General features: G+C 34.5%; 94 protein-coding genes and 11 pseudogenes. 53 read left to right on the top strand and 52 right to left on the bottom strand.

Going from position 1 to position 100,608, the window contains the following annotated elements; genetic code table 11:
* Positions 1-278, top strand: a pseudogene (locus tag ACK3CR_RS26560) (hypothetical protein); the annotation flags it as partial.
* 322 nt (positions 279-600) lie between these two features.
* Here the strand turns inward: ACK3CR_RS26560 and ACK3CR_RS26555 are convergent.
* Positions 601-1,053 carry a S1 domain-containing RNA-binding protein gene (locus ACK3CR_RS26555; RefSeq protein WP_019390974.1) on the bottom strand — a complete coding sequence of 151 codons (453 nt, stop codon included), beginning with the start codon at positions 1,051-1,053 and terminating at the stop codon, positions 601-603.
* A gap of 292 nt (positions 1,054-1,345) precedes the next feature.
* Here ACK3CR_RS26555 and ACK3CR_RS26550 point away from each other — a divergent pair, with 292 nt between their 5' ends.
* The 4 genes and pseudogenes from ACK3CR_RS26550 (at position 1,346) to ACK3CR_RS26535 (ending at position 4,522) form a co-directional block, all read left to right on the top strand.
* The gene (locus ACK3CR_RS26550) at positions 1,346-1,618 is read left to right on the top strand and encodes an HU family DNA-binding protein (RefSeq protein WP_040058578.1); all 273 of its coding nucleotides are present in this window, start codon (positions 1,346-1,348) and stop codon (positions 1,616-1,618) included.
* 574 nt (positions 1,619-2,192) lie between these two features.
* A pseudogene (locus ACK3CR_RS26545) lies at positions 2,193-2,294 on the top strand (IS3 family transposase); the annotation flags it as partial.
* A 219-nt stretch (positions 2,295-2,513) separates the two neighbouring features.
* Positions 2,514-2,717, top strand: a pseudogene (locus tag ACK3CR_RS26540) (hypothetical protein); the annotation flags it as partial.
* Between the two features lie 488 nt (positions 2,718-3,205).
* Positions 3,206-4,522 carry an MFS transporter gene (locus tag ACK3CR_RS26535; protein WP_488976346.1) on the top strand — a complete coding sequence of 439 codons (1,317 nt, stop codon included), beginning with the start codon at positions 3,206-3,208 and terminating at the stop codon, positions 4,520-4,522.
* A 298-nt stretch (positions 4,523-4,820) separates the two neighbouring features.
* Here ACK3CR_RS26535 and ACK3CR_RS26530 read toward each other — a convergent pair whose 3' ends face one another.
* The 3 genes from ACK3CR_RS26530 to ACK3CR_RS26520 form a co-directional block, all read right to left on the bottom strand.
* Positions 4,821-5,504, bottom strand: a complete 684-nt coding sequence (locus ACK3CR_RS26530) for an MBL fold metallo-hydrolase (RefSeq protein WP_488976347.1) — start codon at positions 5,502-5,504, stop codon at positions 4,821-4,823.
* Between the two features lie 300 nt (positions 5,505-5,804).
* Complete coding sequence (locus ACK3CR_RS26525; protein WP_328124033.1) at positions 5,805-6,677, bottom strand: DMT family transporter; 873 nt, start codon at positions 6,675-6,677, stop codon at positions 5,805-5,807.
* A 239-nt stretch (positions 6,678-6,916) separates the two neighbouring features.
* On the bottom strand, positions 6,917-8,305 hold the full coding sequence (locus ACK3CR_RS26520) for a sigma-54 interaction domain-containing protein (RefSeq protein WP_328124034.1): 1,389 nt from the start codon (positions 8,303-8,305) through the stop codon (positions 6,917-6,919).
* Between the two features lie 290 nt (positions 8,306-8,595).
* Here ACK3CR_RS26520 and ACK3CR_RS26515 point away from each other — a divergent pair, with 290 nt between their 5' ends.
* From ACK3CR_RS26515 to ACK3CR_RS26505, 3 genes are all read left to right on the top strand, one after another.
* Positions 8,596-9,597 carry a proline racemase family protein gene (locus ACK3CR_RS26515; protein WP_488976345.1) on the top strand — a complete coding sequence of 334 codons (1,002 nt, stop codon included), beginning with the start codon at positions 8,596-8,598 and terminating at the stop codon, positions 9,595-9,597.
* 30 nt (positions 9,598-9,627) lie between these two features.
* The gene (locus ACK3CR_RS26510; protein ID WP_488976344.1) at positions 9,628-11,241 is read left to right on the top strand and encodes an APC family permease; all 1,614 of its coding nucleotides are present in this window, start codon (positions 9,628-9,630) and stop codon (positions 11,239-11,241) included.
* Between the two features lie 182 nt (positions 11,242-11,423).
* Positions 11,424-12,401 carry an ornithine cyclodeaminase family protein gene (locus tag ACK3CR_RS26505; protein WP_328124037.1) on the top strand — a complete coding sequence of 326 codons (978 nt, stop codon included), beginning with the start codon at positions 11,424-11,426 and terminating at the stop codon, positions 12,399-12,401.
* Between the two features lie 496 nt (positions 12,402-12,897).
* Here ACK3CR_RS26505 and ACK3CR_RS26500 read toward each other — a convergent pair whose 3' ends face one another.
* The 5 genes from ACK3CR_RS26500 to ACK3CR_RS26480 form a co-directional block, all read right to left on the bottom strand.
* Positions 12,898-13,353 carry a hypothetical protein gene (locus ACK3CR_RS26500; RefSeq protein WP_430236828.1) on the bottom strand — a complete coding sequence of 152 codons (456 nt, stop codon included), beginning with the start codon at positions 13,351-13,353 and terminating at the stop codon, positions 12,898-12,900.
* 185 nt (positions 13,354-13,538) lie between these two features.
* The gene (locus ACK3CR_RS26495) at positions 13,539-14,381 is read right to left on the bottom strand and encodes an MBL fold metallo-hydrolase (protein WP_328124039.1); all 843 of its coding nucleotides are present in this window, start codon (positions 14,379-14,381) and stop codon (positions 13,539-13,541) included.
* A 267-nt stretch (positions 14,382-14,648) separates the two neighbouring features.
* The gene (arsC, locus tag ACK3CR_RS26490; protein ID WP_488976343.1) at positions 14,649-15,071 is read right to left on the bottom strand and encodes an arsenate reductase (thioredoxin); all 423 of its coding nucleotides are present in this window, start codon (positions 15,069-15,071) and stop codon (positions 14,649-14,651) included.
* Positions 15,072-15,094: 23 nt separating this feature from the next.
* Positions 15,095-16,393 (bottom strand): arsenic transporter, encoded by a 1,299-nt coding sequence (locus ACK3CR_RS26485; RefSeq protein ID WP_328125262.1) that lies wholly within the window; start codon positions 16,391-16,393, stop codon positions 15,095-15,097.
* A 12-nt stretch (positions 16,394-16,405) separates the two neighbouring features.
* Positions 16,406-16,756 carry an ArsR/SmtB family transcription factor gene (locus ACK3CR_RS26480; RefSeq protein WP_328125263.1) on the bottom strand — a complete coding sequence of 117 codons (351 nt, stop codon included), beginning with the start codon at positions 16,754-16,756 and terminating at the stop codon, positions 16,406-16,408.
* Between the two features lie 181 nt (positions 16,757-16,937).
* Here ACK3CR_RS26480 and ACK3CR_RS26475 point away from each other — a divergent pair, with 181 nt between their 5' ends.
* From ACK3CR_RS26475 to ACK3CR_RS26465, 3 genes are read left to right on the top strand one after another with little or no spacing between them, the layout of a single operon-like run.
* Complete coding sequence (locus ACK3CR_RS26475; RefSeq protein WP_151588322.1) at positions 16,938-17,135, top strand: hypothetical protein; 198 nt, start codon at positions 16,938-16,940, stop codon at positions 17,133-17,135.
* A gap of 48 nt (positions 17,136-17,183) precedes the next feature.
* The gene (locus tag ACK3CR_RS26470; RefSeq protein WP_328125264.1) at positions 17,184-17,495 is read left to right on the top strand and encodes an ArsR/SmtB family transcription factor; all 312 of its coding nucleotides are present in this window, start codon (positions 17,184-17,186) and stop codon (positions 17,493-17,495) included.
* A gap of 49 nt (positions 17,496-17,544) precedes the next feature.
* Positions 17,545-17,979 carry an ArsI/CadI family heavy metal resistance metalloenzyme gene (locus tag ACK3CR_RS26465; RefSeq protein WP_243519615.1) on the top strand — a complete coding sequence of 145 codons (435 nt, stop codon included), beginning with the start codon at positions 17,545-17,547 and terminating at the stop codon, positions 17,977-17,979.
* Between the two features lie 332 nt (positions 17,980-18,311).
* On the opposite strand, the gene ACK3CR_RS26460 is transcribed toward ACK3CR_RS26465, so the two are convergent.
* Together ACK3CR_RS26460 and ACK3CR_RS26455 are read right to left on the bottom strand one after the other, a co-directional pair.
* On the bottom strand, positions 18,312-18,755 hold the full coding sequence (locus ACK3CR_RS26460) for a carboxymuconolactone decarboxylase family protein (protein WP_328125033.1): 444 nt from the start codon (positions 18,753-18,755) through the stop codon (positions 18,312-18,314).
* A 61-nt stretch (positions 18,756-18,816) separates the two neighbouring features.
* A complete protein-coding gene (locus ACK3CR_RS26455; protein ID WP_488976342.1) occupies positions 18,817-19,674 on the bottom strand; it encodes an NAD-dependent epimerase/dehydratase family protein in 858 nt (285 codons plus the stop codon).
* A 288-nt stretch (positions 19,675-19,962) separates the two neighbouring features.
* On the opposite strand from ACK3CR_RS26455, the gene ACK3CR_RS26450 reads away from it, so the two are divergent.
* The gene (locus ACK3CR_RS26450) at positions 19,963-20,469 is read left to right on the top strand and encodes an RrF2 family transcriptional regulator (protein WP_243519610.1); all 507 of its coding nucleotides are present in this window, start codon (positions 19,963-19,965) and stop codon (positions 20,467-20,469) included.
* A gap of 283 nt (positions 20,470-20,752) precedes the next feature.
* Here the strand turns inward: ACK3CR_RS26450 and ACK3CR_RS26445 are convergent, their stop codons facing one another.
* The 8 genes from ACK3CR_RS26445 to ACK3CR_RS26410 all read right to left on the bottom strand — a co-directional run bounded on the left by ACK3CR_RS26445 (position 20,753) and on the right by ACK3CR_RS26410 (position 28,615).
* Positions 20,753-21,313, bottom strand: a complete 561-nt coding sequence (locus ACK3CR_RS26445) for a cysteine dioxygenase (protein ID WP_430236787.1) — start codon at positions 21,311-21,313, stop codon at positions 20,753-20,755.
* 50 nt (positions 21,314-21,363) lie between these two features.
* On the bottom strand, positions 21,364-22,293 hold the full coding sequence (locus tag ACK3CR_RS26440) for a DMT family transporter (RefSeq protein WP_243519605.1): 930 nt from the start codon (positions 22,291-22,293) through the stop codon (positions 21,364-21,366).
* A gap of 229 nt (positions 22,294-22,522) precedes the next feature.
* A complete protein-coding gene (gene nikE, locus ACK3CR_RS26435; RefSeq protein WP_488976341.1) occupies positions 22,523-23,344 on the bottom strand; it encodes a nickel import ATP-binding protein NikE in 822 nt (273 codons plus the stop codon).
* Positions 23,345-23,374: 30 nt separating this feature from the next.
* Positions 23,375-24,202, bottom strand: coding sequence for a nickel import ATP-binding protein NikD (gene nikD / locus ACK3CR_RS26430; protein ID WP_328125051.1), 828 nt, complete (start codon positions 24,200-24,202; stop codon positions 23,375-23,377).
* Between the two features lie 16 nt (positions 24,203-24,218).
* Positions 24,219-25,052, bottom strand: a complete 834-nt coding sequence (nikC, locus tag ACK3CR_RS26425; RefSeq protein WP_328125042.1) for a nickel ABC transporter permease subunit NikC — start codon at positions 25,050-25,052, stop codon at positions 24,219-24,221.
* Positions 25,049-25,993, bottom strand: coding sequence for a nickel ABC transporter permease subunit NikB (nikB, locus tag ACK3CR_RS26420; protein WP_430236782.1), 945 nt, complete (start codon positions 25,991-25,993; stop codon positions 25,049-25,051). The genes nikC and nikB overlap by 4 nt, the downstream gene beginning before the upstream one ends.
* Positions 25,994-26,009: 16 nt before the next feature.
* Positions 26,010-27,635: a nickel ABC transporter substrate-binding protein gene (gene nikA / locus ACK3CR_RS26415; RefSeq protein WP_328125046.1), complete on the bottom strand. Its 1,626-nt coding sequence runs from the start codon at positions 27,633-27,635 to the stop codon at positions 26,010-26,012.
* A 698-nt stretch (positions 27,636-28,333) separates the two neighbouring features.
* Positions 28,334-28,615, bottom strand: coding sequence for a hypothetical protein (locus ACK3CR_RS26410; protein ID WP_328125047.1), 282 nt, complete (start codon positions 28,613-28,615; stop codon positions 28,334-28,336).
* 649 nt (positions 28,616-29,264) lie between these two features.
* On the opposite strand from ACK3CR_RS26410, the gene ilvD reads away from it, so the two are divergent.
* On the top strand, positions 29,265-30,941 hold the full coding sequence (gene ilvD, locus ACK3CR_RS26405; protein ID WP_328125048.1) for a dihydroxy-acid dehydratase: 1,677 nt from the start codon (positions 29,265-29,267) through the stop codon (positions 30,939-30,941).
* Positions 30,942-31,080: 139 nt separating this feature from the next.
* Here the strand turns inward: ilvD and poxB are convergent, their stop codons facing one another.
* Positions 31,081-32,805: a ubiquinone-dependent pyruvate dehydrogenase gene (poxB, locus tag ACK3CR_RS26400; protein ID WP_488976340.1), complete on the bottom strand. Its 1,725-nt coding sequence runs from the start codon at positions 32,803-32,805 to the stop codon at positions 31,081-31,083.
* Between the two features lie 371 nt (positions 32,806-33,176).
* On the bottom strand, positions 33,177-33,392 hold the full coding sequence (locus tag ACK3CR_RS26395) for a helix-turn-helix transcriptional regulator (protein ID WP_328125050.1): 216 nt from the start codon (positions 33,390-33,392) through the stop codon (positions 33,177-33,179).
* 163 nt (positions 33,393-33,555) lie between these two features.
* Here ACK3CR_RS26395 and ACK3CR_RS26390 point away from each other — a divergent pair, with 163 nt between their 5' ends.
* From ACK3CR_RS26390 to ACK3CR_RS26370, 5 genes and pseudogenes are all read left to right on the top strand, one after another.
* Positions 33,556-33,732, top strand: coding sequence for a hypothetical protein (locus ACK3CR_RS26390; RefSeq protein WP_430236775.1), 177 nt, complete (start codon positions 33,556-33,558; stop codon positions 33,730-33,732).
* A gap of 121 nt (positions 33,733-33,853) precedes the next feature.
* Positions 33,854-35,020, top strand: coding sequence for an FtsK/SpoIIIE domain-containing protein (locus tag ACK3CR_RS26385; RefSeq protein WP_488976339.1), 1,167 nt, complete (start codon positions 33,854-33,856; stop codon positions 35,018-35,020).
* Between the two features lie 10 nt (positions 35,021-35,030).
* Entirely contained in the window at positions 35,031-35,576 is a 546-nt protein-coding gene (locus ACK3CR_RS26380) for a replication-relaxation family protein (RefSeq protein ID WP_488976338.1), read from the top strand.
* 461 nt (positions 35,577-36,037) lie between these two features.
* Positions 36,038-37,042: a hypothetical protein gene (locus ACK3CR_RS26375; protein ID WP_430236768.1), complete on the top strand. Its 1,005-nt coding sequence runs from the start codon at positions 36,038-36,040 to the stop codon at positions 37,040-37,042.
* Between the two features lie 132 nt (positions 37,043-37,174).
* Positions 37,175-37,453: pseudogene (locus tag ACK3CR_RS26370) on the top strand (DUF5412 family protein); the annotation flags it as partial.
* A gap of 240 nt (positions 37,454-37,693) precedes the next feature.
* On the opposite strand, the gene ACK3CR_RS26365 reads toward ACK3CR_RS26370, so the two are convergent.
* On the bottom strand, positions 37,694-38,248 hold the full coding sequence (locus ACK3CR_RS26365; protein WP_268584658.1) for a MerR family transcriptional regulator: 555 nt from the start codon (positions 38,246-38,248) through the stop codon (positions 37,694-37,696).
* 1,893 nt (positions 38,249-40,141) lie between these two features.
* On the opposite strand from ACK3CR_RS26365, the gene ACK3CR_RS26360 reads away from it, so the two are divergent.
* The 8 genes from ACK3CR_RS26360 to ACK3CR_RS26325 all read left to right on the top strand — a co-directional run bounded on the left by ACK3CR_RS26360 (position 40,142) and on the right by ACK3CR_RS26325 (position 45,614).
* On the top strand, positions 40,142-41,326 hold the full coding sequence (locus ACK3CR_RS26360) for a ParM/StbA family protein (RefSeq protein WP_488976337.1): 1,185 nt from the start codon (positions 40,142-40,144) through the stop codon (positions 41,324-41,326).
* Positions 41,327-41,330: 4 nt separating this feature from the next.
* Positions 41,331-41,735: a hypothetical protein gene (locus tag ACK3CR_RS26355; RefSeq protein ID WP_328125195.1), complete on the top strand. Its 405-nt coding sequence runs from the start codon at positions 41,331-41,333 to the stop codon at positions 41,733-41,735.
* A gap of 445 nt (positions 41,736-42,180) precedes the next feature.
* Positions 42,181-42,408, top strand: coding sequence for a hypothetical protein (locus tag ACK3CR_RS26350; RefSeq protein ID WP_243519572.1), 228 nt, complete (start codon positions 42,181-42,183; stop codon positions 42,406-42,408).
* A 223-nt stretch (positions 42,409-42,631) separates the two neighbouring features.
* Positions 42,632-42,841, top strand: coding sequence for a hypothetical protein (locus tag ACK3CR_RS26345; protein ID WP_243519570.1), 210 nt, complete (start codon positions 42,632-42,634; stop codon positions 42,839-42,841).
* Between the two features lie 110 nt (positions 42,842-42,951).
* Positions 42,952-43,605 carry a ParB N-terminal domain-containing protein gene (locus tag ACK3CR_RS26340; RefSeq protein WP_268584652.1) on the top strand — a complete coding sequence of 218 codons (654 nt, stop codon included), beginning with the start codon at positions 42,952-42,954 and terminating at the stop codon, positions 43,603-43,605.
* 436 nt (positions 43,606-44,041) lie between these two features.
* The gene (locus tag ACK3CR_RS26335) at positions 44,042-44,203 is read left to right on the top strand and encodes a DUF1540 domain-containing protein (RefSeq protein ID WP_488976336.1); all 162 of its coding nucleotides are present in this window, start codon (positions 44,042-44,044) and stop codon (positions 44,201-44,203) included.
* 72 nt (positions 44,204-44,275) lie between these two features.
* Positions 44,276-44,431, top strand: coding sequence for a DUF1540 domain-containing protein (locus tag ACK3CR_RS26330; protein WP_019392431.1), 156 nt, complete (start codon positions 44,276-44,278; stop codon positions 44,429-44,431).
* A 334-nt stretch (positions 44,432-44,765) separates the two neighbouring features.
* A complete protein-coding gene (locus ACK3CR_RS26325) occupies positions 44,766-45,614 on the top strand; it encodes an isocitrate lyase/PEP mutase family protein (RefSeq protein ID WP_243519565.1) in 849 nt (282 codons plus the stop codon).
* Positions 45,615-45,681: 67 nt separating this feature from the next.
* On the opposite strand, the gene ACK3CR_RS26320 is transcribed toward ACK3CR_RS26325, so the two are convergent.
* A complete protein-coding gene (locus tag ACK3CR_RS26320; protein ID WP_243519563.1) occupies positions 45,682-46,152 on the bottom strand; it encodes a DinB family protein in 471 nt (156 codons plus the stop codon).
* 549 nt (positions 46,153-46,701) lie between these two features.
* Between ACK3CR_RS26320 and ACK3CR_RS26315 the strand changes: the two genes are divergently transcribed.
* The 5 genes and pseudogenes from ACK3CR_RS26315 to ACK3CR_RS26295 form a co-directional block, all read left to right on the top strand.
* On the top strand, positions 46,702-47,811 hold the full coding sequence (locus ACK3CR_RS26315; RefSeq protein ID WP_243519561.1) for a HesA/MoeB/ThiF family protein: 1,110 nt from the start codon (positions 46,702-46,704) through the stop codon (positions 47,809-47,811).
* Positions 47,812-47,834: 23 nt separating this feature from the next.
* Positions 47,835-49,067 carry an MFS transporter gene (locus ACK3CR_RS26310; protein ID WP_243519559.1) on the top strand — a complete coding sequence of 411 codons (1,233 nt, stop codon included), beginning with the start codon at positions 47,835-47,837 and terminating at the stop codon, positions 49,065-49,067.
* Positions 49,068-49,462: 395 nt separating this feature from the next.
* The gene (locus tag ACK3CR_RS26305; protein ID WP_243519556.1) at positions 49,463-50,353 is read left to right on the top strand and encodes an Rpn family recombination-promoting nuclease/putative transposase; all 891 of its coding nucleotides are present in this window, start codon (positions 49,463-49,465) and stop codon (positions 50,351-50,353) included.
* A gap of 268 nt (positions 50,354-50,621) precedes the next feature.
* On the top strand, positions 50,622-51,110 hold the full coding sequence (locus ACK3CR_RS26300; RefSeq protein ID WP_243519554.1) for a DUF2975 domain-containing protein: 489 nt from the start codon (positions 50,622-50,624) through the stop codon (positions 51,108-51,110).
* 10 nt (positions 51,111-51,120) lie between these two features.
* Positions 51,121-51,268 (top strand): annotated as a pseudogene (locus tag ACK3CR_RS26295) (helix-turn-helix domain-containing protein); the annotation flags it as partial.
* A 143-nt stretch (positions 51,269-51,411) separates the two neighbouring features.
* On the opposite strand, the gene ACK3CR_RS26290 reads toward ACK3CR_RS26295, so the two are convergent.
* The 3 genes and pseudogenes from ACK3CR_RS26290 to ACK3CR_RS26280 form a co-directional block, all read right to left on the bottom strand.
* Complete coding sequence (locus tag ACK3CR_RS26290; RefSeq protein WP_243519552.1) at positions 51,412-51,825, bottom strand: YbaN family protein; 414 nt, start codon at positions 51,823-51,825, stop codon at positions 51,412-51,414.
* Positions 51,826-52,207: 382 nt separating this feature from the next.
* On the bottom strand, positions 52,208-53,086 hold the full coding sequence (locus ACK3CR_RS26285; protein ID WP_243519550.1) for an aldose 1-epimerase family protein: 879 nt from the start codon (positions 53,084-53,086) through the stop codon (positions 52,208-52,210).
* 203 nt (positions 53,087-53,289) lie between these two features.
* Positions 53,290-53,549 (bottom strand): annotated as a pseudogene (locus ACK3CR_RS26280) (recombinase family protein); the annotation flags it as partial.
* A gap of 301 nt (positions 53,550-53,850) precedes the next feature.
* On the opposite strand from ACK3CR_RS26280, the gene ACK3CR_RS26275 reads away from it, so the two are divergent.
* Both ACK3CR_RS26275 and ACK3CR_RS26270 read left to right on the top strand, forming a co-directional pair.
* Entirely contained in the window at positions 53,851-54,408 is a 558-nt protein-coding gene (locus tag ACK3CR_RS26275; RefSeq protein ID WP_328125164.1) for a L,D-transpeptidase, read from the top strand.
* Positions 54,409-54,596: 188 nt separating this feature from the next.
* On the top strand, positions 54,597-55,178 hold the full coding sequence (locus ACK3CR_RS26270; RefSeq protein WP_488976335.1) for a hypothetical protein: 582 nt from the start codon (positions 54,597-54,599) through the stop codon (positions 55,176-55,178).
* A gap of 303 nt (positions 55,179-55,481) precedes the next feature.
* Here ACK3CR_RS26270 and ACK3CR_RS26265 read toward each other — a convergent pair whose 3' ends face one another.
* The 3 genes from ACK3CR_RS26265 to ACK3CR_RS26255 all read right to left on the bottom strand — a co-directional run bounded on the left by ACK3CR_RS26265 (position 55,482) and on the right by ACK3CR_RS26255 (position 57,066).
* Positions 55,482-55,700 (bottom strand): alpha/beta-type small acid-soluble spore protein, encoded by a 219-nt coding sequence (locus ACK3CR_RS26265; protein WP_488976334.1) that lies wholly within the window; start codon positions 55,698-55,700, stop codon positions 55,482-55,484.
* 331 nt (positions 55,701-56,031) lie between these two features.
* Complete coding sequence (locus ACK3CR_RS26260; protein ID WP_328125163.1) at positions 56,032-56,361, bottom strand: monooxygenase; 330 nt, start codon at positions 56,359-56,361, stop codon at positions 56,032-56,034.
* Between the two features lie 84 nt (positions 56,362-56,445).
* The gene (locus ACK3CR_RS26255) at positions 56,446-57,066 is read right to left on the bottom strand and encodes a recombinase family protein (protein WP_480381131.1); all 621 of its coding nucleotides are present in this window, start codon (positions 57,064-57,066) and stop codon (positions 56,446-56,448) included.
* 452 nt (positions 57,067-57,518) lie between these two features.
* Between ACK3CR_RS26255 and ACK3CR_RS26250 the strand changes: the two genes are divergently transcribed.
* Together ACK3CR_RS26250 and ACK3CR_RS26245 are read left to right on the top strand one after the other, a co-directional pair.
* The gene (locus ACK3CR_RS26250) at positions 57,519-57,869 is read left to right on the top strand and encodes a DoxX family protein (protein WP_328124052.1); all 351 of its coding nucleotides are present in this window, start codon (positions 57,519-57,521) and stop codon (positions 57,867-57,869) included.
* Between the two features lie 636 nt (positions 57,870-58,505).
* Positions 58,506-59,462, top strand: a complete 957-nt coding sequence (locus tag ACK3CR_RS26245; RefSeq protein ID WP_430236843.1) for an alpha/beta hydrolase — start codon at positions 58,506-58,508, stop codon at positions 59,460-59,462.
* A gap of 309 nt (positions 59,463-59,771) precedes the next feature.
* On the opposite strand, the gene ACK3CR_RS26240 is transcribed toward ACK3CR_RS26245, so the two are convergent.
* The 10 genes from ACK3CR_RS26240 to ACK3CR_RS26195 form a co-directional block, all read right to left on the bottom strand.
* Positions 59,772-61,196 carry a spore germination protein gene (locus tag ACK3CR_RS26240; protein ID WP_430236841.1) on the bottom strand — a complete coding sequence of 475 codons (1,425 nt, stop codon included), beginning with the start codon at positions 61,194-61,196 and terminating at the stop codon, positions 59,772-59,774.
* A 491-nt stretch (positions 61,197-61,687) separates the two neighbouring features.
* Positions 61,688-61,903, bottom strand: coding sequence for a hypothetical protein (locus ACK3CR_RS26235; RefSeq protein WP_328124049.1), 216 nt, complete (start codon positions 61,901-61,903; stop codon positions 61,688-61,690).
* A gap of 263 nt (positions 61,904-62,166) precedes the next feature.
* Positions 62,167-62,826 carry a bifunctional 4-hydroxy-2-oxoglutarate aldolase/2-dehydro-3-deoxy-phosphogluconate aldolase gene (locus tag ACK3CR_RS26230; protein WP_328124048.1) on the bottom strand — a complete coding sequence of 220 codons (660 nt, stop codon included), beginning with the start codon at positions 62,824-62,826 and terminating at the stop codon, positions 62,167-62,169.
* Between the two features lie 32 nt (positions 62,827-62,858).
* A complete protein-coding gene (locus ACK3CR_RS26225) occupies positions 62,859-63,803 on the bottom strand; it encodes a sugar kinase (protein ID WP_328124047.1) in 945 nt (314 codons plus the stop codon).
* A gap of 115 nt (positions 63,804-63,918) precedes the next feature.
* Positions 63,919-65,304, bottom strand: a complete 1,386-nt coding sequence (locus tag ACK3CR_RS26220; RefSeq protein WP_328124046.1) for a glycosyl hydrolase — start codon at positions 65,302-65,304, stop codon at positions 63,919-63,921.
* Between the two features lie 677 nt (positions 65,305-65,981).
* Positions 65,982-67,019: a LacI family DNA-binding transcriptional regulator gene (locus ACK3CR_RS26215; RefSeq protein ID WP_328124045.1), complete on the bottom strand. Its 1,038-nt coding sequence runs from the start codon at positions 67,017-67,019 to the stop codon at positions 65,982-65,984.
* Positions 67,020-67,264: 245 nt separating this feature from the next.
* The gene (locus tag ACK3CR_RS26210) at positions 67,265-68,596 is read right to left on the bottom strand and encodes a GntT/GntP/DsdX family permease (protein WP_328124044.1); all 1,332 of its coding nucleotides are present in this window, start codon (positions 68,594-68,596) and stop codon (positions 67,265-67,267) included.
* Between the two features lie 238 nt (positions 68,597-68,834).
* Positions 68,835-69,611: an enoyl-CoA hydratase/isomerase family protein gene (locus ACK3CR_RS26205; protein WP_328124042.1), complete on the bottom strand. Its 777-nt coding sequence runs from the start codon at positions 69,609-69,611 to the stop codon at positions 68,835-68,837.
* Entirely contained in the window at positions 69,598-71,163 is a 1,566-nt protein-coding gene (locus tag ACK3CR_RS26200) for an acyl CoA:acetate/3-ketoacid CoA transferase (RefSeq protein ID WP_328124041.1), read from the bottom strand. The genes ACK3CR_RS26205 and ACK3CR_RS26200 overlap by 14 nt, the downstream gene beginning before the upstream one ends.
* Before the next feature lie 719 nt (positions 71,164-71,882).
* Entirely contained in the window at positions 71,883-73,118 is a 1,236-nt protein-coding gene (locus ACK3CR_RS26195) for a Bcr/CflA family multidrug efflux MFS transporter (RefSeq protein WP_488976333.1), read from the bottom strand.
* Positions 73,119-73,414: 296 nt separating this feature from the next.
* Here ACK3CR_RS26195 and ACK3CR_RS26190 point away from each other — a divergent pair.
* Together ACK3CR_RS26190 and pbp4b are read left to right on the top strand one after the other, a co-directional pair.
* Positions 73,415-74,122, top strand: a pseudogene (locus ACK3CR_RS26190) (IS6 family transposase).
* A 190-nt stretch (positions 74,123-74,312) separates the two neighbouring features.
* Positions 74,313-75,674: a penicillin binding protein PBP4B gene (gene pbp4b / locus ACK3CR_RS26185; RefSeq protein WP_328124054.1), complete on the top strand. Its 1,362-nt coding sequence runs from the start codon at positions 74,313-74,315 to the stop codon at positions 75,672-75,674.
* 199 nt (positions 75,675-75,873) lie between these two features.
* On the opposite strand, the gene ACK3CR_RS26180 is transcribed toward pbp4b, so the two are convergent.
* A complete protein-coding gene (locus ACK3CR_RS26180) occupies positions 75,874-76,224 on the bottom strand; it encodes a winged helix-turn-helix transcriptional regulator (RefSeq protein ID WP_328125260.1) in 351 nt (116 codons plus the stop codon).
* Between the two features lie 135 nt (positions 76,225-76,359).
* Here ACK3CR_RS26180 and ACK3CR_RS26175 point away from each other — a divergent pair, with 135 nt between their 5' ends.
* Positions 76,360-77,304 carry an NAD-dependent epimerase/dehydratase family protein gene (locus ACK3CR_RS26175; RefSeq protein ID WP_328125259.1) on the top strand — a complete coding sequence of 315 codons (945 nt, stop codon included), beginning with the start codon at positions 76,360-76,362 and terminating at the stop codon, positions 77,302-77,304.
* A 152-nt stretch (positions 77,305-77,456) separates the two neighbouring features.
* Positions 77,457-77,618, top strand: coding sequence for a hypothetical protein (locus ACK3CR_RS26170; protein ID WP_243519667.1), 162 nt, complete (start codon positions 77,457-77,459; stop codon positions 77,616-77,618).
* A 95-nt stretch (positions 77,619-77,713) separates the two neighbouring features.
* Here the strand turns inward: ACK3CR_RS26170 and ACK3CR_RS26165 are convergent, their stop codons facing one another.
* From ACK3CR_RS26165 to ACK3CR_RS26155, 3 genes are all read right to left on the bottom strand, one after another.
* Positions 77,714-77,968, bottom strand: coding sequence for a hypothetical protein (locus ACK3CR_RS26165; protein WP_243519665.1), 255 nt, complete (start codon positions 77,966-77,968; stop codon positions 77,714-77,716).
* A 112-nt stretch (positions 77,969-78,080) separates the two neighbouring features.
* Entirely contained in the window at positions 78,081-78,353 is a 273-nt protein-coding gene (locus tag ACK3CR_RS26160) for a hypothetical protein (RefSeq protein WP_488976332.1), read from the bottom strand.
* A gap of 229 nt (positions 78,354-78,582) precedes the next feature.
* Positions 78,583-79,686 carry an S-layer homology domain-containing protein gene (locus ACK3CR_RS26155; protein ID WP_328125257.1) on the bottom strand — a complete coding sequence of 368 codons (1,104 nt, stop codon included), beginning with the start codon at positions 79,684-79,686 and terminating at the stop codon, positions 78,583-78,585.
* Between the two features lie 352 nt (positions 79,687-80,038).
* Between ACK3CR_RS26155 and ACK3CR_RS26150 the strand changes: the two genes are divergently transcribed.
* From ACK3CR_RS26150 to ACK3CR_RS26120, 7 genes are all read left to right on the top strand, one after another.
* Complete coding sequence (locus ACK3CR_RS26150) at positions 80,039-80,335, top strand: hypothetical protein (protein WP_328125256.1); 297 nt, start codon at positions 80,039-80,041, stop codon at positions 80,333-80,335.
* Positions 80,336-80,384: 49 nt separating this feature from the next.
* The gene (locus ACK3CR_RS26145; protein WP_243519657.1) at positions 80,385-80,612 is read left to right on the top strand and encodes a hypothetical protein; all 228 of its coding nucleotides are present in this window, start codon (positions 80,385-80,387) and stop codon (positions 80,610-80,612) included.
* A gap of 490 nt (positions 80,613-81,102) precedes the next feature.
* Positions 81,103-81,525 (top strand): carboxymuconolactone decarboxylase family protein, encoded by a 423-nt coding sequence (locus ACK3CR_RS26140; protein WP_328125255.1) that lies wholly within the window; start codon positions 81,103-81,105, stop codon positions 81,523-81,525.
* A 207-nt stretch (positions 81,526-81,732) separates the two neighbouring features.
* Positions 81,733-82,266 carry a GNAT family N-acetyltransferase gene (locus tag ACK3CR_RS26135; RefSeq protein ID WP_243519652.1) on the top strand — a complete coding sequence of 178 codons (534 nt, stop codon included), beginning with the start codon at positions 81,733-81,735 and terminating at the stop codon, positions 82,264-82,266.
* A gap of 176 nt (positions 82,267-82,442) precedes the next feature.
* Entirely contained in the window at positions 82,443-82,805 is a 363-nt protein-coding gene (locus tag ACK3CR_RS26130; RefSeq protein ID WP_243519650.1) for a tyrosine-protein phosphatase, read from the top strand.
* A 36-nt stretch (positions 82,806-82,841) separates the two neighbouring features.
* Complete coding sequence (locus tag ACK3CR_RS26125) at positions 82,842-83,024, top strand: hypothetical protein (protein WP_243519648.1); 183 nt, start codon at positions 82,842-82,844, stop codon at positions 83,022-83,024.
* Between the two features lie 129 nt (positions 83,025-83,153).
* Entirely contained in the window at positions 83,154-84,035 is an 882-nt protein-coding gene (locus tag ACK3CR_RS26120; RefSeq protein ID WP_328125254.1) for an alpha/beta fold hydrolase, read from the top strand.
* A gap of 269 nt (positions 84,036-84,304) precedes the next feature.
* Here the strand turns inward: ACK3CR_RS26120 and ACK3CR_RS26115 are convergent.
* Positions 84,305-84,766 (bottom strand): annotated as a pseudogene (locus tag ACK3CR_RS26115) (IS6 family transposase); the annotation flags it as partial.
* A gap of 171 nt (positions 84,767-84,937) precedes the next feature.
* A complete protein-coding gene (locus ACK3CR_RS26110; protein WP_328125253.1) occupies positions 84,938-86,281 on the bottom strand; it encodes an N-acetylmuramoyl-L-alanine amidase in 1,344 nt (447 codons plus the stop codon).
* A gap of 509 nt (positions 86,282-86,790) precedes the next feature.
* On the opposite strand from ACK3CR_RS26110, the gene ACK3CR_RS26105 reads away from it, so the two are divergent.
* Positions 86,791-87,141 carry a DUF3888 domain-containing protein gene (locus tag ACK3CR_RS26105; protein WP_243519643.1) on the top strand — a complete coding sequence of 117 codons (351 nt, stop codon included), beginning with the start codon at positions 86,791-86,793 and terminating at the stop codon, positions 87,139-87,141.
* A 354-nt stretch (positions 87,142-87,495) separates the two neighbouring features.
* On the opposite strand, the gene ACK3CR_RS26100 is transcribed toward ACK3CR_RS26105, so the two are convergent.
* From ACK3CR_RS26100 to ACK3CR_RS26080, 5 genes are all read right to left on the bottom strand, one after another.
* The gene (locus tag ACK3CR_RS26100) at positions 87,496-87,723 is read right to left on the bottom strand and encodes a hypothetical protein (protein WP_328124031.1); all 228 of its coding nucleotides are present in this window, start codon (positions 87,721-87,723) and stop codon (positions 87,496-87,498) included.
* A gap of 397 nt (positions 87,724-88,120) precedes the next feature.
* Positions 88,121-90,202, bottom strand: a complete 2,082-nt coding sequence (gene ggt / locus ACK3CR_RS26095; RefSeq protein ID WP_430236814.1) for a gamma-glutamyltransferase — start codon at positions 90,200-90,202, stop codon at positions 88,121-88,123.
* A gap of 59 nt (positions 90,203-90,261) precedes the next feature.
* Positions 90,262-91,539 (bottom strand): cation:dicarboxylate symporter family transporter, encoded by a 1,278-nt coding sequence (locus tag ACK3CR_RS26090; RefSeq protein ID WP_243519627.1) that lies wholly within the window; start codon positions 91,537-91,539, stop codon positions 90,262-90,264.
* A 390-nt stretch (positions 91,540-91,929) separates the two neighbouring features.
* Complete coding sequence (locus ACK3CR_RS26085) at positions 91,930-92,535, bottom strand: response regulator (protein WP_328122951.1); 606 nt, start codon at positions 92,533-92,535, stop codon at positions 91,930-91,932.
* Positions 92,516-93,868, bottom strand: a complete 1,353-nt coding sequence (locus ACK3CR_RS26080) for a sensor histidine kinase (protein WP_488976331.1) — start codon at positions 93,866-93,868, stop codon at positions 92,516-92,518. The genes ACK3CR_RS26085 and ACK3CR_RS26080 overlap by 20 nt, the downstream gene beginning before the upstream one ends.
* Positions 93,869-93,984: 116 nt before the next feature.
* Here ACK3CR_RS26080 and ACK3CR_RS26075 point away from each other — a divergent pair, with 116 nt between their 5' ends.
* The 3 genes from ACK3CR_RS26075 to ACK3CR_RS26065 all read left to right on the top strand — a co-directional run bounded on the left by ACK3CR_RS26075 (position 93,985) and on the right by ACK3CR_RS26065 (position 97,128).
* Entirely contained in the window at positions 93,985-94,317 is a 333-nt protein-coding gene (locus ACK3CR_RS26075; protein WP_243519633.1) for a hypothetical protein, read from the top strand.
* A gap of 317 nt (positions 94,318-94,634) precedes the next feature.
* Entirely contained in the window at positions 94,635-95,003 is a 369-nt protein-coding gene (locus ACK3CR_RS26070) for an ArsR/SmtB family transcription factor (RefSeq protein ID WP_243519635.1), read from the top strand.
* On the top strand, positions 94,996-97,128 hold the full coding sequence (locus tag ACK3CR_RS26065; RefSeq protein ID WP_328122948.1) for a heavy metal translocating P-type ATPase: 2,133 nt from the start codon (positions 94,996-94,998) through the stop codon (positions 97,126-97,128). Before ACK3CR_RS26070 ends, ACK3CR_RS26065 begins: the two co-directional genes overlap by 8 nt.
* A 259-nt stretch (positions 97,129-97,387) precedes the next feature.
* Here ACK3CR_RS26065 and ACK3CR_RS26060 read toward each other — a convergent pair whose 3' ends face one another.
* Together ACK3CR_RS26060 and ACK3CR_RS26055 are read right to left on the bottom strand one after the other, a co-directional pair.
* On the bottom strand, positions 97,388-97,825 hold the full coding sequence (locus tag ACK3CR_RS26060) for an OsmC family protein (RefSeq protein WP_243519639.1): 438 nt from the start codon (positions 97,823-97,825) through the stop codon (positions 97,388-97,390).
* A gap of 74 nt (positions 97,826-97,899) precedes the next feature.
* Positions 97,900-98,230: pseudogene (locus ACK3CR_RS26055) on the bottom strand (PLP-dependent aminotransferase family protein); the annotation flags it as partial.
* Between ACK3CR_RS26055 and ACK3CR_RS26050 the strand changes: the two are divergent.
* From ACK3CR_RS26050 to ACK3CR_RS26040, 3 genes and pseudogenes are all read left to right on the top strand, one after another.
* Positions 98,215-98,814, top strand: a pseudogene (locus ACK3CR_RS26050) (MFS transporter); the annotation flags it as partial. The pseudogenes ACK3CR_RS26055 and ACK3CR_RS26050 overlap by 16 nt on opposite strands.
* A 543-nt stretch (positions 98,815-99,357) precedes the next feature.
* Positions 99,358-100,362, top strand: coding sequence for a DUF3231 family protein (locus tag ACK3CR_RS26045; RefSeq protein ID WP_243519641.1), 1,005 nt, complete (start codon positions 99,358-99,360; stop codon positions 100,360-100,362).
* Positions 100,363-100,418: 56 nt separating this feature from the next.
* Positions 100,419-100,608, top strand: a pseudogene (locus tag ACK3CR_RS26040) (hypothetical protein); the annotation flags it as partial.

The following is a 100,608-nucleotide window of genomic DNA, read 5'->3' as shown; positions in this document are numbered from 1 at the left end:
CTATCCAACAAACAGATTATCCATGGTTAATGTTTTATCCGTGTGTATACTTTTTTGCGGCGTGGGATGCTTTTAAAGATGCAGGAGGAGGAAAAGACGGATATTCTTTTCTTCCCTTTGTGTTCAGTGCCTATTTTGTAACTGTAGGAGCCATTTATTCCTCAACATTGACAATCTTTGGGGTGTTATGGGGTCCTGTTTGGCTACCTATGTTATTTGTGCTTCCCGGCGTAGTAATCGGTTTAGTTGTTCAAGTCCTTTGTAGATCGATCCTTTAATAGAAATCAGAAAAAGGAATACTGTATAATACCCCACCCTTGGAGCAAACGACAAGGAATGCCCTGGGGCATCAGGTAATTACATAAGGTTATAAGGCACCAATAAAGAAAAAACGACCTCTCGATAACAAAAGGGCGTTTTTTCTCTTTTTAAACTGTATAAAGTATTCATTTTTAGTTTACATAAAATATGTTCCAGGAAGTAGCTCTGTGGAACGACAAACAACATTTATTATGATTCCTTTTAGTAGATTAAAGGAAACAAACAAGGCAAGCCAATCTCTACTGGCTTGCCTTTATCTATATCATGAAGTAGTAAAGTTTATCCGCGTCTTCCTCCTCTACCACCTCGTTTTGTTTCCGTACTGCGTTTGAGCGTGGATAAATTTTCTTCACTATCTTTTAAGAAACGCGCCATTTTTTGTTCGAAGTTTTCCTTTGGTTGGAAATTGCTTTTTGAACGAAAGTCTTTGGAACGGTTATCATTACTTCTTGCCTGTCGTGGTAGGCGTTGTGAATAAGAAGAAGGCTGTCTCTCAGGTTTATCTATAGCTTTTTTAATGGATAATCCAATTTTTCCGTCTTTCTCGTTCACAACTTTCACTTCAATTTCTTGACCAACTTTAAGGTGGTCGTTAATGTCTTTTACATAGCTGTCAGCTACCTCACTGATATGTACAAGGCCTGTTTGACCTCCAGATAATTCTACAAATGCTCCAAAATTAGTAATGCCTGTTACTTTACCTCTTACCTTGCTACCTACTTCGATTGACATGAAAAATGTTCCCCCTCAATAATGTTAAAAACACTTCATTATAACAAAGTGTGTGAAATAATATCAACAAGAGCTCCTTTCCTGTTTTTTCTCTATTTGTCTACAATGAGAGTAATACAAATGTAACAATCGCTCACTTAACTGTGCCATAGAGTTAATCCCAACATACATCTTATAAAAAAAGGAGTTTCGCTTCCGTTTATCTAATTTTATTAAGAGACAGATATCTCAAATCTGTGTTATAGTAACCTTTCTACATATGGTCCCAAAATAAAAAGATGAGGTGTTTGATATGAACAAGACTGAATTAGTGAATGCTGTTGCAGCACAATCAGAATTAACAAAGCAGGATGCGGCAAAAGCTGTAGATGCATTATTTAAAACCATTTCTGACACTCTTTCAAAAGAAGAGAAGATTCAATTGATTGGATTTGGAACATTTGAAGTGCGTGAGCGTGCGGCGCGAACAGGACGCAACCCTCAAACCGGCGAAGAAATGCAGATTGCGGCTTCAAAAGTTCCTGCTTTTAAACCAGGAAAAGAATTGAAAGAAGCTGTAAAATAAACAGATTTTCTAGAAAGTAATAAAAGCTCAAACTCATCGAATTACAATGAGTTTGAGCTTTTTCTTGCCCTTTAAGTATACTTTTACGGACTCATTTCGATTAAGCATATTTTCCACTTGGTTTATTTAAACGTAGTTCTCCTTATAATATGTATAATTATCATTGAATGCGCTTACATTACACTTTATAATAGGATTAAGATGATGGAATCGTAAATAGAAATGAAAGTGGGTATATAGGAATGAAGCAAATAGTATCATGGGAGGTGTCCTCCCCGTCATGGACGATGGGGAAGATAGTAGAGTTTTATCGATTATGTCAAATCCTTAAAAGTGACATATATTTGTGTAGTAATGAGATAACATGTGACGTAAGAGACCTGTCTAAGCTCGTTTCCTTTATTTTAACTTCAAAGAACCAGGATATTCTCCTGATTGTGGAAGGGAAGGATGCCTCAGCTGATCAAGAATGTATCCATCGTTGTCTGAATCTACCCCAAAAGCCGATGCCCTGCTTAGCGTAGGACCTATCGGCTTTTTTTATGTTAGGAGACCTTAGCTGAGGTTTAAAAAATTAGAGTCTTATATTTTTTACTACAATCACAAAAGAATTAAAACAAAGTTAAAAGGATTGACTCCTGTAGAATACAGAATTCAATCCTCATTAGCTTCTTAAATACAGGTCTAACTTTTTGGTTTCACTTTAGTGACGGTAGTTTTTTCTGTTTTTACGTTGTATACGGTATGCAAAGTTAGTTCACATAATGTTAATTACCGGCACTAAAAAGGATTTATTAAAATAAATAGATTCAATTTTGGAATGGATAACTTTAATTCATAGCTAAATTAACACCAAATAAACAATGTAAATAAACTATTCAATCAAGGTCATTGAATCCTTCCCATGTTAGGATTCAAATCTTTTAATACAACTACATCCATTCTTTCTGGAGTGGAAACCATGCATCTTATCAAAAAAGAACAGATTGATTTACGGAATCAGTCTGTTCAAAATCAGAAAGAATTTATCCATCAATTTTTGGGGCTTGTAGCTCTTTATACCTCTCTAACATATATAACAAAAAATTGTAGTTTATAATAATATAACTCTCTTTTGTTTAGTAATTAAAGTGTTACTTTAACTTCATTATAATCTTATTTTATTCAAAATTAAGTAACGGACAAGGTTTCATAAGAGTAACAAACAAAATCAGCAGCTTTATAGGTTAATTTAAAAATATTCAGAAAATTCATTTTACAATAGATCATCTGTATGGTAATATCAATTAAAAATGAAGTGTAACTTCAATTTAGATTCATTTTATTAATTTTCACTTTAAAATAGTTGAAGAGATATTATTTAGGTTTTTGGGGCTAAAATCCAATGTTCTTGAACTTCCAATCCAAATAACTATTTTAAGAACCAAAACTCATTACTCAAACAAAATAATGTCAACTTAACAAGTTATCATGTTTGATTCATTCTTAGTGCACATAAAATGATTACTTTTCTTGTTCAAGTTTGCTTGGCGTACAAAATTTCCGATTTTGTTAGAGTGTCCCTTATAAAGGGAAAGGGGGAAGACTTTGAAAATTGAATCGAATACTAATCAATTACAATATCCGTTAGAAACGAAGAAAAAATTCCGTTGGACGATTGTTTGTTGGCTCTTAATAGGAGGAATAATTAACTATCTTGATCGCACTAATTTATCAATTGCGACCCCAGAAATTATGAAAGATTTAGGTTTCTCGAATACAGATATTGGTCTGTTGGGAGCAATTTTTTCCTGGGTCTATGCGTCCATGCAACTTCCCGCGGGGTGGCTTATTGATAAATATGGAGCAAAAAGAGTGTATTTTATTGCGATTATGTTATGGAGTGTTGCTACAGCTTTAACAGGACTGGCGAATACATTAGTTATGTTTATTATTGCTAGGATCTTCCTTGGAATTGGAGAGGCTCCAACTTGGCCGACAGGAGCAAAAATTACTTCCGAATGGTTTCCAAAAAAAGAAAGAGGTTTTGCTACGGGATTTTGGGATTCCGCCTCTAAATGGGGACCAGCAATTTCTCCACCGATTCTTATTTTCTTAATGGTTACCTTTGGATGGCGTGGTTTATTTTTCGTGACCGGTTTAATTGGTATAATCTTCGGGGTGATTTTTCTTATCTTTTATCGTAGTCCGGAGAAGAGCCGCAAACTTACTAAGGAGGAACTAAATTACATTTTATCTGATTGCGAAGGAGAAAATGAAAAAGAGAAAACTTCAAAAATTAAATGGGGTACCCTCTTTACATATCGGACAATGTGGGGGTTAATATTAGGTTACTTTTGTACAATTTGGATTTGGAATATTTTCCTGGTCTTCCTAACTCTCTATTTAATAGAGACCTATCATATATCTTTAACGGAGCTAGGTATATACGCAAGTATTCCGTATTTAGGTGGTGTTTTTGGCAACATATTTGGCGGATATTTAACAAAGAAAATGGTGGACCATGGTATGTCCTCTCCAATGAATTCAAAGCGGATCGTAATTTCAATAAGTGCTATCTTGACAGCTGTTGTTGTTGTGATTCTTCCATTTGTTCATAGTATCATTTTCACCGTTGCCTTAATGACTCTTGCCATCTGTTTTATCTCCTCTATTACAGGCGGGTCTTGGGCGCTTGCTGGGGATGTTTCACCTACTTCTGTCGTGGCATCTACTAGTGCAATTATGAGTTTTGGTGGTTACTTTGGCGGAGCATTCTCCCCGATTGTGGCAGGTGTGATTGTGGACACTACCGGTTCTTACACGTTAGCATTTATTTCGGGTGGAATTATCGCCGGATGTGCGGCTCTTTGTTTTTTGGGTATTGTTAAAAAGCCTATTGAGGTGAGAACAGACTTCAAATGACTATAATTGGAGGATCCTATAAAGAATTTGAGTTTGTAGACCGATAAATTTTAATGAGCATAAGAGTCCAATCGTTACAGCAACAAAAAGGGGTAGGTATACCAAAAGTACTCGGCTCTTTTTGTGATGATAAGGTACCACAATTTGCTTTTGTTGCATTATTATAGAAGTCGGGACTATTCAAGTGAATAAAGGTAAATCCATTTTTTAAAAATTTATAAAAATTGAAGTTCACATAAGATACATTACCGGAAGTATTAAGAAAAGCACAGATACGTTCTGTGCTTTAATTCTTTTATTATAATAATGTGTTCAGATATCTTAAAATATCGCTCTTTTTAAGTAAATCCGTATGTCCCAACAAGCAGTGTGTAAAATCAATTGATTCTAATGTTTTGATCAAGCTATTTAATTTATCCTTGTCAAGATAATGGTTGTTGTAAAAATCCTCACTTGTGGAATGTCCTATAAAAAGGATTTTCTCTTCAGGGACATATATTAACATGGAATCATCAGAATGAGGTGCTTCAACATGAAATATATGGGCTGTAACATCACCTAGGTTAAATACCAATTCTTTATCAACAATAATATCTGCTGTAACAATTTTGATTTCTTTTAAATCTTTGTACTCGTTCCTAAATTCTTCGTTTTTAAACTCAATTTCTTTTCCTTGTTCAACACGTGCCTTCATAGCTTGCTCTGACCATTCCTGATTTTTCAACTCATGAAGTTTCTCATTGGTTTTTTCATGTGCAATCGTAACACCATTTACTGCATGCATTCCAAAAGTGTGATCCCAATGCCAGTGAGTAATTGCAACGAAATCTGGGTTCTTCAAGTTATTTTTTAGTAATCCGTTATTAAATTCTTCTACATGTTTATCTGAAGTACCAGCATCAATCATCATGTTGTATTTATTCCCTTTAATATAGCCCAGCAAAGGTCGATCAAATTCAGGGTTATGGGGAAGATAGTATATCTTATCTGTAAGTTTTTTTAATATCCATAAATAATCCCACCTTTTAGGTAAAAGAAAGTTAAATTTTTTAGTAGTCCCTGAGTAGCATACGCTTCACATTCCCAAGATTTAAAAAAACTATCTAAACTTTGAAACATAAAAACCCTCTTTTGTTTATCCTTTTAATTCCATTTTAACAATAGTTTTATTATAAAACACTATGTAGAAGACATTCATTCCTAGTTACCATAATAGATCTTATCAGAAGTAAAAAAACGCAAACCCGTTGTTATTGAACGGACTTGCGCTTTTTCTTTTTTACTATTTTTCTCGAATAACTAACAAAACACCAACTAAAATTAGGAACGAACCAATCCAAAACGTTCCACCAATGCTTTCTCCTAAGAGGAGCCATCCAAGGAATGTCCCAACTAAAGGTTGGAAAAAGAAAAATAACCCTCCACTTGAAGCATCTAATAATTGCAATCCACGATTCCAAAGGATAAAGGCACAAGCCGTTGAAACAATTCCTAAATATAAAAGCCCACCCCAAATCGTTGGATGAGTTAATTGAGAAGTTGAAATCCCACTTAATCCTTTCAAAACAAAAGGTGTTAGAAGGACAAAAGCCACTAAAGTGGAATATGTTGTTACCACTATTGGCGAATAGTTACTTGGAACATGCTTGATAAGAACTGACATAAGAGCCCATGTTAAGGCTGCCACTAAAAGTGAAATTCCGCCAAGTTGGCTAGACATATCAATATTACCGTTCCCTACAATGAGAAATACTCCGACTGTAGCTAAGCAAACTGATATTCCTTTTTTTATATTTAACCGTTCTTTAAGAATAAGCCGAGCAAAAATCACCATAAAGGCTGGTGTAGAAGACGTAATGATAGCTCCCATTTGAGCCGAAGATAACATGGTACCATATTCTTGCGTAACAATCGAAACGGCATTACCAACGATTCCAATAACAACAATCAACCCAAAATGTCGTCTATGAACCTTCCAAGATTGTCTTTTTATGAGACCAATGACAAAAAGAGCAAAAATCGCTATTAAATATCTCATCCACACTAATTCTAATGGTGGAATGACGTCTACAACCACTTTCACTACAACATACATGCCACCCCAAATGCTGGCAGCTAAAGCTAAATATATCGAACCTAATAAGGTGTTTTTCATTTTTTTGTACCCTCCGTTTTTAAAAATTAGGTCAACGAATGCCCTAACGGAGAGAAGTAGTCACTTTACTCCATTAAGGACGGAGAAGTGCTACTGGTACATCATTTTCAAATAATGGAGCTAAAAACATTTCGCTTCACCTCAATTTCAATCTAATAGAGCTATTATACAAAGGTTTTGTTTAATCGTAAATCTCTCTAAAGTAAAAATACACTGTTTATGTGTTATCCTAAGACACTTTATTTTGTAAAATCAATCCCATATTTCTTCATTTTTTTATAAAGAGTAGCTCGAGACATTCCTAATTCTTTTGCGGTAATACTTTTATTTCTATATGTTTTCTCCAAAGTTTGAATAATGCGTTCTCTTTCTAAGCTTTCTTTTTCCTCAGTAAGTGAAGGAGTAATAGGATTAAAGGCTTTTGAGATTGCTATTTCGTTTGGTAGTAGCTGGTTAATGTCTCGTTCAAAAATTTCATTACCTTCTTGAAGAACAACCATTCTCTCAATTAAGTTACGTAGTTCTCTTATATTACCTGGCCAGTGATATTCACACAATCGATTAAAGGCCTCTTGATGAATAGTTGGGATTGATTTGTTGTATATAGAAGAGAATTCTTTCAAGAAATCATAAACCAAAATAGGAATATCCTCCATACGTTCTCGGAGAGGGGGAACTCGAGTAGAGATTACGTTTAGACGATAAAATAAATCAGATCTAAATGTTCCCTCTACCACCATATTTTCCAAAATACGATTTGTCGCTGCAATAATTCTTACATTAACTTTTACAGGGGTTTGTCCCCCTATTCGGTAAATTTCTTTTTCTTGTAAGGCCCTCAATATTTTAACTTGCATATCGAGTGGAAGTTCCCCCACTTCATCTAAAAATAAGGTCCCTCCTTCAGCTAGTTCCATTTTTCCGGGTTTTCCTTTAGTCGAAGCCCCAGTATAGGCTCCTGCTTCATATCCAAATAGTTCACTTTCAAACAAGGATTCAGGAATAGCCCCACAATTAATGGGAATAAAGGCTTTCTTGCTTCGCGAGCTTTCATTGTGGATTGCTTGTGCAAATAGTTCTTTTCCGGCTCCACTTTCACCCGTAATCAGTACCGTTGCATCTGACTTTGCTGCCTTTTTCGCATCATTTATAACAAGATGAAGGGATTTACTTGTTCCCTTTATTTTATTAAATGGATCATTAAAATCATTACCAGAGATTTTTTGTTTTAATTGCTGCAACTCCTGTGATTTGGCTGATAACTTCTCAGTTAGTCTAATCGTAGTGGTAATATCTTTTTCCACTGACATTGAACCAATAAGCTGATTATGTTCATCAAAAATAGGGATGGTGCTAATGAGCACATGATGATTGGGAAGAGGTTGATGATGAACTTCGCGGACAGCTTTTTGCGACTTAAGTACCTTCAAGTTCATGACATCTTCTTCCCTAAAAAAATCTGTTACATGTCTGCCAATAATCTCTTCTTTTTTTATATGAAAAGTATCCTCGGCAATTTCGTTCCAGTAAACCATTTCTCCTTTTGTGTTCACAATAGAAATGGATTCTTCTAAATTTGACAACAATGTATTCAAAGTATGTACAGCAAAAGAATCTGGAATTTTCATAAGTTCACCTCTTAAATTTTGTAAAACATAAATGTTTAATATATATACACTGTGTATACGTTTTTGTTAATAAACAATACATTAATTATAAAATACTGTAAATATTTTTAATGAAATATTAATAGTATCAGATTTTAAAAATTTGGCATAAAACTTGCATGATTAAAAGTGAAACATTTAGTCAGCTTAGAATCTGAGAAAGAGGTGCAATCATGGGAAAGGAACCCCTATTTTTTCTTTGAAATTTATATTTAATTTTAGGAAGTAAAATAAAATTTGGAGGAATAAGTATGAAATTTAATAAACTATTTACTACGATTGACGTTCATGTAGCAGGAGAACCGTTACGTATTATTACGGGAGGCCTGCCTGAGATTAAAGGGGAAACACAACTAGAAAGACGTGCATACTGCATAGAACATCTAGATCATGTACGGGAAGTATTAATGTATGAACCACGTGGCCATCATGGCATGTATGGTTGTATTATCACCCCACCAGCAAGTCCTGAAGCCGACCTTGGAGTATTGTTTATGCATAATGAAGGTTGGAGCACAATGTGTGGACATGGAGTGATTGCGGTAGTAACAATGGCAATTGAGACAGGAATGGTAGAGATTAAAGGGGAAGAGCAAAAATTCATCATCGATTGTCCGTGTGGTCCAGTTACGGCTTATGCAAAATGTAATGGAGATGAAGTAGAGGTTGTTTCTTTTGAAAACGTTCCTTCTTTCGTTTATAAAAAAGACGTTCCAGTCAAAATTGATGGTTATGAGTTTCTTGTAGATATTTCTTATGGTGGAGCTTTTTATGCCGTTGTAAATAGTAAGGAAATGAGTTTAAAAGTGAATAATGAAGATTTATGGAATCTACAACTATGGGGAGATAAAATCAAGCATTACATTGAAAGCCAAATGGAAGTTACCCACCCTTATGAAGATATAGCCGGGATTTATGGTGTGATTTTCTCTGATGAACCAAAGAATAGCGATGCAGATTTACGAAACGTAACCATCTTTGCGGATAAACAGATAGATCGTTCACCTTGTGGTTCGGGTACTGCAGCAAGAGTTGCTACCCTTTATGAACATGGCGTACTCCAAGAAGGAGAAAGTTTCGCGCATGAATGTATAACGGATGAGTATTTTATAGGAGAAGTACATGCCCTTGCAAATGTAGAAGGTTATAATGCCATCATTCCCAAAGTAACGGGCAAAGCGTATATAACAGGATTTCATCAATTTGTGATCAATCCAAAAGATCCACTTAATAGGGGATTTCTGCTTAATTAAATTTCTAAGAAGTATACAGGGGGGGATGGTATGAACGGGAAATTCAAAAGAGAAATATCATTACTAGATCTATTCTTAATAGGTTTAGGGGCCATTTTTGGATCAGCATGGCTCTTTGCTGTAAGTAACGTTGCTTCTATGGCGGGACCAGCCGGATGGATTTCCTGGCTTATCGCTGGTTTGATCATCTTGGTCCTTGGATTTGTATACGCAGAGCTCGGTTCCTCTTTGCCAAGAGCTGGAGGTATTATACGTTATCCTGTATATTCTCATGGACCTTTAGTGGGGTATATGATTTCTTTTATCACCATCATTGCCTATACAAGTCTTATTGCACTTGAGGTTGTGGCGGTTCGTCAATATGCAACATTTTGGTGGCCTTCATTAACAATTGAAGGATCTGATTCTCCTACTCTCCTTGGCTGGTTTGTACAGTTTCTATTACTGGCTGCTTTCTTCTTTCTTAATTATGGGGGCGTAAAAGCATTTGTTAAATTTAATACATCCATATCGTTTATTAAATATATTGTTCCTATACTAATTATTGTAGTTCTGTTTATGCATTTTAATGAGGCGAATTTCACTATTCATGGATTTGCGCCATTTGGTGCATCTGGAATTCAGTCAGCTATATCAGCTGGTGGTGTTATTTTTGCCTATCTAGGCTTACACCCCATTGTTGCAGCTGCTAGTGAAGTGAAAAACCCTAAAAAAACGGTGCCAATTGCATTAATTCTAACAATTATTGTATCAACCGTAATATATATACTTTTGCAAGTATCTTTTATAGGTAGTATCCCTACTAATATGCTGACAAATGGATGGGAGGGTATCTATGAGGATTTTAATTTACCTTTCAAAGATATAGCCATCATCCTTGGCTTGGTTTGGTTAGCTAATTTAGTAGCATTAGATGCTATTATTTCCCCTGGTGGAAATGGAAACATTTATATGTCTACAACTTCTCGGTTAATGTATGCGTGGGCAAAAAATGGAACGTTTTTTAAAAAGTTTGCTTCTATTAATCATAAAACTGGAGTACCCCAAGCATCACTGTTTCTAACCTTTTTAATGTCCGTTTTTTGGACATTACCGTTTCCTTCTTGGAATACTTTGGTCAACGTATGTTCAGTGGCTCTTATTCTTTCTTATGCCATTGCACCCGTTTCGGCTGCAGCTTTAAGAAAGAATGCCAAACATGTTGAACGACCTTATCGGGTGAGAGGAATGAAGGTAGTAGCTCCATTAGCCTTCATTTTTGCTGCCTTTATTGTATACTGGGCTGGATGGAAAACTGTGTCATGGATTTTAGGTGTTCAATTTTTAATGTTTCTTTTCTATTGGGCATCTAAAAAGAAAGTTCCTGTGCAAGATGTTAGCTTTAAACAACAAGTAAAGTCTGTTTGGTGGATGTTAGCTTTCTATCTAGGAATGATGATTGTTTCTTATTTAGGGTCATTTGGAGGAAGTGGTCTTCTAAAATATCCTTTTGATCTGGTTAGTGTAGCAGCTGTTGCTCTTTTATCTTTCATTTGGAGTCAGTACACTGCCCTGCCTCAAGCAATCATTGATTATGATGAAGTAGAGGAAGAAGTGGATAGTAATCCAATTAGTAAAATAGCAGATAAAAAAATAGGAAGTTAAAGGGATATGTTTATTAAATATTTATCATCCTAACCTGTTTTCACCTAGATAAGAGGTTATATGTATGAATCGTTCCATACTCTCCTTTTTATAGCTGATGTATAAAAAGCTTCCTGTCATTCAACGGAATATTTAATAGACCAAAATCTTAATAAACAAAATAGAAATGGAGATGAGGAATCATGTTAATCATAAACTCAGATGAACAAAGAAAGTTAGTAGATATGGGTGAAATTATAGAATATGTTACCGTTGCTCTAAAGGAATTCTCAGCAGGGAGAACGGTTACACCCATTCGTGCATCCCTTCCCTTTAATGATAAACAAAATACAGCTTTAATTATGCCATCTATAGCTGAAGGTCTTAATAGCGTTGGCTTAAAGGTAATAAATGTTGCTCCAAATAACTACAAGCTAGGTAAAAAAACAATTAATGGAATCGTAATGCTTTCTGACTTCGAATCTGGCGAACCACTCGCCCTTTTAGAAGGCTCTTACTTAACAATGATTAGAACAGGTGCTTTATCAGGTGTTGCAACACATTACTTAGCTCGCAAAAACTCAAAGAAATTATGTATTATCGGCACTGGAGAGCAAGCAAAAGGTTTAGTTGAAGCAATATTAGCGATTCGAGACATAGAAGAGATTCTTCTTTATAACCGAACTGAACAAAAGGCACACGAATTTGCTGAATATGTGAAGACCACATTTGGTAAATCTGTAAAAGTATATACGGATTCTAATAAAGCAGTCCGTGAAGCAGATATTATTGTCACAACAACAAATTCTTCCATACCCGTATTTTCAGAAACGTTAAAACCTGGAGTTCATGTAAATGCTGTAGGTTCATTTAGGCCTACCATGCAGGAGTTACCATCTCACGCTATATCTTCAGCACATAAAGTGGTAGTAGAGTCCAGGGAAGCTGCATTAGAAGAGACTGGTGATTTAAGAATTCCAATAGAGGAAGGGATTTTTAATCCAAATGAGATTTATGGAGAGTTGGGAGAAATTGTGGCGGGAGAACGTAAGAAAAGGGATGAAGACGAAGAAATTACGGTATTTAAATCGGTTGGACTAGCCGTTGTAGATATTATAGTAGCTAAATATTTTTATAAAAAGGCAATTGAAAATAAAGTAGGAACTACTATTCAATTATAAAATATAGCCGCAATATATATAGAAATCAAACCATTAACGTATTCCTCCGTATATAAACACCCTTTGCTAACTGAGCAAAGGGTGTTTATTAAAAGGAATTTAGCATTAAATTAGTTTACATAACACGAATTATAGGACTAGAATTTTGCATTTAGTGGAGTATGCTCTGCAAAACAGAAGATAATTGTAAAATTTGAGCCTATATTTGTGTGTTTTGATTGCAATAACTACTATAGGTTTGTGGGGGTATTCCTCACGTTTGCCACAAATACCCTTGTCGAGAACTTATTTTCCTTTCACCTAAAAGAATCTTTTTTTCTCATGTTTTTACACCTTTCTTTCAAATGGAAAACGCCCCCACACCTACCACAACCGCCCTTGTCGTACCTTTAACAAAGGGTTTCTTTTTATTAAAGAAAACTCAATAATAATTAATTACCATAATGTTAGTTATCGGTATTATAAAAAGCCTTATTTATAAGAAGGCTTTCTCGTATCATTTTTCAATTTTACAAATCCATTTATAGTAGAATAAAACGATAACAAGTAAAAAAGGATTGACCAAAAATGAATACCATAAATTCCACCATCCGTGATGAAAATAGCCCCATGGTTCAGGGAATAATGTGACCGCCTCATAAAGAGTTATAGCGATGACCCAACAAAAAATATACACCATTCGTTTAGTAAAAGAACGTCCAAATGGATATTCATTTAAAAAAATCATATTGACAGGTGGAATTAATATCGTTAATGTTGGAAAATCTCTCCACTCCGTAGTCTTATTAAAGTACCAATAACCCTGATACTTTCCGTCAATATAAAGATCAACTAGTACTTGCAACGCGATAGTAAACGTCCAAATATGTACGATTTGATTGATAGTAAGGCGGTTATTAATGGTAAAGGCAGTAACATTAAAAATAATGATTGCTAGTATCAGACCTATCATTGAAAAGAATCCTTTTTTAAAAACAGTTTTCCCAATAAATTCTTCAATTATCCTTTTCCATTTCCCCTTAGTGTAACAAGAAAAGTTCACATAATGTTGATTATCGGAATGGAAAAATCCCTCCACTAAAACAAAGTGGGGGGATTTTGTGCTAACGATGAAGGTGTTTAACTTTGAGTGCTTAATTAAGTTCTGTCTTCTTGCAATTTACTTTTATTAAAAACAATAGCTACATAATCAGAACTTACAACAGGTTCTCTACCTTCAGCATAAATTAGAGCACCTTTTTGGATTTCTTGATCTATAAATGGAATACTATAGGGTTTACTCTTATTTATATCAATATTATTAGCGCACAAAATAAGCTTATCAATCAAATCTTTTGGAAAAGTATTTTGAAAATGAGAAGAAACAATCTTATCAAAACTCAAATCTTTTAGTTTTCTAAGACTACTTACAAGAGTTTTTATCGATGTACTTTCCGGAAAAAACATCCAAACCATAGGCATTACAATATCTGCGGATAATAAAGTTCCTGTTTTCTTATCTAAAAGTGAAATACAACCTTGCGAATGACCAGGAGTATGTAGTACTTGCAACTCTCTTTGTCCTAGGTCAAAAATTTGCCCGTCCTTAATCGGTGACAATGGCACTGTTTCCCTTTCCATAAATTTATCAACTGAAAAGTTAGGAGGAACAGATTGTTCTTTAAAAGATGTTATAATCTGCTTTCTAATTTGTTGTGATGAATGCTGTTGAGCAAGAGAGAGGTCATCACTGTGAATATAAGCCTCATCAAACTGCCAGTTTCCTCCTATATGATCTATATGTCCATGACTATTTACAACTATAATGGGTAAATCAGTTATGGTTCTTATAGTCGCTTTCAAATCACCAATCCCATAACATGTATCAAAAAGCAATGCTTTTTCTTTACCTAAGATTAGAGTACAGCCAACCTGTGCTGGATCAAATATATGAAAGATTCCATTATCTATTTTATTTACTATAAAATATTCTTTAGACATATTTACCTCCTGTTATTTAACAATCTTAATAAACTTTTCTTCATTAAGATATTCCATATAAGTAATCGTAAACCTTCTTAAGGCAACTTCTATAGATTGATTCATTCTTGTTAAAATAGAAGAATGAATCAACTTTAAAAAGGATTTAAAGATGTATACTCTATGCATTTTTAGTTAACATAAAACATGTTATCAGCAGTAAAAAACATAAAACCATTGAATGATAAAAAAAGCAGCCTATTCACGCCTAGGCTGCTTTTTTATTCATTATTTACCTGTTTCAGCGAAATGCTGGATACGTTCTGCAATTTCATCACGTACGCGTTGGAAGAAGGCCCATTTCTCTTCATCTGTTCCTTCTGCTTTTGCTGGATCATCGAATCCCCAGTGTTCACGTTTTACGTGAGGAGGTGTCATTGGACATTTATCAGCTGCATCTCCACATAGAGTCACCACTAAATCTGCATTATTTAGAATTTCAGGATCGATAATATTAGAGGTTTGGTTTGAAATATTAACACCTGCCTCTTTCATCGCTTTAACTGCATTCGGGTTAAGACCATGTGCTTCAATACCTGCACTATATACGTTCCATTCATTAGAATCTAAATATTTTTTTGCCCAACCTTCTGCCATTTGACTACGGCAAGAGTTCCCTGTACATAAGAAATAAAGTGTTTTTTTAGACATGTGTTAAATCTCCTTTTGATGTGTTATGAAATAATAAGTAACCAAATATATAAACCAACCAGTGTAATAAACAGGGTTGGAATGGTTAAGATAATACCAGTTTTAAAGTAGGTTCCCCACGAAATCTTGACTCCTTTGGTAGATAAAACATGAAGCCATAAAAGTGTTGCGAGAGAACCAATTGGCGTAATTTTTGGGCCTAAGTCTGAACCGATTACATTCGCGTAAATTAAGGCTTCTTTAATAGTTCCTGTTGCAGAAGTAGCATCAATGGCTAAGGCATCAATCATGACCGTTGGCATGTTATTCATAATGGATGAAAGGATAGCTGCAATGAATCCCATACCCATCGTGGCTGCAAACAATCCATGATCGGCCGTTGCCTGAATGACATTAGCTAATACTTCCGTTAGACCCACATTTCGCAATCCATAGACAACCACATACATACCAATGGAGAAGAAAACAATGGCCCATGGAGCTCCTTGTAATACCTTTTTCGTTTGAACAGCTGAACTTTTTCTAGCCATTAGTAAGAATAAGATGGCAATGATTCCAGCGATAATAGAGACTGGTATGTTAAAGAATTCTCCAATGAAGTAGCCTAGTACTAAAACTGCAAGAACAATTCCAGATAATCGGAACATCTTCTCATCTTTAATGGCATTACGCGGCACTTGCAAATCAGCTACGTTATATGTCTTTGGTATATTTCTACGGAAGTAGATGTACAACACGATGATGCTAGCGAAAAGAGCAAATAAATCCGGTACAATCATGCGTGAAGCAAACTCAGAGAAACTAATCCCGAAGAAGTCAGCTGATACAATATTTACTAAGTTACTGACAACTAGAGGTAACGATGTGGTATCCGCAATAAAACCACTTGCCATAATAAAAGGAAAGACCATATGATCTTCAAATTTTAATGCTCGTACCATAGCTAATACAATTGGTGTTAGAATTAATGCGGCTCCATCATTCGCAAATAATGCAGCCACGACGGCTCCAAGAAGAGAAACATAAACAAACATTCGAACACCATTTCCACGAGCAGCTCTCGCCATATGTAAGGCCGCCCATTCAAAGAAACCTATTTCATCTAAAATTAAAGAAATAATAATAACAGCAATAAACGTTAAAGTAGCATTCCATACGATTCCTGTTACATCTATAACATCTTGAAAATCAACTACACCTACAAGTAAAGCTAAAACAGCTCCTCCACAGGCTGACCATCCAATAGATAAGTTTTTAGGTTGCCAAATGACTAAAATTAAGGTGAAGAGGAAAATCAATGATGCAAGGACAATAGATAGCAATGTTTATACCTCCTATTCACAACAATTAATGCGCAACCCTTGATTTTCTAAATCCGTTAACTTTTGATCTTGACTAGGTAATCTATCAAGTATCACAGAAACAAATTCATAATATTCACTTTCCTTGTTAATCGAGTAAAAGATCCATTGACCTTTTCTTCTTTCCTTTACAACCCCAGAATCTCGGAGTTTTCGTAAATGCTGACTAATGGCTGGCTGACTCGCTCCATAAATTTCGACTAATTCACATACACAACATTCATGGTGCTGCAATAACCTCATCATAGACAATCTTCTCTTTTCTGATAATAACTTTAGGATTTGAGCAGCATTCTCCATATCGATAGTAGTTTTTACGCCCATAACATACACCCCTTTCTTATAACAAAATCATTATATAATTATGTGTTTATATATTCAAGCTAAAATCTTCTCTTTTTTTATTTCATCAAATTTTCTTGATTTAATGTTTGCTTTTTGGTAAATTTTCAGATATTGTTAATTCATCAAGAAAATTTGATTAAGAGGAAGTGAGGTCTATAAGATGATCGTTAATAACTCTGGAAACTTATCCGTAGCGTACTTTCAATCTTATTTTCAACTCATTATGAATACGCGACAAATGAAGAAAGAAGAAGCTAAACATTTCATCTTTCATCGTTTCTTTAATCAAAACCCTATGTCTAGAGGTCCGATTACCTACAGAAACTTTGAAAAAGCCTATCAAAGTTTTAATTATTAAATCAAAAAAAGTTGATAAAGAGGGATAACATTGGAGACAGTAAAAGATATGAAAAAAACCCTTGAACAGTATGAGAAAAAATTTAAAGCACTTGCCGATCAAAAGAGACTGGAGATTATTTATGAGCTTTGCCAAAGAGGCCAGACCTGTGTATGTGATTTAACGGAACATTTTGAGATGGCACAATCCAAGCTCTCTTATCATTTGAAAATCTTATTAGATGCCAACCTTATCACAAAAGAAACGAAGGGAACATGGAGTTATTATGATTTAAATGATAAAGAAGTCAATCATGTATTATCCGAAGAGCTTTGCTGCCTATTTCGAAAAGAAAATACAGATAGTTGTTCATGTTCTTAATTTTTCAATCAATAAATCAAAAAAAGTTGATTAAATAGGAGGAATAAAAATGAACTATGTTCATGTAGGGATTAATGTTACTCATTTAGAATCGTCCATTGAGTTTTATCAAAAAGTTTTTGGAGTAGGGCCTGTGAAGGTAAAAGATAACTATGCTAAATTCTTATTGGATGAACCAGGATTAAATTTCACCTTAAATGTGCGTGACAAAGTTGAAGGGAATCAAGTCAATCATTTTGGTTTTCAAGTAGAAACACAGGAGGAAATTACAGCACATAAAACACGATTAGAGAAAGAAGGCTTCTTTGCGCGAGAAGAAATGGATACAACGTGCTGTTATGCTGTTCAAGATAAATTTTGGGTAACAGATCCTGACGGTAACGAATGGGAGTTCTTTTATACTAAATCAGACAGTGAAGTACACAAAGTTGAAGATTCTGCAGAATCTAATAAAGCTGAGCCTTCTAACAACTCATGCTGTTAATATATTTTTACTAAAAGAGGATAACATCTTAGAAAACAGAGCTTCCTCGGTTTGGGAGCTCTGTTTTGCTTTATAATATGTAATTTTCTAGTTAACATAACTTATATTCTAGGAAGTAATAAAAGCTCACACTCATTGAATTACAACGAGTGTGAGCTTTTTCTTGCTCTTTAAGTATACCTTTATGGACTAATTCTTTATTATTACAATAAAACCTTAATTGTTAATATAGAACTCCTACTACTCTAAGTTTATTAGATAAAGAGAAAAAAATAGGAGAACGAACTTATTCACCATAATAAGTTCGTTTCTCCTCCTTCTTACACTAACCATTAGTCCTTAGTTACTGTATTTCCCATAGCAATAGAAATTCTATTCCAACTATTGATTTGATTAATAATTAAAACAAGATCAACATATTGTTTTTTATCATAATGCTTACATACCCGTTTATACAGAGCCTCTGGAACTCTTTTTGAAGGAATGAGAGTGATGTGCTCAGACAACTCGAGAGCAACCTTCTCTTCGGGCGTATAAAAATCACATTCATTCCAAGCATTTAAACAATAGATTCTTTGCTCAGTTTCCCCCATATTACGGGCATCGGCCGTATGCATATCTATACAGAAGGCACAACCATTAATTTGAGAAACTCTAATTTTGATTAATTCCCTTACAATTCGATTAATTGTAGATTTCTTTGTGTACTTTTCCATATCCATCATAATTTTCATACCATCAGGAGCAATCTCATAGTAGGGTAATCTTTGACTCATAAGGCAAGACTCCTTTGTTTTTAGTATACATTTTTATTTTCACCTTTGTAATTTGATTAATTTACTTTTTGGATGATAATTTAAAGCCGGTGCGCCAAGTTGGGTAAATAGGTGTCCAACCATATTCTTTTTTAGCTTTTGCATTTGAAGCTCCACGCTCCCCTCGTTCACTTCCATCTTCCTTTTCAGGTTTAGGTGCTCCAATAACAGAAGCGAATACAGGGAGCCATTCTTTTCCTGAGGCAGGTTCGTCGTCAACAATATTAATTGGCCCACTTGGCCATTTTAGTGCCTCGACTGCAGCTTGTGCTGCATCCTCTATATGCAAGAATGATGTTATACTATCTGTTGCTTTCACTTCACCTTTTAATACCTGTTGGCCAATCATTTCTTCTTTGTCATACCATGTACCTGGTCCATAAAGAAGTCCATATCGCAGAATAACGTACTCTGGTAATTCAGTAACAGCTGACTCAAGAGATGCTACTCCATTAACATTTATTTTTCTAGGGTTTGGCGCTTCAAAATCTAAAGGCACATCTTCCGTTGCAGGAGTTGATCCTGGTTCATACACAAAAGCAAGACTTTGAGCAATTATTTTTTTAACACCTACAGCTTTACTAGCATCTACTAAATTTCGTGTTCCAATGATTCTTATCTTAGCGTTATCTTCTAGGTTGACACTTCCTAGTGAAGTAAGTTGATGAATTAGAACTTCGGGTTGAACCTTTTGAAAGGCAACAAGTACAGCGTCACTATCAAATGCATCTGCTTGTATAGGGGTCACTCCTACTTCTTTGAGAAACTTATTAGCTTTGCTATCTTTCGTCATAGCGAATACTTCATGACCTTCTCTTACTAATTTAGGTAACATAGAAAGTCCTATAACGCCTGTTCCACCTGCAACAATAATTCTCATACCTTTTTCTCTCCTTTAATAAATGTTCTTTATTTAGTAGCTAATCTTGAGGCATCTTCTTCATATGCTTTTTCTAGTACCTTATTTGGTTTTCATAAAACAGTTTTCCTTTTTAATTAAGGACTAATTTAATCGTCGATTAGATTAGTCCTTAATATAACCCTTATAATTATCTTTGTCAAATGAAAAAATAATACACTGAAGCTGCTTTCGACTATTTGACAAACACTCAAAATACTCCTAAGATACAATTTGATAACCCTTAAAACCAAAAGCAGGTGAGTTTATATGCAGTACAGCGTCGGGGTTGAATATGCTTTACATTGTCTTGTTTATTTAATTGATGTACCTCAAGAAGAAACGGTTGGAATAAAAGATTTAGCAGAATTCCAAGGACTTTCGGAGACATTTCTTTCAAAAGTTTTCGGTAAATTATCTAAGGCTGGTATTGTAAGTTCTGTCCCTGGAGTAAAGGGAGGATATAGATTAGCTAAGTCCCCAGAAGAGATTTCTTTTTGGGATGTAATAGAAGCTGTTGAAGGTCCAAAACCTATTTTTCAATGTAAAAACATTGTACAAAACGGTTTATTGTATCGAGACAAGGAGTGCAGTTCTTGTGAGTCCAGCAATTCTACTTGTACGATTAACTTAGTCATGCTTGAAGCAGAAGAACATATGCGTGAGTTCCTTCGTAATAAAACGCTTAAATGGTTAGATAAGAAACTTAACGTTGTTTTACCTGAAAAACAAAGAACAGATACTCGAGAATATTTCACAAAAAAAAACTCTAACTAAATCGGCTTGACGAATTAGTTAGAACCTTTTTGGTTATTCTAACTACAGACTAATTGATATGGTATACAAGTTCAGTTAACATAATAAATCTTATCAGCAGTAAAAAAAGCGTAAAACCATTGATTGACAAAGGTTTTACGCTTTTTACATTCCTCTTATTTATACTTTTACGGACGACTTTAATCTATACATATTCTCTATTTTACGTACTCTGTGAAATAAGTGCATTGTTTACACTTAACATTTGTTTCGGCACGCGAAATAATCCAAGGGGCAACAAACATCATTCTCTCTTCTTTAATTGAATCTCTTTCACCTTTTGACGTAGATGATCTGGCCACCATGCTCCACAATCATCCGATACAACGCAAGCAGCACATGCTTTTAAATCATAAACCATCATCCCTTTGATTGGTGGAGAATAGAGATGAAGGGTGACGAGACCCATACCTCCTACACTATTCATCTTATGCACCCCTTTTTTGGGAGCAAAAAAGATTTTTCCTTTTTCCTGATACTGAGAAAACCCCTCTTCTGGAATCTGGTTTTCTTTCACTTCGTAAACCGTATTTATAGTTGTACCATTCACTACTTGAATCCAGCCGTATGAATGACCGTGATCGTGAGGAGCACACTCTATTCCCGACCAATTCATAACAAGTAATTCTACTTCGTCATTTTGATAGAGAAGTTTTCGATAATATGGTTTGTCTTTTGCCGACTGCAATAGTGGCTTTAATTCATCAAAATTTATATTTAAAGCCAAAAGCGCCTCTCGTAATTCCGATCTAGTAGGTGAATTCAATTCATCTAAAATATGCTTTGCCTGTTCAATTAAGGTCATACAAAAATTACCTCCTTATGAGTAGGGCAATTTCGATGGTTTCGATATGGTTACAAATTCTTGTTTCTCCATGGAAGGTACTTTAAAAAAGTTAATAATCGTCCATTAACTAAAATGACTCCTATTATAATTATGATGCCTCCTAATATGCTTATGGGAATAATCTTTTCTTGTAATAGCAAAATAGCTGTTATCAATGTCGCTACTGGTTCCAGATAAAGGAACACAGAAACCTGGGACGCCTCTAACACCTCTAATGCCTTCGCCCAGTACCAATAGGCAACACCTGAAACAAATACACCGAGGAATAACAAGTGAGCCCACTCCACATTTGTTAAAAAAGGCATGATCTCCCATCCTCTATTCCTTATGAGAAACGGGGTCGTTAGAGTAAATCCTAACAAACACATATAAAACGTAACAACAAGAGAGGGAAGTTGGATATGCAATCTTTTTAATAGTACAGAATAGATCGCCCAGTTTAACGTACTTAAAATCATTAACAGGTAACCGACATTAATTGAGAACTGAAAGGATTGCTGATTGCTAGAAGTGGTCACTAGAAGAACCCCAATGATGGCTACAATCATCCCTGCTGCTTTTGATACGGTCATCTTTTCATGTAAAAAGAGTACCGAAAGAATGACCGTAAATACAGGAGAAAACGAAATGATCCACCCTGCTGCAGAGGCATCTATTGTTAGAAGTGCGGTTGCCTGAATAACTTGGTGAACGAATACCCCAAGAATACCTAATACAATCAGATGAGGAATATACGTGAGTGGAATGTTTAATGGATCTCGTTTCAACACTAATAATACCAATAAAAACAGTGCTCCAATTCCAAAACGAATAACAAGGAGTGTATATGGATCAAGCTTATCTAAAACAGCTTTGGTAGAGACAAAGGAAATCCCCCAAAAACTAATAGACATCGTTGCATATAACGAGGCAGCAAATTTAGACTTTGACGCAATCATAAGCCCACTTTTCCTTTCAACAATATGATTATCTTCTACTAACATATGACTGTTCTAAAGGAAAATGAAAAAAATTTATTCTATAATATATAAAAAAATAGCGTGAAATGGCGTAGTGTCTTTAGCAAAACTAGTTACTATAATAGATCTTATCAGAAGTAAAAAAGCGTAAACCCATTGAATAACAACGGTTTTACGCTTCTTCTGTCTCTTTAGGTATACTTTTATATTAAGTATGGCTATCCTTCGTCCCAATTGAACGAAACCGAGGGTGCTCAGCGAGTATAGAACTTTTCATCTCTCTTACTACAGAGTGTTCCGAAGTAAAAAACTGATTTTTTGAATCGTAAAGCTCAATTAGGTTTCCTTTTTCTAGTACACCTAATGTATCACTAATTGTATAGGCAGCTTTGATATCATGGGTAATAAAAAGGTATGCTAATCCGAAGTCTTCTTTTAACTCCCTTAGTAATTCTAAAATAAGAGTTTGAGTCACCATATCCAGGCTACTTACAGCTTCGTCTAAGACAATTAGCTTTGGTTTTAGTGAGATGGCCCTTGCAATATTGATCCTCTGTAATTGACCACCACTAAATTGATGTGGGTACTTTTTTAAGTCTTTTTCACTGAGTCCTACTCTTTCTAATAATTCGATAACCGTTCTTTTTTGTTCAGTTACGGTCAATTGTTCATAGTTTTTTAATGGCTCTGCAATAATACGCTCAGCTGTCATCCGAGGATTAACCGATGAGTATGAATCCTGAAAGACAACTTGGAGATCGCGACGGATTTTTTGACGGGTTTTCTTGTCTGCCTTATAAATATCATATCCTTGAAAAAGAATTTGCCCATAGTGTGGTTGTTCCAAACCAAGAATCACTTTTCCTAAGGTACTTTTACCAGCGCCACTTGTCCCAAGCATTCCTAAGCATGTTCCTTCTTCAATAGAGAAGGAGATATCAGAAAGTACTTTTGTAGAATGATTTTTCCATTTAAAAAATGTTCGAGCTCCATAGCTATGAGTAACTTCATTTACCTGTAATAAACTCACTTGTTCATCTCCTAAGACCCCTATTATAAATCAAACGAAACCCATAATAGGTTCACCTAAATGTAGTATTGAGCGTGCATTTAATAGTCTCTTTGTATACTCATGTTGTGGATTATCAAATAATTGAAATACATCTGCTTTTTCTACGATTCTTCCATGCTGCATAACAGCTACTTCGTCTGCCATTTCAGCAATAACTCCTAAATCATGAGAGATTAATAATATGGATGAACCATATTCAGAGCGAATTTTATCTAAATGGCGTAATACTTTTTTTTGATTATTTACATCAAGTGCAGTTGTTGGTTCATCAGCAATAATAATAGCTGGATGAAGACTTGCTGCAATAGCGATCATTACTCGTTGAAGCATCCCGCCACTTAATTGAAAAGGATAGTGTTTTAAAAGATTAACAGGATTGGGTAGGTTCACATGATGCAAGGACTCAATGGCAAGTTCTGTTGCTTGTTTTTTATTCCATTGGGTATGGGAGCGAATGGTTTCAATAAATTGGTGTCCAATAGTAAAAACCGGCGTAAAAGCATTCATTGGATTTTGCATAATGAAGGCTATATCTTTGCCACGGATCTTGCGCATTTCTTTCTCAGCTAAGCCGTTCAGTTCTCGTCCTTTTAGCGTTATGCTGCCTTCAATCACTGTTGTTTTCAGATCAAGTAGCTGAAGAATAGACATACTTGTAACGGTTTTTCCGCATCCACTTTCTCCGATAAGACCAAGTATTTTCCCTCGTTTCATCTCGAAATTTATCCCTTGAACAAGAGGTGTACTACCATTTTTATTTTTTATCTGCACATGTAAATCTTTAACTTGTAACACAGTTGACTCTTCTGTTTCCAACATTCTTCATTCCTTTTTAAAAACGACGTTTGACCCCGTAACGCTCTGATAACGCTTCGCCTAATAAATTGAATGTAACAATAACAAGCATAATAACCAAACCTGGATAAAGCATTAGTTCTGGATTTGTTCGAATATATGATTTTCCTTCATGAATCATGGCTCCCCATTCAGGTGTAGGAGACTGTACTCCTAACCCAAGGAATGACATAGCAGAAATGTCCATAATAGCCCATCCCATTTCTAACGTTCCCATGACGACAAGAGGGGGGAGTACATTTGGAATAATATGATTTTTAATAATCTTCCATTGCGAAGATCCACTGACTTTTGCAGCCGCAATAAAATTCTGTTCTTTTAAACGGAGTACCATTCCCCGGAACATTCTTGCGTAATAAACCCATTGCACAAGCATTAGCGCTAAAATGACTTGGGACAGACCAGGTCCGAATATACCAACTAGTCCGAGAATAAGAATAAGGCTCGGAAAAGCCATGACACCATCACAAAACCTCATTAAAACTTGATCGATCCACCCGCCTCTATATCCTGCAAAGGTTCCAACAATTAAACCAATCACTAGTGATGAAATAAAAATGAGCATAGCAAAACCTAACGAAATGCGAGCTCCATATAAAATACGTGATAAGTTACATCTTCCTAAATGATCGGTTCCTAATGGGAAATCCCAGGATGGAGGATTTAGTTTATAAGCTAAATTGACAGCCACGGGATTATTTGGCGCTATCCATGGAGCAAATATAGTGATGATAAAAAGAATGCCTAATAAGATTGAACATATGGGAATCACTTTTTGACTTTTGAATACCTTACGTATACTTATTATCATCGTTGGTGTCCTTCTTTCCTAGAGATGCGCGGGTCAATATACATTTGAATAAGATCAACTATTAAATTGCTAAGAATAAATAAACTAGCTGCTATTAAGACATAGCACTGAATAACAGGTATATCGCGATTGAAAATCGCTTCAATAAAATAACGGCCAAATCCGGGCCAAGAAAAAACTGATTCAACAATAATTGTTCCTGTAAGTAATTTTCCAAGATTCATCCCGAGTCCAGTTATCATTGGAGGAATAGCCATTCTCAGAACATGTTTTGCCATAATCATTTTTTCTTTAATTCCCCTTGTTCGAGCAAATAGCACATATGGTTCTTGTAAGTTTTCAAGAACGCTGGCACGTAACAATCGTGTATACATCGCTATTAAGGGAAGCGCTAGCGTAATAGAAGGTAAAACAAGATGCTGCCATGTCCCAATTCCTTCAACTGGAAAAAGATTAAGTTTAACAGAGAAGAAAAAAACTAATATATAACCTAGCCAAAAAGTTGGGATAGATGCTCCAAAAAAAGAAAGTAAACGACTAAAATGATCAATAATGCTATTTCTCTTTATTCCCGCCAGAAATCCAAGAGGAACACTGATGAGCACTGCTATCAATAAGCTTCCTATTGCTAACTGGATGGTTGCTGGTATTCGGTATATGACCTCATCCAAAACGGGCTTATTCGAAACATAAGATATGCCAAAATCAAGTTGGCATATCTTCATAATAGAATTTACGTATTGAATGAAGAATGGTTGATCTAAACCAAACTCATGTCTTTTCTGATCCAAAATCTCATCAGTTGGCTGAATATGTGCTGCTGTTAAATAAGCTTCAGCCGGGTCCACCGGTGAAAGGTGAATCATTCCAGTCGTAAGAAGGGCGGCCAGAAGAAAAACTGGAATAATAGATATAACTCGTTTTAATATATAATGGCCCATGAAAACCTCCTGCTATTTACTCTTTAATGCTAATTCCTGTGAATGGATGCTCGTCACGATTAGCAGGGAATTTGAAATTATTTACATTTTTTTGATAAATCGCTGTTTTCTTGATATAAGAAACAGGAATAATAGCTCCTTGATCTTGTAGCGATTTTAAAATAGATGAATAAAGCTGTTCACGTTCTTTCTCATCTGTTGTTTGAGGAACCTTCACCATTTGTTTAATTAATTCATCTTTATTTGGATATGCTGAAATAGCCTCATTAAATCCGAATCCTTCTGATGCTACAATGTTTAAAAATGTATGAGGATCATAAGGAGCACCATAGTTACTAAAGAAATTAATGTCGAATTTATTATCTTTGAATCTCTGAACTTGTTCTGTTAATTCAACTCCCACAATGTTTAGCTTCACACCAATTGTCGCCCATTCAGCTTGAAGAGTTTCTGCCATTGCTTTTTGAATCGATTCTGCTGAATCATACATTAGTTCAATTTCAAGTGGCTTTCCGTCTTTTTCGCGAACTGTTTTTCCTTTAGGAAGTTTCCATCCGGCTTCATCTAGTAACGATTTTGCTTTTTCTACATTGTATTTAACGGACTTAGCCTCAATGTCTTTAGTATAAGGTAAATTTGTAGGTAAGATATAATCTGCTTTCTCTTCTAAACCTGAAGTGACTCCCTCAACCATTGCTTCTTTGTTAAAACCATAATGTAACGCTTGGCGCACGCGTTCATCTGAAAGCTGTTTTGTTTTCGTATTCATAACAAGCTGTCTTGTAGCAACTGGATCAGAAAGGCTAGTTTCATATTTACCAGTAGATTCTAATTGTTTGAAAGTATCTAGACTAATAACTCCTTCTCCATAAATCAAATCTAGATCACCTTTTTCAAATGCAAGTACTCTTGTTTCTGCATCTGGAATAACTTTTACTTTGATTTTTTCTACTTTTGGAAGCTCACCCCAATAGTTTTCATTGCGTTTGTAAACAGCATATTCATCAGTTTTATATTCGTCTAAAATCCAAGGGCCTGTACCTACGGATTTAGCGATACCTTTTGAAGTATCTCCATCTTTAGGGAAGCCGGCTTCACCTAGGAAACGAACTGGTCGAACAACAGCTAGCTCTTGAATGGTTGGATAATATGGTTCTGTTAATGTTAGTTTAAAAGTGTTTTCATCAATTACATCTGTTCGAGCTATTTTGGTAATAAAGCCTAACCAACTATGTAATTCAGTATGATTTAAAATGGCATCAAAATTCTTTTTCACGATTTCTGCATTAAAATCTGTTCCATCGGAGAACTTTACACCTTGGCGCAGGTGAAATGTGTATACCTTGCCATCATCAGAAATTTCCCATGATTTAGCTAGCTGCGGTTTTATCTGCCCCCCATCTTGATAGCTTACTAGGGATTCATATACCATAGATTGAGCAAATAATTGTGAAGGATTGTAGACATGTGGATTCATTTCTCCCACATCCCTTGGCCAAGCAATGGTAATCGTATTATTAGGATGGCCTTTTGACGTTGCTTCCTCGTTATTAGCATTTGTACAGCCAACTAATAATAAGGATAAGATTAAAATAAATGAAATAATTAACTGAAAATTAAGACTACTTTGCCCCTTAGACATGTTGATGTCTCCTCCCACTTGATGTTGATAATCATTTTCAATTGTAAGTAGGATCTATAACCTTGTCAATCTAATATTTCCTTTATTAATAAAGGAAATATTAGCATAATAACTAAATTTAAACATTGATTGGAAGGTGTTTGAGAGGCTTTTCTGGTTAAATTTAACTTATAATAAATTAGTTGACATAGCCTTAATTATAGGACTCATATTTTACATTTAATGGATTATGCTCTGCAAAACAGAAGATAATTGCAAAATTTGAACCTATATTTGTTTGTTTTTATTACAACAACTACTATAGGTCTGTGGGAGTATTCCCTACGTTTGCCACAAATCCCCTTGTTGTACCTTTAATAAAAGACCAATTATATAACTATATATGTATATGAAGCTACAAAACTGGCCATAGTAGTAACATATTCCCCCATATGTAAAAACCCTTTGCTAGCGCTGAGCAAAGGGTTTCTTTTTATTACCCGAAATTCAACATTAGTTAATTACCATAGTATTGATTATAAGCAGTAAAAGTAAAGTAGAGGTCACTGTAGTAAGTATTCTAAGTCCTAACTTTGTTCTAAATTCAGTTCCAGAAAACAAGATAGAAACTTTAAAATTACTGAAAATGTTGCCATATTAGTCTTTTACCATTTGAAATATCTAATCGTACACGGCTTTAACTATGTTTTCACTAAACTCTATAGTAATAAAACCAAACAGAGAATAAAGGTACCAAGAACAATCAATATTGAAGCGATTATTGAACTAATTAGATATACGCTTTCAATATTTATGCCATCTAAGGTATTTTCCTCTATTTTTTTATAATTACTTTCTTCAGGATTAGAATTCTGTGCTAATTCAGACTCTAATACAAGTTCCATTTTTAATTTTTGGATTTTTTTGCAAGCAAATTTAGGTAGTATCATAATGAGCAGGGCCATTATCCAAATTAAAATTGGTATTATTAACCAATTCATTTTTTCACCTTGTTTCAAGTATAGTTAAAAAAGTTTGATTTTTATTTTTCTCTGATACATTTTAAGAAGGATAATTAAGTCGTTCCAATCAAAACATAAATAATTATAATTAAACCCACTAAAAATTTTGCACATGAAACTTTCTCAACATACAAAGTTTGTCTTAAGGTAGTTTATTCAATTTTATATTCATCTATACTTGGATTGCTCTCAAAAAACACCTTCCTTTTATTCTTCTGCCCAGTTAGTTGAAGAAGACTCAAAAGGATTGAATAAATACTCTACAGAAATCGAGTTTACACAAAACATGTTTACGGAAGTAAAAAGCACAAACCCGTTCAGTAACAACGAGTTTGCGCTTTTTATTTTATATATATTCTTACGCACAGATTTTAAAGTCTAACTGTATTCTTTTCCAACATACAGAGGTTTTCAATCACTACATCTTAAGAAATCAGTAAACTGACTTATATATGCTTATTTCCGTGACATTTTTTAAACTATCGAAATCCTAATATCTATTTAAAAGAAACTTAATAAATTACATAACAGTGTTATTAAGGATACAATTATATTGAGAATAGTGTTACAATATTGAAAAGTTTAAATTTATAGTCATCATAGTGAGACTTAGATGGAGGGATTTATTTTGGCAGAACTACGCAGTAATATGATTAAAAAAGGATTTGACCGAGCACCGCATAGAAGCTTGCTTCGCGCTGCTGGCGTAAAAGAAGAGGATTTTAACAAACCATTCATTGCTGTTGTCAATTCATATATTGATATTGTTCCTGGACATGTACATTTACAAGAGTTTGGGAAGATTGTAAAAGAAGCAATTCGTGAAGCTGGTGGTGTTCCGTTTGAAATGAACACAATTGGTGTAGATGATGGTATTGCGATGGGGCATATTGGGATGCGCTACTCATTACCAAGTCGTGAAATTATTGCTGATTCCGTGGAGACAGTTGTATCAGCACACTGGTTTGATGGAATGGTCTGTATTCCAAACTGTGATAAAATTACACCAGGCATGATGATGGCAGCTATGCGCTTAAATATTCCGACGATTTTTGTTAGTGGTGGTCCAATGGCAGCTGGACGTACAAGTGATGGCCGAAAAATCTCTCTTTCTTCTGTATTTGAAGGGGTGGGTGCTTATCAGTCAGGGAACCTTGATGAGAAAGGTCTTCTAGAGCTTGAGCAGTTTGGATGTCCAACATGTGGATCTTGTTCTGGAATGTTTACTGCTAACTCTATGAACTGCTTAGCAGAGGCACTTGGAATTGCTCTACCAGGAAACGGAACGATTTTAGCAGTGGCACCAGAGCGTAAAGAATTTGTTAAACGCTCAGCTACTCAGTTAATGAAGTTAATTGATTTAGATTTAAAGCCGCGTGATATTGTGACAGAGAAAGCAATTGATAACGCATTTGCCCTTGACATGGCACTTGGTGGATCAACAAATACAGTTTTACATACGCTTGCTCTTGCAAACGAAGCAGGTATAGACTATCCGCTTGAACGAATCAATGAAGTAGCAGCGCGTGTGCCGCATCTTTCAAAGCTTGCGCCAGCATCAGATGTACACATTGAAGATTTACATGAAGCAGGTGGAGTATCTGCTGCATTAAATGAATTATCCAAAAAAGAAGGTACACTTCACCTTGACGTCATGACGGTAACAGGAAAAACACTTGGGGAAAACATCGCTGGTTGTGATGTGAAAGATAATAATGTTATTCATTCAATTGATAATCCGTTCTCAGAAAAGGGTGGACTTGCGGTGTTATTTGGTAACCTTGCTCCAGATGGCGCAATTATCAAAACAGGTGGTGTCCAAGGCGGAATTACTTCTCATGAGGGACCAGCGATTGTCTTTGACTCACAGGATGAGGCTTTAGCAGGTATTGCCGGGGGACAAGTCAAAGAAGGACATGTTGTTGTCATTCGTTATGAGGGTCCAAAAGGTGGACCGGGTATGCCGGAAATGTTAGCACCAACTTCCCAAATTATGGGTATGGGCTTAGGCGCAAAAGTAGCGCTTGTAACAGACGGACGTTTTTCAGGTGCTTCCCGCGGTCTATCTATCGGCCATGCTTCACCAGAAGCAGCAGAAGGTGGACCACTTGCATTTGTTCAAAACGGTGATCATATTGTCATTGACATTGAAAAGCGCACAATGGACGTTCAAGTTTCTGAGGAAGAGTGGGAGCAACGAAAAGCAAACTGGAAAGGCTTTGAACCAAAAGTTAAAACAGGCTATTTAGCTCGTTACTCTAAGCTTGTTACATCTGCTAGCACTGGTGGTATTATGAAAATCTAAATTAATCGATTAAGAGACCCGTTAAAAACTCTAGTAAAACTAGAGACTTTTTAACGGGTCTTTTTTATTCAAGGCTTTGTTAATGGTTCACGTAGTGTTAGAGATGAACCAATGCCTTTCTTCTTTGAACAAGAAATATCTATCGGAATAAATTGCTTTTAGCAAGTTCCACCAATTTATTGCCGTTTCCATTAAGAACGGCTTTAAGCATCCAAAGTGTAAATCCATTAGCTTGCTCAAATTTAATTTTAGGAGGAAGGGCCAACTCCTGACGGTTGACAAGAACATCTAATAAAACCGGTCCCTTATGTTGAAAAGCTTGTTTTATGGAATCTTCAAGATCAGCTGGATCCTCTACGCGGATTCCTTCAATCCCCATAGCTTGTGCTACAGACGCTAAATTAGGGTTTTCTAACCCCGTTCCAGTCTCCAAATAACCAGCAGCTTTCATTTCAAGTTCCACAAAACTCAAAGAGCTATTATTAAATACAATAATCTTGACCGGTAATTTGTGCTGACGCAGTGTTAACAAATCTCCCATTAACATGGAGAGGCCACCATCACCTGATAGGGCAATCACTTGTCTGCCTGGATTTGCACATTGTGCTCCGATAGCTTGCGGCATCGCATTTGCCATTGTTCCATGGTTGAATGAACCAAGTAGCCTTCTTTTCCCATTCATTTCAAGGTAACGGGCGGCCCATAAGGTTGGCGTTCCAACATCACATGTAAATACAGCATCCTCATCAGCAAGGTCACTTACAATTTTTGTGAGGTATTGAGGGTGGATCGGTGTGTGACCTGGTTTTCCAATTGCGAGTTTATCAAGATCTTTACGAACGTCCTGATAATCTGATACAAATTTATCTAGATGATGGGAATCATGCTGTTCGGTTAGATAAGGAAGTAATGATTCAACTGTATACTTAATATCACCACAAAGACCTAGGGTTAAAGCAGCTCGGCGTCCAAGATGCTCGGGACGAATATCTACTTGAAGAATGACAGCTTTCTTAGGGAAGAATTGTCTGTACGGAAAGTCAGTACCAAGCATTAACAATACATCGCAATCCATCATAGCATGAAACCCTGATGAATAGCCGATGAGACCCGTCAAGCCAACGGAGTAAGGGTTATCATATTCAAGGTGTTCTTTCCCTCTAAGGGCGATAACCATAGGAGACTGTAGTTTATCACACAACTGCATTAACGATTCATGTGCCCCTTCACAACCAGCCCCACATAACAGTGTGATTTTCTTTCCGTTATTAAGGTATTCAGCAAGCTTCTTTAGTTCAGTATCAGATGGTCGAATGACTGGTTGGGTCACATGCATCACTTGTTCTGGGACAGATTCTTCATCAGATAATGCTGCGACGTCACCAGGGAGAACAAGAACTGAAACCCCTTGTTTAGAGATAGCATGCTGCAATGCAATTGTTACTAAACGAGGCATCTGTTCCGGTCTCGTTATAACCTCACTGAAATGACTACACTCCTTAAAAAGTTGCTCTGGATGTGTCTGTTGAAAATATTCACTTCCAATTTCGTTACTTGGGATATGGGCAGCAATAGCTAAAACAGGAATCCGACTACGATGACAATCGTATAATCCATTGATTAGGTGAAGGTTCCCAGGACCACTACTTCCTGCACAAACGGCAATGCTTTCACCGAGCAGAGAATCAGAACCAGCAGCAAAGGCTGCAACCTCCTCGTGACGAACGCCAATCCATTCAATTTTTTCGGAACGTCTTATAGAATCTAAAACAGCATTTAGTGAATCCCCTACGATTCCGTAAATTCGTTTAACTCCAGCTTGTAATAACGATTCAATCAATAAGTCTGCAATGGTTTGCTTCATTTTTTCCTCCTATGCTTTGCTAGAAATATTGTTTATAACCTATCCATCACTCTTTTTCTTTTAGTATGACCTAGGTCATTAGAAAAATTCTCTATCGCTTTTAGAGGTAAAATAAAAAATCGATTTCTTTGGGATAACAGCTAATGATTGCTGGAGTATTCCTTACACCTTCTACAAACGCCTTTGTCATACTTTTAGTTCTCTTTAGCATATAAACCAAGTGCTAGTACTCTATATAAATAGTCTCTTTTAGAAAATAGTCATACTCATAGCAAAGACCGCCCAATATCCATTAGTATATAAGGCGGTCTTAAGTATATTTATGACATATAACTATTCTTTTTTTCACGACAATATTCCAGTCTGTCATGTTAAATATCAAAAAAGTCATCCACTTTAGCATTACGATCTACTTTTCTAAGTGCTTTCATGAGTTTTTTTAGTGTAGGAGTTGTAGGAGTTCTTCTTCCTTTGCAGATATCACTAATTGTATTACGAGCTAGATTGGTCTCCTTCACTAACCATTCCTGTTTAATTCCTCTGTTATCAAGCCATTTCCCTAACTTCCCTCTCTGTTTGCCACTCATTTCCTTCACTCCATTTTATTCTTGGTTATCAAGCATTATGTACGTTTTTTTCCACTCTTATACATGGAATTCGCAACTCTAGTGGAAGAAATTATAGGGACAAGATAAGTTGAACAAGCCATGCCACATACAATCGACTATACCAACTTAGGAGGAGGTCCATATGGTTACAGTCTTGGGAACAAGCTTGATGTTATTTATGGTAATCTATGCAGAGAAAAAAGGATGGGTCGACAAATCAAAAGTAAGAGTGATTATGCAGGTTGGAATGAATGCAGGTATCTTGGGGAGCTTGCTCTATTTTTTATATACGTTGTCTTCTTTCCTTCCTTTCTTATGACCAGGGTTACATCCAGGATAGAAGAGAAAAAGGAATAGGTTGATCACGATAAGAATGCCATTTGGAAGCTTCCTTTTTCAAGGAACTATCTATAGAAGATAAGAAAGAAGGAGTGAGAAGAATGTGGGAGCTCATGACGATTCCCCTTTTAACAGGGGCTGCTGCTTTGTGGTTTGGCAGGAATGCATTCAGTGAGGAACATCGGATCGTCCAACAGACCTTTGAGCAATACCATATCCAAATTAAGGACGGGAAAAACAACCGATACCCTCAGCTTGTACGAGAGTGCAAAAGTACGAAACAAATTAAGCTGATTTATCGCACACCTTTAGCTTTAGAAGAAAAGACATTGCGAACCTTACAACAGATTTTATCCGTTACCTTAAATCAAGAGGTGAACGTCTCCTTTAAGAAATGGCTGATCATTGAAATTACAAAGCATAAAATGCCTTTCTACGTTTCTTATCAAGAGGTTCCTTATCGAAAAGGATGGATGGTTCCCTTAGGGAAAAACCGCCAGGGGTGGAACTTTCACCATTTTGACCATACTCCCCATACCACGATTTCGGGAACGACTCGATTTGGAAAAACGGTCATGATGAAAGTCATGATGACCTATCTGATCGAGCATCACCCCTGGGATGCTCAATTCATCATCATTGATTTAAAGGGTGGATTAGAGTTTGATCGGTATAAGAACCTTCAGCAAGTCAAACGTATAGCCAGTAATCCCATAGAGGCCTTATATGCCTTGAAACAGGTACAGAAAGACATGAAGGAACAAATGGCCCTTTTTAAGCGTCAAGGATGGTCCAATATTGTGGACACTCCCCTCTCTCAACGTCTGTTTGTGTTGATTGATGAAGCTGCACAACTCACGCCGGAAAAGTTTATGGAGAAAGAAGAAAAGAAGACATTAGCGCAGTGTCAATCGGTCTTAAGTGAAATAGCACGTCTAGGAGGCGCTCTGGGCGTTCGGTTGGTGTATGGAACCCAATACCCTACCTCAAATGTATTGAATGGCTCAATCAAGCAAAATGCGGATTTAAAGGTTAGTTTTCGGCTGGGAAGTGATTATGCCTCTAAGGTAGCCCTTGATGCGTATGGCGCGGAAACGTTACCTTCCAATATCAAAGGGCGTGCGTTGATTAAAACGCATGAAGTGAAAGAAGTGCAAGTCCCCTACCTGAATCATGAGGAAATCTGGAAACGGATTGGAGGGTATGAAATTGCAAAACAAACAGCTGTGCCAAACGAGACAGGAGAAGATTATGTACGTCTTGGATAAGTTGGAATGTATGAGTCGGTCTCAACTACAATACCTCTTCCAATTGAAGAGTGTACGTAATGCAAACCGTGTTCTGTATAACATGAGTCCCTTTTTAAACCACAAACGTCTTCATGAAAACATCTATTATTTATCAAAGAAAGGACGCCAACATATTGGATCAGAGAAAACCAAACCTTCTTTAATCCAGCTTGAACATAAAGTGAGACGGAATGATATTTACTTGTATTATGGTTGTCCAAAAGATTGGAAAGTAGAACGACCTAATGAATGGAGGATTCAAGGAGAAAGGTATAAGCTCATTTGTGATGCTCGCTTTTCCCTTCACGGTGTCATTTGTTTTGTGGAAGTGGATCTCAAACAGAAGATGCTCGAAAATAAGAAGAAAATTAAACTGTATCGTTCCCTCTTTCAAGCTCTAGGAGAACAGCAAGCCTTATTAATCTTTTATACGACTACTCAAGTGAGAAAAGACAAAATCTTAACTTGGTGCAAAGAGTATAAAGTTAATGCAGAGATTCTAACAATCGAAGATATTGAAAATTATTTTTTATAGAACTTACAAACGGTATAGATATTAATAGGGACAAATCTCAACCAAGCAGCCCTTATCACACTTTATTTATCTTTAAGAACTATGTTCTAAAAGATAAATAATATACAAAAAAATAATAGCTTTTTAAAGGGATTTGACCAAAATTAGGTCGAATTGACATTGTGTTCATTGCCATAGTTTGCTATAATAACAGCAATTAGACAGTTCGGAACAGAAAAAAGGTTCAAGGCAATCGCAGCGATGTTGGAAGCATCCTGCGACGGCTCACCGTGTCGCACCACGGTAAACACTTACCTCAAACCTTGTTCACATAATTAAAGTTTCTATCTGCATTTTACAGTAAAACTTTAATTATTGCAAGGGTTTATTGTACTCTCTTTATTAAAGGGTGTGTTTACCGGATTTTCAAACGGTAAACATGTCCTTTTTCTTTTTCCGCAAGAAAAGAGGAGAGAAAAAATATGTTAATCTTTAGTGATGATTTTGCCCGTATGCAAAACTATGAATCTTACATAAAAACAAAAGATCAACAGAAACAAATGAAATATAAATTATTAGAAATTGTAGAATCTGTCTTTGGAGATGCTTTTGCTCGTTTGAAATTAGAAACACGTGATGCTATTGATATGATTTGCTTTTTAGCAACGGATAAAGGCTTTGTGTATGCCAAAGACACCTATTTTGCTGAGAAACACAATATTTCTACTCGTACGATTCGTCGTGTTATGAAAGCCTTAGAAAAAGCTGGGAAGATTGTGAAGGCTCATCGTTCTTCTTCTAAACATAATGGTCGAGGTGCAGCCGTTTATTTCTTCGTAAATCACCCTTATTTTGAACACTGGCAACAGTATTTTGACTTTAATGTCCAAACAGATGTCCAAGCAGAAAATGCTGAAAACCCTTGTGAGAGTAAGAATGAAGAGGCCAAAAAAGTTTCTACCTATTATTTACCTAATAATTATATTAAAGATCATTTTATGTGCAAAACCATTCCTTTCATTAAAGGAGTCCCAAAATTAATTAATCAAACCTTTAAAGATGTGTTTAAAGATTCTTTAAGAGATCTTTATTTACGTATTCGTTTGGCTTCTAGAAAAGTAGGTCAATCTTTATCTATAACTCTTTCAAAGAAGGATATTCATTCCATAGCTTATGAATCTATTCAAATTCTTTTTACATACATAAAAACACGTTCTATGAGTTTTGAGGAGCAATGTAAATTAGTATATAGTATCGCTTTGAATAAGTTTAATGATTTAGTTCAAACAGAAAATCCAAATAATAACCTAGATTCTGTAACATCATCACGTAAGATTGTTCGTAAGGAAATGTTACCTGATTGGTTCCAAGAGCAACAAAAGAAAGAAGTTTTAGTAGAAAAAGAATCACAAGCGCAAGATATGTATGAAATGTCACCAGAAGATGAGATAGCAAAAATGAAAGCCATTTTAGCGTTATATACTTAACTAAAGCAATAGGTTATCCCCCCTACTACATACCTGCTTTATCTAAGGAAAATTCTTTGGGTACTAATTTGATAAATAGTAAGAGAAAAGGCTGTAAAAGAGATTGAAAGTATTTTTCTTTGGTTTCCTATTGTTTATTGGCTTTATAGGATATGGATAGATTGCCCACAGGAGATTATCTCTCAGAGAAAAAGTCTCCTGATGGAGTGTATACTTTAAAAGCATATGTAACAAATGGAGGTGCTACAACTTCATTTGCTGTACGTGGTGAATTAGTATTTAACAATAAAGGCAAAAAATATTTACTGGAATTATCGCGAGGACACTGCAGATATTAAATGGATAGATAACAATACAGTAACCATTAATGGACATATACTTAATGTTCCTGATGATAAATTTGATTTTTGAAATCAATAACTCACTTTGGATTGAAGATGAAAAAGTAAGTTGTAAGGATGCTTATCTACCTATTCCCTTTTTTGTCTCGTACTAATAAAGCAGTTAAAAGACATAAAAAATCTTTTAAGATTTCTATGCCTTTTAAGCAGTCATATTATTTAAACACTGAGGAAAGACTAACCTGTTAAATGTAAATATGAAAACAGTCTCCTCATGCTTTATAAGTCTCCATCAGTAAATAGTAAATGCTTATTTAGACTTGAATAATTTTTTAAACCATCCAGTACTCTCTTCTTCTTTTCTCTTTTCTAAAGTCTTCTGGATAGATTCTAACAAAACTTGATCCCTTTTCTCTAAACTATTCTCAATATATGTCTGTTGTTGTTTCATCTGTTCTGACAAGTTAATTAACAATTCCTTCATCTCTGTATTTTCATTTTTTAGTTCAATAAAAGCTTCCATAGTTTGTTTATGACGTTCTATAGAACGCTCTAATTCCTCTTGAAGATTCATGACGGTATGCGTCATAGGCTCTCTTTCTGGCACCGAAATTCCTTTTGTAACAGTATTTACAGCATCCTCTAGCGTCACACCTTTTGTTTTGCTAAGAGCTTTGATGCGTTTCATAAGTAAAATATCTCTTTCGAAAAAACCACGTTGATCGTGCTCGTTTCTATGAAAATTATACCCGTTTTCCTCCATAAGACGAGCGTACTTACGCACTGTTCCCTCTTTTATATCTAATAATTCGGCTACTTCTCTTGTCCAGTAAGCCTTTTCTTGGTCAATTGTACTGTTTTCCATAGTATATTCCTCCATTCTTATAATGTAATTCAATTATCAAAAATAATTTATTTTTCTTAGTTTTTTCATGCTTAAAATGTGTTCAATTATTCTATTTATAACGCTGTATAAAACGTTATAAATAAGTGATAAAAATTGTAACGGATAGCGTCACAAGATGTTTTGTATTGTTAGAAACCCTTTATTGTCAATGTTTACAAGTCTTTATAGCGCTATAAGAAATATAACGCTACTTAAAATTGATTAAAATATCTATTTCATAGATACTTTTGAAAAAAACGCGTTATGTAGTTTTGTATAAGGTCTTTTATGATACGACAATACTTTTTATCAGCTTTAATTCTGGACGATTTTAATAACACTTTTATCTAAGTTTGGAACTATACTTATAAAAATAATAGATCAGATATTATAATTATAAACGTTTTAACTAAATTTGAACATGAATACAATGTAGAGATAGATAAAAGGTAATCAAATTTAAATAAGTGAGGCTATACAGTGTTGACTTATTTATAACGCTGTAGAAAACGCTATAAATAGGTTGTGAAGACTATAACGGGTAGCGTCACAAAAAGAAAATGTATTATAGAAACCCTTTATTATCAATATTTATAAGCTCTTATAGCGTTACGGTAAATATAACACTGATTAAAATATCTATTTCATAAATGCTTCTGGAAAAATACGCGTTATATAGTTTGGTATAACGTGTTTTATGATGCGACAATACTTTCTATTAGTTTTAATTCTGGACGATGTAAATAATACCTTTGTCTAAGTTTGGAACTATGCTCATTAAAAATAATAAATCAGAGCTTATTTTTATAAATGTTTTAATTAAATTTGAACATAAATACAATAGATAAATAGATAAAGACAACTAAATTTAAATAAGTCAGGATATCCTGTACTTGCTTATTTATAACGCTGTAGAAAACGCTATAAACAGGTGATAAAGGCTATAACGGGTAGCGTCACAAAAGAAAATGTATTGTGAAAAACCCTTTATTATCAACATTTATAACCTCTTATAGCGTTACGGTAAATATAACATTGATTAAAATATCTATTTCATAGATGCTTCCGAAAAAATACGCGTTATGTAGTTTTGTATAAGGTCTTTTATGATGCGACAATACTTTTTATCAGTTTTAATTCTGGACGATGTAAATAACACCTTTGTCTAAGTTTGGAACTATACTCATTAAAAATAATAAATCAGAGCTTATTTTTATAAATGTTTTAATTAAATTTGAACATAAATACAATAGATAAATAGATAAAGACAACTAAATTTAAATAAGTCAAGATATCCTGTACTTGCTTATTCATAACGCTGTAAGAAACGCTATAAATAGGTGGTGGAGGCTATAACGGGTAGCGTCACAAAAGAAAATGTATTGTGGAAATCCCTTTATTATCAACGTTTATAAGCTCTTATGGCGTTACGAGAGATACGACGCCACTTAAAATCGATTAAAATATCTATTTCATAAATCCTTTTGGAAAAATACGCGTTATATAGTTTTTTATACCGTGTTTTACCTCATTATAGTTTCTGCTACAAAATTTAATTTTGGATCAACTAAATAATAAGGTGGTATGCAAATTTGTCATTTTAGTCTTATTTATATAATTTTCATATAAAAAATTTATTAAGTCTTTGTTTTCTTATAAAAAGAAGTGTTCAGTGTATAGATATATCATTTTTAATTAAATTAATATAATAAAGATGTTTTAATTGTATATTTTATATATAAATAAATTTCATTTTCTTCTGTCATTACTTCGAGTCTCTTTTTCGGTTATTAATTTATATAATTATTATTATATTTTTATATAATTTGTGATAAAATTGATATAGGATAACAAAAAGGAGTGGATTTAATAATGAAATTAATCCTTGCGAACGATATTGGAAATGACAAAATGAAAATTCTTGAACCAGGAATGGAACAAGTAGTGAAAATTCCGAGTGCTTATAAGCGAATTAACCGAAAACCTTCTGTTCATGAGAATGACATAAAAAAGAACGTAACGAACCTCATTGATCAATTACTTGTACATATTTCGAGCTCATCTATTCGTCGTGATGGTTTATATATGATTGGAGAACGAGCAATTCAAACGACAGAAGGCGTAAGTAACATGGATATCGCCGTTCATGAAAAGCATAGTAGTGATTTACCTTTAATTAATACGTTAGGTTATGCTGCAGCAAGATCTGTACAGAAACAATATGAAGAAGAAGGGGAACTTCCTCAAGCATTAAAAGTAGAAGTGGGCATGAGTAGCGCCATTCCAGCGAGCCAACATAATGTGGAGACAGCGAAGCAATTAGAAGAACGTTTTATGGATACTTCTCATGTAGTGATTGTGTATGTCGGTCAAGAGCAAGTAACGGTAGAGCTAAACTTCTCACAAGTAAAGGTGACGAAAGAAGGAATTCCAGCGTTATACGCCATCTTTGAGGCGCCAAATGATATGTTTCAAGAGTTTTGTAAAGAATATAGAATGAAGGGTATTGATGGTTCTTACTTTATGAACTCAAAGATTATGCATATCGATATTGGAAGTGGAACAACCGAGTATATTTACTCCGTAGGCGTGAATCCACAACCAGAACAATGTACAGGAGAAAGACGAGGAGTGGGGCATGCGGTAGAAGAAGCGATTCAATTAATGAAAGAAGAGCGTAAAGGTCTTAATATCAATCGTCAGCAATTTGCGAAATACATTGAGCGACCAGATGAGTATCCAAAGGATCATGATTTAGCTGTTCATTACTTGCGTGAGGCTCGTATCAATCAAGTGGATTTCATCCTAGAAGATGTAGAACGTAAATATACGACAACACTCTCTAGTGAACCAGAATACCTAGCTTGCTATGGTGGAGGATCTATTGAGTTTAAAGAGGATATGTATAAGTATCTGAAAGAATTTGCAGATTCCGTGGATGCAAAAGTCCTTTGGATCCCCGCACAATACGCAGTCGATATGAACGTGAAAGGATTAGATATCTTAAATCGCAACATGCTATTTACAGAAGAATATGAAGAAACTGTGGTGATGTAAGCATATGACGAATGAAAAGAAGAGAAAAACACAGTACAACTGGAAGTTTAAAAGCAACGAGACCGATGAGTTTTATGAATGGTTTGAAAATCAGGATAATATTGCGCTTTCTTTACGTAAGATTGTGTACCATATGATTGAGCTATATGGGACGGAGAGCGTTTTAAATCATCATGTCGATAAAGAAATGAGTCGAGATATGTTTATTTTAGAAGCGCTTAGAGGAAAAGAGGCCTTAACGGTAAAGGAGAGTATCGTTTCGGTAGAATCTCCAGGTGAAATTTCGTCTATGTCTGAGAAGCCGTCTTCCTCTGCACGAGATGAACGTCGTGTAAGTGAAGAAACGAATAAACCAGAAGCTAAAAGTAAAGTTAATTATCAAAAGGTTAACCCGAAATCAATTTTTTGATGACTTTTAAGGAATATAATATAGCCCTCACATTAGGTGAGGGCTATTTTTTATAAGGAGATAAGATGAAAAAGTTGAATGAATAAAGTGGAGAAGAATTTAATTTTAAGTCTAGAAAAAGTCCATTCAAGGGTAGACATACTGATTAAAGTCTTATATCAGATACGTGGTAAGGGCGAAACAATTATCTTTAAATTAGGAAGCCTTAGCACTTGCTTTATATCAAAAACTGCTGGAAGCAGAAAGCATGGATGTTGCGGGAAATGAAGTGAAAATAGAGGGGGAAGAGTCACAAGATAAACTCATTCAGACGATCTCTACCGGTCAAACAAAAACGCCTACGAGTTCAGAAAAGTCATCTTAGAATAGGCAAGCTTACAAATTATTAGTGGGCGACATTTAATAAAATGAAAATGAAATACTATGAAATGCCATTGCAATTAAGGTGGAAAATCAGAGAGCTTTACGAGAAGAAATTAGCGAATTAAAAGCCGATATGGAGTATCAAATTGAGACGGAAAAAACTGAAACGGAAGCTCAAATTTCTTTAAAAGAAGATGAGATTCGAATGAAAGAAGGGAGTATTAGTCCCTATAAAGGTGGGAAGAAAATGTTAAAGAAAAAGCTCAAAAAGTTAAACGAAAAAGAGCAAGATTTATCTCAAACCCGTTAAAACCTGTGGGGACGTCGAGGGGGCATCACGCGAAAATGAGGGGACACTGAGGGGACGTTACCACGATTTGAGGGGACGTCGAGGGGACGTTTGGCGCTTTTCTTTGTACCCATGGTTTTGTTAGGCTCTGCCTAACCCCACACGCTATGTGGGGGCAAGAACCCCTTATGCTCTTCTATCTTTTTGGATGTAGAGCACTGAATTTTGAGAGAAGAGGAATGGAATGGAGATTAAAGTGAGAAATATAGATCTAGTTGCAGTGAAAAAGATTGATGAAATGGCAAAAGAAAAAGGAATATCACAACAAGAATTTTTGGAATACAGATTGAAATCCTGCCTTTCTTTTCGTAAACAAATGACTCGAAAATATGATCTGGAAAAGCTCATTAATAAGAATATTCAGTGGAAAAAGATTAATAATGTAGAAATTTAATAAAAATGTGGGATAACCACTTTTTTCTGTTGTTTTTTGGATTTTACCTCTACCCAAGTATATATAAGGGTATATATACTAGACATATAGAGAGAGAAGGAGGGAGAACGATGGCTCAAAAAATTAGTTTAACTGGCCGTCCGACTAGCTCAATTCAAGACTATGGTAAGTACCTAGCTTTTGATATGGAGGAAAAGGGAAGTCCAAATGCACCCAAAGGAATTCCTTTTCAAAGTAATGCGATTACATACACCGTTGTGTTGAGCCTAAAACAATTTAATAAATTAAATATAACCCAAGAGGAATTTTCTCAACGGCGTTTCGTTGTTCAAGGAGAACCTTGTTTTGATATTCCGTTTGAGCAATGCACAGGTGAGATCGGCGTTATCTGTATGCAGATACAAGAAATTGAGGACAAAGCAAAAGAGAAGAAACAAATACCGAAAAAGGGTTCAAGGGCTCAAAAATCGGTAGAAAGTAAACATCAAGAAGAGAGTACAAAAGTGAAAGTGAAAAAGCCTCTTCTTGTTCCAAAGGGGACCAAGGATTGGATGTCTTTAGATGATATTAAGGTCCCAGAATCCTTTCTTCAATTTACTCCAGGGATAGCGAAACAAAAGGCAGTAGAGGAAAGCATTGAGAAGAATGGAACGGTGGATAAACCGATTATTATTAATCCAGAAACACATGAGCTTCTGGATAGTTATAGCCGTTATTATGTCGCAAAAAAGAAGAATTTAGATCGTGTCCCTGTACATTATTAGAAGAAGTTTCTATATTTATTGAGTGCATAAAACATTTGGTTTTTATGCACTCTTTTTGTGTTGGGGAACGAAGAAGAGCTTGCTAAATCAACAATGTATAAAATCTTTTATAAGAAGAGAAAGGAAATATTATAAGATTTTTTGAAGAACAAGAAGTTAGAAAACTCCGAACTTTCCTAACGAACAACATGTTAACTAAGTTTCTATAGGGGGTACAGTTAAGAATAGAAAAACTTTCTGTAGGGTAGGGAGTTTTCTGTTACATATCAAGATATTAAAGATGATAATTTATGTTACGTACCTTGAGTAGTTCGTTCAAAAGGCCACAGAGTATCCATTTATATAAATCAAGTTTTTATATTAAAAAGGTTTTTTGTTAGGTGAGTAGAAATAACTTTTAATAAACCAATTATATGAGATTTGAAGGGAGGTGAATATGATGGCAACTGGTGTATTGTGTGAGGTAGATACCTGTAAGAATTGGGAGAATGGAAACAAATGCAGTGCTGATTTCATTTACGTTGTAAATCTTGAGGGGAAACAAACATCTGAAGCCGAAGAAACAGGCTGTAAAACTTTTGAACCTTGTGATTCATAAAAAAACTATATAGAAGATTAGTATCAACAATCCACAATTTGTTAATCATAACAAAGTAGGAGGTGTAATATTATGGCTCAAGATGTTCTTTGTGAAGTAAACAACTGTAAGTACTGGGGACAAGGGAATAAATGTAAGGCTGACGCTATTTATGTAGTAAGTCATAAAGGCAAACAAGCATCCAACAGTGAAGAAACGGATTGCAAAACATTTGTACCAGAAGCTTAATAAATAAGGGTAACCATCTTCCATATGGTTGCCCTTATTAATGATTATTAATATTATTGATAATAATAATCATTTTCATACATAATTATTTCATTTTTAAATAATAAGTGATGTGCTTCTTCTACTTTTTCTTCTAAGTATTCAAGTTAATAATTAACTAATGGAGCTGCTAAGTTACCAAGTGTTCGTGAAAGGTTATCTAGGACTATTTTTGATGTAGGACAGTTTGTTTATTTGCAATAAATTGTGTGTTCAGAGTTATTTTTCATTTTATTTTATAATTCTTAATATAACGATAGGTACTATATCGAATAACAAGGGAGAGGAATTTTGCATGGATACTCAAATTCGATTTGAAAAGTTTCAGAAGTTTAAAGAGCTTCATCAGCAACCTTCTACTTTTGTATTACCCAATGCATGGGATGCTATGAGTGCGAGAGTTTATCAGGAGGAAGGTTTTCAAGCGATTGGTACTACGAGTGCAGGAATCTCAATCTCGTTAGGCTATCCTGATGGGGAAAATATCCCTTTTGAAATGATGTTAAGTGTCTTCAAGCTAATTGTTAACTCCGTAAATGTACCTGTAAGTGCAGATATAGAAGGAGGATATGGAATAAGTAGTGAAGAATTAACTGAGAAAATTAAACAGATCATTCTAACAGGGGTAGTAGCAATTAACATTGAGGATGGAACAGGGGACTCTCACAACCCTATAACAGATCTTTCTCTACAGCTAGAGAAAATAGGGATAATTAAGGAAATCTCTCAATCTATGAATATGCCCTTATTTATTAATGCACGAACAGATTTATATTGGTTAAATGTTGGTAACCCTAATGAACGATTAAAATCCACTATTAAGAGGACAAGAGCTTATCAAGAAGCAGGAGCTGATTGCGTATTTATCCCTGGATTGAGAGGTATAGATTCTATTAACACACTTAGACAGGAGATTTCGTGTCCTATTAATCTACTAGCTGAATCTGGTTCCCCATCATTAGAAGAGTTATCTAATATTGGTATTGAAAGAGTAAGCTGTGGTTCTGCCCCTTTTAGGGCAACAGTGACCCTGTTAAAAAAGATTAGTCGTCACATTATGAAGGACAGTAACCTTGAATACATGAATGAGGGTACAATTTCATATAAGGAATTAGCTAATAGAATGGAATTTAATCAAAATTAAATATAAGTTATCTAATAGTTATGATATAGGAAAATCTCTATAACTAAAGTTATAGAGATTTTCTTGGTCAATCCCAAATTTTAGGTCTAGGAACGTCCATTGTTCTAAGGTAATCTAAAAGTTGGCCAGTATGAACAGCTTCATGATAAGCAATACGCATTAACATATCGCCTAATGAACGTATGTATCCCTCATCAGAACGGTCAATCTTAATATTCTCTAAATCTCCACTAGAGAAAAATTGAAGACTATTTATAAATTCTCTGTGATAAGGTTCCGCAAAATCTAATTCATCTTTAATTGAAATAAAAGGACGTTTATCAAAGGGGGAATCAAAGTTTTCAATACTAGCCTTATTTTTAATAGCTAAACAATAATAATGCTCTGCTTCTAGCACATGACGTACCATTTCTATACACGTCATGGCATCTTCATCAGGCTTCCAATTAAGTTTTTCCTCAGGAATTGCGTTCCACACAATTTCACTTCTTCTTCTTGTTTCTTTGAGATTAAACTCTAGAAAATCAATTGTATTCACTATACTTCTCCCTTTCCTAGATAATATGTTCGTAATTAATATTACTAGAAATTTTAAATTAATTACAGGGATGGATTATCATAGGGTTATCTTTATATAAAAAATAAGTATTTATTTATAAATACTATAATAATAGGTGGATTGATTACAAATTTTAACACTTTAGTTTTATGTTTTTTAAAAAAGTTATTGTAATTTTCTTTTTATCATAATAAAATGAACTTAATTTCAAATATATGGAGGTGTTACATATGTCAGTTAAAGTTAAAAAAACTAGCAAAAAAGCTGCTGTCCTTTATAGCTTCCCAGGCTAATGTCATTTTTAGTCTGAATTTACAGAATAATTAGAATTTTAACCTTTGTGTATCTTCTTAATTTGGAGGTGTGCCATATGTCGGTTAAAGTTAAAAAAACTAGCAAAAAAGCTGCTGTTCTTTACAGCTTCCCAGGCTAATAATTACTTAATACTCAAACTTCAAGAATGGGGAACTATCATTAAGATAGTTCCTTATTTATTAAGTTTATAATAGAATGGAGGATACCAATAAGATGATTAAACCTAAATTTAAAGAAACAATTCCAGTCTTTTTTGTAAACAATGAAATACATATTGGTGAAGAAGACGGAGTAGCAGGTGTCATTGAGGATCCAAATGGCAGTATTCAATATCTTATCTCATTAATTGATGGAGAAAATACTATTGAAACTATTATTGAAAAAGTTATTTTAAAGTACCCTGATATCACGGCTGAGGAAGTGCAGGGGGCTATTCAATCATTAAATGAAGAAAAGTACTTAGAAGACAATGCTATTACTCCAACTCTAATGGGTGAATATGAAAAAGAGCGATATAAAGCAAATCTTAATTTCTTCTCATTGTTTACATCTCTAGAAGACAGCAAATTTGATATTCAAGAAAAGGTTATGAATACTAAAATTGCTTTACTAGGTGTAGGTGGATTAGGAAGCCAAATTCTTTATCATCTAGCAGCATTAGGGTTCCATAATATAACGGCCCTAGATTTTGATACTTTAGAATTAAGTAATTTTAATCGTCAGTTATTATATTCTGAAGAAAACATCGACGAATTGAAAATTGAGATGGCAAAGAAAAGAATATCTAAATTTAATCCTAATGTGAAATTAGATATTGTAAACAAGCGTATAGAGTGTGCTGAGGATGTTATGAATCATATTCAAGATAGCGAATATGTTATTTGTGTAGCTGACAAACCTACTCTATATATTCAGGATTGGGTAAATGAGGCTGTAGTTAAGTTAGGTAAACCTTTAGTTTCTGGGGGAGTACTAAATACGAGAGGGAGATTTTATTCAATTATTCCAGGGAAAACAGGTTGTGTAGAATGTCATAAACACACAGTTATAGATAGTGACGAGAAAGTTAATGATCAGCTTAATAATATGAATCAAGTAAACTTCCAAAGAAATAATGCAGCTATTAGTCCTAATGTAGCTATGTTAGCTGGTGCTATGGTCAATGAATTTTTAGGACTTGTCACAGGAATTAAACATCCTACTTCTCTAGGAAAGATGATGGAACTAAATTTCCTCACTTATCAAACCTATCCTATTTCTGAATGGGAAAAACAAGAAGAGTGTTCAGTTTGCAACTCAACATCAGTAACAGCCACTTCGTAATCTGGTGTGAGAAGGGAGTACGTATGAAATCTTATCAAGTGTTAAAGAATAGAAATTTCTTATGGTTATTTTTAAGTGCCACAACTAGTAAGTTGGGCACTTCCGTTTTTCAAGTAGCTTTGCCCTTATTAGTTTATGAATTAACTAAATCCCCTAGTTTAATGGCTTTAACATTTGTTCTCGAAATAACCCCTCAAGTTCTCTTTAGTTTAATGGGGGGGGCTTTTGCTGATCGAATAAGTAAGAGAAACATTTTACTTCTAGGGGAGATTATATCCAGTGTTTTAATAGTAATCATACCACTTGCATCACTGGCAAATTCTTTAGAAGTATGGATAGTTTATGTTGTAGCTTTTTGTTTATCATCAGTTAGTGCCTTTTATCATCCAAGTTTTGAATCTGTAGTACCAGAGATTTTAAAAGGGGAAAACTTAATTCAAGGTAATTCACTATTTAAACTATCCGAAACGATCACCACGTTTATAGGCCCTTCTATAGCTGGTGTATTAATAGCTGTAATTGGAATACATAATTTATTATATTTAAATTTTGTTACCTATCTTCTTTCCGCGGTATTTATCGGTTTTATAAATGAAAAGTATAAAAGTAGTCCTTCAAATTCTTCGATCATTTCTTCTATTAAAGAAGGAATTAACTATGTCCTTAAAACGAAGAAGATATTAATAGGTACCATTTTTATTTTTATGGTCAACCTTGGCTATGGTGCAATGGAGTCTTTATTCATGTTTTATTTAAAGGATTCTTTAAAATTATCATCGCAATATGTTGGGTTAATCTTCTCATTACAGACACTAGGCTCATTTTTAGCGATTTATCTAGCTAATAAATTAAATAAGATGCCTAGAGGTAATATTATTATTATAGCAGGGCTGATAATAGGGATAGGACAGGTAGCTTTAACTATGTCTCAAGGAATCGTAATTCTCCTTATTATGTGCCGAATAGTTATAATTGGTTCCGTAACTATTTTATCTATTAATTGGTTTACTTTACGACAAGAGGTAGTCCCACCTACTCTACTTGGACGCGTTATTAGTTCTACTCGCATGTTAGCTTTTTTAGCCCTTCCTTTTGGAGGAATGGTATCAGGTGTAATTGCTGAATACATGGATGTAGCTTTGATATTTACTTTCGCTGGGGTCCTTACCTTTATTTTATCGCTAATAGGAATTAAAACGGCATTATTTCAACGGCAACAACATGTTCCTCGAGAGGTAACTAGTAAAACAGATTGACTATAATATTTAATGCGGAATTTTCACTTATTGATACTTAGTCCAACTTGTTATATTATTAATTAGTATCAATTCTTGAAGTTTGAATATTGAGTAAGCAAACAGCCAGTCATGTCATCTATAACATGATTGGCTGTTTGTCTTTTTTTATGAAGCAAAAAAGGGAAATATTTGGAGAGGTATTTCCATAGTCATATAGTTGTTGTTATGGAGCCAGAAATATTAAAGGATGCTTATAAGCAATTACATAGGTCTCAACTTTTTCCTACATAAATTCAAAATTTATATATCTTAAATGCTTATTTATGGAATAAACTATCTGCAAAAGTATACTTAAGAGGAAAAAGCAAAACTCATGTTATACTAAAAGAAAAGAAGAAATCACGGAGGATATAATGACAAAGCGATTAGATTTACGTGTCGATTTTGCCTTTAAATCTCTTTTTGGGACTCATGGAAATGAATCCATTTTAGCTGCTTTTTTAAATGCAGCTCTACGTTTACCAGAAGAAAAGAAAATTACGACCGTTCACTTATTAGATCCACATTTTAATAAAGAAAACCAGGAAGATAAACGATCCATTCTTGATGTTCATGCTCAATTAGAAGATGGAACCCGTATAAACATTGAAATTCAATTGAATAATAAACATGATATGGAAAAAAGAACGCTTTACTATTGGTCTAAGATGTATAGCAGTCAGATGAAGGAAGGGATGGATTATGGTGAGCTGTGCCAAACGATTACCATTAACATTGTAAACTTCCGTTATTTGTCTCATATCAATCATTATCATTCAATCTTTCAGTTATATGAGCGTGAAGAAAGATTGTTACTAACGGACATGTTAGAAATTCATTTTATGGAACTTCCTAAACTGCTTATTAAGTGGCGTAGAAAAGAAGTCGATCCACGAGAAGATCAATTAGTAAGATGGTTATTATTACTTGAAGCATCGGAAGATGAAGAAATCACTCAAGTACTGGAGGAGATTGCGATGCAAGAAGATCAAGTATTAAAGAAAGCAATAGATGAATGGGAACGTGTTAGTCAAGATCCAGAAGTCCTACTGGCTTATGAAGCGAGAAGAAAGGCCTTATTGGATGAAAAATCTGCATTGAAACGAGCTGAGAGCAGAGGAAAAGAAAAAGGTAGAGAAGAAGGAAGAAAGGAAACCATTAAAAATATGGCTCTCGGTATGATTCATAAAGGGATAGACAATGAAACGATAAGTGACCTTACAGGTCTTACCCAAGAAGAAATTAATGCTCTCCGTCATCAATAAGTTTAACTACAAAAAGGCAGCGTCTTCAAGGCGCTGCCTTTTTGTATAGAGTCACTTAATGGAGTAAGACTTATTGAGCTAACAAAGCAGGTTAGTTGAACAAATTATAGAGCATTTCTTTTTAAAGAGAAATGCTTTTTATCTTTATATAAAATTAATATATATAATCGTTAGCAATAAAAATAAAATAAAAAGGAATAATTATTTATTGTAAATCAATAAACTTTTGTTAGAATCACACTAGAAACAAAATGAATGAGGTGCTTTTATGAAACAAAGTTCAACACTCTTTTTAAAGATAGCTGTTTTTATTATCGGAATTCCAGTTCTTGCTTTGTGTATATTTTGGTTGCCTTGGATAGCCACTAAAGATGCAGCAGCACATCCAGAGACTGCTTACTTGCAATATCCCTTTCTAATAGGTGCGTATATAACAGTAACACCGTTTTTCCTTGCCTTGTATCAGTCCTTAAAACTTTTAAGCTATATTGATCAGAATAAAGTTTTCTCGGAATTATCTGTTAGAGCTTTGAAGTATATAAAATACTGCGCAATCACTATCAGCACCTTAATTGTAGTAGGAATAATCTCCGGATTTATATTAATTGCAGGTGAAGGTGAAGACATAACAGGTTTTATAAGCTTGGGATTAATGCTTACTTTTGCTTCAATGGTAATTGCAGTCTTTGCTGCTGTTCTTCAAAGACTTTTACAAAAAGTTATCGATATAAAATCAGAGAATGATTTAATAGTCTGAAGTGGCCGACATGACAATTATAATCAATGTCGATGTGATGTTGGCGAAAAGGAAAATGAGCGTAAGAGAACTTTCGGAGAGGGTGGGAATAACGATAGCTAATCTTTCTATATTGAAAAATGGAAATATTATACATATTAGAGGTGGTTTGTAAGGTTTGAGAATGTCAGCTTGGTAATATTTTTTGAATATAAAAGTGAGGAAGACACCCAAGAATAAAAATCGGTATGATTGAAATTAAAGAAACTACATGATTTTATTAAAATAAAAAGGAGAGCATTATTAAACTCTCCTGTACTTCTTATCCAAACTCTTTTACAGTTTCATCTTGTTTTAATTTAATAGTCTTGATTTTCTTTATAAAATAGTAATGTTTGTAGAGGGCAAGTATCAGTAGAAGGATTTGAATCGGAAATATGTTCACATAAAATACGGAAAATATAATAAAAGCATCAGCAATCAAGTTAATACGAATTTTCTCTTTACGTGTCATACCTGTTTTCTTATAAAATCTTATAACATATTTTTTATAGAATGAGGTTTTTTGAAACCAATTTTCAATTCGTTTGGAACTTTTAGCAAAGCAAAAAGAAGCGAATAAAAGGAATGGACCACCTGGTAGAACAGGTAGTATAATCCCGGCAATTCCGATTCCTAAGGCTATGAAGCCGAGAAGAAAAAATAAGATATTTTTTATATTTATGATGATAATCACCTTACTTTTTATTAATCTGTAGATCTCGCCAATAAAAATACACCTAATTTTATATTAGTATCGATACAGGTTCTAATGCAAGTATTATAGTTTGGAAATAGGGATGTCTGGTTTTATTTGAATGACTAATTTACGGAGCAGTTCCAAAAAGTTATTAATACATAAGTATTTACTAAATTAACCAAAAAGCCGTGTTCAGAAAGTAGTGATTTTCAGAACACAGCTTTTTGATAAAGTATTTGGTTTTGGTTTAAAAACTTCAACATATCTATAAGTAATTTCAAAAGGACATGCATGGATAGTATGAAAAAAGAAAACTTACTCAAACGGAAACAATATCACTTTGATATTATGCTATTAACCGTTATTATAACTTGTACGCCTATTTAAACTTCATCTCATATTCAGTATGAAATGTTTTTCCAACCTCAAGCTTATTGACCCCAAATTTCTCCTTCATGTTTCCTGACGTATCATGTGTGTCAGCAATGCCGTACCAAGGCTCAATGCAAACAAATGGCGCCATAGTACCATCTGTCTCAATATATTTTGACCATATTCCCACAAATGGAAAATTATTAAATGCTACTTCTACTCCATGACTCGATTTATTAGAGGCCAGTATGATGCTATCAATATTACTGTAAATAACAGCATCATTTTTAAATAGAGAAGCAGTAAGAGAAATTGAGGCAATATCGTTAGCAGTTCCTTTCTCATGAATAAGGGCATCTTTTAACTCATATTGAAGTACAGTCTTATTTGGAGCAGGAGTAAACTCTAGTCTGTAGTCCTCAATCTCTTCATTCTCTAAAAGTGGAATTCTAAACGCAGGATGTGCCCCAATAGAAAAGTACATCTCTTCCTTACTATCATTTTCTATTTTCCAGCGCACAATAAGGGAATCCTCGTTAAGTATATAATAAATAGTGGCTTTGAATTCGTAAGGATAAATATGTAGGAAACGTCCAGCAGAATTAAACACAAAAGAAACCTGTTCTGTTGTATGATTGTCTACATCGAATTCAACATCACGTAGGAAGCCATGCTGTGGCAAATTATAAGTTTGACCATCGATTTGATACTGATCTCCCTTTAAACGTCCTACAATTGGAAATAATACTGGAGAGACGCGTCCCCAGTAGGCACTGTCCCCTGTCCACATATAGTCTAACTCATTTTTCTTATGTTCAACTTTACGTACTTCTGCACCTTTATTTTCTATACCTACCTTTAACCAATCATTTTCAATTACAATCATCGTCTTATATCCCTCATCTCTCTGGTCTGGAATGTCTTACTCTCATTACACTGAAAGACTCTTTTACAATAGGTAAGAGTCCATAATTTATCTTAAATCGTATTAACCTTAAATGTCTACATATTAATAGATTTCGCAGATGCTTATTCACAAACTATACAGGAAGTTATGGAATAAAGGCCTCTTTGACGAGATTCTTCCTATTATATATGTTTCATGTTAAAAATATCCCCATGTTCCTTTACTAATTTATAAAAAGTTGTCTTTTTATAAATTTGCTTTTTTCATGGCTTGAACAACTGTAATCCCCTCCTTTTCGCAGACGTTTCTGAATAAAATCCCGTTCCTCTTGGGCCATCCAAGAAAGAATTTGAAGAACTAAGTCTGCAATAAAGGTTCCCAAACTATCCTTATATTGAGTGGTATCTAACAACGACATATCTAAAACTATAATGTCGACCTTTTCTCATGATATCTATGAGTTCGGGCTAGGAAAATATAGGTAAAAAATTCCTGCTCGATCTTTATAAAAAGAAGAAGCTAAGTTTTTGCATTTACCCAATATTAAAGTGAAAATGACTGCCGAAAATAAATAAGGGTGATGAGAAAACATCTTCTCTTTATAAAAAATACTTTATTGTTACAGAATATTATAGATAATTTGTATAAATTGTGAAATCTGTGTAATTTTTTCCTGTATTGTTATAAAATATAGTTAGAATTTATAGATTTTTATAAAAATAGATAAAAGGGGAACAGTTACTATGAAAAAGATACTCATTAAAACCATGACAATTTTAGCTTTACTCGTATTTCTAGTAGGTGGAATAGCGACAGGAAAAACGGAGGCAGCAAGTAGCACGGCGAACCAAGATCTCATTATTATTAACAAGTATTATAATAAACTAGCGTATTATCATAACGGATACCTTGAAATGATGGTGCCTGTAGCAACAGGGAAGACGTGGGATAAAACACCGGTTGGATTTTTCAAAGTCGTGAATAAAATTAAGAATCGACCATATTACACTGGGAAGATTCCGGGTGGAGATCCTCGCAATCCATTAGGGAAACGGTGGTTGGGTTTAAATGTCAATGGAACCTATGGTGATACCTATGGGATTCATGGAAATAACAATGAAAGCAGTATTGGAAAATATGTGAGTCAAGGATGCGTTAGAATGCATAATACCGATGTAGAAAAGCTTTATGATAAAGTTCAAGTGGGAACACCCGTTAACATCACATATTCTTATAGAAGCTTTGAGGAGTTAACCAAAGTATATGGCTATAATTTCAAAGGATATAACACGAAGAATTAAAGGAAAAAGGATCCGCACTTAGAGAGTGGATCCTTTTTTGTTTATTAAAAATTTTGTGTGTTTGAAAAAAATTAGTTACTTTACCCAATTAGGAAGTATAAGTGGGTTTTACCCAATTTTGTTTTAAAGATACATTCGTATAAAATTTTAAATTTGTAGCAATTTATTAACAAAAAGGAGATTGAAAAATGCCTGAAGATATTGAATTGAGATCCATGATAGAATACGAAGCGTATGTAACTAGAATTAGACAATACGGCGTTGAAATGTTTGAGGATATGAAAAATGGTGTACCACCAAATCAAGCAGTAGGAATATATAATGAAAAGATGGATCAACTAAGAAGTGAGTTCACAATAGAAAGAACAAGTGACTATGCTGCTGTAAGAAAAGTTCAACAAATGCCTCAACATGAGGCTGAAAAAAAGAAAATTGGTAGAGGTGAACCAAGACATACAGATGTAAGGGATGTTCAATATACAGCTCCTGAAGATATGATTTATAAAACACATGACTTTAATATTCAAAGTTCATATGGGGACTGTCATGCTTATATATCTGTAAGCGAAGATGGTGTATCAGTTGTAGTGAGATTAACTGCAAGAGGAAGATATGTAGGAGATAGCCATATCATAGCAACGCCTATTATTGTTTGGAAAGTAGACCCAAATGAAATTACCGAATTCTGTAGGTCTGACTTTGATTCCCTAGAGAGATTAGCAGACGACCGTTATTTTTCAAAGTTTTTTAATAACTTTCCTACTGTATAGAAGCTGCAAAATGACCTTTTTCATAAAATAGGTGTTCATTTATGAAAAAGGTCTAAGCAATAAAAAGGACGCAATAAAAGGGGTCTGAATTTCACATTTAAGAGCATCCGTGAAACAAAAGTTAGATTCAAAATTCGGTCCTGTCACCCATCTTTTAGACGTAAATAAGGTTTCTGGTCATTAAGGTTATGTAAGGTAGATTTATGTTAGGTTGTTGTATTATTTTAAACATGTATTGTATATTAAAGGCTACCTACAAATATAGGTAGCCTAGGCCATGATAGCTATTGAATTGTTGAGGAATTAGCGAAGTACGTTTGTTCCAGCTTGACCTGCTAATTGTGATTGAGCAGTAGCAACTAAACGTTTTGTAATTTCTCCACCTACAGATCCGTTAGCACGAGAAGTAGTGTCAGCACCAAGTTGTACACCAAACTCGCTTGCAATTTCATATTTCATTTGGTCGATTGCTTGTTCGGCACCAGCTACAACAAGTTGGTTGCTGCTGTTGTTGTTTGCCATGTTTTTTCACCTCCTCAACTTTATATATTCTTAGAGTCCCTTTCTCTATTTACCATATACAAGGTAGATTTTGGGTGAATATAAAAGAGAAAGTCCTGCATAATAAGATGTGTTGGGAAGAAGGACGTTGCATAGAACACTTCCCCTCATCTCCTTGTACAAATAATCTTGTATATACAAAGTTAGGTTTGCTGTGTGAAATAAAAAAGGGATGTGAACCATTTAGTCACAACCCTTTTTTATTTCACCAACTTTCTTATGTGATCAATCATCTTTAAATGTGTAAAGAAATACTGTATAAATTTTTACTATGTTTGATGAAAAAGATTGATTAAAAATCCTTTTTTTCTTTAGTAAGCTTTAAAGGTCCACGATTAAGAGTAGTAAGCTGTTCATTTGTCTCAAAAATCTTTCCTTTAATATCTGTAATGCCAAATTCTTTTAATCTTTTCGTATGCATATCTAAATACTTTTCGGCATCTTCTTTTGTTTCAAACAGATAGATTCCCCCGGCTTCTTTTGTTTCTTTATTTTCTGTCCATATCTTCCAGATGAACCCTTCTTCCTTATTAATACTGTTTGCTATGTCCGTAAAAGCATTTGTCATCTCATCACCAAAGGGACCCTCAAATTTAAAATCAACTTGTAGTAGGTAGGTCATCTTATACACTCCTTAAATATAATAATCTCATTAACAAGAAACAATCATTAGTAAGCAAAGGATTTTTTGACGAGTTTCTTCCTATTATATATGATCCTTATTAAAAGTACTTTCATGTTGCTTCACCAATTTATAAAAGGTTGTCTTTTTAACATTAGCCTCTTTCATGGCTTGTACAGCTGTAATCTCCTTATTTCTCCATCGGTTATAAGCTTCAATAAATTCTGGGCTAACCTGAGCTTTAGGACGTCCAAAAGATATACCATCTTTTAGTGCAGCATCAATCCCCTCGCGCTGACGTTTACGAATGCGATCTCGTTCCTCCTGTGCCATCCACGAAAGAATCTGAAGAACTAAATCTGCAATAAAGGTTCCCAAACTATCCTTATACTGAGTAGTATCCAACAACGGCATATCCAAGACCACAATGTCAGCCTCAATCTCTTTTGTAATGGCATTCCATTCTTGTAAAATTTCTTCCTTATTACGACCGAAGCGATCTAGAGAATGAATATAAAGAATATCTCCTTTACGAATCATTCGTTTCATTAATTGATATTGTTCTCGGTTGAAGTTTTTTCCACTTTGTTTATCAAGAAAAATATCACGAGGAGAAATTCCAGATTCCTCCATCAATTGAAGTTGACGACCTTCATTTTGATCTCGACTGCTAACTCGTATGTATCCAAATTTTCTATTTTCCATTTTTATACTCCTTTTGTGTTTCTCTCCCTATTATTCTATCAAAAACGTCCGTAAAAGTGTGTGTATTTCGAAGGACGTTCGTAATTTAATTTTAAAGTTAAACGAACAACAAAAATGCTAGATTTTTTATAAAAAAGAATTGTACGTAAAAGTACACTTTTATGGACGTTCACTTTGCGAACTATCCGGTTGTGTTCACTTTTCATGGAATATAAAGGTAATTAATAGGTATGGTGATTATGTTAATCGTTAATGGTAAAATGATACAAATTGTTATTATTAAACAAGTTTGCGCTTTTTTATTTTTTCCATCATGTTTTATGTAAATTGAAATTGTATATATTAACCTAATACTCCATTATTAATGTTAAAATATAACAATGAATATATATATCTATCAAATCCTATTCAGAAATATCTCTAAACACAACCTTTAAAAGGAGTAAGCTTAAATGGTAACTTTTATACAAGTGATTTTAGCAGTTTTTATTTTAATAGGAGGATTTATAAAACTGTTTCGTGTACCGTTTCAAGTTGAACACTGGCGGCAATATCACTATCCATTACCGTTCATGTCCATAATTGGACTTATTGAACTTATTGGGTCAATAGGAATGATTGCTGGTATTTGGAATCCATACTTAGTTTTAGGATCTGGCGTATTATTTATAATTCTCATGGTAGGGGCCATACATGCTCATATATTTCGAGCCCATCAAACTATCGTAACGGTTATCCCCGCAACAATCTGCCTACTCCTATCTATAGTGTTGATTCTTTGGAACTTAGACGGTTTTTCCTAAACCTACTGCACTTATATGGTAAAAAGCCTTAAATTTTATTAAATTTAAGGCTTTGTTTACGTAGGTTCCGTTAATCTGTGTTATGTTAACTAAAAATTTAAATTTCTACCGTTAATCATTGATTGCTGGGTTAAATTCGATTGTACCTATTTGAGGATGAATAATAATTATTTAAACTTTAGTTTTTCTTCTTGGAATAACCCAACTTTAACTATTTATCAGCCATATAACAAGTCCGAAAAAGTATATGTAGACTAAAAATGTTGTTGCTTTAAAATAAAGTTTGATTAAGTTGATACTACTAACCTTTGATAAACGAACAAAAAGAAAAAGCTTGTTTTGAAAAAAGATTGATCAAAACAAGCTTTAATTTATTTAATTGAATCATTCTTTTATAAAAAAATTTGATAACTTCTGTGATCCTTCTTCAATTAAAGCGCCCTTTTGTGGGATAACGAATATAAAATCTTTGTTATCTAGTTAAATTCCCCCTAAAAGAAGATTTATTTTCCGAATATTCAGTTGACAATTATAACATATCCACTTTACAATTTAATGGTGATGATTTTATCACAATTAAACTACTTAGAATACACTTCACTTATTTGAAAATGATTACAAATAGGAGGTGTTAAAATGAATAACCGAGTAAATCCAGAGTTATTACCAGGATTAGAAATGTTTCAAGACCCTGATTTACGCCCAGAGAACTTGCAAGCAATCAGAGAAGGAATATCGCAAATGAGACCACCTACCGTTGTTGATGAATCCCTTTCATTAACAAATGAGGTCATTGTAGGACCTGATGCTAATCCATTACCATTAAGAATTTATCGTCCAAAATCAATTAATGAATCCTTACCTGTCCTGTTATGGATACATGGTGGCGGTTATATCTTAGGGTCTATAGATGATAATGATGATACTTGTATGAGATTTGTAAAAGAAGCCAACTGTGTGGTCGTTTCTGTAGACTACCGTTTAGCTCCTGAACATCCTTATCCAGCACCTATTGAGGATTGTTATGCAGCATTAAAATGGATTGCTGATAATGCAGAGCCATTAAACATTGATTCGAATCGAATTGGTGTTGCAGGAGCGAGCGCTGGGGGTGGACTAACAGCAGCATTGACATTATTAGCCCGCGATCGACAATATCCTTCTATTTGTTTCCAAATGCCACTCTATCCAATGATTGATGACCGAAATAATACACCTTCTACGAATGAAATTAAAGAAGGATTTGTTTGGAATCAAAAGGCAAATGAAGCTGGATGGAAAATGTATTTAGGAGAAATATATGGAACGAATAATATTCCTGCCTATGCAGCCCCTGCTCGAGCAGAGGATTATAGTAATTTGCCATACACCTACACATTTGTTGGTCAATTAGATCCATTCCGCAGTGAAACATTAACCTATGTAACCAAACTTGCGCAAGCTGGTGTTGATGTCGAATTTCATTTATATCCTGAGGCCTATCACTGGTTCGAAGGATTAAATCCAAATGCCAACGTATCTATTCGCGCTGTGAATGAAATTATACAAGCAGTAAAGACTGGTTTCGAAAGAGTAGCTAAGGTAGAGGCTTAATCTCTTTACAAAAGAAACACTCACAAATACTACACATTTGTGAGTGTTTTTACCTTTGAGTATACCTAAGGGAAAATAAAAAGCGTAAACCCATTGTCACTCAATGGGTTTACGCTTTTTTACTTCTTATAAAATCTATTATGTGAACTAAAAATGTATATGCTGTACAGCCTAAAACGAGAAAAAACTACTAGTTCAGTAACAGTAGTTTTTCTGTTCATTGGATAGCAATTTTATGTAATTATCTTCTATTGATCCCTCACGGCTTCTTATACAATTTATTCAAAGTATCAAAGGTTTCTGTTTTGCTCATTCAACGTTTGGAAATTCATGAGACTTTCTTTGAAGTTTACGTGAGTTTCCACGGATAAATATATCTTGAAATTCATCATATTTGAATGGAATAAGGGGTGATAAGTACGGAACACCTACAGATTTTAACTGTATAAGATATAGAACCACTATAGTAGAAACAACTATAATACTTAGTAAATCAAAGTAATAGCAAGTGATAAGAAATAGATATCTCAATGACAATAGTCCAGTTTGTCCTCGATAAATAACTAAAGTAGATAGATAAGTACTCAATCCCGTTACTACTAGGCTTGCTGGATGGATAATATGAGCTGAAACAGACATGTCCCCAATAACGAGGGTAGCTAGCAGTGTGATGATAATAACCGTCCCTTTAGGAGCACGTGAGCCAATATCAATTAATATGCGAAATAAAATGAGCAAAATGAGAATTTCCCAAAACGTAGGTAATAATTCTCCATGGTTAAATAAATCTTTTTGGATTTTTTCGCTGTATTTATCGCTATGAAATTTTTCTAAACCCACATAGATCCCAGGGATGAGAATGGAACTAATAAAGCCCAAATAGCGAATGAATCGATTAACAAAACGTCCAGTCTTTAAATGATAATCATCAGGGGCTTGAAAAAAATCAACAAATAAACTGGGGGCTATAATTGAGTAAGGATTCCCATCTACTAATACAATTACTTTACCTTCTAAAAGAGCTGAAGTGGTTGTATCTACACGCTCTTTCGTCATCACTAGGTTAGCAAACGTTTTAGGTTTTCCTTCTATAGCATCTTCAACTATTCTTGAAGCCAATATATAGTTTGCATCTATATTAGAAATACGATGCTGTACTTCTTCTAAAATCGTTTGATCAACTAAGTGCTTTATATAAACGACAGCTATATCTGTTTTTGAATAGGTTCCATAGGGCTTTGTATGAATGATTAATTGTGGTGTCTGAATCATACGCCTTATTATATTAATATTTGTAGTAAGATTTTCTGTGAATCCTACTTCAGGTCCTCTTAAAGCTCGTTCTCCTAATGTTTCTTCTAAACCTCGCTCTATCCATTTAGTTGTAGGTATAAGTAATCCACCTGTGTCTCCCTCTATGAGTAGAAATGTATTGCCTTTAACCAAAGCATCTTTTATTTCTTCAATTGAATTTGTTTCTTTCAGAGAAGCCGAATAAATCATAGTCTTTATCTGTTGAATAGATGGAGCCACTTCATTAGCTGTTTCCAATGTTTTCTGTAAAGGTTCAATAATATAGCTTTGTATTTGGTCTTTATCTACAATTGTATTTAAATAAAAAAGCGAGATTTTATTTTTAAAAATGGTCCTTTTTTCAAAATCACTTGTCATTTCAAATTGCTGTCCAAGTTTCTTTGAAATATTTTGTAAGGCTTTGTTTAATGAATAAGACATTCTATCACCTATAAATTAATATTTATAGTTTAATGTACACTTATTTATCCATTAGTATGTAACCAAAAAGCTTTCTTAAGTTTGTTGATTCAAAGCTAACTATAAATTCGTGTTATGTAAAGTCTATCTACTATATATAGTATTGTATACAGATAAAAGTACGACAAGAATGATTGTGGTAGGTGTGGGGCGTTTTCCATTTAGAAAGAAAGCATGAAAATAACCGAAAAGCCTTTCTTTTCGCGTAAAAGAGAAGTGAAGGAGCGACAAGGGGATTCGTGGCAAATATAAAGACTATTCCCACAAGCCTCTAGTAGTCGTTGCAATGAAAACACACAAATATAGGCTCAAATTTTGCAAGTATCTTCTGTTTTGCAGAATATCCGCCATTAAACGCAAAATTTGAGTCCTATAATACATTTTATGTAAACTAAAAGTGAATATGGTATACATACGCATTTTATATAATTTTATAAAGAAACAATGACTTGTTATTTTGATTCCTCACAAGAAAAATAATAGTCTAAGTTCAAGTTACTCATCTCCACAACGGGTTGACCACCTATATTAAAACAACCCTCTGAGAATTCATTGATTTCCTTGTTATTAAAATAGCTTTTAGAAAAGATAAGGGAGCTTGCTATAACTACTATAAAAGGAAGAATAATAGATAGTCTTTGTCCGATAGTTAGTTTTTTTAACTTCATTAAAATTCACCTTCTTTCCCTTTTTATTTTACTACATTTACCAATAACTTTATATATTTATCACTTAAGAGAAGAAGGAAGAGATAATAAGAAGTTTTATATAAGAAATAGCTGTTCTGTAACATCTCTTTCTTTAATGACGATAATCAACATTATGGAAACTAGATTTGTACATTATATCCGTCAATTTACAATTAGTTGTTACCTATATATTACATATAGACGTGTAGAAAAAATATAGATAGTTCATACTAAGAACTATCTTATTGTATAATTACAGCACGGGCCTTTTGCACAGCTTCTACATATTGACTTGCAATACAGGTGATTTTGCTAAAGTCAGAATCTTGAATTGCATTTGAATCCAATAGATTCCCCCCAATACCTACGGCAGCAACTCCTACATTAATAAAAGAAGATATATTATCTAAATTCACTCCCCCAGTCGGGATAATAGGGATATGAGAAAAAGGACCTTTTACGTTTTTTATATATTTAACTCCAAGCCCATCTGCCGGGAAGACTTTTACTAAATCTGCCCCCCATTCAATTGCTGTTATCATTTCAGTTGGAGTCATTACACCTGGTACAACAATCTTTCCATACCGTAAACTTGTTCGGATAACATCTTGGTGGAGGCTAGGACTAAAAATAAACTCAGCACCATAGTCAATAGCCTTTTTTGCCGATTCAGCATCTAAAACTGTACCTGCTCCTACAATCGCCTGATTCTTCAAGTTCATAGAAAGCTTTCTAATCATTTCAAAAGCACCAGGGCAATCAACTGTAACCTCTAAGGTTGTTACTCCACCTTTCACAATACTTTCCGCAACTTGCTCCATTTTATCATGTGGAATATTACGTAAAACAGCTATAATACCACTTTCTGTTAGTTTATTCATTAAATTAACTTTAGGTATCATTATAGAATCCCTTCCCTTCACTCCACTCTTTGTTATCGAAGTATCTCTTCTTTATTAGAATTCGGTTCAACCTGCGACCAGAAGGGATACCCTTCCACATCCCCTGCAACACTTAGTGCATAGGCACCAACACGGTTTCCCAAGTCAACGGCTTCTTTATAGCACCAACCACGTATTAATCCGGATAGAAAGCCTGCAGCAAATCCATCTCCAGATCCTACTGTATCAATGATTTGATGGACTGGATAACCTTTTACGTACTCTCTATGTTCTTTTGTAGCATAATAAGCTCCCTTTTTCCCTAGTTTTACCACTACGGCTTCAGATCCATTTTGCAATAGGGCCTGTGTTATTTTCTCAGGCGTCGACTCACCTGTCATAATCCTACCTTCTTCTAATCCTGGTAATACAATGTCGCACATACTAGCAATGTCCATCAAAGTTTCTCTAGTCTTTTCCGTAGACCAAAGCTTTAAACGAATATTAGGATCAAATAAAATCTTTACTCCTTGTTTCCTAGCTAGTTCAATTGCCCGATAGATAGTATCTTGGCAAGAGGGACTAAGAGCAGGTGTAATCCCTGTGAGATGTAGAAACTTAGCCTGACCGATATAGTCTTCATCTAAATTATCAGGAGTCATATAACTTGCTGCTGAGCCCTTACGATAATAATATATCTTGGGATCATTTCCTATTTGACGTTCTTTGAAGAAAACCCCTGTCGGATATTTTCTATCAAATATAACATGAGAGGTATCTACTCCCTCTCCCCTTATATAGTTACGAACATATAATCCAAATTCGTCGTCACCTAGACGTCCCATCCATCCGACCTGATGCCCTAATTTTGAAAGTGCGATGGCTACATTTGATTCTGCACCACCTATGGTCTTCACAAACTGACTTGAATACCGTAGTGGTGTAACTGAGTCAGGAACAAATAGAACCATGGTTTCCCCAAACGTAATTACATCCATACCTTTCTCTCCTCTATTGGATTGAATTAATTAATACTCCGATATAAGTATCTTAGTTTGTGAAAAGGATCCCTTTTACACTGTAAATATAAAAAGAATCCTTTTTGAATATTATCTATTTTAGTACATGGAATTTGCCATCAAAACTAAATTCTTTCTCTTCCAATAGTCGTTTGAGGTATACAGCTAACTCCACAGCATGATAATCCCCCCATAAGGAAGACTCTCCATTAGGTACTAAACTTCCTTCGGGAATGTAATCCCAACCATTTGGCTGATGATAAATAGAGTGGAGAATTAACCCCTGATGTTTTGCGTCTTCTGAAAGATAAGGTGGAGAGAATAATGTTTTTGAAACAGTTAAAGCTGCTTGGAAATATTGCTGTCCTTTTGGATTTCCATTTTGTTTAAGGTAAGATGCCAATCGTAATAGCCCTTGGGCTGCAATTGATGCTGCTGAACTATCTACTGGTTCCTTGGAGTTGTATGGATCAGCAGGTCGATCTCTCCACTCTCCTAATTCAACTAAACCTGGAGCACCTGTATCCCAATATGGAATTCCGTCTAGAGCTGTATTTTCAAGGTAAAAATCAGCAGTAGCAGTTGCTGCTTTTAACATAAAATTGACAACTTCCTCACGTCCCCCATATGGTTCTAATTCTTTATCCGATAATTTAGAAATAAACTCTAGTTGTTCAGCATAACCTAAGATTGCCCAAGCTAGTCCTCGTGTCCAAGTGGAAAATGCACAATATCCTTGCTGACTACTAGGGCATCGATAAGCTCCATTCACAGGATTAAAGATCGATTCATGAGCAACACGACCTTTAATATCATAAGTATCCCGACCTTCTCCATAAAAGATATTGTAACGAGCAGTATTTTGGGAATGTTGAATAAGTCGATCTAATAAGGAGATAGACTGATCGCCTTCTATCATTAATGTATGTCCAAGATTGTATGCTAATGATAGTGAACGTAATGAACGGATTGTGTCAATAAAAAGAGACTGTGGTCCATTGAAAGAATAAATGTATCCTGTTCCATCATTAAGAGTGGACCATCGACTTGCCTGTACTGCGCCTGAAATTTTAAGAGCTAATTCGTAAAAGTTTAGCTCCCATTCATTAAAAGACAACCTTCCCTCTAACATTAATCTCCGTAAGTTTCCATAAGTAGAAACATTATTAAAACCGTGATCATGTACGCCAATATGACTCACATGAGGGGCCATATAATCAACAGTGCTCTTACGCCCAATTTCTAAAAAGCTTTCATCGTCAGTAGCGTCAAAGTGTAGAATAGCCCAACCATACATAAATCCCTGAGTCCATTCTGTCCATCCTTTTGCAGTATAGCGTCCATTTGAAGTAAAAACAGGTGTACCATTTTTCAAATCCCAGGAATCATGAAGTGCCTTTATTTTTTTTCCGGAAACATCAAAAAAATGACTTAAACTTTTCTCTAAATCTTGAAGAGTTAATGATTCATTAATTCTCAATGGTTTTTCCTCCTTTAAAAAGTTAAATTTCTACAGTTGTTTCTTCATGCTTCTATGGATTTCCATATTAATAGGTAAATAGAAAACCGGTTTACGAAACCGATTTCGTAAATTTATAATACCTTATATTCAACTAATTCGAAAGGTTTTTTTGAAATATTATAAATATTTTCATATCAAAATAGAAAATACACTTATCCATATAAAATTTAAATGAACAGGAAAGTAGTAATTCCTTATTTAAAGGTTAACTGATTGTTTTTTTTAAATTTAGGGTGTTGTTTCATACTAATGGATAATTGAATAGTAGAATTATAGATAATATTAAACTTTTTTGGAGTTCTAATAGAGTTTGAAGTGATAAGCATTTAGGTAGCTTAAAATTAATATTTATTATGTTTTAAAACAGGTAAACAAAGGTACGGGGATGTTTAGTTACCGTACTAAAGTTATTAAATTTGTATCTAAGAAAAGTTAATGGCCTTTTCCAGATTACTCACCAAGAAAAGGCCATAGTTTGATATTTTTTAAGTTGTTTACACCATAGAGATATTTACGCTTTAACCTATAATTTTCATTATATTTGAGGGATTATACTGTATTTATAACAAATAGGCTTCTAAAAAATAATGAATATTGTCAACAAATATCCTAAATTGAAAATTTATTAAATTTATCTACCCCATAAATGTGGAATCATTAATATCATTTGGAACTCCGGATGAATTTCTAACAATTAATTTAGTATCAAATATTGTAGTTGAAAATTTAGTTTTCCTTTTAGCATGGATACGTTTTAAAATAGTTTCTGCCACTTTTACTCCTATTTCATAAGTAGGCTGAGCAACCACACTCATAGATGGATTAGTAATTGAAGCCCAATCAGTATCGTCGAAACCAAGAAAAGAAATATCTTGAGGCATTTTATAACCCGATCCTTGTATAGCTTTGAATGCTTCAAGATTCAGGGTATCATTCATAGAAAAAATAGCTGTAGGTTTTAAAGATTGAAGAAGATCTATAGTAGCCTTATATCCATCACCTTCTGTTAAAGATACTTCCCTTACTAATAATGGATTATAATCAATATCAAAGTCCAACAGGGCCTTTTTATAGCCTTCGAATCGCTCCTGTCTATTACTTACTCCCTGAACCGATGCTGTAAGATAAGCAATCCGTTTGTGGCCAAGTTTGCATAAGTAAGATACTGCATTATAAGCTCCTTCGAAGTTATTTGTAAGTACTTGATCTCCAAACTGTTCATTCATTTTCCTATCAACAAAGACCATCGGGAATCCTTCTTCGGCTAGCTTTTTATATAAGTCTTCATTCATACCCACGGTAGCTGTAATAATGCCATCAACTTGTTTATGATAAAGTTCCGTTATATATTTTCGCTCTAAGTCTGAATCATTATCTGCGTTACAGAGGAAAAGACTATACCCACGCTTACGACAAACATCTTCTACTCCTCGTATAAGTTTTGTACTAAATGGATTTAAAACATTGAATATAATAAGTCCTATCGTCTTAGTCTTTTTGCTTTTAAGTCCTTGTGCAAGGTGGTTCGGTTCATATTTTAATTCTTTTATAGTAATTTCAATTTTTTTGCGAATATCTTCTCCCATCATGTCATACATGCCGTTTAGGTACCTTGACACTGTAGTTTTTGAAACTCCTGCTTTTTCGGCAACATCCTTGATTGTAACTTTCATAGTAATTTCTCCTTTATTGTACTCCTCTTACTAACTATAATATAACTTTCTGTCTACTAGTGTAATCAGAAAACCCATGAAAGTGTAAATAAGCCATTTAAAATAAAAAAGTACCAATAAGGTACTTTTTTATTTAGAAAACTCTATATATTCCGAATATTATTTTCGGAATGAAGTATTAACTGTTAGAGTTTGTTATCGCTTACATTCAAACCCGAGACCATTCAACTTTTAAGATTATCATCTTATATAAACAAAGATAGAATTAGGATGAACCCAAATGCTACAAAACCTACAATTGTGTTAATTCCAGTCCATATTATTAATGTTTGTTTTACAGTTAAATTAAAGTATTCTTTAATCATCCAAAATCCTGAATCATTAAAATGGGCCATAGCAAGAGAACCTGCTCCAGTTGCTAAAACCAATAATTCAGCGCTAGGTGGATTAGGCATAGTTGCGATAATTGGTGCTACAATTCCTGCTGAAGTAATTAAACCTACTGTCGCAGACCCAGTAGCAATACGAATAAGTAACGCAATTAAGAATCCTAAGATTATAGGAGATATTCCAATACCTGTTGCCAACTCAGAAATATAGTCACCTGTACCACTATTGATTATAACTTTATTGAAAGCTCCCCCAGCGCCAATAACTAATAAAATATTAGCAGTTGGGGCCACACAATTATTCGTAAACTTAAGGATAGTTTCTTTATCAAATCCCCTTGCATACCCTAAGCTAAAGAACGAAAATATCGCTGCTATTCCAAGGGAGATAATAGGACTACCTAAAAAACTAAAAATTACACGGAATTGATTTGTCTCTGCCAAAGTTACTTCTGTAATTGTTTGACCGAGCATTAATAAAACTGGTAGCAATACCGTTAATAAGGTAATTCCTAAGCCTGGTAAAGCTTGTTCATTATTCTCCTGTACCAGTTCTTTTACTAACTGCTCAGAGGGAGTAGGTTTAATACGTTTAATGAGCCAATTTGTATAAAGTGGACCCGCAATAACTGCAGTGGGAAAACCAATTAATATGGCATAAAGGATTGTTAATCCAACATTCGCATGATAAATTTCCACACCTGCCATCACTGCGGGATGTGGAGGAACCATACCATGAACAGTTAAAAGCCCTGCAAGCAATGGAGCTCCGATTTTTATTACATTCATTCCAGTTTTTAAAGCAATTGTAAATACAAGGGGAACTAAAAGGACAAATCCTACTTGGAAAAATACAGGAATACCTACGATGAAACCAACAAACATCATCGCCCAATGTACATTGTTTAATCCAAATCGTTTAATGAGGGCTTGAGCAATCACTTCTGCCCCTCCGGATTCGGCCATCATTTTACCGAGCATAGTACCAAAAGCAAGAACAATAGCAATTAATCCTAAAGTTGTTCCTAATCCCTCTTTAATTGATTCAACAACATCCACTAAAGGCATCCCTGATAAAGTGCCTACAAATACAGAGGTAACAATTAATGTTACGAATGGATTCCATTTAAAGTAGCTTATTAATACAATAAGTAATAAGATACCTATTAATGTAATAATTAAGGGCATAGTGATAGTCTCCTTCTAAGAAAGCATGTTAAAATCTTTAATCGCTAATTAAAAATTTTTCCTAATTATTCAATATGTGGTAATCATGGAGTTGCCGAAGATTCATATTCTCCCCGGCCTTTTCCATGACTCTCTTTTTTATTTATGTTCAGTAGAAATTAACCATATCTATCATTAATGTTGCAACTTATTTCAATTAGTCTATAATGCTTTATTTAAGAGGGGGTACATGTAAAAGTTAAAGGCCTTTAAAATCGGGTTTTCTTTTTTCTAAAAAGGCCGACACACCTTCCTGTTTATCTTTTGTAGAAAATAAGAATGATTGTAGCGAATTTTCAAGTAAAAGACCTACTTCCTGCGGAATATCAAAGCTACGTTGTATAGATAACTTAGATACCCTCAATGCTAATGATCCTCTTTCAAATATTTTTTCTGCTAATTCTAAGACAGTCTCCTCTAATTCATCTTGGGATGATACCACAGAGACAAATCCTAATTGTTTTGCTTGATGAGCATCTAATACTTCTCCAAGAAACACAAGCTCTTTTACTTTAGCTTCTCCTAAGAGTCGAACCAACCTCTGAGTTCCCCCTGCACCGGGCATTACTCCTAATTTACATTCAGGAAGACCGAACTTGACATTATCTGAAGCTACACGTATATCACAAGCAGCTGCAAGCTCCATACCTCCACCAAAAGCATATCCTTGAATAGCTGCTATTGTTGGTTTTTCGTAATTATAGATCAAATCATATAAACCTTGCATAGATGGAAAAAGAGCATCCAAAGGGGTCATTTTTTGCAAATCTAAAATATCCGCCCCAGAAGCAAAGGTTTTTCCTGTTCCTTTAAAACTGACAACTTTCACCTCTGCATCACTTTTATAATAAGAAAGAGCATCCTTTATTTCTCCCATCATTTCTTCGTTAAAAGCATTATACTTATCTGGCCGATTAAGAGTAATCCATCCTATTCCATTCTTCTGTTGAACATCTATCGTGTTAAACTTTTGCATGATTATCCTCTTCCTTCTCTATAAGATTTATGAATAAACGAGAGTCCATTTCCTTTAAGTTGGATGATATCTTTGGTTTTGAGTCCATTAGGCTAAGAATATCTTTATGAAGATCAATTCCAGGTGCTATCTCTTCTAAAATCAAACCATCGTTTCCAAGTTTGAATACAGCTCTTTCTGTTACAAAAATTACCCTTTGACCTGTTTCTTTAGCATAATCGCCAGAAAAAGTAATTTGATTTACTTTGTTTACAAACTTTCTGAATTTCCCTTCCTTAATAATTTCAATTTTTCCATCAGAAATTTTGACTTCTAATCCTCCGGAAGTGAAAGTACCACAGAAAACAAGCTTTTTTGCATTTTGTGCTATATTTATAAAGCCACCGCAACCCGTAATTCTATTACCAAGCTTACTCACATTGACGTTCCCATCTATATCTACTTCTGCCATTCCTAGACATGTCATATCAAGGCCACCGCCATCAAAAAAATCAAATTGAGAGGGTGCTTCAGTGATAGCGTGTGCATTTGATGCTACCCCAAACTCTATTCCACCAGCTGGTATTCCACCAATAATTCCTTGTTCAATAGCAAACACGTATTCTTTCGATAAATTCATTTCCGAAGCTACTAACCCAACTGACCCTGATATTCCTACTCCCAAATTCACAATACCGTTATCAGGTAATTCAAGAGCTGCACGCATAGCAATGATCTTACGTTCATTGTAAGGTATTGATTCGAGATTATAAGTTGGTATTCGAACATCACCGGCATAGGCAGGATTATATGTTGAAACAATTGTTTGCTTTTGTTCAGGACAGATGACAATACCATCGACCAAAATACCTGGAATCTTTACAAGCTTAGGGTGTAGTGTTTCCCTTTTTGCTAGGCGCTTCACTTGCACAAATACTTTTCCACCACTATTGTGAACTGCCTGTGCAATAGCTAAATTATCCAAAAAGGCTGCCTCTTCTTCCATAGTGATATTTCCATCCTCATCAGCTGTTGTTCCTCTTAAGAAAGCTATATCTACAGGAAATGATGGATAAAATAATTTCTCTTCTCCTTTTATATTAATGACTTCTACTATATCTTCAGTTGTAACTTTATTTAGCTTCCCTCCCTCTACGCGAGGATCTACAAATGTTTTCAAACCTACATGAGTAATTAAGCCCGGTCTACCAGAAGCTATTTCCCTAAATAGTTGTGATAGTACTCCTTGTGGAAGATTATAGGCCTCAATCTTGTTTTCGCTAGCAAGATGGGCCATCTTAGGCAGGTAGTCCCAATGACCTCCAATATCACGTTTTACTAACCCCTCATGTGCTACATGACACATTCCTCCGTCCTTCCTATCCCCGATGCCCGTTACATGAATAAAAGTGAGATTTCTAGGCGTTGCAGAATCAATGAATCTTTTTTCAAGCGCTTTCAAAAAAGACGTCGGTTCTAGTAATCCACCTCCTGCCCCCCCAACTGCCACTGTATCTCCATTAGATATTTGCTTCACTGCGTCTTCAGCTGTCAATACCTTAGAATAAGTCATAAATATTGCTCCTTTATATTTGTTTTCTAACTCTATTTTCACACCATATAATATAAAACCGATTTACGAAACCGATTTCGTAACTTAATGTTAAACCATATTGTAGATTTTTGAAAGTAATTTTTAAAATTTTTTGAAAATTTATATTTGTATTTAATAAATAAACTCCTAAAATAATCCCGTCATACCTGGTTTTTTCCAAAAATAAAATGAATACACATTTAATTTTTTATTTATTTTTGAGAATATCTATTGATAGGCAAAACCTTATTTATCACAGTACATGTTTTTGGCGTACTATCTATTTAATAGGTGTTATAAAAAAGCTCACATTTTTGTATAAGTTTTTTGGTCCCAAGTTGATTATGAAAAAGAGAAAAGAAAAAAGCACAAACCCAGTGAATAACATTGAGTTTGCGCTTTTTTTACTACCTGCATCATGCTTTATGTTAAGTAAAGAAAAAAGATAAAAATTAAATTAAATTTTATTCTTTTCTTTTAGATAATTATTATAAGCCGTGTCCACTTTGTTTAGTTTTGGATATGTTTTTAAAATTCTCCCCCTGATATCCTCCGATAAATGTTATAGAAACAATGCATCAAAACGAAAACATCCCCAAGTGATGACTCATCACTCGGGGCGTGTTGTTAATAACGTTAATATTTTTTCTTCTTACATGTCAACTGTCCAATTGACTTAAATAACGTACGTATCTCCATTATAGCCTAGAACCTTGTTCAGCATCATTGGTCCCCTGCATCCTAACCGAACGCTTTCGAACTAAAACAAAATAGGAAAGAAACGCCAACAAGCTAGCACCAAAGATCGTAACGCCCATTGGAACACCGGTATACGATCCCGCTATTCCAACAAGAGGGGCTGATAGCGAGCCGAGTACAAATGGCAACAAGCCTAATAATGCGGAGGCGCTGCCCGCAATATGTCCTTGTGATTCAATGGCTAATGCAAAGGACGTCGTACCAATAATACTGATTGATGAGACAAAAAAGAAAATCGGGATCGCCACGGCAATTAGTGGAGCTTTTAAAAGAAGAGCGATGAGTAGGATTGCTCCTGCTGCAATAGAAATTCCTAGTCCTATCTTTAAAAATGTCCGCTCCGAAATGCGATCGGCCAAGCGTCCAACCAACTGACTTCCAATAATCAAGCCTAAACCATTAACTCCAAAGAGTAGACTGAACTGTTGCGGAGAAACATGGTAAATATTTTGATAGACAAATGGAACACCAGATACATAGGCAAATATTCCAGCTGTCGTAAATCCTTGCGTGAATGCGTATCCCATGAATTCTCGATCCTTGAATAAGGATCCGAAATTGCTCATGAGCTGTGGCAGATTACTAGGTACACGTTTTTCAGGTGGTAATGTTTCTGGTAGTTTTAGAGAAACCATGAAAATTAATATAGCTCCAATACAAGCTAAAACAATAAAAACTCCATTCCACTTGGCAAACGAAAGAATGGCTCCTCCAGCAATAGGGGCAACGATTGGGCCGAGGTTACCGACTAATACAATTAAAGTGAAAAATTTGGTCAGTTCCCTTCCACTAAAAAGGTCCCTGATGACAGCTCTTGAAACCACAAGTCCGCCTGCTGCGGAAAAGCCCTGGACAAAACGAGCCACAATAAGGAAATAGATATTTGGTGAAAACGAGCAGGTTAAAGAAGCTAATAAGTATAAGCAAAGAAACAATAGTAAAGGTTTACGACGGCCTTTCACATCACTCAATGGGCCAATAAATAATTGTCCTGCTCCCAATCCTAATAAGCATGCTGTCAAACTAATTTGTACGAGTGATGCCGTAGTGTGAAAATCTTTTACGATTGTAGGGAAGGAAGGTAAATACGTATCAATTGTAAAAGGGCCTAAGAGTCCAAGTGATCCCAAAAGTATCGCAAGTTGAATTCTTTTTTTTCCACTAAGTGTATTCAATTTTTCCTCGCCTTTCTATATAGTTTGTATTTCATTTCATTACAGAAATGTAAGCTACAAGCTCCCATCTTACATTAAGCACAAAGGGACCAAAATGTAGATTTAATTCGATACCCGAAGAAAATACATAGTTCTGATTATAACCTGTTATCATTTCCGGGTAAACAATTAAAAACTCAGCTTGCAGATGAAGGTTAAATATTTTGGTTCTGGTGCAAAATTTCAGTCGACTTGAAACTAAGCTCTAAATCTTGGACATACTGATACTAGTATTCTAAAAGAAGGGCGTGATCAGTGTGGAAAAGCAAAACTTATTTAAGTGGAAACACTATCAACCTGATATCATTTTGTTAACTGTCAGATGGTACCTACGGTACAATTTAAGTTTTCGTGACTTGGTAGAAATGATGGAGGAACGTGGATTATATATTGCTCATACAACGATTATGCGTTAGGTACATCAATATGGACCTCAATTAGAAGAAAGAGTACGGCAACATCTTACGTCGACAAACGACTCATGGAGAGTCGATGAGACCTATACCAAAGTAACAGGGAAATGGATGTACTTATATCGTGCAGTGGATTCAGAGGGGAATACGATTGATTTTTATCTAAGTGAATTAAGAGATAAACAAGCAGCCAGGCGCTTTTTCAAGAAAGCCTTGGCTTTTTCGTACGTATCTAAACCTCGCGTGATAACTTTAGATAAGAACCCAGCCTATCCTATAGCAATCCAAGAGTTAAAAGAAGAGAAATATATGCCTGAAGGCATACAATTAAGGCAAGTTAGATATCTCAATAATATCTTGGAACAGGATCATCGTTTTATCAAGAAGCGTGTTCGTTTCATGTTAGGATTGAAGTCGTTTCGAACAGCCACCTATATTTTGAATGGTATCGAAGCCATGCATATGGTTAAAAAAGATCAACCTCATCAACAGGAAAAGTCTGTCCAAAATGAGGTTGAATTCATTCATAAATTATTCGGAGTAGCTGCATAATCTCAAAGTGAACAGGATATTACTATCCTATGTTTCTATTGCATTATTTTCGCACCTGAACCATAAATGGTATAGACGACTATAGTTATAATTGATAAGATTGCAATGTAAGCGAATTCATAGTTATTTGAAGTAAATTGATTGTTACATAAGCTATCAAAATACGATTTCGAAGGGGAAACGAAACATGATGAAAAAATGGACAAGCTGTGCACTAACTTCTGTTTTTGCTATCTCATTACTTGTACCTTCTGTTTCTTTTGCAGAATCAAATGAAAAAACATCTCCTCAAGCACACGTTGAGTATCCTGTTTTAACAAAAGCAAAAAAGCCGGAGGAAGTCGGGTTTTCGTCTGAAAAACTTGAAAAAGTGGATCAGTTGATTGAAAAAGAAGTGGCCGCCGGTTTTCCTGGAGCAGCACTGATTGTCATAAAAGACGGTAAAATCGTGAAGAATGAAAGCTACGGCTATAAACAAAAGTTTGAGGGACATACACCGCTTAATAAGTTTTTGAAAATGAAAAAGGACACCATGTTTGATATTGCATCAAATACTAAGATGTATGCAGCGAATTTTGCCCTTCAGAAACTTGTCAGCGAAGGAAAAATTGATTTAAATTCACGGGTACAAGAATATATTCCTGAATTTAAAGATGGACCGACAGACAAGATCAAAGGAAAGGATACTATGCGTTTGGTCGACATGCTGCATCACAGTGCTGGTTTTCCGGCCGATCCCGCATATCATAATCCTAAAGTAGCCGGTGATCTATATTCGCAAGATCGTGAAACGACATTGAAAATGCTGACTAAAACACCGCTGGAATATAAACCGGGCACCAAAAACATATATAGTGATGTAGATTATATGCTTTTAGGGTATATAGTTGAAAAGGTCACCGGACAAAAACTTGATGATTATGTTGAAAATGCTATTTACAAACCTTTAGGTCTTAAGCACACTATGTTCAATCCTCTTCAAAAAGGTTTTAAACCAAAAGATTTTGCTGCAACTGAATTAATGGGTAATACACGTGATGGTATCATAAGCTTCCCGAATGTTCGGACATATACATTACAAGGTGAAGTACATGATGAAAAAGCATTTTATTCAATGGAAGGTGTTTCAGGACATGCCGGCTTATTCTCGACAACTAGTGACCTCGCTGTTCTTCTGCAAGTCATGATGAATGGCGGCAGTTACGGTAATATATCGTTCTTTGAAAAAGAAACGATAGAAGAATTCGTAGCACCTTCCGAAATGAACTCAACATACGGTCTCGGCTGGAGATTAAACGGCGATGACAGTATGGACTGGATGTTCAGCAAATATGCAAGCGACAGTGCATACGGTCATACAGGCTGGACGGGAACGGTGACAATTATTGACCCTGAGCAGAACTTAGGAATCGTCCTGCTCACTAATAAAAAGCATTCGCCGCTTGTGGATCCTGCTGTAAACTCTAATCAATTTTTCGGTGATCTTTTCACAACAGGAAGATATGGAAGTGTGGTCACAGCTGTTTATGAAGCTTTAGAATCAAATAAATAATAAGTGGATGTAATTGAAGGAACAAATCTAACAGAATGTATAAGCAAAAAGAAAAAGCACAAACTCGTTGTGACTGAACGAGTTTGTGCTTTCTTACTTCCGCGAACATGTTTTATGTAAACTAACTTTGTATATGGTATGCATAAGGTTTTGTGAATAAGAATGTGTTCTTGATGAATACATTTTAGATTAAAATAACTTACGCCTTTTCTTTAATCCCTAACACATCCCAAGTATTTCCCCATTCTTTCATTGCTTCAAAGATTGGACGCATTGTTTTTCCTTTATCAGTAAGAGAGTATTCTACATGAGGTGGTATCTCTGAATATATTTTACGTGTAATAATTTCCTCATTCTCTAGCTCCTTTAATCTCAAAGAGAGAGTTCGAGGGCTTACTCCTTTTAAAGATTTTTGCATTTCCCCAAAGCGTTTTGGTCCAGTAAAAAGTTCTCTTAAGATTAAGAAGGTCCACTTTCCTCCAATAACGTTCATTGTCTTTTCTATAGGACATTCAGAAATATTGGATTTCAGTTCAAGTTCGTTGTTCATTGTATTCCTCCATTACTATTCATAAAGATACTTACTATAAAAAATATCAGTACTATAAAAAATAAAGTACTTCACTTAGTATAATTATTATAAAACAGCCAGTAAATGGTTATTTATAATACATGTATAAAAGGAATGATAAAAGTGAAAGCAATTGTTTTTGGAGGTACAGGTTTTATAGGAAGTCATGCGGTAGAACAATTATGCTTGAAAGGGCATGAGGTTACAGCTGTGGTTCGTCAAAGCAGTGACACCTCTTTTTTAGATAGTTTAGGTGTGCGAGTAGTTAAAGTGGATTTTTCTAAAGCTGAATCTATTGGGAGAATCATAAAAGGACATCAAATAGTTTATAACTGTACCGCAGATGCTAATCTAAGTACTGAAGTTAATTTAGAAGCACCTGTGGAACTTAAATTGACAAAAAAAATCTTTAAAGAGGCTGCTTTAAATGGTGCTGAGCGTTTTATACAATTAAGCTCAATTGTAGTATATGATTTTAAAACAAATAAACCTATAAATGAATCTTATTGTATACGCCCAGAATATCCTATCCAGGAGTTACTTCTTAAAAGAGAAGATGTTGTTCAAGAAATGGGAAAAGAAACAGCTATGGAAACGATTATTCTACGGCCAGCAAGTGCAATAGGCTCTCGAGACAAGAATTCCTTTTTTTCAAGATTATTTAAAAATCATATAGATAATAAATATCCAATTTTAAAAAACGGTCAAACGAAAGTTTCCTTAGTTGATACGCGCGATATAGGAAGAGCAATGGAATGGTTAGGTAATTATAAGTTATTTACAAAAAAACATAACCTCTTTTTACTTAAAGGATTTGACACAACCTGGGGAAGTCTAAAGGCAGCTATAGACGAAGCAAGAGGCACGGTGGCGAACGTCCATGATTTATCTAGAATAGTTGAGGAAAATAAACAACTGTCTTATGCTTTAAATACTTTCAATACAAATAGGATCTGGAATGATGAAAAAATGAGAAATTTAGGATTTAAGATCAAATATTCTCAAACCGAAAGTGTAGAACATGCAGTTAGAGATTTAATTAAAAGAAATGTCATTTAAAGCTGAAGTCTAATAAACTTATTTTTAGTTTATTAGACTTTTTAGTACCTATAATCAACATTATATCTACTCGTTCTATATGCAGAATGAACCCTGAAAACAATGTTAAATTTATGTTATAATGTAGTTACAAGGAAAGTGGGGTGCGTGATTTGAAAGAAAAGATATTTACATTAGTTTTAGCTCTTATCTTCTTAACGGTCTATATCACACATACATCCGTTGAGGATTTATCACTTCCTAAACTTTTATTTATTCCAATGATTTTCTTTTTGGCTTATTTAGCAGATCGAAAATTAGGTCGAGATACATAAGAAACATAGAAAACCCTTCTATCAATGCTTCATTCTGGATAAAAGGGTTTTTATGCTTCTCATAATTGGTGTTATGTAAATAATAGCTTTATCCTTTATAAACCTGATATTCCAAATGCGACAGCAATAAATAAAAAGATTATAACAGCTATCGTAACAACCGATAGTACGATTTTTTTCCATATATTTTTCGGGCTTAAGAAAGCAAAAACTAAGGTAAAGGTCAACCCAATCAATAACCATGTATTAATGGTTGTTGATGAGTAATGATCGTCTGTAGGAACCATAAAATAAAAGGCAATAGTTAAAATTAAAAAAGTAAATGAAATTTCACCAAAATGTTTTCTCAATGTGTGCTTCCTCGCTTGATTAGTAGTTTATAAATAAAAGATTTGAACAACACAGTTTTTAATTTAACTACGTTGCTTTTTGATTATCCTCCGAAATCACCAAGGAGAATTCCTATTGTAAGGGCCATACAATATTTGCTGCAAGGGGCAATACAACCGTTAAAAACATAATTGCACCGTTTCCTAGCATTCCTACAACTTTTAAGGCCCCTTTTTTAGTGAAGAATAAAAGAATGAAACCCATAACAGATGGTAGTGAGGCAGTGAGTAGGAACAACATAACGCTATATCCCAACCAACTACCTACAAAGAACATTTCTCTAATTCCGAATACAGCAGAGACTAAAAATAATACCAAAGGGATAATACCTAGTATCTTTTTCATTTTATGCTCCTTTTCATGCAAGGATAAGTAAAAGTTTTATGCTTTGTAAGGATTAGACGAGGAGGATTAAAAAAAGTTTGGGAATGCCTCTCCTTTTTATAGTTCAATAATAAAGAAGATGGAGTAAACATTTTTCTTAAAGTTAATAAGCCGCCCCCATCTATGTCCGTAAAAGTATGGATAAAAAAACAAGCGACCCTTTATTAGAGTACGCTTGTTTTTTTGTCTCTTAATACACTTTTTGAAGCTCTTGGATTCTTTCTGCTGGTTGAACCGATGTATCCAGCATTAAGACAAGGCCAATTCCTTGTACATAATACTCAAGTGTATCGATATCACTCTTAACTTCAATTGCATTCTTAAACGTACCTACCGGTGTTGTTACTGTTTTGTTCATAGAAGTTACAACATAGTGAATTGGATATTCATCTTCGTAGAAGTCATCTGTCCACTTTGTATTTAATTTTAATGGATATGGAATCGTTGAAGAAATGTCTCCATCCTGCCATCCAGATACGTATCCATCTTTGTCTTCACTATAGGCATAGTACGTAACTTCTCCGTCACTGTCTCGGCCTGTCCACTTATCCATACCAGCCTTTGAACCTGTATACTTAAAGGTTTCTGTATACTCAGCATATGGATAGTTATAAACATAGGTCTTACGTGTATTTAATTTTAAACCACCTGTTACCACTCGGTTCGTTCCATTATCTTTGAAAGACGAATCCAACGTGCGGGCTAAGAATACCGCAAAGTGTTGACGTGAAATTTGTTGGTAAGGTTTAAAGGTATTATCTGAATACCCTGTTGTGACATTGTTATACGCTAGTGCATTGATGTATGTATAGAATCCATCCGTGCTTGGTACATCTGAGAACTCACTAAGTGTTGATCCTTTTAAGTTATACGCTAAACTTAAAATCTTAGCCATTTGCCCTCTTGTTAGCGTACCCCATGCGTCAAAGTATTTCTTTCCTGTTTTCGGATCTTCCTTACCCGAAATAATGCCCAGTTGCACGGCTTTAGCGACTTCTCCATAACCATAATCGCCTTTTTTAATATCTGTAAAGTTAGGATCTGGAGCTGCAAAATCTGTTACGCCTTTTGCACGTAGAATCATTTGAACAGCTTGAATTCTTTTAATCGATGCCTCTGGTTTAAAGGTCCCATCATTATATCCTTTAATGATTCCTTTATTCGTAAGGAAGCTAATCTCTTTTTCATAAAGAGTAACGTCCTTAAACTGACTACTTGCCTCTGCATGCTGCAGGGGAAGAGCCATAGCCAACAGTAAAATGAAGGCTAAACATACTTGTACAATCTTTTTCAATGTAATTCCTCCTATTAAGTTGTAAACAATATTACAATTGTATTACTAATTTATTACATCAAACTCCTTAAAAGTCAATCTATTTTTTTATAGATTTCCTTTTTTATTAAATTTATGGTGAATATTAACCTATGTAATATGATCTATAAAACTATATACATATTTAGTTTTTTTGTTGTATGATAGACCATGTGCTTCAATTTCAACGTAAAAATGTAAAAATATATTTAATTCTAAGTGCTATTAACCCAATATATAGAGGGTTCTATTCTCAGAGATATACAACTTCTCACTCTATCAATTACATAATGAAAATTTCTTTGAAAATACACTTATCACCTATGTAGGAATTATGTGTAAAAGAAAACTTACTGCAAAAGAATTTTGGACTTGGTTTGAACAGAACTGTGAAGATTATTTTCAGTTAGATAAAGATAAGTATGGGATTTTATTTAATAGACTTGCTTCGAAATTATCAAGATATCACCCTGATTTAGTGTTTGAATTTAACGCAGAGATTGATAAGGGTAGAAGAGAGTCCATTATCAGAGCTGATGGGATAACTTCAGCATTTCCTGCTGTTATGAGGCTTGTAGAGGCAGCTCTTCCACTTGAAAAATTTAATGTAATAGCCTTTAGACAAAGATAGATTGATGAACATGAAGTTCATTTCGAAGATATTGCCCTGGATACAAAAGATGTATTTTTCACCTATACAGATGAACGTTTTAGCTCTTGTAATATATATTCGGGGATATAATCAAAGGAATGATCACTTTATAGGTGCTGCCTTTATTTTGTTAGATAGTTTAATCGGTGAATATGATGTGGGTACGCAGATTGGACAAATAACTTTTGAACCTTACCAAGAACAAGAAGATATACATCCTATTTCAAATTTAGTTTCTTTAGTGGATACGATGTAAAAAAGACGTTTTAATGTGTCTTTTTTATGCTGAAGCAAGGAATAGAATGATAAGTATGCTTAGAACAGTCAAATCTATAAAGAATAAAGGCATTTATAGACTAATACGATAGAAATGATAAAAGGAGACGGTCACCCCATCTCTATGGAGAAACCCAAATAGATAAATAAGTTAGTCTTATGCTCTTTGGATAAATATCAGGAGATGAGAGGCCCTCATTAATAGTAATGAGGGCTTTTTAGTACGAATAATTTATTTTATGGTCACTAAATTTTTGTATAATGCACACCTTTTAATGATCATTAAAGACAACTTTAAGCTTAACATCATAATTAAGGTTTATAGTGGCGTTATAATAAGTACATTTCATATAAAAATATTGTTATTATTTTTAGTTTCGTTTGTAAAATATATACTTAAATTCTATTTCATGTGAAATAGTAATCTGTGATTTGGAAATTTATAATAAAAAGGAAAGGTTGGTGATAGCATGCCAAATATTTCTTTTTCTATGACTGGAAATACACCATTTCAAAGATTATTAGGTCATAATCCATCTATTATGGGGGCGTGGAATAACCTAGCAACTACGTTAGAAGGTGATGGTAGTCTCCCTTCTAATGTAAAAGAACAAGTTAGAAGAACATTAGCGCAAAATAATGATTGTAAATATTGTAAGGCAAAGGGAAAACCAGAATATCAGCTTTTTGATAAAAAAACGGCTATCGCTGTAGGATTTACAGAGGTTTTCCTGAAACAAGGTGGAAAGATAGAAGACGCAATTTTTAACGTACTAAAAGAAACATTTCATGAACGTGAAATTAGTGGATTATGTGCTTTTATTTGTTTTACTATGGCATCGCACTACTTTGGCTCTATATTATCTTTAAAGGCTGATAATAAGGTGGAATAAATGAAAAAATCCAATGAATTATTAACATGGAAACATTATTTTTATCAAATCATTAAGGCTCTAATTGTTTATAAATAGATCCTCGTCTACTATTTCCAATTATATTCTATCACCTGAACAACCTGAGAAGAATATCTCTTAAAATAAGAAGGTTCTATATCACTCAGCTTCTAACAGTACTATAAAAACACACTGGGGGAATCCTAATTGATTTCAGAGTTATACACAAAAAGATTGTATTTAAGAAAGTTAAAGGAAGCTGATTCATCTACTTTATTTAAAATTTGGTCTGATCCCGTTGTCACTAAACATATGAATATTAGTCACTTTACGGAGGAACAGCAAGCAAAAGATATGATTACATTTCTAAATAATCTTGCTTATGAGAATAAGGCCGCCCGTTTCACTATAATTGAGTTAGCTTCCAATGAAATTATTGGATCATGTGGTTATAACACGTTAGACATTGGACATTCCAAATCAGAAATTGGATATGAGCTTTCAAAAGCATTTTGGGGTAAAGGGTATGCCTCTGAAGCCATCTCGGGTTTACTGAAATATGCATTTGAAGATTTAGGTCTAAACAGAATTGAAGCAAAGGTAGAGCCTCTCAATACAAATTCAATAAAAACTTTACAGAGATTAAATTTTACATTTGAAGGGACACTTAGACAGGTGGAAAAGTCTAAAGGAAAGTTTATAGACCTTAATCTGTATTCAAGATTAAAAACAGATCCATAATGGATTCATTAAGAGAGTTATTGAACTAAAGATCAGTTATCTAGGTTATAAAAACATGCATTAGATAAAGTTAAGTTATACATAAAAGTAAAGGATAGCTCTAAAATTGTCCTTTTTATCCTCTGTATGTCTGTGATATACATCACGTGAATTTTAAAAAATAATGGAGAATTATAATGAGCACTATAGAAAATAGATATCTATTTGAAAAATTGCATAATTTCCGAGATATTGGAGGACTTAAGACCAAAGATGGACGTAAAATGAGGGATGGTTTACTATTCCGATTGGAAGAACTATCTCGATTATCCACAAATGATATAGAGAATTTCCATCAGTTAAAAATAAAATCAATTTGTGACTTGAGAACTCCCACTGAACAGAAGTCTAAAGTTAGTCGGATTCAAAGTAATGAAAACGTTCAAGTATTAAAGGTATCTATCCATGACAAGAGAAGAGAATTCACACGTTTTGAGTTTTTTAAATTTCTAGTTACGAAGCCTAACACGATTAACTTTGAAGATATAACTTTCGTGTAAATAATAGCTGTATATTGCGAAAGGAGGGAGATTACTATGGATCAAATAAAGAGAAGTTTTCTAATTGCAACATTAGTTTTAGGAGCATTAATTATAGGGTTCGTTGCTACCTTTATTGATTCTCATGTTATAAATGTAACGTTGAAGATGATTGTAATCGTTATCACCTTTGTAGTTATCGTCTTGGCCTTTCAGTCTCGAGCAGACCGGAGAAAGTAGATTTAGAATTTGTTTCTTATTTTAATTGATTTTATTTGTAAAACAAGAAGAGATATAAAAGCATTAAATATATCACTAAAAACCAAAAAGACATTTAAATGGCCTTTTTAACAATATGGGGGGAATTAAATGCATACCTCAAAGTTAGGTGAACAAAAAAATAGTTATTTACAATCTTATGATAAAGTCTTACAAAAGCTATGGCCAATATCATTTTCTTCTTACTTTGTAGACACTTCTTACGGACATACCTATATTATTGAAAGTGGAGATAAGTTATCTCCGCCTCTAATCCTCTTGCATGGAGCAAGAATGAGTTCAACGATGTGGTATCCAAATGTAGCAGAATGGAGTAAACAGTATAGAGTCATTTGTATTGATATTTTAGGAGACAAGAATAGAAGCTTTTTAGAAAAGAAATTTACAAATCGATTAAGTTATGCCTCCTGGTTAAACGAAGTGCTAGATCATTTGCAAATTAATAAAATAAATATTGTAGGATTATCTTATGGAGCTTTACATACGGTGAATTTCCTGTCCTTTTTCCCTCAAAAAGTGAATAAAGCTGTCATTATCAGCCCAGCTGCAACTTACATTCCCTTCAATCCTGTGTTTTACTCTTATGCTATGGGAATGGTTAGTAATAAAGAAGGTGTTAAGAGCTTTCTGGAATGGATTTTTGATCATCGTTATACAGTAGATCCCCTTATAGAACAACAATTAATAGCTGGAACGTTTGGTAAGGCTTCTCCTCCTAATCAAGAAGAAACTCAAACAGAACAGGGATTTCCCTATGTGTTTAAGGATGAAGAGTTGGCCCAAATTCAAACTCAACTTCTCCTATTATTGGGGGAAAAGGAAGTCATGTATAATCCTGAGGAAGCTTTTTGTCGTGCTAAGGACTCATCTCCTCATATTACGGTAGAAATGATAAAGGAAGTCGGTCACCTTATAACTATGGAGAAACCTAAACAGATAAATAAACGAATCTTACGTTTTTTAGATAAATAGAAGGAAGGTAAAAGCCCTTATCGATATTGATAAGGGCTTTTTAGTACCGATAAAATCTATTATGTAAACTAAACACTTTTGAATTTCATACAATAAAAAGAAACCCTTTGCTTAGCATTAGCAAAGGGTTTTTACATATGGGGAAATACATTAAGAATACGTTAATATTATGGTTCTGGTGCAAAAACTACTCGCTAGAAACATAGAGCATCCATTTCCTTTAAATTGCTAACTTATGAAGCTAATCCAAACAATTTATGAATGAATTCTTTTTCGTTTTTCAATTCTTCAATGGCTATTGGGTAAGCTGGATTTTTATCGACGGTTATGACACGAGGCTTTGAAACATGAAGAGACCGCAAAACTTTCCTGAAGAAACGCTTTGCATCCTTGTAATCTCTTATTTTGCTTAGATAGAAATCAATGGTGTTTCCTTCTGAATCAACCGCACGATACAGATACATCCACTGTCCTTTGACTTTAATATACGTCTCATCCACTCACCAAGAATCGTTTGTTTTCTTAAGGTAACGACGAATTCTATTGTTTAACTCAGGACCATATTGATGAATCCAACGCATGATGGTAGTATGGGCAATGGATAAGCCTCGTTCCTCCATCATTTCGACCAAATCACGAAAACTTAGGTTGTACCGTAGGTACCACCTTACTGTTAATAAAATCATTTCAGGCTGATAATGCTTCCATTTGAATAAACTTTGATTCTCCATACTGAACATCATCCCTTTTTTAGATTGATAGTATCAGTATGTCCAAGTTTGCTAGATTTCTGGCATCAGAACCAGATAAGGTATTTTTATCCTCAACAATACAACTACGTTATTAGAACTCTTCTTTCCCAACATAGAGGACGAAATGAAAAGAGAGAGGGTGAGTAGAGGCTAGGCCTTAATCTCTTGGAGGATTTCCCCTAGTGTTTGCATGGTATTATTAATCATTCTTTCATATATATTTAGAATGGATTGTCCATAATTGTTACCTGGAACGGCCCATTTTCCGTTTAATGCGACCCATATCGGGGCGGATCCTCTCTGTACTAAATCAAAACGGGGGTCAATTAATGGATATTTATCTGGTAATGGTTCAGTCGATGCATAGGCAAATAAATGTTGAAAATGGGCAAGCACCCCATCTCTTGGTGTATCAAAACTCGCCCCCGGATTATCAGGTCCTGTTGTTCCTAATCCGCAGAAATTGTTTTGTTTGGGTTGTACGACTCCCGTAAATCGAAAGAAGTCCGTTTCGTGAATAGCTTGGGCAAAGGCAATATCCCCTCTAATACCATAGTATTCCCCAAAGGTTAAATAATAAATTCCCAACGTAATTGCATCTGGATTTACAGTTTTTGCATACTGCTCCATAGATGCTGGGGACAGGTAGGTCCCACCTAATATAGAGTATCCAGACAAATCCTTTTGACCAGAATCAACACCTTCAGTGATAATGTAGGCATCACTAATCCCCGCATTCTTGACCTCTTTCAAACGCTTTTCTGTATTGTCTCTCTTTGAGAAAGATCCAGCCTGAACGCGATACCATGTTTCACCAGAAATATTCATGGTCATAATGAAAGATTCAATGCCTTTTGAATATAGGACATCTACGCGTTCCTCTGCATTTTCCTTTGACTTGAAAGATCCAACTATAATCTTGTAAATCGTTCCAGGATCATTAGGTTGGGGTTTCAGATTAAAAGCCTTTACTAAACCATTGACATGACCTTGTGCTAATTTTTGACGCCACGAAGGGTCTTTCATCAAGGTAGCATCCTGTCTATTATCGATAAAACCATTTTCTGTTAGTAAGGCTGGCATGTTCGTTTCACGCAAAACATGAAAATTTGCTTTTTTCCGACCTCGATCATTAAGTTGATTGATTTTCACTATTTCTCCATGCATCATATCTTGATATTTAGCTGATGTTGAAGAGTCGGATAAGCTATTGTGAATATAGTCCTCATATCCTCGAGCAGAACCATTAGAGGAATTACAATGTATAGACAAATAATAGTCGGCTCCCCAAGAATTTGCTTCACCTGTACGCTGATTTAAACTTTTTGTAGTATCGCCTGTACGGCTCATTTTCACTTCAACATTTTCATAATTATGGATTAAAAGGGTACGTATATTAAGAGCAATATCCAATACAATCTCTTTTTCATTCAGGCCATTGCCCACAGCCCCTGGATCAGAACCGCCATGACCTGGATCTAAATAAAGTTTCATTAAGCATCCCCCATCCCTATCGTAATTAAGCCTATTTTATTATCAGTGATTTTTCATTTCATCATCCAAACAATAGATCATTTTTCCCTTTAGTTTATTTTTTTCTGAGTTTCTACTTACATCCACTTCATAACATGAATGATAAATTAATTTTCCCATCCTCTTTCCCTTATTGTTTTTTACTCATGTGTTTTTATAATTCAATTTCTTATCTTTAATAACCTCCCTCGGATTCCAATGAACTCCTTTACTTAAATGAATTACTTGTACCTGCCGGTAGTATATTGGAACAATCAATAAGGGTCTAGTACAAAAATAACTTGTATATGAAACCAACCCATTTCGGACAGATTTCACCCAAAGTTGAAGCTACCCGAAATGGGATTGGTTTCATACATAAGTTGTTTGATATAGCATCATAATCCATAATTGAATAGTCCATGTAGGATTGATGTACCGAACGTATAATCGTTGTACCAGAACCCTAAAAATTGCTGAAGGAAAATATCATGAAGACACAAAAAATCATTCTAAGTATTGTATTTATTTTATCTATTTTGTATAGCGTAAACTTAGACAGTGCTCAAACTCAGAATATAAAACAAAAAGATTTTTATGATTCCTATCTCACCTTGCTAAACTCTTATGCAATTAAAGCTATTAATAAACCTTATGATTTATTTAATGCAAAGATCATCTCAGTTAAGCGTGTAAACAAAGGAAGAACGCCAGAAGAGAAAAAGGCTAATGAGGGAATATTTGATTTCATTGTGAAAGTACAATATCGTACATACACAGGTGCACATAATCCCTCGGAAAGTCTCGAGACACTTACTTTTAGAATAGATCTGGGCAAATAAAAGTAATAAAACGAGAGTCGAAACCAATTTAAATTAAAGTATCTAATACAACAAAAGAAGGAAATCTAGATTCCTTCTTTTGTTGTATTAGATATAGCTGGTATGCTTACAAAGCATATTAAGAAGTTATGGTCATCGTTTTAAAGGTTTATAAAGAAAAGCTTAAATCTTCTGCTCTTGAGTAAACCTTAGGTTTAATTTCAAATGGCAAACAAACCATCCTTAAAAGTACATATAAACAAAAAGAAAAAATTAGAATGCGTTGTTACTATACGAATTTTCGTTTTTTTACTTCCGCGAACATATTTTATGTCAACTAAATTTGTATACGATATACAAAAAAAGAAGCCCTTGTTAAAGGACTTCTTTTTTTTCAGGATTTAAAGTCATATATAAAGCGTCAGAAGCAGTATTTACATCATAATATGAGAAAGTTTTTCCATCTACGACTGTGGTAATTTGAAAGGTTTCAAATGCCTTAGAATACATTAATTCAATTAATCCAGGTATGGTATATGTAATCGTGCTATCTTCATATTCAATTAGAGTACTAAGCATTTTTTTTATTTCGATTATATTCATAAATAAATGTATCCCTTCCTAATTATAAGGGCTCTTCAGGTACAAAGAGACCAAATAATTTTTTATTTGTTTCTTTTTTTATTTCTTTACCCCATCTAACGTGCAAGATAACATCCTAAGATTAGCTTTGTTATCTTTTTACTACCTAGAATCAACATTATGGTAACTAGGATTCAACTAAATACAGCTTGTCCAATGTCCATTATAGAAGAATAACTAAAAAGAATCTGTAATAGGTAGTAATAATAGATGAAGTATCGCAAATAAAAGCATCCTTTTTAGTTAAAGGGATGCTTTTATTAAACTGATACCGCACCCTCATTCTTATAAGAATGAGGATGCGGTATTTGAATTTATAAAAATAGAAAGGTAACGAGAATCTTAATAAAAGAAAGGGTTAATGTGTAATAATATCTCCATCTTCATTATCATTTGGATTATCATAATTAGATGGATCTTTTTCTAATAAAACAATCTTCTCTTTTTTATCCCAATCTACTTTATACCCTAATGCTTCTGCGGTTTTTATAACGGATAAATAGGAATTTTTCTTTGCTTTATAGAATTTTAACTCCTCTTTTTCAATAATACCAAGGCCAAGCAATAATTTATCCGATTGAATGTATGGTTGTCCATTTATTATTTTCATCTGATTAGCATAGTAAGGGTAAGTATGCCCATTTACCTTAAAAGTAAAAGGTCCTTTCTTAGCTTCTTTAATTTCTTTGGGTTGTTTAGATTTGTAAGATACTCGATCTACTCCTAGAACCATTCCTTCCCTTGTATTATCTGCTCCCCCATACATCTGGCCAGTTTCGTAATCATAAATAACAGCTTGTACATTCCCAATGTTCTCTGGCTTCTCTTCAAATCCATTTCCTTTTGCTACTAGTTCTAGTCTAGTGTTTTGATCAATTCCTGCTTCCCATCTAACCGTTGGATATCCGGATGTATAGATTCTAGATGTCAAAATGGCTTCTTGTATAGGCATCTTATGATCAATAACATTCATAATCGTTTGGGACACTGAGGCAATTATAGTAGGTCCTCCTGGAGAGCCAATAGCCATAAAAGGTTGATCATCTTTAAGCACTATTGTTGGAGCAATACTACTCCTTGGTCGTTTTTTTGGTTCTACTTGGTTAACTCCTCCTGGAGTAGCATCGAAATCTGTCATCTCATTATTTAACATGAACCCATAACCAGGAACCATGATTCCTGAACCAAAAACTTGTTCAATTGTGGTTGTGTAGGAAACCATATTCCCCCACTTATCTACAACAGAAAAATGAGTTGTTTGTCCGATGGGATGTTCTTCATTTACTTTTACCTGTGAAGGATTTTCTTTCCCCTCGTATTTCCAAGGATCTCCTTCTTTCAAATTAACTGTAGTCTTATCTGCATTAATAAGCTTTCTTCTCTCTTTTATATATCTTTCATCCAAAAGCCCTTGAGTAGGTACATCATAAAAGTCTTCATCTGCCATATAAGCTGCTCGATCCGCATACGATAGATGCATAGCTTCTATTAAATGTTGTAGATATTCAGGTGAATTAACGCCCATTTGTTGAACATCGTAACCTTCCATTAGCTTCAATATTTGTTGAACGGTTATACCACCGGAACTTGGTGGTGCTGCGCTTACAACTTTAAATCCTCTATAGGTGGACTCAATAGGTTTTCGTTCTTTCACTACATAGTCTTTTAAGTCTTCTTCAGTCATTGTGCCCCCACGTTTTTGTACTTCTTTAACAAGAGCTTTGCCAATCTCGCCTGTATAGAAAGCTTTAGATCCTTGTTTTTGAATAAGTTTAAATGTCTTAGCCAAATCAGGCTGAGTGAGCGTATCCCCCTCCTTTAACGGCTTTCCATTTGGTACAAAGATATCAGTAGCTGTTTGATTTTTCTCTAGTTTCTCTTTATTTTCTTCAATATATTGAGCTGTCGCCCAATTTACTTTTATCCCTCTTTCAGCTTGCTTAATGGCTGGAGCAATAACCTGAGATAAATCCATTGTTCCATATTTATTAAGAGCTGTTTCAACTCCTTTTAAGGTTCCAGGTACAGCCACTGCTTTTCCAGTGGTATGCCGTTCATTAAAAGGAATAGGATCTCCATTTTTATCCATAAACAGGTCAGACTTCACGTTCTCAGGAGCTGTTTCTCGGCTATCGATCATGGTAATTTTCTTTTTATCTTTATCATAAATCATCATAAAGCCACCGCCACCAATTCCGGACATCATTGGCTCAACTACATTCAGAGAAAGTTGAATAGCTACAGCTGCGTCTACAGCGTTTCCTCCTTCTTCTAATATTTTTCTACCAGCTTCTGCTGCTAATGGATGAGAAGCTGAAACTAAACCCTCTTTTGCTCCTTTTTTCATTGAATCATCTACTCCTGGCACACTAGCAAATGCAGGTGTGATTGAGTAAAAAAAGCTAAAAATAACTAGTATTAGACTCTTTAAATATTTCAAAAATCTTCTCTCCCTTAGTGTTGAATTGTATTAAATACCCACACTTTTACATTTTTATATTATGAATATTTTGAAATTTTTTCGTTCAAATGTCCTGTATTATGCAATGTCTCTTTCTGACCAAGTTGCCCTTCCCATTTGGATATAACAACAGCAGCAAGAGAATTCCCCACTACATTAACAGCTGTACGTCCCATATCTAATAATCGATCAATTCCTGCAATAAATGCTAGACCTTCAACTGGAAGCCCGACTGATCCAAGGGTAGCTAATAATACAACAAAAGAGACTCCCGGAACTCCAGCTATTCCTTTTGATGTAATCATTAAAACAAAAATTAGGGATAGTTGTTGAGTAATGGACATATCAATTCCGTACATTTGAGCAATGAAGATAGCTGCCAATGCTTGATACAATGTAGATCCATCTAGATTGAAGGAATATCCTGTAGGAATAACAAAAGAGGTAATAGATTTAGGACAACCTATTTTCTCCATTTTATTCATAATCCTTGGTAAAACTGTTTCAGAACTCGCTGTGGAAAACGAAAGCAATAACTCATCTTTTAAAAATCTTAAAAACTTGAAGATATTAATACCAGCCCATTTTGCTATTATTCCTAATATTACAATTACAAAGAAAGTCATGGTTCCATACGTTGTTAGAACTAATTTGCTTAGTGGAATTAATGACTGGATGCCAAACTTAGACACGGTAATCCCAATTAATGCGAATACACCAAACGGTGCAAATTTCATAACCATATTCGTTACTGCAAACATAGCTTCAGATGTGCCTTGGAAAAATGCTAATACAGGTTTTCCTTTCTCCCCAATAGCTGCAATTCCTAAACCAAATAAAACAGAGAAAAAGATAATAGCTAACATATCCCCCTGTGCCATGGATTCAATAACATTTGTTGGCACAATATGTACAAAAGTCTCAACAAAGCCACTATGCTGGGTTTGCTCCGTTGTACTTACGTAACTACTAATATCACTTTTCTCTAGGTTGGCTTTATCAACTCCAGTACCTGGATGAAAAAGATTAGCAGCTAATAATCCTACAACAATGGCGATTGTTGTAACAACTTCAAAATATAAGATGGTCTTTCCACCCAATTTTCCAAGTTTTTTAATATCACCTACCCCAGCCACGCCTACAATAATACTGGAGATTACAATTGGAATAACAATCATTTTAATTAAGTGAATAAAGATATCACCAATAGGTTGCAAAATTTCAGCAACTTTTGGATTTTCAAAGAAAAGAGCTCCTACAACAATCCCTAAGACCAAACCAATGCAAATTTGCCAAGCCAGTCCTATCCTTCTCATTAAATTTACCTCCTTGTTATATTCATTTTTAAAACATATCCCTTATCATACTTATCGTTTTTCCTTAATAGAATAATAGAGTCAGGAGAGTTAACATAAGAGGCACAGAAAAAAAGAAAAAAGTACAGAAGATAAATGAATTACTCTCTCACTTTCTTGAGTTAGTTATCAAAACTAACTTTCAAGTGTGAAAACATGTTTCATATCAAATTGAAAACCCTTTCATATATTTGTAATGCTAACTTGTTCCTGACAAGTATGATTAATAAATAGTATATTGAATCCTTCTCTCTTATAAAATTGAAAAAAAAGAAAAAAAGTAGAATTAGGATCACCAAGCAAAGGGTTTAAATAAACCTCTATGCTTGGTGATCCTAATTTCATAAAACCTTATATCCATTTGTAAAGATTTTTTGGTCTCCCCATCTTTTGATAACTTATAATTTTATCAACTCTCTTTTGCTGAATTAGATGGATTAAACAGCGATAGATTGTTGGATAAGATAAGCCTAATGCCTCTATAATCTCAGAAATTGGACAAGGACATTCACGTGATTGCAAAAAAGTTGAAACTTGTGTTATGGTCGTTTGGCTAATTCCCTTCGTTACAAAAACTTCTTCCCTTGTCTTTATTACCTCTATGAACTGCTTATGTAATCGAATTCTAGATATTAGGTCTGGTGCTTTTATTGGTTTTAAAGCAAAATCAGTAGCTCCTTGACTTAGAAAACGATTAGCTGTTTCTTGACTCTCATCTACAGTAAGAACAAGAATAGGAACTTCTTTATTAAGGTCCCGAATTTTATCTACAGTAGTTAGACCATCCATTTCTGGCATATGAAAATCTACTAATACAAGATCAATCTGATCATTTGAGAATATTTTTATTCCGTCCCTTCCATTTGCACATACTATTGCTTTCCATCCTGCAAAATCACAAATCTCTTTTAACATATAACGTACAGATTTATCATCATCAATGACTAGAATTTTCATTATCAAGCCCCCCTAACAAGTGAATCCAAAAAACAGTTTCTTGTCCAGAGCTACTCTCTACAGATACTTTTCCATTATGCTCTTTCGCAACTTGATAAACGAAAGATAAACCTATCCCTGATTGGTGCTTTGTACTGTATCCAGCTTGCCAAATTTTATCACGTTCCTTCGTGCTAATTCCTACTCCGTTATCTGAAACTCCTAATAATAGTTGGTCACCTTGAACCTTAGTTTTTATAGTAACCTTCCCTTTAGGAATATCTTTAATGGCATCAAAAGCGTTGTTAATTAAATTCACTATAGCGCGAGTAATCCGAATTTTATTGATTGAAATCATAATATCCTCAGACTTATCAGGTAACTCTAGATTGATTTTTTTATCGGTACCACTTAACCGGCTAGATAATATGTAATCTACTAATTCTTTTAGAGAACATGTACTCATATGATTGTTATACAAAATTTCCGAAATCATCTTGTTCATAGAATTAATGGATAAAGTGATATTATGACAGTATTCACTGACTTTAGAATGATTGTTATATAAAGAAATTAAGGAAATTAATCCTTCCATAGAGGCCAGTGGAGTTTTTAAGTCATGAACTAAGTTTAAGGCTTCTTTATTAGACCTCGATTCTAATGCCTCTAATTCAATCTGGTGAAATTCTTGAACAATTTTCCATCTAACCATGTAACCGGTTAGTATAAAAGCATTAACAATAAAGATTGAGCATAGTACTATTGCATATAAAGAAAGAGTTTGATTAAAAGACATTTCTATGGCCCATTGCTTAACCTTGCTAGATATAGGTCCATGTCCAAAGCCATATTGAGTAAGGAACGGAACCTCATCAAGCCATTGAACACCAAATAGAATGTGAATAAGAATAATGGATCGCATGAAAAAACCTAGCTGTCTTTTTTCAAAAAACGGCGTCAGTATAATAAATAAAAGTACAAGAAGGGCTGGAGTTCCAAAATGAGGCTTAAATTCAGTAAAGGTATTTATAACTATATAAATAGGAGGGATAAGAAAAAGGGGAATAATAATTTTCACCCAATTCTTATTCAACAGTTCTCCAATCTCATTACCTAACAAAATAGTGCCTAAATAAATAGGCAACGCATGAATTGTATTTGAAGCAACCACTGCAAAGGCTAGTATTAGAAGTGTATTCCCATGCGGTTTTTTTTCCATATTAATCATTAACTTTTCTAAACCTCGCTGTTCTACATTTAACCCATAAGGCATGACAATTCCTACGCAAATGAGAATTAGACTCAAAATAATCCATATCCACATTATTTTTTTACCACGATTTTTCTTAAACATACGTGATCCTTTCCAAGCATAGTGATTTAGCTTTGATGTAATTTTCTTGTAATTACTTATTTGTTTTTAAGAATATACTGAAAGTAAGGAGAATTCTATCACATAAAGGAACTTTTTTGATTCAACAAGTAGGAGTCCTAGATTTCACACAAATTAATGAGTATCTAGAAGTTCCAATCAATAAAGAATTTTCTAAGTGGAATTTAAAGACGGATTCCAATGAAATTAATAAGAATGATTTTAACATTGTCTTTAGTAAAGAAGAATTTCCGGTTCAGAGGTTTTATGATATCGGGGCATTAGTTTATTATTTACAAGCTATTCCTTGGCAAGTTCCTAACTTTAATACTGAAACACATATGGATGAATTATATAAAATACATCAAGTTATACAATCTAAAGGTTTTTTTGGTGTAGAAAAACATCGTTTTATCATTAAGGCAGAGTGAAAATAAATATTACAACAATAGGTGGAAAAAGGGTCTCTAATCAGGTAACCTTTTTTATCAATAACTAATCACACCGCCCGTAAAAGTATACTTTTACGGACTTTCTGTTCTAAAAATAGGAATTTATTAAATACTATCTATTTAGAAATAATAGTTTATCTTTTCTTATCCCTATCCAGTTTTTGTTAAAGAAAATCCTGTCTTGGAATTGGTTCTCCCAATTCCTTTTTGTTTTTCATTCAAATGAATACTTGAATGTTAATTTGTAAAAGAGGTATACTATATTCAAACAAATATTTGAATGAAGAGGTGAAAATATGAATCAAAAAGATACTTGTGAAATTTATTGTTACGACGAAGAAAAAGTAAACCGAATACAGGGGGAATTGCAAAAACAAGATATATCTAGTGTTGCCCAATTATTTAAGGCTCTTGCAGATGAAAATAGAGCAAAAATTGCCTTTTCTTTATGCCAAGATGGAGAGTTATGTGTATGTGATGTAGCCAATATTATTGGAACTTCCATTGCAACAGCATCCCATCACTTACGAACACTTCATAAACAAGGAATTGTGAAGTATAGAAAAGAAGGGAAATTGGCGTTTTATTCACTTGATGATGAACATATTAAACAGTTAATCCTTATTGCTTTGTCACATGAAAATGAGGTGAAAGTAAATGTCTGATCATCAAGTAAAATTATCTGAACAGGAAATGAAAGCCTATCGTGTACAAGGATTTACTTGTACTAATTGTGCAGGTATTTTTGAGAATAACGTTAAAGAATTGCCAGGTGTCCAAGATGCAAAAGTAAACTTTGGAGCATCAAAAGTTTATGTTAAAGGTACAACAACTATTGAGGAATTAGAAAAAGCAGGTGCCTTTGAGAACTTAAAGATTCGGGATGAAAAAGAACAAAGAGTGGAACGTGAACCCTTCTGGAGACAAAAAGAAAACATTAAAGTCTATATTTCAGCTATATTACTAGTGATTAGTTGGTTTTTAGGGGAGCGATATGGGGAAGAGCATCTTCTTCCGACAATCGGTTATGCAGCGTCCATTATAATTGGGGGATATTCACTATTTATTAAAGGCCTTAAAAATCTAATCAGATTAAACTTCGATATGAATACCTTAATGACCATAGCCATTTTAGGAGCTGCGGTGATTGGTGAATGGGGCGAAGGGGCAACTGTTGTTATTCTATTTGCGATTAGTGAAGCATTAGAGCGCTATTCAATGGATAAAGCTCGCCAATCCATCGAATCATTGATGGATATCGCGCCTAAAGAAGCATTAATTCGCCGTGGAAATGAGGAAATGACAGTTCATGTTGATGATATTCAAGTCGGAGATATCATGATCGTTAAGCCAGGTCAAAAATTGGCTATGGATGGAGTTGTGATTAAAGGAACATCTACATTAAATCAGGCTGCGATTACAGGTGAGAGTGTTCCTGTAACTAAAACATTGAATGATGAAGTCTTTGCAGGAACATTGAATGATGAAGGCTTACTTGAAGTTGAAGTAACAAAACGAGTAGAAGATACCACTCTTTCAAAAATTATTCATCTTGTAGAAGAAGCTCAAGCAGAACGGGCACCTTCTCAAGCGTTCGTCGATAAATTTGCGAAATACTATACACCAGCTATTGTTATCATAGCCCTTTTAATTGCAGTGGTTCCCCCTTTGCTATTTGGTGGAGATTGGAGTCAGTGGATTTATGAAGGTTTAGCTGTATTAGTCGTTGGTTGTCCATGCGCTTTAGTTGTTTCTACTCCAGTTTCAATTGTTACTGCTATCGGAAATGCAGCAAAAAATGGCGTTTTAATTAAAGGAGGTATCCATTTAGAGGAAGCAGGAGCCCTTAAAGCCATTGCTTTTGATAAAACAGGAACATTAACAAAAGGTGTTCCTGCTGTAACAGATATTGTGACGTATGGTGGAAATGAAAATGAATTGATGACCCTAACGGCAGCGATTGAAAAAGGATCACAACATCCACTTGCTTCCGCAATTATAAGAAAAGCCGAAGAAAATGGATTAAATTTTAATAGTGTGACAGTTGAAGAATTCCAATCTATTACGGGTAAAGGCGTAAAAGCTAAAGTAAATAATGACATATATTATGTCGGAAGTCCAAGTTTATTTGAAGAACTGCACGGAACCATTTCAGATGATAAAAAACAAAAAATCACCCAAATGCAAACGCAAGGAAAAACTGTAATGGTGTTAGGAATGGAAAAAGAGATTCTTTTATTTATTGCTGTAGCTGATGAAATGAGGGAAACATCTAAAGAAGTTATCAATCAGTTGAATAATCTAGGAATTAAAACGGTGATGTTGACAGGTGATAATCAAAAGACGGCAATAGCTATTGGAAAACAAGTAGGTGTTTCGGATATTAAAGCTGATTTATTACCAGAAGATAAGCTGAATTCCATTAAAGAACTTCGTGGGAAATATCAAAGTGTAGCCATGGTTGGAGATGGAGTAAATGATGCCCCTGCACTTGCAGCTTCAACGGTTGGTGTAGCCATGGGTGGGGCTGGAACGGATACAGCTCTAGAAACAGCTGATATCGCCTTAATGTCCGACGATTTAGACAAATTACCATATACTATTAAATTGAGTCGTAAAGCTTTAGTTATCATTAAACAAAATATTAGTTTCTCTTTGGCCATTAAATTAGTGGCATTACTGTTAGTTATCCCTGGTTGGTTAACGCTATGGATAGCGATATTTGCAGATATGGGAGCAACATTGCTTGTAACATTAAATAGCTTACGATTACTAAAATTAAAAGAATAAATATGATGGAGAGCTTTCCAACAAAGTTTGAAGAGCTCTTTTTTAAATGGAATAAATTGAATAAGCTATGAATATTAGAGTCCTTTTCATGAATTCCTTTTACTGTACAATCTAGAAGACGCTACTTTAAATTATTCTATAGAATTATATGGAAGGTTATAGCTTAAATAAAAGATATACTTAGACAAGTGAGTAAACATAATGAGGCTGTTCCAAAAGCAAAGAAGTGCCTAGTACTTATGGGACATCCTCATTATTATTAAGCTTTTACCCAATTATCAATCATTTGAACATTTGCAGCTTTAAACATCCCATATATAGGACAGCGCGGTTCAATTGCTTTTTGTAATTCTTTAATCCGATCTTCAGATTCAGTTGTTCTTACAGTTGCCTCTACTTCAACTTTTTCAAAGTATGTGCGAACATTTGGATCTCCCATAAATCCACGAGGGTTAAATTCCCCTGTAATTTTAAAAGTAATGCCTTGAAGGTCAAATTTCATTTCTTTTGCAACTGCATTAGCAGTTACATTTTCACATGCAGCTAATGCTGATAACAAAGTTTCTAGTGGGTTTGGTCCCATATCGTTTCCGCCCATTTGAGCATCTGCATCAATCACAATTTTATGGTTTCCAACTTTTGTTGTAGTTATCATACCTTCTCCTGATGCACTTACCGTAAATTTCATTTTACTCATAATAAAATCCCCCCTTGCATCATCATAACACGCACAATAAACCATACAATATTATAATTGTATGGCGAACAATTTTAGGTAAGGTCGTTTAGCAAACCTTTAAGAATAATCAATTCTTGTTCAAGCTCTTCAAGCGTTTTCGGTGCACAAACAGCAACTCTTACAGCTCTCTCTGGACAACTATTTCCGACTACAAAACGTTCTGCTGCATATACCTGCACCCCTTCTGTGCAGCTAACGTTTCAAATTCAGCCCTGTAAGCTTACCTCCTGATAACAGCAACCAATGAAAGATGCCTGTGTTAGCACCTAAACACGTATAGTCTGCCAAATATCGATTTACAACTTGATTTCTACGAATGGTTTATTCTCGATGCTCCTCAATTAAAACTTCAAAATGATAAGAAATTAAAGGTTTTAATGATAATACACTTAATTGAGTCCTGGGCAGGTATGATTTGGATAGGAGCGATTTCCTTAGCGTTTGTACAAGAAACTTTGCATAAGGGAGAGACTTGGTGGGGATATATTAACGGGACCTATTATCTAGGCAGCATGATTTGAGGATTTATGATTTATAGAATCTCTATTAAATTACGTAAGAAACTCTTACCCTTTATGCTAGTAGGAGCTACATCGTTTGGGTTACTCACTCTTGTGTATGGGTTTATATCTAATCCTTTTATAGACCTTATTTTAGTCCTTTTTATGGGACCTTCCTACATCTTAAGAGATCTCTGTCAAGAGACGATATTTCAAAATGCAACGGATGAACATACACTAACTAAGATAATGGCAGCAAGATCAACTTTAGTATAATTTATTTTTCTCTTAGTTATTATAGGAACAGGTACTATCGCAGATACATTTGGTGCTCGCCTAGTCTATATATCAGCAGGTATTTTATTATTAATATCCGTACTATATAGATTATCTCGTCTTTTATTTCAATATCAAAGTCATAACGTTGATAAAAAAATCAATTATTAGTTACTCAATTGAAAGTTAACATAACACAAATTATAGGACTCAAATTTTGCATTTAGTGAAGTATTGTCCACGTACCAAAAGATAAATGCAAAATTTGAGTTTGTACTTGTTTATTTTCTTTACAACAACCACTATACACTTATGGAAATGCGCTCTACTTCTACCACAAATCCCCTTGTCGTTTGTGTACTTCTATTTTACATAAAAAGAAAGCCTTTTATGCTGATTTCATGCTTCACTCTCAAATGGAAAACATCCCCATATCTACCACAATCACCCTTGTCGTACCTTTAATAAAGGACCAACTATATAACTATATATGTATATGAAGCTACAAAACTGTGCATAATGTTAACGTATTCCCCCATATGTAAAAACCCTTTGCTAATGCTGAGCAAAGGGTTTCTTTTTATTACAGGAAATTTAATAATGATTAGTTACCATAATGTTGCTTATCAGAAATTACATGCTGACTACCTCTTTTATTAAGAAAAAATTCATATCTATTGGTGAATCGGCAAATATTATCCAAGAGGTGATAATGTGGATAAGAATAAGTTAAAACTCACATCTTCCGAAATAGGAACCCTATGGGGAGAATATATAAACGGAACTATGACAGATGTAGTCAATCGATATATGGTCTCTATTGTTGAGGATGAGTCCATAAAGGCCATTTTTGAAGATGCTATCAAGACCTTTGCAAAACAAAAAAAGCAAATCGTAGCTTTTATAGAAAACGAGGGGTTTCCAGTTCCCATTGGATTTACGGAGTCTGATCTCCATAAAGATACGGAGAAATTGTTCACCGATATCTTTTGCTTGAATTACTTACATATCATGACGTTGCATGGCTTGCTCGGGCATACCACTGCATTAGGTGTTTCGGTTAGAAAAGACTTAAGGGACTTTTACGACTCGTGTGATAATGATGCGAAAAGGATGTATCATCAAACGATTGAGTTATTGCTTGAAAAAGGGAATTTTCAGAGAGACCCTTTGTTTTATCCTGCAGCAAATCCTGAATTTATTTCTAGTCAAGATTTCATAGATGGCATTTTCGGAAAAGGGAGGCGTTTAGGTGCAACGGAAATCATAAGTATTTCGTTCAACTTGAAAAAGAGTATTATGGCTAAAACGCTTTCTATCGCCTTCAGTCAAGTCGCTCAATCAAAAGAAGTAAGAAAGTTTTTAGAGGATTCCCAGAACACTTCTGATAAACAGATACAGGCCTTTTCCAAAATCATGCACGCGGATAATTTACCTGTTCCTCGATCGTGGGAAACAGAAGTGACCATTTCCACCGACTCCCCTTTTTCCGATAAGTTAATGTTGTATCATATTGGTTTCTTGTTCCAAACCGCACAAGCGTATCACGGAACCGGTTTAGCATCAGCCATGCGAACAGACCTTATAACCACTTATGAAGGCACCATCCTGAAAAATCTAGTGTTAACCAAAAAATGGTTTAATATTATGGTGAAAAATAAATGGTTAGAACAACCGCCACTTGCTCCGAATAGAAAAGAACTTGCAAAAGAACAGTAATCAAAGTACTATTTCTAGGGTATGTTTAAGTGAAAAAGAATCCATTTGAAAAGTTAATGTGGAGTATTGCACTTCCTGGATTTGGCCAATATTTAAACGGTAAATATGTTAAAGGCACTGTTTTACTAATCCTTGAATTTCTGATTAATGTACAAGCGAATTTTAACGAAGTCATTATTTTAAGTTTTCAAGGGGATATTTCATTAGCTATCCAACAAACAGATTATCCATGGTTAATGTTTTATC

The sequence above is a fragment of the Priestia sp. TRM10 genome, assembly GCF_057808375.1.
The sequence above is the reverse complement of the archived record's forward strand: the minus strand, read 5'-3'. Positions and strand labels throughout refer to the sequence as shown.

Excerpts from the sequence above, each read along its gene's own strand:
- ACK3CR_RS26555 (WP_019390974.1), bottom strand. The coding sequence starts at position 1,053 with ATGTCAATCGAAGTAGGTAGCAAGGTAAGAGGTAAAGTAACAGGCATT.
- ACK3CR_RS26550 (WP_040058578.1), top strand. The coding sequence starts at position 1,346 with ATGAACAAGACTGAATTAGTGAATGCTGTTGCAGCACAATCAGAATTA.
- ACK3CR_RS26525 (WP_328124033.1), bottom strand. The coding sequence starts at position 6,677 with ATGAAAAACACCTTATTAGGTTCGATATATTTAGCTTTAGCTGCCAGC.
- ACK3CR_RS26520 (WP_328124034.1), bottom strand. The coding sequence starts at position 8,305 with ATGAAAATTCCAGATTCTTTTGCTGTACATACTTTGAATACATTGTTG.
- ACK3CR_RS26515 (WP_488976345.1), top strand. The coding sequence starts at position 8,596 with ATGAAATTTAATAAACTATTTACTACGATTGACGTTCATGTAGCAGGA.
- ACK3CR_RS26510 (WP_488976344.1), top strand. The coding sequence starts at position 9,628 with ATGAACGGGAAATTCAAAAGAGAAATATCATTACTAGATCTATTCTTA.
- ACK3CR_RS26505 (WP_328124037.1), top strand. The coding sequence starts at position 11,424 with ATGTTAATCATAAACTCAGATGAACAAAGAAAGTTAGTAGATATGGGT.
- ACK3CR_RS26500 (WP_430236828.1), bottom strand. The coding sequence starts at position 13,353 with ATGATAGGTCTGATACTAGCAATCATTATTTTTAATGTTACTGCCTTT.
- ACK3CR_RS26495 (WP_328124039.1), bottom strand. The coding sequence starts at position 14,381 with ATGTCTAAAGAATATTTTATAGTAAATAAAATAGATAATGGAATCTTT.
- arsC (WP_488976343.1), bottom strand. The coding sequence starts at position 15,071 with ATGTCTAAAAAAACACTTTATTTCTTATGTACAGGGAACTCTTGCCGT.
- ACK3CR_RS26480 (WP_328125263.1), bottom strand. The coding sequence starts at position 16,756 with ATGGGCGTAAAAACTACTATCGATATGGAGAATGCTGCTCAAATCCTA.
- ACK3CR_RS26475 (WP_151588322.1), top strand. The coding sequence starts at position 16,938 with ATGATCGTTAATAACTCTGGAAACTTATCCGTAGCGTACTTTCAATCT.
- ACK3CR_RS26470 (WP_328125264.1), top strand. The coding sequence starts at position 17,184 with ATGAAAAAAACCCTTGAACAGTATGAGAAAAAATTTAAAGCACTTGCC.
- ACK3CR_RS26465 (WP_243519615.1), top strand. The coding sequence starts at position 17,545 with ATGAACTATGTTCATGTAGGGATTAATGTTACTCATTTAGAATCGTCC.
- ACK3CR_RS26460 (WP_328125033.1), bottom strand. The coding sequence starts at position 18,755 with ATGAGTCAAAGATTACCCTACTATGAGATTGCTCCTGATGGTATGAAA.
- ACK3CR_RS26455 (WP_488976342.1), bottom strand. The coding sequence starts at position 19,674 with ATGAGAATTATTGTTGCAGGTGGAACAGGCGTTATAGGACTTTCTATG.
- ACK3CR_RS26450 (WP_243519610.1), top strand. The coding sequence starts at position 19,963 with ATGCAGTACAGCGTCGGGGTTGAATATGCTTTACATTGTCTTGTTTAT.
- ACK3CR_RS26445 (WP_430236787.1), bottom strand. The coding sequence starts at position 21,313 with ATGACCTTAATTGAACAGGCAAAGCATATTTTAGATGAATTGAATTCA.
- ACK3CR_RS26440 (WP_243519605.1), bottom strand. The coding sequence starts at position 22,293 with ATGATTGCGTCAAAGTCTAAATTTGCTGCCTCGTTATATGCAACGATG.
- nikC (WP_328125042.1), bottom strand. The coding sequence starts at position 25,052 with ATGATAATAAGTATACGTAAGGTATTCAAAAGTCAAAAAGTGATTCCC.
- nikB (WP_430236782.1), bottom strand. The coding sequence starts at position 25,993 with ATGGGCCATTATATATTAAAACGAGTTATATCTATTATTCCAGTTTTT.
- nikA (WP_328125046.1), bottom strand. The coding sequence starts at position 27,635 with ATGTCTAAGGGGCAAAGTAGTCTTAATTTTCAGTTAATTATTTCATTT.
- ACK3CR_RS26410 (WP_328125047.1), bottom strand. The coding sequence starts at position 28,615 with ATGAATTGGTTAATAATACCAATTTTAATTTGGATAATGGCCCTGCTC.
- poxB (WP_488976340.1), bottom strand. The coding sequence starts at position 32,805 with ATGAAGCAAACCATTGCAGACTTATTGATTGAATCGTTATTACAAGCT.
- ACK3CR_RS26395 (WP_328125050.1), bottom strand. The coding sequence starts at position 33,392 with ATGAGTGGCAAACAGAGAGGGAAGTTAGGGAAATGGCTTGATAACAGA.
- ACK3CR_RS26390 (WP_430236775.1), top strand. The coding sequence starts at position 33,556 with ATGGTTACAGTCTTGGGAACAAGCTTGATGTTATTTATGGTAATCTAT.
- ACK3CR_RS26385 (WP_488976339.1), top strand. The coding sequence starts at position 33,854 with ATGTGGGAGCTCATGACGATTCCCCTTTTAACAGGGGCTGCTGCTTTG.
- ACK3CR_RS26380 (WP_488976338.1), top strand. The coding sequence starts at position 35,031 with ATGAGTCGGTCTCAACTACAATACCTCTTCCAATTGAAGAGTGTACGT.
- ACK3CR_RS26375 (WP_430236768.1), top strand. The coding sequence starts at position 36,038 with ATGTTAATCTTTAGTGATGATTTTGCCCGTATGCAAAACTATGAATCT.
- ACK3CR_RS26365 (WP_268584658.1), bottom strand. The coding sequence starts at position 38,248 with ATGGAAAACAGTACAATTGACCAAGAAAAGGCTTACTGGACAAGAGAA.
- ACK3CR_RS26360 (WP_488976337.1), top strand. The coding sequence starts at position 40,142 with ATGAAATTAATCCTTGCGAACGATATTGGAAATGACAAAATGAAAATT.
- ACK3CR_RS26355 (WP_328125195.1), top strand. The coding sequence starts at position 41,331 with ATGACGAATGAAAAGAAGAGAAAAACACAGTACAACTGGAAGTTTAAA.
- ACK3CR_RS26345 (WP_243519570.1), top strand. The coding sequence starts at position 42,632 with ATGGAGATTAAAGTGAGAAATATAGATCTAGTTGCAGTGAAAAAGATT.
- ACK3CR_RS26340 (WP_268584652.1), top strand. The coding sequence starts at position 42,952 with ATGGCTCAAAAAATTAGTTTAACTGGCCGTCCGACTAGCTCAATTCAA.
- ACK3CR_RS26335 (WP_488976336.1), top strand. The coding sequence starts at position 44,042 with ATGATGGCAACTGGTGTATTGTGTGAGGTAGATACCTGTAAGAATTGG.
- ACK3CR_RS26330 (WP_019392431.1), top strand. The coding sequence starts at position 44,276 with ATGGCTCAAGATGTTCTTTGTGAAGTAAACAACTGTAAGTACTGGGGA.
- ACK3CR_RS26325 (WP_243519565.1), top strand. The coding sequence starts at position 44,766 with ATGGATACTCAAATTCGATTTGAAAAGTTTCAGAAGTTTAAAGAGCTT.
- ACK3CR_RS26315 (WP_243519561.1), top strand. The coding sequence starts at position 46,702 with ATGATTAAACCTAAATTTAAAGAAACAATTCCAGTCTTTTTTGTAAAC.
- ACK3CR_RS26310 (WP_243519559.1), top strand. The coding sequence starts at position 47,835 with ATGAAATCTTATCAAGTGTTAAAGAATAGAAATTTCTTATGGTTATTT.
- ACK3CR_RS26305 (WP_243519556.1), top strand. The coding sequence starts at position 49,463 with ATGACAAAGCGATTAGATTTACGTGTCGATTTTGCCTTTAAATCTCTT.
- ACK3CR_RS26300 (WP_243519554.1), top strand. The coding sequence starts at position 50,622 with ATGAAACAAAGTTCAACACTCTTTTTAAAGATAGCTGTTTTTATTATC.
- ACK3CR_RS26285 (WP_243519550.1), bottom strand. The coding sequence starts at position 53,086 with ATGATTGTAATTGAAAATGATTGGTTAAAGGTAGGTATAGAAAATAAA.
- ACK3CR_RS26275 (WP_328125164.1), top strand. The coding sequence starts at position 53,851 with ATGAAAAAGATACTCATTAAAACCATGACAATTTTAGCTTTACTCGTA.
- ACK3CR_RS26270 (WP_488976335.1), top strand. The coding sequence starts at position 54,597 with ATGCCTGAAGATATTGAATTGAGATCCATGATAGAATACGAAGCGTAT.
- ACK3CR_RS26265 (WP_488976334.1), bottom strand. The coding sequence starts at position 55,700 with ATGGCAAACAACAACAGCAGCAACCAACTTGTTGTAGCTGGTGCCGAA.
- ACK3CR_RS26260 (WP_328125163.1), bottom strand. The coding sequence starts at position 56,361 with ATGACCTACCTACTACAAGTTGATTTTAAATTTGAGGGTCCCTTTGGT.
- ACK3CR_RS26255 (WP_480381131.1), bottom strand. The coding sequence starts at position 57,066 with ATGGAAAATAGAAAATTTGGATACATACGAGTTAGCAGTCGAGATCAA.
- ACK3CR_RS26250 (WP_328124052.1), top strand. The coding sequence starts at position 57,519 with ATGGTAACTTTTATACAAGTGATTTTAGCAGTTTTTATTTTAATAGGA.
- ACK3CR_RS26245 (WP_430236843.1), top strand. The coding sequence starts at position 58,506 with ATGAATAACCGAGTAAATCCAGAGTTATTACCAGGATTAGAAATGTTT.
- ACK3CR_RS26240 (WP_430236841.1), bottom strand. The coding sequence starts at position 61,196 with ATGTCTTATTCATTAAACAAAGCCTTACAAAATATTTCAAAGAAACTT.
- ACK3CR_RS26235 (WP_328124049.1), bottom strand. The coding sequence starts at position 61,903 with ATGAAGTTAAAAAAACTAACTATCGGACAAAGACTATCTATTATTCTT.
- ACK3CR_RS26230 (WP_328124048.1), bottom strand. The coding sequence starts at position 62,826 with ATGATACCTAAAGTTAATTTAATGAATAAACTAACAGAAAGTGGTATT.
- ACK3CR_RS26225 (WP_328124047.1), bottom strand. The coding sequence starts at position 63,803 with ATGGATGTAATTACGTTTGGGGAAACCATGGTTCTATTTGTTCCTGAC.
- ACK3CR_RS26215 (WP_328124045.1), bottom strand. The coding sequence starts at position 67,019 with ATGAAAGTTACAATCAAGGATGTTGCCGAAAAAGCAGGAGTTTCAAAA.
- ACK3CR_RS26210 (WP_328124044.1), bottom strand. The coding sequence starts at position 68,596 with ATGCCCTTAATTATTACATTAATAGGTATCTTATTACTTATTGTATTA.
- ACK3CR_RS26205 (WP_328124042.1), bottom strand. The coding sequence starts at position 69,611 with ATGCAAAAGTTTAACACGATAGATGTTCAACAGAAGAATGGAATAGGA.
- ACK3CR_RS26200 (WP_328124041.1), bottom strand. The coding sequence starts at position 71,163 with ATGACTTATTCTAAGGTATTGACAGCTGAAGACGCAGTGAAGCAAATA.
- pbp4b (WP_328124054.1), top strand. The coding sequence starts at position 74,313 with ATGAAAAAATGGACAAGCTGTGCACTAACTTCTGTTTTTGCTATCTCA.
- ACK3CR_RS26180 (WP_328125260.1), bottom strand. The coding sequence starts at position 76,224 with ATGAACAACGAACTTGAACTGAAATCCAATATTTCTGAATGTCCTATA.
- ACK3CR_RS26175 (WP_328125259.1), top strand. The coding sequence starts at position 76,360 with ATGATAAAAGTGAAAGCAATTGTTTTTGGAGGTACAGGTTTTATAGGA.
- ACK3CR_RS26160 (WP_488976332.1), bottom strand. The coding sequence starts at position 78,353 with ATGAAAAAGATACTAGGTATTATCCCTTTGGTATTATTTTTAGTCTCT.
- ACK3CR_RS26150 (WP_328125256.1), top strand. The coding sequence starts at position 80,039 with ATGTGTAAAAGAAAACTTACTGCAAAAGAATTTTGGACTTGGTTTGAA.
- ACK3CR_RS26145 (WP_243519657.1), top strand. The coding sequence starts at position 80,385 with ATGTATTTTTCACCTATACAGATGAACGTTTTAGCTCTTGTAATATAT.
- ACK3CR_RS26140 (WP_328125255.1), top strand. The coding sequence starts at position 81,103 with ATGCCAAATATTTCTTTTTCTATGACTGGAAATACACCATTTCAAAGA.
- ACK3CR_RS26130 (WP_243519650.1), top strand. The coding sequence starts at position 82,443 with ATGAGCACTATAGAAAATAGATATCTATTTGAAAAATTGCATAATTTC.
- ACK3CR_RS26125 (WP_243519648.1), top strand. The coding sequence starts at position 82,842 with ATGGATCAAATAAAGAGAAGTTTTCTAATTGCAACATTAGTTTTAGGA.
- ACK3CR_RS26120 (WP_328125254.1), top strand. The coding sequence starts at position 83,154 with ATGCATACCTCAAAGTTAGGTGAACAAAAAAATAGTTATTTACAATCT.
- ACK3CR_RS26110 (WP_328125253.1), bottom strand. The coding sequence starts at position 86,281 with ATGAAACTTTATTTAGATCCAGGTCATGGCGGTTCTGATCCAGGGGCT.
- ACK3CR_RS26105 (WP_243519643.1), top strand. The coding sequence starts at position 86,791 with ATGAAGACACAAAAAATCATTCTAAGTATTGTATTTATTTTATCTATT.
- ACK3CR_RS26100 (WP_328124031.1), bottom strand. The coding sequence starts at position 87,723 with ATGAATATAATCGAAATAAAAAAAATGCTTAGTACTCTAATTGAATAT.
- ACK3CR_RS26090 (WP_243519627.1), bottom strand. The coding sequence starts at position 91,539 with ATGAGAAGGATAGGACTGGCTTGGCAAATTTGCATTGGTTTGGTCTTA.
- ACK3CR_RS26085 (WP_328122951.1), bottom strand. The coding sequence starts at position 92,535 with ATGAAAATTCTAGTCATTGATGATGATAAATCTGTACGTTATATGTTA.
- ACK3CR_RS26080 (WP_488976331.1), bottom strand. The coding sequence starts at position 93,868 with ATGTTTAAGAAAAATCGTGGTAAAAAAATAATGTGGATATGGATTATT.
- ACK3CR_RS26070 (WP_243519635.1), top strand. The coding sequence starts at position 94,635 with ATGAATCAAAAAGATACTTGTGAAATTTATTGTTACGACGAAGAAAAA.
- ACK3CR_RS26065 (WP_328122948.1), top strand. The coding sequence starts at position 94,996 with ATGTCTGATCATCAAGTAAAATTATCTGAACAGGAAATGAAAGCCTAT.
- ACK3CR_RS26060 (WP_243519639.1), bottom strand. The coding sequence starts at position 97,825 with ATGAGTAAAATGAAATTTACGGTAAGTGCATCAGGAGAAGGTATGATA.